Source organism: Pseudomonas fluorescens, from assembly GCF_001307155.1.
Classification (GTDB): Bacteria; Pseudomonadota; Gammaproteobacteria; order Pseudomonadales; family Pseudomonadaceae; genus Aquipseudomonas; species Aquipseudomonas helvetica.
The window spans coordinates 6,012,440-6,126,032 of record NZ_CP012830.1 but is presented as its reverse complement, the minus strand read 5'-3'; the positions used below and the strand labels follow the sequence as shown (position 1 = coordinate 6,126,032).

General features: G+C 58.4%; 107 protein-coding genes (2 of these 107 cut by a window edge). 37 read left to right on the top strand and 70 right to left on the bottom strand.

All coding sequences use genetic code 11. The annotated features are described in order from the left end of the window. The 3 genes from AO353_RS28095 to AO353_RS28085 all read left to right on the top strand — a co-directional run. On the top strand, window positions 1-1,188 hold the 3' portion of the coding sequence (locus tag AO353_RS28095; RefSeq protein ID WP_054597913.1) for an efflux transporter outer membrane subunit. The gene continues 303 nt to the left of window position 1, outside the view; the window shows 1,188 of its 1,491 coding nt (coding positions 304-1,491); its start codon lies beyond the left edge, outside the window; it ends in the stop codon at window positions 1,186-1,188. 66 nt (window positions 1,189-1,254) lie between these two features. Further along, window positions 1,255-2,205, top strand: a complete 951-nt coding sequence (locus AO353_RS28090; protein WP_054597912.1) for an aldo/keto reductase — start codon at window positions 1,255-1,257, stop codon at window positions 2,203-2,205. Between the two features lie 111 nt (window positions 2,206-2,316). Next, window positions 2,317-3,273 carry a LysR family transcriptional regulator gene (locus AO353_RS28085; RefSeq protein ID WP_054597911.1) on the top strand — a complete coding sequence of 319 codons (957 nt, stop codon included), beginning with the start codon at window positions 2,317-2,319 and terminating at the stop codon, window positions 3,271-3,273. A 44-nt stretch (window positions 3,274-3,317) separates the two neighbouring features. Here the strand turns inward: AO353_RS28085 and AO353_RS28080 are convergent, their stop codons facing one another. Further along, the gene (locus AO353_RS28080) at window positions 3,318-3,590 is read right to left on the bottom strand and encodes a DUF2790 domain-containing protein (RefSeq protein ID WP_054598368.1); all 273 of its coding nucleotides are present in this window, start codon (window positions 3,588-3,590) and stop codon (window positions 3,318-3,320) included. Between the two features lie 210 nt (window positions 3,591-3,800). Beyond that, window positions 3,801-4,559: a sulfite exporter TauE/SafE family protein gene (locus tag AO353_RS28075; RefSeq protein ID WP_054597910.1), complete on the bottom strand. Its 759-nt coding sequence runs from the start codon at window positions 4,557-4,559 to the stop codon at window positions 3,801-3,803. 124 nt (window positions 4,560-4,683) lie between these two features. Here AO353_RS28075 and AO353_RS28070 point away from each other — a divergent pair, with 124 nt between their 5' ends. Further along, a complete protein-coding gene (locus tag AO353_RS28070) occupies window positions 4,684-5,640 on the top strand; it encodes a LysR family transcriptional regulator (protein ID WP_054597909.1) in 957 nt (318 codons plus the stop codon). A 430-nt stretch (window positions 5,641-6,070) separates the two neighbouring features. Here the strand turns inward: AO353_RS28070 and AO353_RS28065 are convergent, their stop codons facing one another. After that, complete coding sequence (locus AO353_RS28065) at window positions 6,071-7,048, bottom strand: hypothetical protein (protein ID WP_054597908.1); 978 nt, start codon at window positions 7,046-7,048, stop codon at window positions 6,071-6,073. 1,277 nt (window positions 7,049-8,325) lie between these two features. Between AO353_RS28065 and AO353_RS28060 the strand changes: the two genes are divergently transcribed. The 5 genes from AO353_RS28060 to AO353_RS28040 all read left to right on the top strand — a co-directional run bounded on the left by AO353_RS28060 (window position 8,326) and on the right by AO353_RS28040 (window position 13,822). Further along, window positions 8,326-9,540, top strand: a complete 1,215-nt coding sequence (locus AO353_RS28060) for an ABC-three component system protein (RefSeq protein ID WP_054597907.1) — start codon at window positions 8,326-8,328, stop codon at window positions 9,538-9,540. Next, a complete protein-coding gene (locus AO353_RS28055; protein ID WP_054597906.1) occupies window positions 9,537-10,109 on the top strand; it encodes an ABC-three component system middle component 4 in 573 nt (190 codons plus the stop codon). The genes AO353_RS28060 and AO353_RS28055 overlap by 4 nt, the downstream gene beginning before the upstream one ends. A 2-nt stretch (window positions 10,110-10,111) precedes the next feature. Further along, the gene (locus tag AO353_RS28050) at window positions 10,112-12,088 is read left to right on the top strand and encodes an AAA family ATPase (RefSeq protein WP_054597905.1); all 1,977 of its coding nucleotides are present in this window, start codon (window positions 10,112-10,114) and stop codon (window positions 12,086-12,088) included. Window positions 12,089-12,298: 210 nt separating this feature from the next. Then, on the top strand, window positions 12,299-12,559 hold the full coding sequence (locus AO353_RS28045) for a hypothetical protein (RefSeq protein ID WP_054597904.1): 261 nt from the start codon (window positions 12,299-12,301) through the stop codon (window positions 12,557-12,559). A gap of 159 nt (window positions 12,560-12,718) precedes the next feature. Then, a complete protein-coding gene (locus tag AO353_RS28040; RefSeq protein ID WP_054597903.1) occupies window positions 12,719-13,822 on the top strand; it encodes a tetratricopeptide repeat protein in 1,104 nt (367 codons plus the stop codon). 141 nt (window positions 13,823-13,963) lie between these two features. Here AO353_RS28040 and AO353_RS28035 read toward each other — a convergent pair whose 3' ends face one another. The 6 genes from AO353_RS28035 to pcsA form a co-directional block, all read right to left on the bottom strand. Then, window positions 13,964-14,281, bottom strand: a complete 318-nt coding sequence (locus tag AO353_RS28035; protein ID WP_054597902.1) for a DUF7677 family protein — start codon at window positions 14,279-14,281, stop codon at window positions 13,964-13,966. A 194-nt stretch (window positions 14,282-14,475) separates the two neighbouring features. Continuing rightward, the gene (locus AO353_RS28030) at window positions 14,476-14,886 is read right to left on the bottom strand and encodes a hypothetical protein (protein ID WP_054597901.1); all 411 of its coding nucleotides are present in this window, start codon (window positions 14,884-14,886) and stop codon (window positions 14,476-14,478) included. 382 nt (window positions 14,887-15,268) lie between these two features. Next, window positions 15,269-16,300 carry an NADPH-dependent aldehyde reductase Ahr gene (gene ahr / locus AO353_RS28025; protein WP_054597900.1) on the bottom strand — a complete coding sequence of 344 codons (1,032 nt, stop codon included), beginning with the start codon at window positions 16,298-16,300 and terminating at the stop codon, window positions 15,269-15,271. Window positions 16,301-16,540: 240 nt separating this feature from the next. Next, the gene (locus tag AO353_RS28020) at window positions 16,541-16,942 is read right to left on the bottom strand and encodes a cupin domain-containing protein (RefSeq protein WP_054597899.1); all 402 of its coding nucleotides are present in this window, start codon (window positions 16,940-16,942) and stop codon (window positions 16,541-16,543) included. A gap of 73 nt (window positions 16,943-17,015) precedes the next feature. Further along, window positions 17,016-17,417 carry a DUF488 domain-containing protein gene (locus AO353_RS28015; protein ID WP_054597898.1) on the bottom strand — a complete coding sequence of 134 codons (402 nt, stop codon included), beginning with the start codon at window positions 17,415-17,417 and terminating at the stop codon, window positions 17,016-17,018. A gap of 11 nt (window positions 17,418-17,428) precedes the next feature. After that, window positions 17,429-18,148, bottom strand: a complete 720-nt coding sequence (gene pcsA / locus AO353_RS28010) for a phosphatidylcholine synthase (protein WP_054597897.1) — start codon at window positions 18,146-18,148, stop codon at window positions 17,429-17,431. Window positions 18,149-18,612: 464 nt separating this feature from the next. Between pcsA and AO353_RS28005 the strand changes: the two genes are divergently transcribed. Continuing rightward, window positions 18,613-19,311, top strand: a complete 699-nt coding sequence (locus AO353_RS28005) for an AzlC family ABC transporter permease (protein ID WP_054597896.1) — start codon at window positions 18,613-18,615, stop codon at window positions 19,309-19,311. Then, window positions 19,311-19,622 (top strand): AzlD domain-containing protein, encoded by a 312-nt coding sequence (locus AO353_RS28000; protein WP_162491294.1) that lies wholly within the window; start codon window positions 19,311-19,313, stop codon window positions 19,620-19,622. Before AO353_RS28005 ends, AO353_RS28000 begins: the two co-directional genes overlap by 1 nt. A 9-nt stretch (window positions 19,623-19,631) precedes the next feature. Here AO353_RS28000 and AO353_RS27995 read toward each other — a convergent pair whose 3' ends face one another. The 6 genes from AO353_RS27995 to AO353_RS27970 all read right to left on the bottom strand — a co-directional run bounded on the left by AO353_RS27995 (window position 19,632) and on the right by AO353_RS27970 (window position 24,838). Continuing rightward, window positions 19,632-20,540: a MurR/RpiR family transcriptional regulator gene (locus AO353_RS27995; RefSeq protein ID WP_054597894.1), complete on the bottom strand. Its 909-nt coding sequence runs from the start codon at window positions 20,538-20,540 to the stop codon at window positions 19,632-19,634. Window positions 20,541-20,660: 120 nt separating this feature from the next. Continuing rightward, window positions 20,661-21,425, bottom strand: coding sequence for an ABC transporter ATP-binding protein (locus tag AO353_RS27990; protein ID WP_019689777.1), 765 nt, complete (start codon window positions 21,423-21,425; stop codon window positions 20,661-20,663). An 18-nt stretch (window positions 21,426-21,443) separates the two neighbouring features. After that, window positions 21,444-22,556, bottom strand: a complete 1,113-nt coding sequence (locus AO353_RS27985) for a succinylglutamate desuccinylase/aspartoacylase family protein (RefSeq protein ID WP_054597893.1) — start codon at window positions 22,554-22,556, stop codon at window positions 21,444-21,446. 9 nt (window positions 22,557-22,565) lie between these two features. Continuing rightward, entirely contained in the window at window positions 22,566-23,261 is a 696-nt protein-coding gene (locus AO353_RS27980) for an ABC transporter permease (protein WP_054597892.1), read from the bottom strand. A 17-nt stretch (window positions 23,262-23,278) separates the two neighbouring features. Next, on the bottom strand, window positions 23,279-23,968 hold the full coding sequence (locus tag AO353_RS27975) for an ABC transporter permease (protein ID WP_054597891.1): 690 nt from the start codon (window positions 23,966-23,968) through the stop codon (window positions 23,279-23,281). Window positions 23,969-24,061: 93 nt separating this feature from the next. Continuing rightward, window positions 24,062-24,838 carry an ABC transporter substrate-binding protein gene (locus tag AO353_RS27970; protein ID WP_019689781.1) on the bottom strand — a complete coding sequence of 259 codons (777 nt, stop codon included), beginning with the start codon at window positions 24,836-24,838 and terminating at the stop codon, window positions 24,062-24,064. 336 nt (window positions 24,839-25,174) lie between these two features. Between AO353_RS27970 and AO353_RS27965 the strand changes: the two genes are divergently transcribed. Then, window positions 25,175-25,960, top strand: coding sequence for a sulfite exporter TauE/SafE family protein (locus tag AO353_RS27965; RefSeq protein ID WP_054597890.1), 786 nt, complete (start codon window positions 25,175-25,177; stop codon window positions 25,958-25,960). A gap of 54 nt (window positions 25,961-26,014) precedes the next feature. Here AO353_RS27965 and AO353_RS27960 read toward each other — a convergent pair whose 3' ends face one another. Beyond that, window positions 26,015-27,061, bottom strand: coding sequence for a class I SAM-dependent methyltransferase (locus tag AO353_RS27960; protein ID WP_054597889.1), 1,047 nt, complete (start codon window positions 27,059-27,061; stop codon window positions 26,015-26,017). Between the two features lie 544 nt (window positions 27,062-27,605). Between AO353_RS27960 and AO353_RS27955 the strand changes: the two genes are divergently transcribed. Beyond that, window positions 27,606-28,142 carry a DUF4174 domain-containing protein gene (locus AO353_RS27955; RefSeq protein WP_054597888.1) on the top strand — a complete coding sequence of 179 codons (537 nt, stop codon included), beginning with the start codon at window positions 27,606-27,608 and terminating at the stop codon, window positions 28,140-28,142. A gap of 320 nt (window positions 28,143-28,462) precedes the next feature. On the opposite strand, the gene AO353_RS27945 is transcribed toward AO353_RS27955, so the two are convergent. The 3 genes from AO353_RS27945 to AO353_RS27935 are packed head-to-tail and all read right to left on the bottom strand — an operon-like array spanning window position 28,463 to window position 31,061. Then, window positions 28,463-29,644, bottom strand: a complete 1,182-nt coding sequence (locus tag AO353_RS27945; RefSeq protein WP_054597886.1) for an acetyl-CoA C-acetyltransferase — start codon at window positions 29,642-29,644, stop codon at window positions 28,463-28,465. Between the two features lie 23 nt (window positions 29,645-29,667). Beyond that, entirely contained in the window at window positions 29,668-30,327 is a 660-nt protein-coding gene (locus AO353_RS27940) for a CoA transferase subunit B (RefSeq protein ID WP_054597885.1), read from the bottom strand. Between the two features lie 35 nt (window positions 30,328-30,362). Beyond that, window positions 30,363-31,061, bottom strand: a complete 699-nt coding sequence (locus AO353_RS27935) for a CoA transferase subunit A (protein WP_054597884.1) — start codon at window positions 31,059-31,061, stop codon at window positions 30,363-30,365. 148 nt (window positions 31,062-31,209) lie between these two features. Here AO353_RS27935 and AO353_RS27930 point away from each other — a divergent pair, with 148 nt between their 5' ends. Both AO353_RS27930 and AO353_RS27925 read left to right on the top strand, forming a co-directional pair. After that, on the top strand, window positions 31,210-32,094 hold the full coding sequence (locus AO353_RS27930) for a LysR family transcriptional regulator (protein ID WP_054597883.1): 885 nt from the start codon (window positions 31,210-31,212) through the stop codon (window positions 32,092-32,094). A gap of 957 nt (window positions 32,095-33,051) precedes the next feature. Next, on the top strand, window positions 33,052-33,384 hold the full coding sequence (locus AO353_RS27925) for a hypothetical protein (RefSeq protein WP_054597882.1): 333 nt from the start codon (window positions 33,052-33,054) through the stop codon (window positions 33,382-33,384). A gap of 153 nt (window positions 33,385-33,537) precedes the next feature. On the opposite strand, the gene astA is transcribed toward AO353_RS27925, so the two are convergent. From astA to AO353_RS27890, 7 genes are all read right to left on the bottom strand, one after another. Then, window positions 33,538-34,572: an arginine N-succinyltransferase gene (gene astA, locus AO353_RS27920; RefSeq protein ID WP_054597881.1), complete on the bottom strand. Its 1,035-nt coding sequence runs from the start codon at window positions 34,570-34,572 to the stop codon at window positions 33,538-33,540. A 31-nt stretch (window positions 34,573-34,603) separates the two neighbouring features. Further along, entirely contained in the window at window positions 34,604-35,620 is a 1,017-nt protein-coding gene (locus AO353_RS27915; RefSeq protein WP_054597880.1) for an arginine N-succinyltransferase, read from the bottom strand. Between the two features lie 132 nt (window positions 35,621-35,752). Next, a complete protein-coding gene (locus AO353_RS27910) occupies window positions 35,753-37,102 on the bottom strand; it encodes an APC family permease (RefSeq protein WP_054597879.1) in 1,350 nt (449 codons plus the stop codon). A 143-nt stretch (window positions 37,103-37,245) separates the two neighbouring features. Continuing rightward, window positions 37,246-37,998 (bottom strand): N-formylglutamate amidohydrolase, encoded by a 753-nt coding sequence (locus AO353_RS27905; protein ID WP_054597878.1) that lies wholly within the window; start codon window positions 37,996-37,998, stop codon window positions 37,246-37,248. Further along, on the bottom strand, window positions 37,982-39,334 hold the full coding sequence (locus tag AO353_RS27900; protein ID WP_054597877.1) for a glutamine synthetase family protein: 1,353 nt from the start codon (window positions 39,332-39,334) through the stop codon (window positions 37,982-37,984). Before AO353_RS27900 ends, AO353_RS27905 begins: the two co-directional genes overlap by 17 nt. Further along, window positions 39,331-39,975, bottom strand: a complete 645-nt coding sequence (locus AO353_RS27895; RefSeq protein ID WP_054597876.1) for an isochorismatase family cysteine hydrolase — start codon at window positions 39,973-39,975, stop codon at window positions 39,331-39,333. Before AO353_RS27895 ends, AO353_RS27900 begins: the two co-directional genes overlap by 4 nt. Before the next feature lie 2 nt (window positions 39,976-39,977). Next, complete coding sequence (locus AO353_RS27890; protein WP_054597875.1) at window positions 39,978-40,832, bottom strand: MurR/RpiR family transcriptional regulator; 855 nt, start codon at window positions 40,830-40,832, stop codon at window positions 39,978-39,980. A gap of 258 nt (window positions 40,833-41,090) precedes the next feature. Here AO353_RS27890 and cobF point away from each other — a divergent pair, with 258 nt between their 5' ends. Further along, entirely contained in the window at window positions 41,091-41,858 is a 768-nt protein-coding gene (gene cobF, locus AO353_RS27885) for a precorrin-6A synthase (deacetylating) (protein WP_054597874.1), read from the top strand. Between the two features lie 9 nt (window positions 41,859-41,867). Here cobF and AO353_RS27880 read toward each other — a convergent pair whose 3' ends face one another. Then, a complete protein-coding gene (locus AO353_RS27880; RefSeq protein WP_054597873.1) occupies window positions 41,868-43,205 on the bottom strand; it encodes a substrate-binding domain-containing protein in 1,338 nt (445 codons plus the stop codon). A gap of 111 nt (window positions 43,206-43,316) precedes the next feature. After that, window positions 43,317-44,129 carry an exodeoxyribonuclease III gene (gene xthA, locus AO353_RS27875; RefSeq protein ID WP_054597872.1) on the bottom strand — a complete coding sequence of 271 codons (813 nt, stop codon included), beginning with the start codon at window positions 44,127-44,129 and terminating at the stop codon, window positions 43,317-43,319. A gap of 175 nt (window positions 44,130-44,304) precedes the next feature. On the opposite strand from xthA, the gene AO353_RS27870 reads away from it, so the two are divergent. The 7 genes from AO353_RS27870 (at window position 44,305) to AO353_RS27840 (ending at window position 55,455) form a co-directional block, all read left to right on the top strand. Then, window positions 44,305-44,955 (top strand): GNAT family N-acetyltransferase, encoded by a 651-nt coding sequence (locus AO353_RS27870; RefSeq protein WP_054597871.1) that lies wholly within the window; start codon window positions 44,305-44,307, stop codon window positions 44,953-44,955. 65 nt (window positions 44,956-45,020) lie between these two features. Beyond that, a complete protein-coding gene (locus AO353_RS27865) occupies window positions 45,021-46,748 on the top strand; it encodes an autotransporter assembly complex protein TamA (RefSeq protein ID WP_054597870.1) in 1,728 nt (575 codons plus the stop codon). Continuing rightward, window positions 46,745-50,416, top strand: coding sequence for a translocation/assembly module TamB domain-containing protein (locus AO353_RS27860; protein WP_054597869.1), 3,672 nt, complete (start codon window positions 46,745-46,747; stop codon window positions 50,414-50,416). The genes AO353_RS27865 and AO353_RS27860 overlap by 4 nt, the downstream gene beginning before the upstream one ends. Before the next feature lie 281 nt (window positions 50,417-50,697). Continuing rightward, window positions 50,698-51,171 (top strand): MarR family winged helix-turn-helix transcriptional regulator, encoded by a 474-nt coding sequence (locus AO353_RS27855; protein ID WP_054598367.1) that lies wholly within the window; start codon window positions 50,698-50,700, stop codon window positions 51,169-51,171. Beyond that, complete coding sequence (locus AO353_RS27850; RefSeq protein WP_054597868.1) at window positions 51,168-52,643, top strand: efflux transporter outer membrane subunit; 1,476 nt, start codon at window positions 51,168-51,170, stop codon at window positions 52,641-52,643. The genes AO353_RS27855 and AO353_RS27850 overlap by 4 nt, the downstream gene beginning before the upstream one ends. Window positions 52,644-52,658: 15 nt before the next feature. Further along, a complete protein-coding gene (locus tag AO353_RS27845) occupies window positions 52,659-53,861 on the top strand; it encodes an HlyD family efflux transporter periplasmic adaptor subunit (protein WP_054597867.1) in 1,203 nt (400 codons plus the stop codon). Window positions 53,862-53,925: 64 nt separating this feature from the next. Continuing rightward, window positions 53,926-55,455 (top strand): DHA2 family efflux MFS transporter permease subunit, encoded by a 1,530-nt coding sequence (locus AO353_RS27840; protein WP_054597866.1) that lies wholly within the window; start codon window positions 53,926-53,928, stop codon window positions 55,453-55,455. Between the two features lie 239 nt (window positions 55,456-55,694). Here the strand turns inward: AO353_RS27840 and AO353_RS27835 are convergent, their stop codons facing one another. The 3 genes from AO353_RS27835 to AO353_RS27825 all read right to left on the bottom strand — a co-directional run bounded on the left by AO353_RS27835 (window position 55,695) and on the right by AO353_RS27825 (window position 58,592). After that, on the bottom strand, window positions 55,695-57,125 hold the full coding sequence (locus tag AO353_RS27835; RefSeq protein ID WP_054594662.1) for an IS1182 family transposase: 1,431 nt from the start codon (window positions 57,123-57,125) through the stop codon (window positions 55,695-55,697). A gap of 217 nt (window positions 57,126-57,342) precedes the next feature. Then, window positions 57,343-58,092, bottom strand: coding sequence for a UDP-2,3-diacylglucosamine diphosphatase (locus tag AO353_RS27830; protein WP_054597865.1), 750 nt, complete (start codon window positions 58,090-58,092; stop codon window positions 57,343-57,345). After that, window positions 58,089-58,592 carry a peptidylprolyl isomerase gene (locus AO353_RS27825; protein ID WP_054597864.1) on the bottom strand — a complete coding sequence of 168 codons (504 nt, stop codon included), beginning with the start codon at window positions 58,590-58,592 and terminating at the stop codon, window positions 58,089-58,091. Before AO353_RS27825 ends, AO353_RS27830 begins: the two co-directional genes overlap by 4 nt. A 278-nt stretch (window positions 58,593-58,870) precedes the next feature. Here AO353_RS27825 and AO353_RS27820 point away from each other — a divergent pair, with 278 nt between their 5' ends. Both AO353_RS27820 and cysS read left to right on the top strand, forming a co-directional pair. Further along, on the top strand, window positions 58,871-60,568 hold the full coding sequence (locus AO353_RS27820; RefSeq protein ID WP_054597863.1) for a glutamine--tRNA ligase/YqeY domain fusion protein: 1,698 nt from the start codon (window positions 58,871-58,873) through the stop codon (window positions 60,566-60,568). A 20-nt stretch (window positions 60,569-60,588) separates the two neighbouring features. Continuing rightward, entirely contained in the window at window positions 60,589-61,971 is a 1,383-nt protein-coding gene (gene cysS / locus AO353_RS27815) for a cysteine--tRNA ligase (protein WP_019689810.1), read from the top strand. 80 nt (window positions 61,972-62,051) lie between these two features. Here the strand turns inward: cysS and AO353_RS27810 are convergent, their stop codons facing one another. The 24 genes from AO353_RS27810 to AO353_RS27695 form a co-directional block, all read right to left on the bottom strand. Further along, entirely contained in the window at window positions 62,052-62,429 is a 378-nt protein-coding gene (locus AO353_RS27810; protein ID WP_054597862.1) for a type II toxin-antitoxin system VapC family toxin, read from the bottom strand. Beyond that, window positions 62,426-62,890: a type II toxin-antitoxin system Phd/YefM family antitoxin gene (locus AO353_RS31790; protein WP_237142943.1), complete on the bottom strand. Its 465-nt coding sequence runs from the start codon at window positions 62,888-62,890 to the stop codon at window positions 62,426-62,428. Before AO353_RS31790 ends, AO353_RS27810 begins: the two co-directional genes overlap by 4 nt. Before the next feature lie 174 nt (window positions 62,891-63,064). After that, on the bottom strand, window positions 63,065-64,528 hold the full coding sequence (gene nuoN, locus AO353_RS27800) for an NADH-quinone oxidoreductase subunit NuoN (protein WP_019689813.1): 1,464 nt from the start codon (window positions 64,526-64,528) through the stop codon (window positions 63,065-63,067). A 7-nt stretch (window positions 64,529-64,535) separates the two neighbouring features. Next, window positions 64,536-66,068: an NADH-quinone oxidoreductase subunit M gene (nuoM, locus tag AO353_RS27795; protein ID WP_054597861.1), complete on the bottom strand. Its 1,533-nt coding sequence runs from the start codon at window positions 66,066-66,068 to the stop codon at window positions 64,536-64,538. A 39-nt stretch (window positions 66,069-66,107) separates the two neighbouring features. Further along, window positions 66,108-67,961 carry an NADH-quinone oxidoreductase subunit L gene (gene nuoL / locus AO353_RS27790; RefSeq protein ID WP_054597860.1) on the bottom strand — a complete coding sequence of 618 codons (1,854 nt, stop codon included), beginning with the start codon at window positions 67,959-67,961 and terminating at the stop codon, window positions 66,108-66,110. Further along, window positions 67,958-68,266: an NADH-quinone oxidoreductase subunit NuoK gene (nuoK, locus tag AO353_RS27785; protein WP_054597859.1), complete on the bottom strand. Its 309-nt coding sequence runs from the start codon at window positions 68,264-68,266 to the stop codon at window positions 67,958-67,960. Before nuoK ends, nuoL begins: the two co-directional genes overlap by 4 nt. Window positions 68,267-68,270: 4 nt before the next feature. Continuing rightward, window positions 68,271-68,771, bottom strand: a complete 501-nt coding sequence (gene nuoJ / locus AO353_RS27780; protein ID WP_054597858.1) for an NADH-quinone oxidoreductase subunit J — start codon at window positions 68,769-68,771, stop codon at window positions 68,271-68,273. A gap of 9 nt (window positions 68,772-68,780) precedes the next feature. Then, the gene (gene nuoI / locus AO353_RS27775) at window positions 68,781-69,326 is read right to left on the bottom strand and encodes an NADH-quinone oxidoreductase subunit NuoI (RefSeq protein ID WP_203226134.1); all 546 of its coding nucleotides are present in this window, start codon (window positions 69,324-69,326) and stop codon (window positions 68,781-68,783) included. Window positions 69,327-69,338: 12 nt separating this feature from the next. After that, the gene (nuoH, locus tag AO353_RS27770) at window positions 69,339-70,346 is read right to left on the bottom strand and encodes an NADH-quinone oxidoreductase subunit NuoH (protein ID WP_019689819.1); all 1,008 of its coding nucleotides are present in this window, start codon (window positions 70,344-70,346) and stop codon (window positions 69,339-69,341) included. Continuing rightward, the gene (gene nuoG, locus AO353_RS27765; protein ID WP_054597856.1) at window positions 70,343-73,057 is read right to left on the bottom strand and encodes an NADH-quinone oxidoreductase subunit NuoG; all 2,715 of its coding nucleotides are present in this window, start codon (window positions 73,055-73,057) and stop codon (window positions 70,343-70,345) included. The genes nuoH and nuoG overlap by 4 nt, the downstream gene beginning before the upstream one ends. Window positions 73,058-73,194: 137 nt before the next feature. Then, on the bottom strand, window positions 73,195-74,550 hold the full coding sequence (gene nuoF / locus AO353_RS27760; RefSeq protein WP_019689821.1) for an NADH-quinone oxidoreductase subunit NuoF: 1,356 nt from the start codon (window positions 74,548-74,550) through the stop codon (window positions 73,195-73,197). After that, window positions 74,547-75,044, bottom strand: coding sequence for an NADH-quinone oxidoreductase subunit NuoE (gene nuoE / locus AO353_RS27755; protein ID WP_007970445.1), 498 nt, complete (start codon window positions 75,042-75,044; stop codon window positions 74,547-74,549). Before nuoE ends, nuoF begins: the two co-directional genes overlap by 4 nt. Window positions 75,045-75,046: 2 nt before the next feature. Beyond that, window positions 75,047-76,831, bottom strand: a complete 1,785-nt coding sequence (nuoC, locus tag AO353_RS27750) for an NADH-quinone oxidoreductase subunit C/D (protein WP_054598365.1) — start codon at window positions 76,829-76,831, stop codon at window positions 75,047-75,049. Between the two features lie 73 nt (window positions 76,832-76,904). Further along, window positions 76,905-77,579, bottom strand: a complete 675-nt coding sequence (locus AO353_RS27745; RefSeq protein WP_019689823.1) for a NuoB/complex I 20 kDa subunit family protein — start codon at window positions 77,577-77,579, stop codon at window positions 76,905-76,907. Window positions 77,580-77,589: 10 nt separating this feature from the next. Beyond that, complete coding sequence (locus AO353_RS27740) at window positions 77,590-78,003, bottom strand: NADH-quinone oxidoreductase subunit A (protein ID WP_007905050.1); 414 nt, start codon at window positions 78,001-78,003, stop codon at window positions 77,590-77,592. Between the two features lie 672 nt (window positions 78,004-78,675). Beyond that, window positions 78,676-80,001, bottom strand: a complete 1,326-nt coding sequence (aceA, locus tag AO353_RS27735) for an isocitrate lyase (RefSeq protein WP_054597855.1) — start codon at window positions 79,999-80,001, stop codon at window positions 78,676-78,678. A 498-nt stretch (window positions 80,002-80,499) separates the two neighbouring features. Next, window positions 80,500-81,297 carry a secretin N-terminal domain-containing protein gene (locus AO353_RS27730; RefSeq protein WP_054597854.1) on the bottom strand — a complete coding sequence of 266 codons (798 nt, stop codon included), beginning with the start codon at window positions 81,295-81,297 and terminating at the stop codon, window positions 80,500-80,502. 250 nt (window positions 81,298-81,547) lie between these two features. Further along, entirely contained in the window at window positions 81,548-81,970 is a 423-nt protein-coding gene (locus tag AO353_RS27725) for a GNAT family N-acetyltransferase (RefSeq protein WP_054597853.1), read from the bottom strand. Continuing rightward, window positions 81,963-83,129: a cupin domain-containing protein gene (locus AO353_RS27720; RefSeq protein ID WP_054597852.1), complete on the bottom strand. Its 1,167-nt coding sequence runs from the start codon at window positions 83,127-83,129 to the stop codon at window positions 81,963-81,965. The genes AO353_RS27725 and AO353_RS27720 overlap by 8 nt, the downstream gene beginning before the upstream one ends. Window positions 83,130-83,214: 85 nt before the next feature. Then, window positions 83,215-84,585: an adenylosuccinate lyase gene (gene purB / locus AO353_RS27715; RefSeq protein WP_054597851.1), complete on the bottom strand. Its 1,371-nt coding sequence runs from the start codon at window positions 84,583-84,585 to the stop codon at window positions 83,215-83,217. Window positions 84,586-84,722: 137 nt separating this feature from the next. Beyond that, window positions 84,723-85,346: a high frequency lysogenization protein HflD gene (hflD, locus tag AO353_RS27710; protein ID WP_054597850.1), complete on the bottom strand. Its 624-nt coding sequence runs from the start codon at window positions 85,344-85,346 to the stop codon at window positions 84,723-84,725. After that, complete coding sequence (gene mnmA / locus AO353_RS27705) at window positions 85,343-86,476, bottom strand: tRNA 2-thiouridine(34) synthase MnmA (protein WP_054597849.1); 1,134 nt, start codon at window positions 86,474-86,476, stop codon at window positions 85,343-85,345. Before mnmA ends, hflD begins: the two co-directional genes overlap by 4 nt. Window positions 86,477-86,535: 59 nt before the next feature. Next, complete coding sequence (locus AO353_RS27700; protein ID WP_054597848.1) at window positions 86,536-86,982, bottom strand: NUDIX hydrolase; 447 nt, start codon at window positions 86,980-86,982, stop codon at window positions 86,536-86,538. Window positions 86,983-87,155: 173 nt separating this feature from the next. Beyond that, window positions 87,156-89,381: an NADP-dependent isocitrate dehydrogenase gene (locus AO353_RS27695; RefSeq protein WP_054597847.1), complete on the bottom strand. Its 2,226-nt coding sequence runs from the start codon at window positions 89,379-89,381 to the stop codon at window positions 87,156-87,158. A 492-nt stretch (window positions 89,382-89,873) separates the two neighbouring features. Between AO353_RS27695 and icd the strand changes: the two genes are divergently transcribed. Then, window positions 89,874-91,130, top strand: coding sequence for an NADP-dependent isocitrate dehydrogenase (icd, locus tag AO353_RS27690; RefSeq protein ID WP_054597846.1), 1,257 nt, complete (start codon window positions 89,874-89,876; stop codon window positions 91,128-91,130). Between the two features lie 80 nt (window positions 91,131-91,210). Here icd and cspD read toward each other — a convergent pair whose 3' ends face one another. Continuing rightward, window positions 91,211-91,474, bottom strand: a complete 264-nt coding sequence (gene cspD, locus AO353_RS27685) for a cold shock domain-containing protein CspD (protein WP_162491273.1) — start codon at window positions 91,472-91,474, stop codon at window positions 91,211-91,213. Window positions 91,475-91,697: 223 nt separating this feature from the next. Between cspD and clpS the strand changes: the two genes are divergently transcribed. After that, complete coding sequence (gene clpS, locus AO353_RS27680) at window positions 91,698-92,060, top strand: ATP-dependent Clp protease adapter ClpS (RefSeq protein WP_015094394.1); 363 nt, start codon at window positions 91,698-91,700, stop codon at window positions 92,058-92,060. A 29-nt stretch (window positions 92,061-92,089) separates the two neighbouring features. Next, window positions 92,090-94,360, top strand: coding sequence for an ATP-dependent Clp protease ATP-binding subunit ClpA (gene clpA, locus AO353_RS27675; RefSeq protein ID WP_054597844.1), 2,271 nt, complete (start codon window positions 92,090-92,092; stop codon window positions 94,358-94,360). A gap of 1,230 nt (window positions 94,361-95,590) precedes the next feature. Here the strand turns inward: clpA and infA are convergent. The 4 genes from infA to trxB all read right to left on the bottom strand — a co-directional run bounded on the left by infA (window position 95,591) and on the right by trxB (window position 98,382). Continuing rightward, window positions 95,591-95,809, bottom strand: coding sequence for a translation initiation factor IF-1 (gene infA / locus AO353_RS27670; protein ID WP_002553999.1), 219 nt, complete (start codon window positions 95,807-95,809; stop codon window positions 95,591-95,593). Window positions 95,810-95,920: 111 nt separating this feature from the next. After that, window positions 95,921-96,628, bottom strand: a complete 708-nt coding sequence (locus tag AO353_RS27665) for an arginyltransferase (RefSeq protein ID WP_054597843.1) — start codon at window positions 96,626-96,628, stop codon at window positions 95,921-95,923. Window positions 96,629-96,686: 58 nt separating this feature from the next. Beyond that, window positions 96,687-97,367 carry a leucyl/phenylalanyl-tRNA--protein transferase gene (gene aat / locus AO353_RS27660; RefSeq protein WP_054597842.1) on the bottom strand — a complete coding sequence of 227 codons (681 nt, stop codon included), beginning with the start codon at window positions 97,365-97,367 and terminating at the stop codon, window positions 96,687-96,689. Window positions 97,368-97,431: 64 nt separating this feature from the next. Further along, the gene (gene trxB / locus AO353_RS27655) at window positions 97,432-98,382 is read right to left on the bottom strand and encodes a thioredoxin-disulfide reductase (protein WP_054597841.1); all 951 of its coding nucleotides are present in this window, start codon (window positions 98,380-98,382) and stop codon (window positions 97,432-97,434) included. 329 nt (window positions 98,383-98,711) lie between these two features. Here trxB and ftsK point away from each other — a divergent pair, with 329 nt between their 5' ends. The 6 genes from ftsK to cysG all read left to right on the top strand — a co-directional run bounded on the left by ftsK (window position 98,712) and on the right by cysG (window position 106,447). Continuing rightward, window positions 98,712-101,117, top strand: a complete 2,406-nt coding sequence (gene ftsK, locus AO353_RS27650; RefSeq protein WP_054597840.1) for a DNA translocase FtsK — start codon at window positions 98,712-98,714, stop codon at window positions 101,115-101,117. A gap of 58 nt (window positions 101,118-101,175) precedes the next feature. After that, window positions 101,176-101,799: an outer membrane lipoprotein chaperone LolA gene (gene lolA, locus AO353_RS27645; RefSeq protein WP_019689841.1), complete on the top strand. Its 624-nt coding sequence runs from the start codon at window positions 101,176-101,178 to the stop codon at window positions 101,797-101,799. A 259-nt stretch (window positions 101,800-102,058) separates the two neighbouring features. Continuing rightward, window positions 102,059-103,384 (top strand): replication-associated recombination protein A, encoded by a 1,326-nt coding sequence (locus AO353_RS27640; protein WP_020723510.1) that lies wholly within the window; start codon window positions 102,059-102,061, stop codon window positions 103,382-103,384. Further along, a complete protein-coding gene (gene crcB, locus AO353_RS27635; protein ID WP_054597839.1) occupies window positions 103,381-103,755 on the top strand; it encodes a fluoride efflux transporter CrcB in 375 nt (124 codons plus the stop codon). The genes AO353_RS27640 and crcB overlap by 4 nt, the downstream gene beginning before the upstream one ends. Window positions 103,756-103,771: 16 nt before the next feature. Continuing rightward, on the top strand, window positions 103,772-105,052 hold the full coding sequence (gene serS / locus AO353_RS27630; RefSeq protein WP_054597838.1) for a serine--tRNA ligase: 1,281 nt from the start codon (window positions 103,772-103,774) through the stop codon (window positions 105,050-105,052). Then, on the top strand, window positions 105,053-106,447 hold the full coding sequence (cysG, locus tag AO353_RS27625; RefSeq protein WP_054597837.1) for a siroheme synthase CysG: 1,395 nt from the start codon (window positions 105,053-105,055) through the stop codon (window positions 106,445-106,447). Window positions 106,448-106,517: 70 nt separating this feature from the next. Here the strand turns inward: cysG and AO353_RS27620 are convergent, their stop codons facing one another. The 9 genes from AO353_RS27620 to AO353_RS27580 all read right to left on the bottom strand — a co-directional run bounded on the left by AO353_RS27620 (window position 106,518) and on the right by AO353_RS27580 (window position 111,406). Then, window positions 106,518-107,519, bottom strand: a complete 1,002-nt coding sequence (locus tag AO353_RS27620) for a glutathione S-transferase family protein (protein ID WP_054597836.1) — start codon at window positions 107,517-107,519, stop codon at window positions 106,518-106,520. Window positions 107,520-107,607: 88 nt separating this feature from the next. Then, entirely contained in the window at window positions 107,608-108,609 is a 1,002-nt protein-coding gene (locus tag AO353_RS27615) for a glycosyl transferase family protein (RefSeq protein WP_054597835.1), read from the bottom strand. Then, complete coding sequence (locus tag AO353_RS27610) at window positions 108,606-108,941, bottom strand: TusE/DsrC/DsvC family sulfur relay protein (protein ID WP_054597834.1); 336 nt, start codon at window positions 108,939-108,941, stop codon at window positions 108,606-108,608. The genes AO353_RS27615 and AO353_RS27610 overlap by 4 nt, the downstream gene beginning before the upstream one ends. Next, a complete protein-coding gene (tusB, locus tag AO353_RS27605; RefSeq protein WP_054597833.1) occupies window positions 108,938-109,237 on the bottom strand; it encodes a sulfurtransferase complex subunit TusB in 300 nt (99 codons plus the stop codon). Before tusB ends, AO353_RS27610 begins: the two co-directional genes overlap by 4 nt. Next, window positions 109,237-109,599: a sulfurtransferase complex subunit TusC gene (gene tusC / locus AO353_RS27600; protein WP_054597832.1), complete on the bottom strand. Its 363-nt coding sequence runs from the start codon at window positions 109,597-109,599 to the stop codon at window positions 109,237-109,239. The genes tusB and tusC overlap by 1 nt, the downstream gene beginning before the upstream one ends. A gap of 3 nt (window positions 109,600-109,602) precedes the next feature. Further along, complete coding sequence (tusD, locus tag AO353_RS27595; protein WP_054598364.1) at window positions 109,603-109,995, bottom strand: sulfurtransferase complex subunit TusD; 393 nt, start codon at window positions 109,993-109,995, stop codon at window positions 109,603-109,605. A gap of 65 nt (window positions 109,996-110,060) precedes the next feature. Next, window positions 110,061-110,765: a YoaK family protein gene (locus AO353_RS27590; RefSeq protein WP_054597831.1), complete on the bottom strand. Its 705-nt coding sequence runs from the start codon at window positions 110,763-110,765 to the stop codon at window positions 110,061-110,063. 3 nt (window positions 110,766-110,768) lie between these two features. After that, window positions 110,769-111,098: a DUF6388 family protein gene (locus tag AO353_RS27585; RefSeq protein ID WP_054597830.1), complete on the bottom strand. Its 330-nt coding sequence runs from the start codon at window positions 111,096-111,098 to the stop codon at window positions 110,769-110,771. Between the two features lie 59 nt (window positions 111,099-111,157). Next, a complete protein-coding gene (locus tag AO353_RS27580) occupies window positions 111,158-111,406 on the bottom strand; it encodes a hypothetical protein (RefSeq protein WP_019689854.1) in 249 nt (82 codons plus the stop codon). 200 nt (window positions 111,407-111,606) lie between these two features. Here AO353_RS27580 and AO353_RS27575 point away from each other — a divergent pair, with 200 nt between their 5' ends. After that, window positions 111,607-111,945: a hypothetical protein gene (locus AO353_RS27575; protein WP_054597829.1), complete on the top strand. Its 339-nt coding sequence runs from the start codon at window positions 111,607-111,609 to the stop codon at window positions 111,943-111,945. An 11-nt stretch (window positions 111,946-111,956) separates the two neighbouring features. On the opposite strand, the gene AO353_RS27570 is transcribed toward AO353_RS27575, so the two are convergent. Further along, window positions 111,957-112,400, bottom strand: a complete 444-nt coding sequence (locus AO353_RS27570; protein WP_054597828.1) for a GNAT family N-acetyltransferase — start codon at window positions 112,398-112,400, stop codon at window positions 111,957-111,959. 310 nt (window positions 112,401-112,710) lie between these two features. Between AO353_RS27570 and AO353_RS27565 the strand changes: the two genes are divergently transcribed. Next, on the top strand, window positions 112,711-113,346 hold the full coding sequence (locus AO353_RS27565; RefSeq protein ID WP_054597827.1) for a lytic polysaccharide monooxygenase auxiliary activity family 9 protein: 636 nt from the start codon (window positions 112,711-112,713) through the stop codon (window positions 113,344-113,346). Window positions 113,347-113,500: 154 nt separating this feature from the next. After that, a protein-coding gene (locus tag AO353_RS27560) for an NUDIX domain-containing protein (protein WP_054597826.1) crosses the window boundary here: on the top strand, window positions 113,501-113,593 show its start. 501 nt of this gene lie beyond the right edge of the window; the window shows 93 of its 594 coding nt (coding positions 1-93); the start codon lies at window positions 113,501-113,503; its stop codon lies off the right edge, out of view.

Sequence of the window (113,593 nt, the reverse complement as noted above, 5' to 3'; positions counted from 1 at the left end):
GCAGATGCAACGATCCGCCAAGCGGCATCCTCTGTTGCCGCGGCTGAGGGTGCACTGTATCCGCAGGTCGATTTTGGCGCCCAGGCTGGCCGCCAACGGACCCACAACGGGCCCGAGCCAACCGTCTCTAATTTCTACTCGATTGGGCCACGGGTTGGCTTCGACCTTGACGCTTTTGGCGGTACCAAGCGGCTGGTCGAGCAGAAGGAAGCGTTTACGAGTCTGCAGAAACATCGCTACGAAGCGGCGTACCTGACCCTGACCGGCGATGTTGCGAGCCAGGCGTTGTTGGTTGCTTCGGCAAACGCACAGATGGAAGCCGTTGAGAAACTGCTCGCCAATGACGCGAAGAACCTCGAGCTCGTGCGCATGGCGCACACCAATGGCACCACCACGCAGATCGACGTTTCGCTGGCCGAGACGCGGCTCGCTCAGGACCGCACGCTGTTGCCGCCCCTCGCTCAACAGCGTGATTCGGCCCGACATGCTTTGTCGGTCCTGACGGGAAAAGGCCCGGGAGACTGGGTCGCCCCGGACTTCAATCTCTCCGAGTTTGCCTTGCCGTCAAGCGTGCCAGTCAGCTTGCCCTCGGAAATGGCCCACGACCGGCCGGATGTACTGCAAGCAGAAGCTGAATTGCACATGGCCAGCGCCGCCGTCGAGGTCGCGACAGCCAATCTCTATCCCCATGTAACGCTGTCCGCGTCTCTTGCCCAGGCGGCTGCAGGCAATGGCGGCGCTGCACTCTGGAGTCTTGCTGCGGGGCTGGCGGGGCCGATCTTCGATGGAGGCACGCTCAAGGCTGAACGTCAGGCAGCTGTCGACGGCTACAAGGCGACACTCGCCGGCTACCAGCAAACGGTTATTCAATCCTTTGGCCAGGTCGCAGACACGCTGCAGGCAATCAACCATGACTCGGAAGAAAACCTGGCGCAGGAGGACGCATTACGCGCGGCCGAAACGAGTTTTCGGTTGAACCAGCAAGCCTACGCGCAAGGCGAGAACAGCATTCTCCAGGTGCTGGAGGCGGAGCGTGCCTATGAGCAGGCGTTACTCGGTCGAATCAGAGTGAAGACGGCGCAGTATCTCGACACGGTGCGGTTGTATGTGGCGCTCGGCGGTAATTCGGTGGGTGTGTCCGAGCAACGCGTTGCCAGCCGCGAAGAGCCGAAAACTGTTTATCAATAGCGGCTGCGTTTTACCAGAGACCACTATCGCCATTGCGGCTGTGGCCCCAGACATCGGAGTAAAGACATGTCATACGAAGCGTTTCACGATGAACTTCGCGATACAAAATTCCCTCTTGTCCACGGCTCGGGTGCGATGCCAGCCGTTGGATTTGGCACGCTGTTCCGGGATCTGAGCGTGACAACACAAGCCATCAAGCACGCGCTGGAAACAGGCTTTCGCCATTTCGATTGTGCAGAGCGCTATCGAAACGAAGACAAGGTCGGAGTGGCCATAAAGGAATTCCTGGAGACTGGTAAGGTCCGGCGCGAAGACTTGTTTATTACCACAAAGCTCTGGAACACCAACCATCGCCCCGAGCGGGTTCTGCCGGCTTTTGAAGCCAGCTGCCGACGACTTCAAGTGGATTACATCGATTGCTACCTCATCCACACGCCCTTTGCCTTTCAACCGGGCGAAGACCAGGAACCAAGAGACGAGCAGGGGAGAATCATTTACGACTCCGGCGTGACATTAATCGAGACTTGGCGAGCACTTGAGCGTCTGGTGGATGAGGGGCGGTGCAAGTCCATCGGGTTATCCGACATCACACTGCAGGCATTACAAGAGATTGTGGCCGTGGCCCGGATAAAACCTGCCGTCGTGCAGGTTGAATCGCATCCTTATCTGCCTGAATGGGAACTGCTCGAGTTTTGTCGGCAGCATGGAATTATCGTCCTTGCGTTTGCACCACTGGGGCATGGCATGCAGCCGAATGTACTGGAAGATGCGGTGATCACAGGCGTCGCCCGGCGCTTGCAACAGACCCCGGCTCAAGTTGCATTGGCCTGGTCTGTACAACGTGGCGTGGCGTTCCTGACCACGTCTGCAACGTTGAGCCATATCCAGGAAAACTTTGCGATTTCTACCCTGCCTCACAGGGCCATGCTTGAAATCAAGGACGATATTACGACCCGGGTACGATTCAACTCGGTGGTGGAAACCGGTGTGCCCGGATTTATTCCGGGCAAGAAGTAACGTGCGACAAGGGGCGGTCTTCTGCGAGGCCGCCTCTTTTGAATAGTTCTTCATGCGAGACATGCTTGGAGAGCATGCTGATTTTTTTACTTATCTGTGGAGGTGGTGACGATGGACGTTTTCCAGACCATGCGTTTTTTCGTGGCTGTCGCTCAGAGCGGCAGCTTTACGGCGGCGGCTGAGCTGTTGGACACCACCACAACCAACGTTTCCAAAGCGGTCTCCAGTCTGGAGGCCAGGCTTCAAACACGGCTGATTAACCGCACGACCCGACGCCTGGCGTTGACTGAGGCAGGTGTGCGCTATTTGCAGCGCTGCGAGAAAATTCTTGAGGAGGTACGTGAGGCTGAAGCGGAAGCGGGTACCGCGCAGGTCATGCCCGTTGGCAGGCTCAAGATTCATGCGATGGGAGCCGTCGGTAATCATTACGTGATCAAAGCCATTGCCAGGTATAGAGAGATTTATCCCTTGGTAATGTTTGATTTGACACTGACCAATCGGCTACCTGACTTGCTGGAGGAGGGCTATGACATCTCGATTGTTTTAGCGCGGGATCTACCCGATTCAGGGTTTGTCGCTCAGCGGCTCGGCATCACTTACAGCATTCTCTGTGCCTCGCCCGCGTACCTGAAGAAACGCGGGATTCCCGATTCCACGAAATCACTTGGCGAACATGATTGTTTGAGAATTGTGAATACGGTAATGCCGGTTGAAAACTGGGTATTTGAGGGGCCCGAAGGCGTGGAGACCGTTAACGTTCCATTGTCGCCGTTTCACGTCAACACGGCTGACGCCATGACTGTTGCCATAATGAATGGGATGGGGATTGGTATTCAGCCGATTGCCTCTGCAGTCGACGGACTCAGGGCCGGCACGTTAGTGCGGGTACTGCCGGAGTATCATTTTGAAGAGTTCAACTTGTTTGCCATTTATCCATCACGAAAGTTCGTGGATGCAAAAATAAAGACATGGGTGGAGTTTCTTAAGGATTACATTCCGGGCTTGCTGGCATCCGATGAAGAAATCGTTCGCTCAGCCAGAAAAGACAACAGCTTTCGAGCTCGCTAGCGCGGCAGGTATGGAGTGTCGACCCTCCATCGTCCGCACAGTGCTCAACCGTTTGAACAGCCTGTTCCCATGACTTGATACTGAAGGACGTGCTGTTGACCGTGAGAGTCTTCATAGGTCATTTGAACAGGAACCGGTCCGCACTGGTCCGCAACGTCTGTCATTGCAATGACTTTTTTAATGTCGAGCTTGGTTGCGTAAGTGTAACTTTCTACCGGTGTCTGACGGGTGGCCACTGTTGAATGGCTCTCGTCTGCAAATGCTTGTGCACCTAAACTGCCAAGCGCAAGGAAGATCGCAACTTTTGACATATTCATCATGTTCATCATATTCACCGTATCGCTCAAGGGGTTGACCTGCATCGTTTTTACCTCGTGAGTTAGTTGATGTTTATTCAATGTGCTCACCGGGTAAAAACGATGCTAGATGTTTATCCCTTTCCCAGACAGCGGCCTATTGGACAAACACTGTTGTCGGATTTCGCATGAATAGAATGCTACGGGGACACTCAGAACCACGGCTCAGGTTCACACGAACAGGTCGTAAGACAGTTTGCTGATCAGGATCACCAACAACACCAGGAACAGACCCCGGACAAAGGGCACGCCTTTACGCACCGCCAGCCAGGTGCCGGTCAGCGCGCCGAGGATGTTGAATGCGGCCATGGGGAGGGCGATCAGGTAGAGCACGTTACCCGTAGGAATGAAGAAAATCAGCGCCGCGACGTTGGTCGCGATGTTCACCAGTTTGGCCGACGCCGAGGCATGCAGGAAGTCGAAGGCGAAGCAGCGGATAAACAGGAAGATCAGGAAGCTGCCGGTGCCGGGACCGAACAGCCCGTCGTAGAAGCCGATGGCACCGCCGATGACGATCGCCAGCAGTTTCTCCCGGGTACCGATGTGCATGGGTTTGTGCAGGGCGCCGAAGTCCTTTTTCCAGAAGGTGTAGATCGCCATCAGCACGATCAACACCAGCACCGCTGGCCGGATCACCGACTGCGGGACGGACGACACGGTGGCCGCGCCGAAGAAGGACATGACAAAGGCCGCACAGGCAGCGGGAATCACCAGCCCCCAGTCGATCACCACCTTGCGCACGAAAGACCGGGCCGCGAATGCGGTGCCACAGGCTGCCGCGACCTTGTTGGTACCCAGCAGTGCCGCGGGTTGCGCCGTGGGCAGCACGTTGAACAGCGCAGGTATCTGGATCAGTCCGCCACCACCCACCGCCGCATCGATCAGGCCGGCAGCAAAAGCGAACACGCAAAGGATGACAATATCGATCATGAAATCAGGCCCTGACGATGAAGGAGTGGTGAAGGTCCAGCGGTGTGGATTGAGCGGGAAGGTTAACGGAACGGCTTTTTTTGTGTTGCAATGCCACGTTGTGAAAAGTGCAACGAGGTGGTGAATGGCACTGGATATGTTGGGGGAACTCGAAGCCTTTGCGACGGTGGCTCGCAAGCGCAGTTTTGTCGCGGCGGCACGTTCTCTGGGGCGCTCCCCCAGTTCGCTGACCCGCGCCGTTCAAGCCTTGGAGGAAAGTGTCGGGGTCAAGTTGTTCAATCGCTCGTCCAATGCCGTGAGCTTGACCGAGGCGGGTGAGCGCTTGTTGCCCCATGCCTACAAAATGCTGGATCTGCAACGTGAGGCGGATGAAGACCTGGCCGGAATCAGCGGCCAGGCCTACGGCTGGGTCCGCTTTTCCGCCCCCGAGTTTCTCGGCCACGGGGTATTGCCCCGGCTGATCGCGCAGTACGGTGAGCGTTATCCAGACGTGAACGTCGATGGGATTTTCACCGATGAAACCATCGACCCGGCCAAGAGCAAACTGGACTTTTCGATTCGTGGCGGGTATCCGCAATCCAGTGACCTGATCGGCTTTGCGCTCTGGAGTTATTCACGTTACCTGTACGCCAGCCCCGGGTACCTGGAGCGGCGCGGGACGCCCGACTCCATCGAAGCGCTGGAGGCGCACTCGCTGATCCTGCACACGGCGCCGCGGATTCTAAAAGACTGGAATTTTCGCAGTGAGACGCAGGCCATCAGCTTTCGGGCTGATCCCAAATTTCGCTTCAACTCCGGTTCGGCGGTGTTCCATGCGGCCCTGGCGGGCGTCGGGATCGCCCGTCTGGCGGACTGGATCGCAGAGCCCGAAGTAGAAGCGGGGCGCCTGCTCCGGGTCTGTCCCGAATACATGCTCACCTCCAGCAGCGGCGAAAGCCCGCAGATGCACGCGGTGTACCCGGCCGGGAATCTGCCGCTGCGGGTGAAATCGTTGTTGCAGATGATCCGTGGCTTTGGCGAAAGTCTGGACCGAAAACGCGCGTTACCGCTGATCAAAACTGGATTGCAGGGGATGGGTTGACTCTGCAAGTCGTTTGGCGACGATTGTGTGGGGGGCTTGAGCCAATCAAAATAGAGACCTTGAAAATTAATTGATACATGCCCTCACTGGATCGACCTGATCGCAGACGCCCTGCACATTGACACCTGAACCCCTTTCGATGGTGATCCATTACCAACGGCAACAACTGACCCAAAGCTGCCCTTTGCGAAAGGCAGCTAACGGCCGAGGCTGTGTAAAAACGTTTTTGTGCGAGACAGGTACTCAATATCGGACTGGAAATCGCGCTTCTACGCGAAATCCACATCTGCTGACGTGCCGATAAATTTCAGATTTAACGTAGACGCGCACACTTCAATTTTGGCGAAGCGTTTTTACACACTCTGGGCCAAAAGCAGCCGTTCATGGATGACCGCTCCAACCCGCAATCACTAGGCTAGGGAGGCAAGCGTCAGTCGTTTCCATAGTCCGGTTCGTAACTAATCTCACGCTCGTCCACTTCAACAATTTCCTCACTCAAACCGGCAGCTGAAAGCTCATCAGTGCCCACAAGGTGCAAATTGCATTGATCACAAATGAATTCAACTGGAGAATATGTTGTCTCAACCTCTTCATAACCAGGACTCACTTCCTCCTGATCATCCGTCAGCTCTTCATAGTCTTTGTCCCCGCCCAACACTGCAGTGCATTGGCAAGCGGGACATTGGCGAGTCCAATACCGAGCGTACCTTCCACTTGTTAGGCGATAAAGATGCCACCAAGAGCGCTCCCCGGATTGAGATCTTTGATCTTCCAATGTTTTTGGAGTCCGTTTTTTGCCATCGGCGTCTTTGCTAAAGTTGTCTCGCGCATGCTCAATTTTTTGCAATGCAGACTGACACTTGAGATGAGAAAGATGGTTAATGAGTTCTTCCTTCTCTGCAGCCGCACCGCCAATAAAGTCTTCAAGATCTTTGTTAGCTGCCTGCAAAATTAACCGCACTGCGTGCCACAGCTTCCCCTCCCACACTTCCAAACTGATCCCGATATATGCAGCGTGCCCTGAATGAAGCTCGGCATTGCGGCGATCGGCCAAATCTTTGCATGAGTTATAAGCTAAAGAGTTGAATCCCGGAACGACATGTTTAAGGCGCAGGAACACCTCATTGGCATCAATGGTTCGAACAGCCGTAGCGGTAGATATACCGCACGCTTCCAGCATGCTATTAGAATTTTTCGGGTCTACGACAAGACTTGGATGAACCCTCGCCAGTGCGAACTTACCAAGCAATTCAAGTGCCAAAGTTGCCCAGAGTTGGTAGGCATCCTCCGCGTCAACTTCCTTAGCCTCAAGCGCACGCCGGGCGTAGAGCGCTGCTTTGCCATACAGCGCATCATCTGAAAGTGCGGGCGGAATCGTTCGTGTCGCTCCACGTCTAGTTGTATTCATATCCAATCCTTCAGTGAGATGCGTAAAAGGGTGCGATGACCGATGCCAGAGGCATTACCCCTGCGGTGAAGTACTGCCCAGTTGTCAACTACTAGAATTACACCGGCTGTCCACTCTAGAGTTAAACACGGTTGAACTTGAGGTGACTCTAATGTCTCCAATATAGTACGCCCATGTTCTGTCTGTGCGGTCATACAAGCCGGATCGAATCGGATCCATGTTCGATCCGTACTGGCTATCGTGGAATAAAAGCTTGAACGTCCATTCTTTACTGTGAAAGTTTCGCGCCGACTTGCAAGGAGTGGAAGCCCTGCATCTTTGACTCTCAATAGCTGCGTTGGGGGCGCTCCGCCTCCGTTAATCGAGTGACAGCCTAAAATCAAATACCGTGGTGGTATCGGCAGATGTGATCCGTCAACATGCCAAGGCTGAGTACCTGCTCCAGAAAAACGACTTAACGAGCTTAAAGGAGCCTCATCCGCTCTCAGTGTCTTCAAAGTTTCTAAAACCTTTCTACCTCGCCCGGCTACAACCGCACCTCCCATATACAAGGCGAGTTCCTGCATAGCCTGTGAAACTGATATGGAAGGTCTAGCGTTTAAAGAAACATAGCCATGATCGAGAATTGCTGCATGCAGCCCATCGTAGCTGTAATCCATTCCTATGACTCTTATATTGTTTTACATTCGAGAATAATCAGTTTCAGAGCCGCCGCGGTCGCATGATCATCCTCGGAATACTTCTCCTTCCTTTGTAGTGCACTTTTCCGCATAGAGCAATTTAACTGCGAATCTGCAAGGCAGAACTCTTAAACTAGGTCCTGTTCTACTGACAGAATGAGAGACTTGGTCGCCACTGAGATCCGGACACTGGAGAAGGTATTCTCCAGCGACGCCTTGAAAAATACCGTGCCTGAGGGGAGAGGTGACAATCGGCCGCTGCTTTTTTGCTGGCGGGAAGTTGCGGCAGCAGTCGGCCATTAGGAGGCTTTCGACCAAGGGGGCTTTGGCGATATCGGATCAGTGCCCGGAACCAGTTGGCCACTACGTAAGTTATCCGCACGGATCTGATCCTACGCCCCCTGAGAAAGATTCCGGATCAGTGCAGCTGCACTGATGGCGTTTTGACGTACATTAGGCTTATGCTTGACACGTCTAGGTGATGTGTGAACGCCGTCATCTGCGGAACTAAATGCCTTAGGGACAGTGAACCACACCCGTGGCCAATCCGAATTTGAGAGTACAGGCGGTAAGAATACCGCGAGAAAGGGACATTCGATGAGCATGATCACTTGGACCAAAAGAGACAATAACGCTAACGCCGTGATTTTTGTACACGGATTGAAAGGCGGTCAAGAAACCTGGTCCTACGACGAAAAAACTTCATTTCCGAGCTTGCTGGCTGCCGATCCGAACATTTCAGATAATTTTGACATTGGTTGCTTCAACTATTTTACTACCTTCACGACAACTTACGGTGCAAACAAGAGCATTTTTCAAAGATTATTTAAATCTCGAAAGAGTGTGAGAAAAAACTTACCCATCTCTGAAATTGCAGAATTATTACGCACTGAGTTTGAAGTAAACCTAGATAGTTATGAACAAGTAATGATTGTCGCACATAGCATGGGAGGGCTAGTCGCCAAGGCATGCATCCTAGGTCACCTCGAAGAAAACCAGACTACACCTGTAAAAGGGTTTGTCTCCTTGGCAGTACCGCATACAGGTGCAAAAATCGCGAATATCGGGTCATTTTTATCATCTAACGTACAACTCGCTGACTTGAGCGTGTTGAGTGATGCTGTATATGACCTAAGCAGCGCCTGGGTAAATTCCGCAACACCACCTCCGCCAACAAAATACATATATGGAGCGCACGATATTTTTGTCGACAAAAAGAGCGCATTGGCAATTGAGGCTTTAAAGAAAGACTCTACCGCAGTCGACGAAGATCATATCGGAATTTGTAAGCCCAAGAGTTGCGACGAAACCGTGTACAAAGCTGTGGTGAAATATATTCTGGAATTTGAGTCCATATGCAAACCACCTTTGGTAATTAAAGAATTCCAGGACAATCGACAGTACGATGATCATCTTTTCGTACTTAAATTGGTGATCGCAGATGTTCATGAAGCCATAACTGGAAACGCTAAGGGTTACTTTTTTAACGCCGAAGAGGCCCGAAAGGTCTTCACAAGTGACCGTCACAAAAAGCTGCTAAGTGAGCTTTATGGCAAGGTAAAAGAGGTATACAAGCAAGAGTTCGAGCATCACATTGCAAATAAAACTACGCCTGATCAATTTGTGCAGCGCGTGCACGCTCGAATCATGTCAGAAGACAACGGGTATCTTAAAACCATTCTCGCCGAACTGGATGGGATTCACAAAAAAGGCATGATACATCAATTAGCTAACTCTGCGGATACTTCAGTAGTATGGTCTTGCAACACGAAACTTTCAGACCTGGCGAAAAAAGGGGACGGTGAGTCATGAGTCATAATCTTCCGTACCTATTAATTGATGATGACTTCCCCCTTAATCTTTCAATTGTTGCACTGATTCTTTATAAGCTGAGCTTTTCAGTTAAAGGCAATGCAGTGCTTGAGTTCGACAAGTTACAGATTTTTTTGTACTTGGTAAAAAATCCATCCAAAATAAATCCAATGCTAGCGTTGGCTGGAAAGAAATTATTGCCAATAAAATCTCAGTATGTATTCACGATAGAAAGCCTTTCTAGCAATGTGGATGTTTTGTTTGACCGGTCAAAGCTGAAGTTTCTGCTTAAGCATATGGCTGCTCGTGGCATGCTTGAATGCGATAACGTCACAGATCCCAAATCACTTAAGTACTATCTCAGCCCAGTCGGCATCAGGTTTGCTGAGGAGCTGATCGATTTTAACTCAGGCGGTACAGGGGAGTCCCCTAGCAGATCCAAAGATAACGAATATGACAAAAGCTACTTTAAGGCAACTCTGGACGTTGCTGAAGGCCTAACCTCTTTACAGACTCAGTCTGTCAACAAGCTGAACTCTTACTTAAATAGTATTTTCAAAGGGATTTGAAATTGAAGCCTAATATAAGCATTGCTAGTCTTAACCTTATTGGTTACCGTAAGAATTACACAATTCCATTTTATCCGGGCATCAATATAATTTATGGAGATTCAGACACAGGCAAATCAAGTGTCCTTGAGTTTATAAACTATTTGCTCGGCGCTAGTAATATCGAGCTAGCTGATGAGGTTAAATCTTCGGTTGAATATGCAGCGCTTGAGCTTGAAATCAATGGCGTAAAGATGACCATTAAGCGCGACATATACAGACCTAGAGAGTATGTCGAAGTCTATCCGTGCGAAGTCGATAAATGTTCGCAGTTCTTTCCAAAGAAATATTCCCCTGTATTCACTGATCCCCACGCGCCAGATGGGTTCTTCTCAGATTTCTTACTGGATAGCTTGGGCTTCCCAAAAGTAAAAATAAAAGTTTCCCCCTCAAAGGCTGACTCTGATGTAAAGCGATTAAGCTTTAGGAATATTTTTAAATATGTATATGTGAATCAGGACGACGTGGGCAGCAAAAGCTTTCTGGAATTAAATAATCCTGTATTTGCTACGCGCAATCGCGAAGTCCTAAAGTACATGTTCAACGTATTGGACTCGAGCATAGCTGAACTTGAAGTTGAGATCGCTTCGCGTACCAAAGAAAGCAAGGCTATTCTAAGTAAATACAATTCGGTCTCGGAGTTTCTTCGCGAAACCGATTACGACAGCAGAACCTCAATTGACGACGCTATCGATGAGATTGACAAGGTTATAGCAGGTCTCCAGGTCGAGCTGGAGCGACTTAACCGCACGATGGTAGCCAACTCATCAAATCATTCAGAACTAAAGGCAATATTCAACGAGCTGTCGTTAAATGAAAAATCCACTGCCTTATCGATAAGCAAAACAAGAGCGCAAATAGAAAGCTATTCTCGCCTAAAAAACGACTACGAAAATGATATTGCTAAGATTAATGGAATCTTGCATGCCCAGTCAAGAATAGGCGAAGTGAACCATTCGGCCAATCCGTGTCCTATTTGCGACACACCTATTAATGTTGCTTCCAATGATGAGGCGTTCCAAACCTCTGAGGCAAGCTCTTTGTCTGCCGAGCTAAGTTCAATCCAGAAAAAGAAGAAGAGCATACAGATCCTTATAGATGAGCTTTCCTTCAAGTCTCGAGAACTATCCAAAGACTATACTGCGATTAGTTCAGATATTATTAAAGCAAGAGAGATGCTCGACACTGAAAATGAGGCGATGGTCACACCGTATCTCACTCAGCGAGATTCTTTGGTTAGAGAGCTGGCATCCCGGCAAGAGTCTCGGAATCATCTAGTAAATAGTATTAAGGTTCGCAACCAGCAGCGAAAAATTCACGACGCATATGAAAACGTATTGCTCGTCATTAGGCAGCTAGATGAGAGACTGGCAGAGCTGAAGCAGAGCGCGCCGAGCGTTGCAGAGATACTTTCGGAGCTGTCTGATTACCTCAAAAGCTACCTGAAAAAAGTTAATATAAAAAGACAGGAAGGCATCAGCGTGAGTGCCAGAAGCTTTGCACCGGTAATCAGGGATAGAGAATATCTCAACATTACTTCTGGAGGTCTTAGGACCATTGCTTCTGTAGGCTTACTAATTAGCATTCTTGAATCTGCGATAGATTCGGAAGTAAACCACCCTCGACTTCTAATGATAGATACCGTTGGCAAGTATTTAGGAAAAACAACTAAGCAGAAGTACCAAGATCAAACAGATGCTGCTGATGATGCACGCGAAGGAATTTCTGATCCGCTAAAGTATCAGAATATGTACGAATACCTTTTGTCAGTCGCCAATCGAGCTGAAGCGAAAGAAGTACCGTGCCAAATTATACTGGTTGATAACGATGTGCCTGATACTTTTGTTAACAGATATAAAACGTACATCGTGGCTCATTACAGCTCTACTGGAGAAAATGGCTTACCTGTAGGGCTAATTGACGATATTGAGCCAACATAGCGCCATATATGATCCTTCATCCCTAGCCAACTGGCATTTGGTCTCCGGTGGCTAGGTGAAACGCCCCTAATTTCCTAGACGCATCTGACTGACTCCTTTTGGCCGATTTCTGCCTGTCGTGAAGGGCTGAATCCGGCCAAAAGCAGCCCTTCCTTAAATCTCCAAACAGGTTTACAAACCAGATACCGGCACAAGTTTAGGCGAGACGGCATGACACTTTCCAAAGGTAATATCATAAAGCTGATCGATGTTGACCGAGCAACGGTAGTGCTCTCTGATTGGTTGAGCTCCCGGGAGGCGGCTCCTGGAGATATCGCCGAGGTGGAAGAGATTTCAATGGGGGAGGCTGGATGTATCGTTCGCTTGCTGTGCGAGCCACATGCAGGATTTCTCGAATGGAGAGCCTCATATTTTGAGGCTGGGTTGACCTATGAGGTGCTTCGTAGCTATCCCAATGACGTCCCCTCTTGAATGTCTGCTCAGGGCCGATTTCTACCTGTCGCCACCGTCAGCTTTGGGTCGGTTTCAACCGGTTGTGGCAGGCAGAAATCGGCCAGATGCGGGCACTCATAGGCAGTACGTAGAAGCATCGATACACTTCCCGCTCACCATTCATGAACGGATTCGAAATTGCGCCGGTCCTTAGTTGCTCTATTTCTCAGCCTCGTGGCATTTCTTCTTGTTTCTTTCGTTGTCACCCTGTGGCGAAGCCCTTACAGCCTCACTGTCTTGATCGCCTCAGCCTATGAGGAGGGCCTGGTAGTTGGCCGCAACCCTGGCAAAGCCGCAGACTGGTACTTACGTGCAGCAGAAAAAGGGGACCGTGTCGCGCAGTACAAGCTCGGCATCATTCAATATTACGGTCGAGGTATCGACGTTGATCGACCAAAGGGTCTTCAGTGGATAACTGAGTCGGCCTATCACGGGAACGCAGACGCCCAGTATTATATGGGTGTTGCAAGTATTGCGGGCCTAGATATGCCGACGGACGTTGCCAAAGCTGCGACATGGTTCAGCAAGGCTGCAGAGCAAGGTCATGCCAAAGCTCAACGACAACTAGCTACCCTTTATTACAAAGGTAACGGAATTGAGGCAAACGACCAGCAGGCTTTCAACTGGGCTAGCAAGGCAGGCGCTCAAGGCGATGCCGAGGCTCTGACGCTACTAGGTACTCTCTATTTCTTTGGTAAAGGGATTCCAGCAGACCCTCAACACGCCGTGAAATTGCTCACCCAAGCGGCCAATGCCGGCGATAGCCTTGCATTCGAAATGTTGGGAGCAGCCACTTTACATGGCACTGGCACCCCAAAAGACCTACCCGCCGCATTGCATTGGTATACCCGCGCTGCCGACCAGGGCCGGGTCAACGCACAGTTCGTCCTCGGCTACCTCTACAGTAGTGGCGGTGATGTGCCAGTGAACTATCCACTGGCGAATCGTTGGTTGTTGCAGGCGGCCACTCAAGGAAACGCTGTGGCGCTAGTTACCCTCGCCATTCATCTCGATAATGGGCAGGGCATCAAAAGTAACAAGCTCAAGGCTTGCGGATTATTGCGTGTGGCGCTCAAACAGACGCTGCCGAGCGATATTGCAGACCCCATGCGCAAGCAGCTTGAGAAGGAAGAGAAAGCGCTTTCGCCGCAGCAACTGGCTGAGACATTGGCTCTGGAAAACCTCTATTCAAGTCCGACAGGTCTCAGGGAACTGCAAGGTGATCTGACAAGCGAACAGTAAGAAGCGACGGCCGCTCAGCCAAGCGCTAGACCACTAGCTGTCATATACAAGGAGTTATCGCTCAAGTGCCTGTGTTTCGGTGGAGAAAGAGTCACAGGCATCTGCTTCGGGTCCCTCGTGTCTGCGAGCTAAAGCCATTTCTTAGCGTTCGAGTGAGGGCGGTCCATAGAGCTCAGTTTCCCAGTCTTCAAGAGGCGGCGTTACTTTGAACGATGGGTCGCAGTATGACCTTAAGTAGTCAGTCGCTCTTCTTTGGGCGTAGGTGAAATTTAGCACCTTGCCTTCACTGTCCATCTCTATTACGTTCGCGAATATCGCGAAGACCATCTCAATTGCACTCGGCTCAGAGCCATAAATGTCGAGGTACTCCACGTTTTCAAGCATGTAGTGGCTTCCACTTGCCATGAAGTACGCAAACGATCGGAGTGCTCCACTGAAATCATTACTTAGCTTCTTCATGTACATTTTCTTTTAGTAAATATTCTGGATTTAACTGCTTCATATTCAAGCATCTGCTTTTTTACCGTTTTATTGCGGTCGAGACAGGCCGGAACCGATCTAAAACGGCCCATCGCGAAAAGCAGCTAATAGCCATTTCGTTGAGATGTGCAGCAAATGCCCAGTAGTAGACAGAGTGCGTCCAGGTAGATTCGTCATTGTTTTTGGAGGCTCTGGCATCCAGGACGATGCAGCCCCGCTGCGTCCCGCCAGTACAATGTTTCTTCGAGCTGGAAGCTTATCAGGAAGAGGGACGAGCACATCTGAGCGATGGATTGGGCTATTTTGTCCAGATCTTCCATAGCAGACTGCCCCTCCGGCTCGGGGCCTTTGATTCTGATGCTACAACGCATAGCAACACGGAAGTCGATGCCCTTCGTATTCTCAGCATAAATCCTAGAGTCCGTGGTTACGCCATCGGTACTCAACGTTAGTCCCGAGATAAAGGTAGCTTCCAATCTGTCGCCAGCAACGATGATTTCCCAGGCACCAGCATTGTTTAAGGCTTTCCCCAGTATCGGGGCTGTGAGTGTACTATCCGCTTCCAGGCACAGATCAAGACTCATTTGAAACCCTTCTTCTTGTGTGAACATTTGCACAAAATTTTTTGAGTACGATTGTCGCGGCAGTGTATTGGTCAGCGGTTCGAATGTCTGCTCCTGGCCGATATCTGCGCTTTAGGGGGGCAACTAATGGCCGATTGCTGCCTGTCGCGAGGGGATGTAACCGGCCCAAAGCGGATGTCTCTCGCGAGACAAAAGGCGTCTTAACCCATAGCTTCCCCCCCTTTAGTTTTTTGCTCCCCCCGAAGTTTCTCGATGATCCCAAACCATCCATTGACGAATCGTGCGAGGCAAACGGAGAAGTCGGTGCCTTCTCCGTTTAAGCCAGTGAAGGGGGGAGCGCAGTTTAAAGGCTCGTACGGGCGTCACCCGACGCGCCATTCAGTCATTTACTGGCATCCAGTACGATGCGGTAGCGTGCCTTGCCACTGCGCAGGTGATCGATGGCTTCGTTGACCCGGCTCATGGGGAAGTGCTCGACCTGCGGCAGGATCTGATGGCGTACGCAGAATTCCAGCATGGTCGCTGTGGTGCTGGGCGAGCCGACCGGCGAGGCGGACAGGCTCTTTTGTTGGGGAAGCAGATTGAACACGTGCACTGGAATCGCGCCAGGCACGGCGCCAACAAAATGCAGGCGGCCCTTGCCGCGCAGGGTTCCGAGCATGGCTGGCCAGTCGAGGTCGGCGTTGGCGGTGACCAGCAGGAAATCCAAAGTACCGGCGATGGACTTCAGCGCGTTACTGTCGGTCGAGGCGACTACGTTGTGCGCGCCCAGGCGCCTGGCTTCGTCCTGCTTGCTCAACGACGAGGTAAAGGCCGTGACTTCGCAGCCCCAGGCGTTGAGGAAGCGCAGTGCCAGATGACCGAGGCCGCCGATGCCCACCACGCCGACCCGGTCAGTGGGCTTGACGTCGAATTCCACCAGCGGGTTGAACACCGTCGAGCCGGCGCAGAATAGCGGGCCCGCCATGGCCGGGTCGAGTCCGCTCGGTATTGGAAGAGCCCAGGCCCAGTGCGAACGCAGACGGTCGGCGAAGCCGCCGTTGCTGCCTACTATGGTGGGTTGGACGGTGCCGCACAGATGATGGGAGCCTCCGATACACGAGGAGCAATGCATGCAACTGCCCTTGTACCAACCAATGCCCACCCGTTGCCCCACCTCGAGACCGCGTACCTGTGTGCCGACTCGCACGATACTGCCGACCACCTCGTGGCCGGGGATGAAGGGATACTGGCTGATGCCCCATTCGTTATCGATCAGCGACTGGTCGGAGTGGCAGACGCCGCAATACTCCACGGCGACTTCTACCTCCTCTTCCCCCAATGGACCGGGATCGTAGCTGTAGCGCTCCAGTGGAGCGCCGGCCGCCGTTGCGGCCCAGCCGGTGAAGGAAGTGAGTTCGGTGCTAGCGCTCATTGGATACCTCCAGATCAGGAGACAGGTTTGGTACCTCAGGTGCCGCGGCAGAGCTAGGGAAGTGTAGCGTATCGCTTGCCGTCGTCCTGGTTCTCGCAAGCCGGCGCGCTGTTCCCCCCAAACTACCGGTCCATAGCGTGGGGATGTCCTGGCTCTCATTGTGCGGTCAGAAAAACCTAATGGGTTATTCGCAACCAGCCATGATTAAAAAAGGTTCGATTTCGATAAATAAACAATGTCCTATTCTTTGGTGTAGATGTTGAACTGTTTGCCTGGGATGGTCACCCAGGAAGCAATTGTTTTTGCCCCGGATGGGCCAGCTTTGGTTGTATGAACGTCTTTCGCTGCAAGTTGATAGCTTTCGCCTGCGCGAACGGTTTTCGCCGGCCGCCCATCAATAAGAACGATTATTTCTCCTTGGATGACATACACAATCTCCGGTCCGATAGCCCGGTGACGCGGTTTTTCTGCATTGGGCGGAAACTCCGAGATCCCCATACCCAACTCACGGTTAGTTCCATTTACGGCAATCCTCTGCAATGTTTCTGTCTCTTTTGCGGCAGGCGCAATATCTGCAGCCATGGCTGGATGAGCAGCCATCATGGTTCCGACTAAAATAGAAATGGATAGATATTTATTCATGGTTGATGCTCAGATTTATTATCGCTAACAGTACAGTTTTTCTGTGTTGTCAGCTTCTGATATCCAACACCCGTTACACCTCTTGAGCCGCCACAACCACCGCCCCGCGAGCAATCAACAACTCCCGCAACACCGAGCGATGGCAGTGGCGTTCTTCCTTGCAGTAGCAGCCGATGGCCAGTGACGTTTGATGAGACAGGGCGGCCAACAGATCCAGCAGTTGGCTGGGGGCAGGGTGGTTCATTTCGGCCTTGAATTTACGTCGAAAGGCTTCCCAGTCTTTTTCGTCTTCCGCGGCTTTGGCTTCTGTTACCAGCTCCGCGCTGGGCGACAGGGCGGGGAGCCAGGTGTCGTAGAAGTCGCGGCTGGCGAATTCGGCTTTCGGAACGCCGCGCGGTGGGCGGCGGACAGTGCCCAGGCGCAGCCCTTCATGGGGTGTACGGGGCGTGCCTAATTGCACGATATGGATAGGCATTCATGCCTCCATTAATGATGACTGCGCTCAAGCCAGTCAGCGGCCGAGCGGCAGATGCAGATCCCCAGGAAGTAAGCTGACATCGCCAGCCACAGCCCCATGACCCAAGGGTTGGCGGTCGGATGGTTGAGGACCAGTGACAGGCTGCAGAGCAACCAGATGGACGTCACGGCAATGTTGATCGGCATGAACCGCCGCACGCGAAACGGGTGCAGGAACTTCATCCGGGTCACCGTCAACAGCGCCAGGCCAATGATGGTGAGCAGCGTCAGCCAGGGTGTTGGCGCAATGATGTAGAGGCACAGGGTGACGACGTTCCACGCAGCGGGGAAACCCTGGAAGTAGTTGTCCTTGCTCTTCATGTTGACGTTGCAGAAGCAATAGAGCGACGAGACCAGGATCACCGAGGTGGTCAGCAGCGGGGTATAGGCTGGCAAGTCGATGTAACGGTAGATGAACAGGGCCGGGATGAACACGTAGGTCAGGTAGTCGATGACCAGATCCAGTATGGAGCCGTCGAGATGCGGCAGTACCGTTTGGACATTGACCTTGCGCGCCAGCGCGCCGTCCACACCGTCGACGATCAGCGCCACACCCAGCCACAGCAGACAGGCTCTGGGCTGGTTATCGAACAAGGCGAGGGTCGCCAGGAAGGCGGTCACCACGCCGGTTGCGGTAAAACCGTGGGCGCCCCAGGCTTTAAGCGTGGCCATGCGTCGGGTCGTTATCAAGGGAGCGTTCTCCAGCGAATAAAACGGGCCAGTTACTACCACCGACGGGGTCACCGGCAACCTGGCTAGGCTCTGTACGAAAACTGCCTGCGCGTCGACCAGACTGCGTTAAAAACAGGCTCGGAATGCTCATTTAGGTCCCTAAAGTCGGGTGCGACCCCAGCCGTTCCTCGCCTGTTTTTGCCTTGCCTGATCGCCGCTCGGCGAGTTTTCGTACAGACCCTGGGTTGCACCTATCGACCGGCCATCCGGCGATAAGGTTCACCTGCGCTCAAACGACCCGAAGTCGACACCCATTAAAAATAGACCATCTCCTGTCGCTGCCATGTTTATCGAGCAGTACTTTTTACCGGTCAGTGCTCAATCACCTGCCTGCGCCTGGATGTGCAATTACGCAAGATTGTTCAAGACAGGGGGCTGATCGGCTGACACAGTTAGCGACCTTTCCTTCGTTGTAGAGCGCTATGTCTGACAATCTATTGCCGCGCAGTGCTTTCTTGCGCGGTGCCGCTGCCATCATGCCCTTGTCCCTGGCGACTGCGCCATGGGGGCTGTTGGCGGGTTCGATGGCCATTGAGGCCAACCTCACTCCACTGCAAGGCCAGGGCTTGTCGAGCATCGTCTTTGCGGGTGCTGCGCAGTTGGTCGCGATCGGGATGCTCAAGGGCGGCGCCGGGATTTTCTCTATTCTGCTGACCACCTTGCTGCTGACCTCGCAACACCTGCTGTACGGCATGAGCATGCGTCCAGTGGTTTCGCCGTTGCCGGGTCGCTGGCGGGTAGGGCTGGGCTTTTTGCTCACCGACGAGCTGTTCGCGCTGACCAGTCAATTTGACCAACGGCAGTTCAATCGCTGGTACGCCCTCGGGGTGGGCCTGACCTTTTATGTGGCATGGAACCTCTTCACCCTCGCCGGGATTGTGCTGGGCAGCAGCATTCCGGGCCTTGAACGCCTGGGCCTGGATTTTTCCATCGCGGCCACGTTTATCGCGTTGATCACCCCCGTGGTGCGCAACGTTCCGACGGTCGTCTGCGTGGCGGTTTCGCTGTTCTGCTCGGTGCTCTTCAACTACTGGCACTTGGGCTCGGCGTTGGTGCTGGCCGGCTTGCTGGGGATGAGTGCCGGGTTTGTCTGCAACAAGTTTTATGGAGCGCGCACATGATGGTCTGGGCGGTTATTTTCGGAATGGGCATGCTGGTTTTTCTTAACCGGTATGTGTTCCTTGAACCACGGTTGCCCGTGCGCCTGAGCAGCAATGCGCGGCAATTTCTCGGGTTTGCGGTGCCGGGCATGCTCACGGCGATCTGCGGGCCGATCGTGTTCATGCCCGACCATCAACTGAATCTGCAGTACGACAATCCGTACCTGATCAGTTCACTGGTCGCCATCGGCCTGGTGCTCTACACCCGCAGTACCCTGATCAGCATGCTGCTGAGCATGGGCTTCTTTTTCCTGCTGCGCTGGTGGCTGTGACCCGCCGTCTCACTTTTTCGAGGTTTTGCTGCTGCCGGGAATGTGCAGGTAATTCATCACGCTTTCAGTGAGTTCGGTCGCCAGCTTCACCGCTTCTTTGTTACGCGCCATCACGCCGGCGACCAAACCTTCGATCAGCGCCAGTACCGCGATATTGGAACTGGTCAGCACCGGGTGGTCGGCTGGCGCAAACAACACGTGCTGAGCAATGTGAGTCAGGGGGGAGGCGGGCGAGTCGGTGATCGCCAGCACCGTCGCGCCACGCTCATGGGCAAAACGCGACAGTTGCAGGGTGTCGAGGGAATAGCGCGGCAGCGAGATCGCCAGCAGCACGTCCTGATCGGTAATCGCAGCCAGTCGATAGGCGGCGTTTTCGTTGCCGCCTTCCATGCTGATCGCCGTGGCGTCGGCGCAGAACGGCATCAGTGTCGAGGCCGCGAGACCGGCCATGTAGACACTGTTGCCAAACCCGAGGATGTAGATCTTGCGCGCCTCGATCAGGCAGGTGACCACGGCTTCGAAGGTGTCGGGGTGATTGTTGGTGCCGGCGGTGCCAAGGTTGCTGGTGGCGCTCTGGATCTGCTCATGCAGCCCGAACGCACCACCGGGGCGGTGCGCCAGCTCGTTACGCAGTTTGTCCACCGGGGAGACCATCTGCTGCAAGGTTGCGACCAGTTCGGCTTTCATGCCGCTGTAACCGCCCAGGTCCAACGCCTTGGCCAGACGGTTGACCGCCGCTGGTGAGGTGGAGGTTTCATGGGCCATCTCTTCGATGGTCAGTGTCGCGGCTTTCAGCGGATGACGCAGGATGAAGTCTGCCACCTTGCGCAGTGACGGCTGCAAGTCGGCAAGAATTTCTGCCAGTTTGCGCATGACCGGCGCGGCGTAGACCGTGGTGTTTTTCGAAGGAGTAGGCATAACCGGCTCAACATCCGCAGGAGGTTGGAAGGGATCAGGTCTGGTCCCTGACATGAGTGCGCGCCAGTGTATCCGAAGCCGACCGTTGGCGTGCAGCACCCGGAACGGTCGGCGAGCGGCTTACTTCAGGCTGCCGGCCAAGAACTGCTGGAGGCGTTCGGACTGTGGGTTGACCAGCACTTCACGCGGGTTGCCACGTTCTTCGACCTGACCTTTGTGCAGGAACACCAGTTGGTTCGACACCTCCCTGGCAAAACCCATTTCGTGGGTCACCACCACCATGGTCCGGCCTTCCAGGGCCAGGTCCTGCATGACTTTAAGCACTTCGCCAACCAGCTCCGGGTCGAGGGCTGAAGTCGGTTCATCGAACAACATCACTTCCGGCTCCATCGCCAGTGCGCGAGCAATCGCCACGCGCTGCTGCTCGCCACCCGACATGTGCGCTGGATAAGCGCCCATGCGATGGGCCACGCCGACCTTGTTCAGGTAGTGTTCGGCTTTTTCCCGGGCGAGTTTCTTGTCCAGGCCCAGCACATGCACCGGCGCTTCCATGACGTTTTCAAGGGCGCTCATGTGCGACCAGAGGTTGAAATGCTGAAACACCATTGCCAGCCGCGAGCGCATGCGTTGCAGCTGTTTTGGCTCGGCGGCCTTGAGCCCGCCGGTCTTGTTGGCGACCAGTTTCAACTGCTCGCCATTGAGCAGGATGTTGCCCGAGTTGGGTTGCTCCAGCAGGTTGATGCAGCGCAGGAAGGTGCTTTTACCCGAGCCACTGGAGCCGATGATGCTGATCACGTCGCCGGCTTTGGCTTCCAGGGATACGCCCTTGAGCACTTCGTGAGTGCCGTAGCGTTTGTGCAGGTCCTGAATTTCAAGTGTGTTCATGGTGTCGGTTCTCTTGAGTCAGTCGCTGAGCAAGCGACCCTGGCGAATGGGGGTAGAGCCTGCGACCTTGGCCAGCCACAAACCCGGTTGGGCAAAGCGCAGGCGTTCGCGGGCATAAAGGATGCCGTCGGTGCTGGCCTTCACCACGCTGTGGCGATCGGTCAGCGGGTCGATCACTTCGAACAGCGGGTCGCCGACCGAGACCCGGGCACCCAACGGTTGCAGAAAACTCACCACACCGGGGTGTGGCGCATAGGCGTATTGCGCACCGGCGAAGGGCGTAGCGTCGCAGCAGGTGGCTGGCGCGTCTGGCCAGTCGCCGCTGATCAGGCCCTGTTCGGCCAGGTAGCCGAGGATTTGCTCGGCACTGGCCATGCACGGCTCGCGTTCGGTGTCGGCCATGCCGCGCAGTTCGATGGTGGTCGCCACGCAGGCCAGCGGAATGTTCGCCAGCGGGAACAGTTCGGACAGACGCAACCAGGGAATCGCGCAGCCTTCGTCGAAGGCATTGCCGCCGGCGTCCTCGGCCAGCAGAACGGCTTCAGCGTTCAGGCGTGCGGCCAGTGAACGCAGGCGCGGCCAGTTTTGCGGCAGGGCGTACAGCAACATGATCGACTCGAAATCGCAGTGCAGGTCCAGCACCACATCGGCGTCGCAGGCGTGCTGCAACAGCAGGCGGCGCAGGCCGTCGAGTTCCGATTCGGCCAGCGGCATGTCGGCAATGACTTCAATCATGGCACGCCGGATCAGCGCCACGTTGGCCTCGGCATCCTCGCCCAGCTGGCCCTTCAGGTGCACGGCCACGGCTTCGGCCAGCTCCGGGAAGTCACGGTTGAAGTTCTTGCCGCTGTTGAACTCGAAGCGCCCTTGATGGGTGGCCTGGAACATTTGCCCGATGCCGATCGGATTGGCCATCGGCACCAGTTCGATCACGCCGGTCAGGCGGCCTTGTAATTCCAGCTCGCGCAGACGGCGCTTGAGTTCGACGGCGACGCGCATGCCAGGCAGTTCGTCGGCATGCAGCGATGCCTGGATGTAGGCCTTGCGCGAGCCGCTGCCAAATCGAAACAGCGACAGCGTGCGTTCAGTGCCGCAGGCGCTCCAGGGTAGAACGTAGTGAATGTGCTCCATGGGATTTCCTTAGTGCTTGCGTGGGGCCAGGTACGCCAGCCAGTGACGTTCGGCGAGCTTGAACAGACGCACGAGAATGAAGGTCAGGGCCAGGTAGATCAGGCCGGCAGTGATGAACGCTTCGAACGGCAGGTAGAACCGCGAGCTGACCGTGCGCGCCGCACCAGTGATGTCGACCAGGGTGACGATCGACGCCAGGCTGGTGGTCTGCAGCATCATCAGCACTTCATTGCTGTACTGCGGCAACGCCCGGCGCAGGGCCGACGGCAGCAGAATGCGGCGGTACAGGGTCAGGCGTGACATGCCCATCGCCTTGGCGGCTTCGATCTCGCCGTTGGGGGTGGACTTCAGACTGCCGGCCAGCAGCTCTGCGCTATAGGCACTGGTGTTGATCGCAAAGGCCAGGCAGGCGCAAAAGGTCGCGCTGGACAGGTATGGCCAGAGCACGCTTTGGCGTACCGCTTCAAACTGTGCCAGGCCGTAATAGATCAAAAACAGCTGCACCAGCATCGGCGTGCCACGAATGGCGTAGGTGTAGAGCCAGGCCGGGAAGTTAATCAGCGGCGAGCGGGAGACGCGCATCAATGCCAGTGGAATGGCCAACATCAGGCCAAAAGCCAGGGAAATCAGCAGTACTTTGAGGGTCAATAACGCGCCACTGAAATACAGCGGCAGGTTTTCCCAGATCAGGTTGTAGTCGAGCATGGTCGGTTCGCTCCCACTCACAAAACGGCGGCTTTGATGCCGACCGAGTAGTGTTTTTCCAATGCGCGCAGCACCAGCAACGAGACGCTGGTCAGCACCAGGTACAGCGCCGCCACCGCGAGGAAAAACGTAAAGGGTTCGTGGGTCGCGTCGGCAGCGTTCTTGGCCTTGAACATCATGTCCTGCAGGCCGATCACCGATATCAACGCCGTGGATTTGGTCAGCACCAGCCAGTTGTTGGTGAAGCCGGGGATCGCGAAGCGAATCATCTGCGGCACCAGAATCCGCCAGAACACCTGGGCGCTGCTCATGCCATAGGCCGCTCCGGCTTCAGCCTGACCTTGCGGGATCGCCATGAAGGCGCCGCGAAAGGTTTCCGAGAGGTAGGCGCCAAAGATGAAGCCCATGGTGCAGACACCCGCCACAAACGGGTTGATGTCGATGTAGTGGGTGTAACCGAGCCCGAGGGCGATGCGATTCACCAGGTCCTGGCCGCCGTAGAAAATCAGCAGAATCAGTACCAGGTCGGGGATACCGCGAATCACCGTGGTGTAGCCTTCGCCCAGCGTCGACAACCATTTGAGCGGCGAGAGGCGAAACGTCGCGCCGATCAGGCCCAGGGTAATGGCCAGTGCCATGGAGCTCAGAGCCAGATTGATCGACAGCCAGGCGCCATCGAGAATGCTCGATCCGTAGCCGTGAAGCATGATGAAGTTCCTCACCCGAAGCGCCGGCAGGCGCGCGGGACCAGCAAGAAAAGCGGCGTCGGCGCAAGACCGACGCCAGCGTTACAGGAAGGCTTATTCGCCGTAGATATCGAACGCGAAGTACTTGGCCATGACCTGCTGGTACTTGCCGTTGGCACGGATCGCGTCAATCGCCGTGTTCAGGCGTGCCGCGTTCGCGGTATCGCCTTTGCGCAGCGCAATCCCGGCGCCCCGACCAAAATATTTCGGGTCATTGATGTCCGGTCCTACCAAGGCAAAACCGTTACCGGCCGGGGTCTTGATGAAGCTCTCGTTGGTGTTGACGATGTCGGCGAGGGTGGCGTCCAGTCGGCCCGAGGCCAGGTCCAGGAAGGCTTCATTTTGCGATGAGTAACGCACCACCTCGACGCCGGCGGGCGCTAGTTGCTCGGTCGCGTAACGGTCGTAGGTGGAGGAGCGTTGCACACCGAGTTTCTTGCCTTTGAGATCGACCTTCGGGTCATTGATCGCCTGGCCGGCCTTCGCCGCGAACTTGCCGGGGGTGTGGTAGTACTTTTCGCTGAAGTCGACTGACTTCAGGCGGTCGTCGGTAATCGACATCGACGACAGCACCGCGTCGATCTTGCGCACTTTCAACGAGGGGATCATCCCGTCGAATTCCTGGATGACCCACTGGCATTTGATCTTCATTTCTTCGCACAGGGCGTTGCCGATGTCGTAGTCGAACCCGCTGATATTGCCTTCCGGGGTCTTGAAGGAGAACGGCGGGTAGGCGGCTTCGATACCGATACGCAAGCTGTCTTCGTCGGCGTGGGCCAGGGTGCTGACGGCGCAAAATGCCAGAGCAGCCAGAAGTCCGGTCTTGTTCATATTGTTGACTCCGTGGATAGGGTGTTTGGGGGTGAATGCCTTCCGGTCTGGCGAGGGGGTGCAGCGGGTTGCGTGTCCATGGAATGTATAAATGACACGTTTTATTTCATAAATCAAATGCGTGAAAATAAAAATATCAAACAGGCTGCCGTTTCAGCCAGACGGTCATGGCGCAACAAGGAGACAGTGCCCTGACGGCACAAGGGGGATTGGCGGCTACGATTGATGGCGGGAAGTTATAAAGTCAGATCATATTGGTATAAGTGGTTATAAGAAAAATCGCTATGCTGACTGCCAGATTTTTAAGTCGTCGCGCTGGTTTTGTAAGGTATGGCAATGGACTTCGGTAATTTGGGTTTTGTAGTCGCAGGCTTGGTTGTCGGGTTCGTTGTCGGAATGACCGGTGTGGGGGGAGGCTCGTTGATGACGCCGATCCTTCTATGGTTCGGCATCAACCCGGCCACGGCCGTCGGGACTGATTTGTTGTATGCCGCGATCACCAAGTCCGGTGGTGTGCTGGTTCATCAAAAGCACCGCAACATCGACTGGAAAATTACCGGCTGGCTGACGTTGGGCAGTGTGCCTGCCGTTGTCATGACCTTGTTGTTCCTGAAATACCTCAACACGGATCCGCACGCGACCAATACCGTTATCAAGCAGGCGTTGGGCTTTGTATTGCTGCTGACGGCGCTGGCTATTTTTTTCAAGCGCCAGCTCTTGGCGTTTGCCCAAAAACATGCGGGCGATCATTACCACCTCAGTAACCGGAACCTGAACCTGCTGACCATCGTCACGGGCGCGATACTCGGTGCGATGGTCGCTTTGACCTCCATCGGTGCCGGCGCCCTGGGAACTGTGGCGCTGTTCATCCTGTACCCGTTCCTGGCAACCAAACGCCTGGTCGGCACAGAAATCGCCCACGCCGTACCGCTGACCCTGGTTGCGGGACTGGGGCATGCGAGCATGGGCAATATGGATTGGCACCTGCTGGGCTTTCTGCTGATGGGGTCGTTGCCGGGGATCTATATCGGCAGTCACCTGACCGGAAAAATTTCCGACGGTGTGCTGCGTCCTTGCCTGGCGGTCATGCTGGTGTTCATCGGCTACAAATTAGTGTTTTGATCCCCGGCATGGCGCTGTCCCTCTCAGCGCCATGCCCGAGGCATACTCCCGCGATTATTTACGCGCCTCCAGAATCAGGTTGAACGGTGTCTCTGCTGCCCGGCGGAAATGCGTGAATCCGGCCTGGGTGAATACATCCCGCAGCCGTGCTTCCCCCGCTTGAGCCCCGAGCCCCAGGCCGACTTCCTGAGACAACGAGTTAGGCGTGCAGATGAACGTAGACGCGGCGTAGAACAGCCGTCCTACCGGAGTCGCGTTTTCGTCGAGATGGTCATTGGCATACGGCTCCACCAACAGCACCGTCCCGTCGGGCTTGAGCGCCTGATAGGCGTGTTTGGCAGCGCCCACCGGGTCGCCCATGTCGTGGAGGCAATCGAAGTAACAGATCAAATCGTAGTCATTGCCCGGAAAGTTCTTGGCGGTACTCTGAACGAAGCGAGCACTATCGGCCACGCCACCTTCTTCAGCGCGTTGGGTAGCAGTGGTGATGGATGGCGCGTGATAGTCGAAGCCGACAAAATTGGAGGCCGGGAACGCTTTGGCCATGACCACCGTTGAAGCGCCGTGGCCGCAACCGACATCCGCGACCTTGGCCCCGGCTTTCAGTTTGTCCACCACGCCTTCAAGCGCAGGTAACCACTCGCCGACCAGGTGTGCGCGGTAGCCGGGTCTGAAGAAGCGTTCGGTGCCTTTGAACATGCAGCTGTGGTGATCGCCCCAGGCGAGGGCACCATTGCCACGCATGGCGGCGATCAGTTTGTCTTTGTCATGGTAAAACGAGGCAATCACTGCGGCGCCGCCCGGGACATAAACCGGTGAGTCCTCGATCGCCAGCGCCAGGGCTTGTTCTTCTGGCAGGCGGAATTTTCCGTCGACGTGCTCCATGTAGCCAGAGGCTGCGTGAGCACTGAGCCATTCGCGCAACAGTCGTGCATTGCAGCCAGTCTTGCTGGCCAGTTCTTCAGGGGTGACAGGCTGGCTGTCGGCCATCGCCCGGTACAAACCGAGTTCATCGCCCAGGATCATGTTCGCGAGCATCGCTGCGCCGCCCATGTCGGAAACCACCTTGCCCATGAAGTCATTGAGTTTGGCTTCGTCCATAACTGCTCCTCCTGAAAAAAGACCACCGGTGAAGGAGGGCGTGTGCAGAGGCAGCAACCTTTCAGGCGGCAGTCGGATGGATGGTCAGGGCGACACTGCAGGCGCGTTGTGAAGCCAAACCGTCTGCTACGCGAATGCCCGGACACGCGACATGGCCGGGCGAGTGGGACGCGAAAACGTCGTCCTGCATGACGTCACTGTGGGGCTGAGCCCCACAGGACGATTACAAGTAGCCATTGTCTCCAGCGTCATGGGCGGGTTTCTTCGACAAACTCGCTGCTTACGGACCCGGATTTGGCAACGTCCCCCCTATGGGGGACAAATAAAAGTGTAGTACGCGATAAAACCCTGCGCCGTGTGTTTTGGCCTTGGCGGTGTGAGCCTGAACAAACTAAATGGCCTAAACCCGTGTCGCGAAATACGGTTGCGGATTAAGCCCGCTCGCCTAAGCTTCGCAGCATGGCGATAGAAATTTCAGGCGACGGAACTGGATCTTTCGCCTTGATGCGCAATCATAAAGTGTGGAAATCAAAAGGAGATGCGCATGCTCATTCGGTCACTGACCCTTGCAACTCTGCTCGCTGTCGCCGGCCCTCTATTCGCCGCCGACAACGACACGCCCCTGGCCCAGGAACGCGGCAGGAACCGGCCGCTGATCGTCATCGCTCCCAGCAGCATCGACCCGACACTGGTCAGCCTGAAAAAGTCCCTGGCGGAACCGGCCAACAGCCAGGCCTTCAAAGAACGCAATATGGTGCTGTACACCGTGGTCAACCTCATGGGCCAACGTGACGGCAAGGACCTCGATGCACAAACTACCATGGCGCTGATTCGCGAGTTGAAACTGGGCGTCAGTGGCGAGACCAAGGTCATTCTGGTGGGCAAGGACGGCGAGAAAAAACTCGACCACCTCGGCCCGATCGAGGCCAAGGATCTGTTCGCCACCGTTGACCAGCTTCCAACCGCCGAGAAAGAGGCAGCGCCACCTGCGCCGCCACCCGTAGAGGCTGCGCCGGTCAAGGGCGGAAAAAAGGGCAAAGGAGCAAAACCGGCAGCACCACCGCAACCTTTGGATGATTGATCAAATCTTTGGATGATTGATCAATTGTGGCGAGGGAGCTTGCTCCCGCTGGGTCGCGAAGCGACCCTGAAGCCAGCCACCGCGAGCATTCAGATGGAACGCGATTGCCGGATTACCACCGCTTCGCAGTCGAGCGGGAGCAAGCTCCCTCGCCACAGGTTTTGTGTTCGACGCGCTTTTCTCTTAATGGACGGGTTTCTGGAAAAACAGTTTTTGCAAGGCAAAAAAAGACCCGGCGCCACCGAAGTCGCACCGGGTGTGTTGCCAGTCAGCGAGCGGATATCGTGGGTCCGCACGCTGACTGTTGAACGCCTGCGGGTTTAGGCCCGCTCGATTGCCAGGGCCACGCCCTGACCACCACCGATGCACAAGGTGGCGAGGCCTTTCTTCGCGTCACGCTTGATCATTTCGTGCAGCAACGACACCAGCACTCGGCAACCGGACGCACCAATAGGGTGACCCAATGCAATGGCACCGCCGTTGACGTTGACCTTGCTGGCATCCCATTCCAGCTCTTTGCCGACCGCCAGTGACTGCGCGGCGAAGGCCTCGTTGGCTTCGATCAGGTCCAGTTGATCGAGGTTCCAGCCGGCCTTGTCGAGGCAGCGGCGGGTCGCGGAAACGGGAGCAATGCCCATGATCGCCGGGTCGACGCCGGCATTGGCGTAGGCGGCGATTTTTGCCAGCACCGGCAAGCCCAATTGCTTGGCCTTGTCGGCGCTCATCAGCAACACCGCAGCGGCGCCGTCATTGAGCGAAGAGGCGTTGCCAGCGGTGACGCTGCCATCCTTCTTGAAGGCCGGTTTGAGCTTGGCCAAAGACTCGGCAGTGGTCTCGGCGCGCGGTTGTTCGTCGACCGTGAAGGACAACGGCTCACCTTTGCGCTGCGGGATCAGGATCGGCGTGATCTCGTCGGCAAAGCGCCCGGCTGCGATAGCCGCCGTGGCTTTTTGCTGCGAAGCGGCGGCGAACGCATCCTGCTCCTCACGGGTCAGGTGGTACTTGTCCACCAGGTTCTCGGCGGTGATGCCCATGTGGTAGTCGTTGAACGCATCCCACAGGCCGTCGCTGATCATGCTGTCGACCATTTTCGCGTGGCCCATGCGCAGGCCGGTGCGAGCAGCCGGCAACACGTATGGCGCCAGGCTCATGTTTTCCATGCCGCCAGCGATGATCACCTCGGCGTCACCGCAACGAATCGCTTGCGCACCCAGGTGCAAGGCCTTGAGGCCCGAGCCGCAGACCTTGTTCAGGGTCAGTGCCGGAACGGCGTGCGGCAGACCGGCGAGGATCGAGGCCTGGCGCGCCGGGTTCTGGCCGGAGCCCGCGGTCAGCACCTGACCGAGGATCACTTCATCGACCTGATCCGCTGCCAGACCGGTTTTTGCGAGCAATTGACGAATCACCGCGGCACCGAGTTCCGGTGCCGGGATGCTGGCCAGCGAACCCTGAAAACTGCCAATGGCGGTACGAGTGGCGGCAACAATCACAACGTCTTGCATCGAATTTCTCCTCAGGGGACGGTTCAGGCGAACTGCATTTCCGGAACATGCTCGGGAACGATCAGTTTACCAGCGGTCTTGCTGACGATTTCCTCGACGCTCACACCGGGTGCGCGCTCCTTGAGGATGAATGCGCCGTTTTCGATTTCCAGGTAGGCCAGATCGGTCAGCACGCGCTTGATGCAATTGGCACCGGTCAGCGGCAGGCTGCAATACGGCAGCAGTTTCGACTCACCGTCCTTGGAGGCGTGGGTCATGGTCACGATGATGTTGTCGGCACCGGCCACCAGGTCCATCGCGCCGCCCATGCCCTTGACCAGTTTGCCGGGGATCATCCACGAGGCGATGTTGCCGTGTACGTCGACTTCAAATGCACCGAGCACGGTGAGGTCGATGTGGCCGCCGCGGATCATCGCAAAGGATTCGGCGGACGAGAAAATCGAGGCGCCAATGCGCGCGGTGACGGTCTGCTTGCCGGCATTGATCATGTCCGCGTCGACTTTATCGTCGGTCGGAAAGGCGCCCATGCCGAGCAGGCCGTTTTCCGATTGCAGCATGACTTCCATGCCTTCGGGGATGTAGTTGGCAACCAGTGTCGGAATGCCGATGCCGAGGTTCACGTAGTAGCCGTCTTTCATTTCGCGGGCGACGCGCTGAGCCATTTGTTCGCGGGTAAGAGCCATTTTTTATTCTCCACTGTTCGGGCTGGGGGCGAGGATCACTTGCGCACGGTGCGTTGTTCGATACGTTTTTCGAACGTGCCGCAGATGACCCGGTCGACGTAGATGCCTGGGGTGTGGATCTGTGTGGGGTCCAGCTCGCCGGGTTCGACGATCTCTTCGACTTCGACCACGGTGATCTTGCCGGCGGTGGCGGCCAGCGGGTTGAAGTTCTGCGCGGTGTGGCGGTAGATCACGTTGCCGAAGTGGTCGGCTTTCCAGCCTTTGACGATGGCGAAGTCGCCGGTGATGGACTCTTCCATCAGGTACGGACGGCCCTTGAATTCACGGATTTCCTTGCCTTCGGCCACTGGAGTGCCGACGCCGGTGGCGGTGAAGAACGCCGGAATGCCAGCGCCGCCAGCGCGCATTTTTTCCGCCAGGGTGCCTTGCGGGGTCAGCACGACTTCAATCTCGCCGCTCAGCAGTTGCTTTTCGAACAGGGCGTTTTCGCCGACATAGGAGGCGACCACTTTGCGGATCTGGCGGTCTTCCAGCAGTACGCCGAGGCCAAAACCGTCGACGCCGCAGTTGTTGGAAACCACGGTCAGGTCGCGGGTCCCTTTGCGCTTGATCTCGGCGATCAGGTTTTCCGGAATACCGCACAACCCGAAGCCGCCAGAGATCACGGTCATACCATCTTCGAGGCCTGCCAGAGCCTCCTCATAGGAACTCACGCGCTTGTCGAAACCTGCCATATGCACCTCTTTTATTCTTTGTGGGCGGCTGGCTAGCCGTATGGGGTGGAGTGTTGCTCTATCAGATTGATTTTATAAGTTGATTTTTAAGGTTGATTGATAGATAAAACTCAGTAATCGGTAATGGTCAGCATGGTGAGGGACGGTGATGACAGTCAAGCAGATCAGGGCGTTTTTGGCAGTGGCGCAGAGTTTGAGCTTTGCGGTGGCCTGTGAGCGGCTGCACCTGTCGCAGTCGGCGTTGAGTTTGACCATCAAGGCGCTGGAAGACGGGCTCGGTGGGCGGCTGTTCAGCCGCACCACCCGCAACGTTGCGCTGACCCCGGAGGGCGAGTCCCTGCTACCACTGGCCCGGCGGTTGATCGCTGACTGGGACAACGCCGAGGATGAAATGCGCCAGCGTTTCACCCTGCAGCGAGGGCGGGTGACGCTGGCGGCGATGCCCTCGTTTGCCGGCAATTTGCTGCCGCCGATTCTCAAGACCTTTCGCGCGCGCTACCCGAAGGTCAACGTCACGGTGAACGACGTGATCAACGAACAAGTGCTGGAAATGGTCCGTGACCGTCATGTGGAGCTTGGCGTGGCTTTTGAGCCGACGCAGAGTTCGTCGCTGGAATTCACTCCGTTGTACATGGATCGCTTTGTTGCGGTGGTGCCGAGTGATTCGCCGCTGGCCGAGCGTGCCGAGATTGACTGGAAAACGTTGCTGGAGCAGCCGTTTATCACGTTGCAGCGGCCGTCGACGGTGCGGGTGATGCTTGAGGAGCACTTGCAGGCGCGGCAGATGAAGTTGCCGGTGGAGTTTGAGAGTCATCAGTTGGCGACCGTCGGGCGGATGGTTGCCAGTGGGCTGGGGGTGAGTGCGGTGCCGGCGTTGTGTGTCGAGCAGATGCGTGAGCTTGGGGCGTGTTGCATTACCTTGAGTGATCCGGTGATTGAGCGGGCCATTGGGGTGTTGACCAAACCGGGGCATGAGTTGTCGGCGGCGGCGCAGGCGTTGTTTGACATCCTCAAGGACGAAGTTCGCCTGTAGCTGCCGCAGGCTGCGATCTGTTGACCTTGGCGGCCTGACAGCCGACCCATCTCCCGCTGGTGTACATATCCATTTCTGCGGTAACGGCGGCTTACGGTTCCGCTCTTACAGCGGGTCACTTTGGCAAACGCCCCAAAGTAACCAAAGGTCTTCGCCCCAAGCGTCCGGCACCTCGCCTAGGCTCGGCGTACCCTCACTCCGGTGTCCATCAGGGGGCATCGCCTACGGTCTGCTTCGCGACGACCTCCTCTCGATGTGTCCGGCTACGCCGTACGGCGCTGCGCGCCCACCCCCTGATGAACACCTCCACTCGGCCTCCCGAAGGGGCGGGTGGATCAAGATCAACAGCGGCAGGCGAGCTAACGCTCGGCCTGTTGAGTGGTTGGGGGGCGCTACTTTATTTTGGGTGGGTGATGTCCGTAGCAGCTGTCGAGCCTGCGAGGCCTCGTTCGAGGACGAAGTCCTCGCAAATCCTGGGAACACGGTTTTCCTGGAAGAACGTGGTGCCTGATTTTACGACCGCTGCGCGGCCGAACGCAGCCTCGCAGGCTCGACAGCTGCTACGGGCGTAGTCCTGCGTGGCATTTCAATGTTGTGTAGATTCCGATGCTGCGATGGCGGCCACTCAATCGATGAAGTTTCCGGGCGAACTTGTCGGATATTTCCCGCATGCTGTGGCGGTGTGCATGAACTGGTGCGTGATGGGCTTCATCGATAGTCTTTGGGCTGTCACTGCAAATTCAGTGACAGGGTGTGGAAGCCCTTCTATCGTTAGGCGCACAAAGCGCCACCAGTTCGGCGTTTTTTATCGTCTGAGTTTTATGGTGGCTGTGCGCGGGGCGCTTTCGAGCGCGCCGGGTGCCTAACGTCCCGGTCTTCCACACCTGCGTACAGCCGCCACCTATTGCGTGGAAGTGATGTCTGGCGGCTTCAACCCATACGTTAGGAATCAGAACAATGAACACCTACACCCCCAATCCACCCTACGTCCCGCCAACCTCCCATCCTTCCAACCGCTACATGGCCCTCACCAGCAACTGCTCTGACATGCCGACCCTGTTCGTCGACACCCACGCGCCGCTCGATATCCTGCTCGACGCTGCCCGTTATCGCATTCGTGCGGTGACTCAAGTGCTGGAGAATCTGGCGATGCGCGGGGAGATTGCCAGCGATTCGGTGATCCTCAACGATTTCGCCTTGCTGTGCGCCATTCCGTTGCGTGACGGTTGTGATCTGCTGGATGTGCTTGGGCGGCGGTTGCCAGAACCGGTTTCGGCATCAGTTAAATAGAGTGTTCAGTGCAGTCTGTCTTTTTCTCGATCCTGCGACAGGCTTTTCACGAATTACTCACATCCTGAAGCGCAGATTGAACTGACAAAAGGATTTGACCCCATCAAGCAGAAAGCCCGCCATGTGCGGGTTTTTTGCTGTTTGTCTGGCACGTTATGCGGCAACCGCCTGCTGTTGTTGCTTGAGCAACGGCACGGCGCGTACCGAGCTGCCAGCTTGCAATTGCAGGCGCTTGGCGGTCAGGCGATCGACCAGCAAGCTGTTGCCGACCAGTCGGGCGCGGGCGGCGGTGATCCGGCAGTTTTCCAGGCGCTGGTTATGGATCAGCCAGAGCGGCGCGTTGTCGTCAGGTGTGCCGACCATCAGGTCCAGAGACTGGCTGTTGCGCACGGCACGGATTTTCGAGACCTGGGCTTCGATGACCGGGCCGCCGTCGAAAATGTCGATGTAACCCTTATGGGCAAAGCCTTCGTTGCAGAGGATTCTGCGCGCCGGTTCGGCGTTTTGATGGGCCTTGCCGATTACCGCCTGGGCTTGCTCGGTGAGCATGCAGGTGTACAGCGGCTGACGTGGCATCAGCTCGGCGATGAACGACTTGTTGCCGAGCCCGGACAGGTGATCGGCGTGGCTGAAATCCATTTTGAAAAAATGTCGACCCAGGCTGTCCCAGAACGGCGAGCATCCGTGCTCGTCGGCGCTGCCGCGCAGCTCGGCGATCAGTTTGTCGCCGAACAAGTGCGGGAACTCGGCGACAAACAGCAGTCGCGCGACTGACAGCAGGCGGCCGTTATGGCCCTGGCGCTGATCCGGGCGCAGGAACAACGAGCAGATTTCCGATTGGCCGGTCATTTCGTTGTTGAGGAACAAGGTCGGGATTTGTCGACGGATTCCCAGCTCCGCCGAGGTGTTGACCGTCAATCCGACGCGGTAGTTGTACCAGGGTTCGCGCAGCCCGACAGCACCTGCCAGGGCGCTGACGCCGATCACCTGCTGATCGTCGTCTTCGAGCACGAACAGGTAGTCGGCGTCGGCCCGTTCAACCTGACCGGCAAAGGTCCGCTGCGCCCAGCGGACGCGCAGGGTCAGACGTTCTTCGTTGGCCGGCAGCGAAGTGAAGCCCGGGCCGGCGCTGCGTGCCAGCGCCAGTAACGCAGGCAGGTCGGTCATTTGAACCGGGCGCACGATCATGATGGAGCTCCTTGAGTGCGGAAGACCTGCTTCATAGCGCAATCAGCCGAACCGGGCCGCCGTTGTCCAGTTGCAACGCATCGAGTTGAGTGGCGTCGAGCATGACGGGTTCGTCTGCGCTCCAGTCCAGTTCGGCGACAATTGCCCGGTAGTTTTCCAAAGAGTCATTGCTCAGCAGGTACGGCGTCTTGCCGCCGCTGTGTGAACTCAAATGGGCAACGGCCGTGCGGGTCTGGGCGATCGAACGAATGCTCGGGGTGCGCGCAAACAGTGTTGGCCCACCGTCGAAGAGGTCGATGTAGCTGTTGGTCTCGAAGCCTTCACGCTCAAGGATGTCGAAGGCTTCCTGGCCATCCGGATGAATCCGGCCAATACACGCCTGAGCGCTTTGCGGCAGCATCGGCACGTAGATCGGGTAGTGCGGCATCAACTCGGCGAGAAAGCTTCGGTTCTGCAAGCCGCAGAGACGTTCGGCCTCGACGTAGGGCAGGTCGAAAAAGTGCTTGCCCAGTGCATCCCAGAATGGCGATTCACCCGTGTCGCTGCTGTAGCCGACGATTTCGGTAATCACGGCGTCGGAAAAGCGTTGCGGATGGGCGGCGATGAACATCAGTCGGGCCCGTGAAAGCATTTCCGAGGAGGGCGTGCGTTCAAGCTCGGTGTTGATGTGAAAACCGCGCAGCAAGGTATGGGCGCTGAGGTCCTGGCATAACGACAGCGCCGGCACCCCGTGATGAATGTTCAGCTCGCGCGACTCACTGGTGAACGGGCGGTTGCGCAGGCTGTAGAAGGGCTCGTTGAAACCGGCGGTCGCGAGCACTTCCGAACAGCCCAGCAGCCGTTGACTGGCCAGATCTTCCAGCACGAAGAAATAGTTCTCCGGCCCCTGGCTCTTCACGTCACTGGCAAACGATGCGCAGGATGCGAGAATCTTCTGGCGCAGGCGCTCGGTGTCGTCCGGCAACGAGGTGACACCCACCAGGCTGTCGCGCGCAAGTTGTTGCAACTGAGGCAGGTCGGATAACTGAACTGGGCGTAAGGCCAGCATGGATGTACTCCTGTATCAAAGGGCCTGATACCGGGCATCAGGCTTGACTATCACTGTCGGTTTCCACGCACTGCAACGGCGGTCGGCTAATCCCTGTCAGCGACCGCTCGACGTTTTAAATGCTGACCTGTTCTAACTGTTGGAAGGGGCCGGCAACACAGCGCTGGCGCCGATTCTGTTGAGGAAAAACAGGTAGACCAGGCCCGCTGCAATCCAGATACCGCCGAGCTTTTGCGCATCGACACCCATGTTGTACAAGATGGCGCTGACGATGATGAAGCCGATCACCGGGCAGACCAGATGACGGATCAACTGGCCGGACTTCTGCCGACGCCAGTAGTAGTTGATCACGGTCAGGTGCAGCAGTATGAAGCCGCTCAGGGCCCCGAAGTTGACCAATGAAGTCAGGGTGTCCACCGAGTTGATGAACAGGTAGCAGATCAGCAGCGACAGCACCGCCACCAGGTAAATGCTGATGTACGGAGTGTTGTGTTTGGGGTGGACCTTGGCCAGCACTTTGGGCAGTTTGCCGTCGCGTGCCATGCCGAACAGCAGGCGCGATACTGCGGCTTGCGAGGTGATCGCTACCGCTACGCCCCAGGCCAGTGCCGTGGCTACACCGGTAACGGTCGCCAGCCAGCTGCCGGCAGCAATTTCGGCGATTTCATAGAACGCGGTATCAGCGGACTTGAAGCCCATGCCGGCGGCCAGGTCCGTGGCGATCCAGGTCTGCACGACGAAAATCACCCCCATGACCACCAGCGTGATCAACGCGGCTTTGCCGACGCTGCGGCCCGGATCGCCCTTGATCTCTTCGGCCAGGGTCGAAATCGCATCGAAGCCTAAGAACGACAACACCGCAATCGACACCGCTTGCATCAGCAGCGCGAAGTTGAAGTGTTCAGGGTTGTACAGCGGCGCCAGGGTCAGCTGGCCGTTACCGGCGCCACCGTGCAAGGCGGTCCAGGCGTAGAACAGGAAGATCCCCAGCACCACCAGTTGCGCCAGCAGAAAGATGATGTTCATCCGTGCGGTAAAGGTGATTCCCCGCAGGTTGACGAAGGTCGCACTGACCAGGAAGGCGAGGATGAAACCGACCTTGGGAATGTCCGGGTACAGGTGATTCAGCGCCATTGCCGCATACACATAGAGCAACGGCGGGATCAGCAGGTAGTCGAGCAGCATCAGCCAGCCGGCGATAAAGCCAACATGCGGGTGCAGCCCGCGTTGAGCATAGGAGTAGACCGAGCCGGCGATCGGGAAGGCCCGTGCCATGCTGCCGTAACTCAAGGCGGTGAACAGCATCGCCACCATGCCGATGATGTAGGCCAGCGGCACCATGCCGGGCGCCTCCTGGTTGACGTAGCCGTATACGCCGAACGGGGCGATGGGGATCATGAAAATCATCCCGTAAACCACCAGATCGGTCAGCGACAGGCTGCGTTTCAACTCTTGCTTGTAGCCGAATTCTTCTATTTCCATGAAGCGGTTCTCCTTGTAGGCCACTACGGCAATGTGTTTGAACCAGGCCGGTAAAAACACGCTACAGCGTTTGTTATCGTTGTTTTACCAGTACAACCATCTGTGTATTTTCAGCTTGAAACGGTTCGTTTGAGGTTTCGGTTCTACAGCAACGGCGCCAGATAATCGCTCCAGGTCTGGACCGCCAGCCGATTGCGCAACAGGTCGTTACGCACCTCGATCAGCACCGAGTCGATGCCACGGGTGTCGCCGTGAACCGGCACTGTCATGTCGCTCGCCGGATTGATTTTGTAGGGCTGATTGCCGGCAACCCGCAATGGATACCTGGCCAACCCGTCGATCAGCCGGTTCGCATACTCCTCGGCCTGCCCATACAGCACGCCGGCTTCCAGCGCTCGAGGTTGGCCGAAGTAGATCGGCGTGAAGCTGTGAATGCCCACCACCCGCACCGTGCGGCCTTCGGCCAGGCGGGCATCGATCAGATGGTGAAGGCGTGTGTGAAACGGTGTGAACAGGCACTCGCGGCGGTAGTCGCGGGTGGCTTTGTTGAGGTTCTGATTGCCCGGCACCGGGTAAATTTCGCTCTTGGCCGGGATGCTGTCCGGCGCCTGCAACGGACGGTTGAGGTCGATCAGCAGACGCGAGTAGTTGGCCGCCAGCAGGGTCGCGCCGAGGGCTTTGGACAGGCTTTCGGCGAGCGCCAGCGCGCCGATGTCCCAGGCAATGTGCTCGTGCGCGGCTTCGCTGCTCAAGCCCAGATCGTTCAAGGCCGTCGGGATGTAGCGGCTGGCATGTTCACACACCAGAATCAGCGGGTGCTCGGACGCTTCCCGGCTCAGGCTGTACGCCGGCTCGGTGTAGAGCCCGAACTCGGCGGACTCAGTAGAGGCGTGCATAGTGCTCACAGAGTTGGGCGGGTGACAGGTGTTGGGTCAAGGCAAGTTCCTCGGTTTTGACGGCGAAGTAGGTGTCGAGCAAGGCGCTTGGCAAGGCTTCAAGCAAGGCCTCGCTGCCCCGCAAGTGGCTCAGGGCCTGCGCGAGTGACGCGGGCAGGGCGACGATGCCGCGGCGCTGGCGTTGTTCTTCATTCAGCGAGTCCGGGACTTCGTCGGTGATTGCGTTTAACGCCAGGCGTTGCTCGATGCCCAGTCGGCCGGCAATCAGCACGGCGGCCATCGCCAGATGCGGGGAGGCTGTGGCGTCCATGGCGCGGAACTCGAGGTTGTATTGCGCGGCTTCGGATTTGCCGCCCAGGCTCACGGTCGGGCAGATCCGCAACGAGGCTTCGCGGTTGCGTTGGCCCAGGCACGCGTACGACGCGCTCCAGTGATGCGGTTGCAGGCGCTCATAGGAAATCGGGGTCGGTGCGGTCAACGCGCAGAGGGCCGGCAAGTAGTGCAACACGCCCGCGGACCAGTGCTGGCCGAGGGTCGACAGGCCATTCGCGGTCCCAGCGTCATACAACACCGGATCGCCGGACAGGTCGTGCAGGCTCAGGTGCAGGTGCACGCCGTTGCATACCGCGTGCTCGGACGTTTTGGGTGCAAAGCTCAGGTTCAGGCCCATTTGCCGGGCGATCTCACGGGTGATCTCGCGCACGTTGACCGCGCGGTCGGCCGCCGCGACGCCCTGGGTCGGCCGGCAGGTGATTTCGTATTGGTGTTTGCCATATTCGGGCAGGAACATTTCCGGCTCGACCCCCCCTGCGCGCAAGGCGCTGAGCAACCAGCCGCCGAACGCCGCGCCCTGACGCTGGGCCTCCAGCGAAAACGCCGGATGCTCGACCTGGGCGCTGTCGGTGGTGAGGTTGAATTCGTGCTCGAAGGCCGACGTGATCTGCAGCCCCAGTTCATCGTGGTAACGCTGTACTTCGTTTCGCAGCAGTGTCCGCGGGCAGGCCGCCCATGGACGGCCATCGGTTTCGCAAATGTCGCCATGGATGAAATCCAGGGCCGACGCACTGGCATCGGGACCGTTGCTGACCGTCACCCGGCTGGCCAGGTCGGGGATCAGCCGCAAGTCACCGTAGGCGCCCCACGGATTGCTGGAGGCGATGATGTCTTGCGGGGTCAGCGCGCTGTTGGCCGGGACCCAACCGCAACCGGCGGCTTTGTAGTGTTCGAGTTCATCGCTGGGAAACGAGCGGCCGCGGGTCACGCCGATCAGGTCCGTGGTGACGATGGTGGTCATGGCCACGGGCGTCAGGGGCTCACTGCTGTTGGCGCGGCTCATGCCTGCAACGCCTGCAAACGGTCGAGCACGGTCTGCGTGTCGGTGATCCAGCAATAACCCTTGATTGCGTTCAGGCACGCCAGATGGCGTTGCTCGGTGTAGGTCGCGCAGGCGTCTTCGACCAACGTCACCAGATAGCCGCGGTCAGCCGCATCGCGCACGGCCATGTCGACACACTGGTCGGTGACGATGCCGGCGATGATCAGATGGCGGGTTTGCAGGTTGCGCAGCACATAGTCGATGTTGGTCGAGTTGAAGACCCCGGAGGAGGTCTTGGGCAAGACGATTTCGTTTTCGACCGGTGTCAGTTCTTCAATGATGGCGGCGTGCGGGCTGCCTTTTGGCAGGTGCATGTCCGACAGTTTGTGGTCCAGCGAGCGGTCGCGACCGTCGGCGGTGAGGCTTTCGATGAGTGTATGCAGAACGTTCTGCCGAGCCGTGCGCACGGCGGCCAACAGCCTGAGCTGGTTGGGAATCACCTGTTGGCGGGTGCGCTCGAGGAAGTACTTGGCGTCGGGCCCTTGCAGGTGCGGGTCGAACTGCGGCTCAAGCCAGGCGCGTTGCATGTCCACCAGCAGCAGCGCGGTGTGGTCGGTAGCAAACGGCAAGTCACGGGGCGAGTGATGGGGGAGCATAAACATCCTTATTTTTCCTCCAGCAGGTGAGTGGTGAAATCGCTTCGTAGTGCATCGATGCCTTCGAGTCGCTCGGCGAGATCCGGGCAACGCGGCGTCAGGCAGGCAATCAAGGCCTCGACCTGGGCCAGCGCCGGCACCAGGGTGTCGAAGGCCGACGCCGACTCTACGGGCGCAGTGATCACCAGATCCGCCATCTCGCGCAGCGGCGAGGCGTAGATATCGGTGAACAGCACGACGCGCGCATGCCGGTTCCTGGCCGCGCTGGCAACGCGCAGTGCCTGGGATTGATAGCGTCGATAGTCGAACACCAGCACTACGTCCTGGCGTTGCACATCGAACAGCCGATCGGGCAGTTGCGCGTTGTCTTCCAGGGCAAAGCAGCCTGCACGCAACAGGCGCAAATGATTGAGCAGGTAGTGGGCGAGGAAACTGCTGAAGCGTCCGCCGAAGCAATGCACTTGATGCCGTGTATCCAGCAGCCATTCGGCCAGGATGCGCACATCTTCGGGCTGGGTCAGGGCCTGGGTTTCGAGCAGGGCGCGGTGACTGTCCGCCAGGTAATGGGTCCAGACATCGTCTTGCTTGAGGTGCGAACGTGGTTGCAACAGTGCACTGGGCGAGCGCAGCCGGTGATCCATGTCGCTGAGGAGTGCGTCCTGAAAATCGGCATAGCCACCGAAGCCGAGTTTTTTCACCAGGCGCACGATGGTCGGATCGCTGACGCCGGCATGCTCGGACAGGCGTGACATCGGGCCCAGCCCGTTGCGCGGGTACTGATCCAGCAATGCACGTATGACTTTGCGTTCCGACGGCGTGAGGTCCAGGCCGGGATCGGTGATCCGGTCTCTGAGTGAGGGCATCCGAGCTCCTGCTAGAGGGGGGTGTCGCTTTTATTTCATAATCCGTTAAATCAGTATTTATGTAATTTATGCTACATGTCTAGTGAATTTTTTCATGTGCCTGAAAAGCACTAAAGTGGGGCGAAAGTCTTGTCCGACAAGGCCTGCGTGGGTTTCGCCTGATGCTGTACGCTAGTGCTTTAGTTCGTGTAGGAAATTGGTGCGTTGATCTACGGATGAGCCGTTAGACACCATGACGCACAGCGAGGTGAAGCATCCATGAAGCAGCTACTGGTCATTGGCATCGGTGCCGGCAATCCCGAATACATCACCATGCAGGCGGTCAACGCGCTGAACCGGGTCGATGTGTTCTTTCTGATGGACAAGGGGCAGAGCAAGGACAAGCTGATCGACCTGCGGCGGGAAATCTGCGAGCGCTATATCACCGATCCGGCTTATCGCTTCGTCGAGGCCGACAGCCCCGAGCGGGTGCGTGGCGATGTGGACTACAGCGCCAGCGTTGTCGATCTGAACCGCGATAAGCAACAGATCTTCGAGCGCTTGATCAACGAAGAGATGACGGACGATGAGTGTGCGGCGTTTCTGGTGTGGGGCGATCCGGCGTTGTACGACAGCACCCTGCGGATCTTGCAGGCGATCCTCGAGTCCGGTCGTTGTACCTTCACCTTCGAGGTGATTCCCGGCATCAGCAGCGTCCAGGCCTTGGCGGCGCAGCACAAGGTGCCGCTGAATCGCATTGGGCGCTCCATTGAAATTACCACCGGCCGCCGCCTGGCTGCGGGCCAGGTCAGCGACGCCGACAGCCTGGTGGTGATGCTCGATGCAGAAGATTCCTACCTGCAGGTGGCCGATCAGGAGCAACAGATTTACTGGGGCGCCTACCTTGGCACGCCGGATGAAATTCTTATTTCCGGCAAGCTCAAAGACGTTGCGCAAGAGATAACGCGGGTCAGGAAAGCCGCGCGGTTGGCCAACGGCTGGATCATGGACACCTATTTATTGCGCAAGCCTGAATCGCCAGAGTGAGCGCGGCTGTCAGTAAACCCAGACTTCCACCCGGCGATTCTTGATCCGTCCTTCATCGGCGCTGTTGGCCGCCACCGGCATTTCGTCTCCAAAGCCACGAATCTCGCGAAACACCACACCACTTTTCACCAGCTCGCGGCGCACGGCCATGGCACGCAGCCTCGATAGCAGGGCCGCCCGCTGCGAATCGGTCTTGGCATCGCCGAAGCCAACCAGTGTTACCTGTTTGTTCAGCTTGTCGTGCCGCTTTAAATAGTCGAGCACCCGCGACAGGTCCTGTCGGGCCTTGTTGTCCAGGTTGGCGCTGCCTTCTTCGAAGCGAAAATTCACCGTGAGTCGTTGTGCATGATCAATGATTGCCCGGTAGTCGTCAGGCATCTGCGGGTTCGGCGCGACGTTCATGGCTTGCACGGTCTGCGCGATAAAACCATTGGCGGCAACAATCGCCTGACCCTTGCTGCTCTGGGCGAATTTCACCAGCGCGTCGGCCCAGGGGTTCTGGCCATCAGGCGGCAAATAGAAATACAACCGACGCGACAGCGGATAGTCCTCGGTGGCGATCAGGCTGTTGAGCGGCAACATCGGCTGTGAGTTGCCATCGACAATCGCCACAGCCTTGGCCTGACGCACGTAAGGCAAGCCGATGAAGCCGATGCCTTGCGGGTCCTGGCTGACCGCATCGGACAGTTGCTCGCTGGATTCGAAGCGTTTTGCCGAACCCGCCAGCGTTTTCCCGCGATGGCTCAGGAGCAGTTCCTTGAAGGTGTCATAGGTGCCCGAATGGTCATCCCGGGCGTAAAGGTTCAGCGGGCCACCGGTACCGCCGAGTTCTTCCCAGGTTTTCACTTCACCACTGAAAATCCGCGCCAGTTGTTCGGTGTTCAGCTGCGTCAGCGGGTTTTGCGGGTGCAGGATGATCGCCAGGCCGTCGATGGCGATGACTTGCTCGGCGTTCGGGCTTTTCAGGTCGCCGAGGGTTTCGAGGTCGAGCAGTTCGCTGTCCTTGATCGGGCGCGAAGACGCCGCCAGGTCGGCGCTGGCGTTTTTCAGTGCGGCGAACCCGGTGCTGGAGCCGTGGGCGGCGATGTCCACGACCACCCGCCGACCCTGGGCCGTCTGGCCGACAATTTGCTGTTCGTTGTCTCTGTCCGAGACTTCGCTATGGACCTTCAGCAACCCTTGTCCCAGCAACAACCCTTTGACCAGCGCCGGACCCAGGGCTGCCCCGATGGTGTTGGAGCCTTGAATGCGCAGGGCAGGGCCACGCTCGGGTATCGGCAGCTCAGCGGCGGTGGCAGAGAGCGGAAGCAAACCGCAGAGCAGCAGCGGTAACAGGACGCGCAGCATCGAGCCGACACCTTTCAAGGTCACAGGAAGTGTCGGGAGAATAAGACAGAAAGGTTGCTGAAATATGACGACGCAATGATCGTTCCCACTGCGTGGGAACGATCGCAGCGATCAGCTCAGCTCAAGCCAGATCGGCGCATGGTCCGAAGGTTTTTCCATGCCGCGCAGTTCGTAGTCGACACCGGCGGCCTTGACCCGTGGCAGCAGCCCTTGGGAGGCGAGGATCAAGTCGATGCGCAGTCCGCGCTTGGGCTCGTCTTCAAAGCCACGGCTGCGGTAGTCGAACCAGCTGAAGCGATCCGTTACGTCCGGGTTCAGGTGGCGGAAGCTGTCCACCAGGCCCCAGTTCTTCAAACGGGCCATCCACTCGCGCTCTTCCGGCAAGAAGCTGCATTTGCCGGTTTTCAGCCAGCGCTTCATGTTGTCCGGGCCGATGCCGATGTCGCAGTCTTCCGGGGAAATGTTCACATCGCCCATCACCACCAGCGGCTGGTCATTGCTGAACTGGGTTTCGAGCAGCGTCTGCAAGTCGTTGTAGAAGCGCTCCTTGGCCGGGAACTTGGTCGGGTGGTCGCGGCTTTCACCCTGTGGGAAATAGCCGTTCATGATCGTCACCGGTACGCCGTTGGCATCGGCGAACGTGCCCCAGATGAAGCGGCGCTGGGCGTCTTCTTCATCGCTGGCAAAGCCTTTGTGCAACGCGAGCGGTGCCTGGCGTGACATAAGGGCGACGCCGTAATGACCTTTCTGGCCGTGGAAGCCCACGTGATAGCCCAGCGCCTCAAGCTCGGCGAGCGGGAACTGGACGTCATCGACCTTGGTTTCCTGCAAGCCGATGACGTCCGGCTGGTGCTTCTCGATCAGTGCCGCCAGTTGATGGGGGCGGGCGCGCAGGCCATTGATGTTGAACGAGACGATCTTCATGGTCGGCAGTCCTGGCAAAAGTGCGATGCTAGCTGACATGTACGAAGTCAGCCAGCATGGCAGTAGGGCAGATGCACTGCTAATGTCCTTTAGTGTGGGAACGATCAGCTTTGTAGCGGGTTCGTACTTATAAGAACGGGGCCATTTTAGCCCCGCTCAGGGGAGATAGACCGTCATGCCTGAAACCTCAACTGCCATTGCTGATGTCCACCGGCTCGACAGTGGCTATTCGCACGAAGCTCGCTCCTTGCTGTACCACGCCTATCGACACGAGCCAGTCTTCAAGTACCTGTTCGAGGCTGAACGCCCTGGCTATGAACACCGAGTGCGAGCCACGATACGGGAACTGGTCGAACAGCATTTTGTGCAGGAATTGCCGGCGATCGGTCTGCTGATCAATGACCGGTTGATCGGCATTGCGCTGATCGCGCCGCCGCAACGTCGTCTGGGCATCACCGAAAGTTGGGCCTGGCGCCTGCGGATGGTGCTGAGCGCCGGGTTGCGTTGCACCCGGCGTTATCTGGAGTATCACGCGGCGGTGGCGGCCTGCCTGCCATCGGACTCAGTGCATGTCTTGCCGTTGCTGGGGATTCATCCGGAGTTTCAAGGTCGGCACTTCGGCGAGCAGTTGCTCACAGCCGTGCATAACTGGTGCGCCGTCGACGAGCATTCCCAAGGTGTAGTACTCGACACTGGGAATCCGCGTTATCTGGAGTTCTATAAGCGGCAGGGTTATGAAGAGATTGGCGAGGTCGCTGTAGGGCCTGTTCTCGAACACGTGTTTTTCCACGCCAATCCGCAGGTGTTGCACAGCGCAACGGGTTGAGATCGAATTATTGTTCAGATTGTTCGCTCTATCACGCCCCCACGCTCGTGATAGCATCCGCGCCTATGAAGTTTCCAGGAAGATTTACCAGCGGTTTGCTCGTGCTGTTCAGCAGTGTAGCGGCCCTGGCGCAAAGTGAATTGGACGTCAGGATCAAACCGTCCAACGATGAACTGAAGGCCAATATAGAGGGCTATATCGGCGGCCTCGGCGATCGCGATGAGGAAGCCTTGTTGCGCTTTCGTCGTGGCGCCGAAGAGCAGGCCCGCAAGGCCGCCCAGGCCTTGGGTTACTACCAGCCCCATATAGAAAGCGAAGTCAAAAACGGCAAGTCGCCAACGTTGGTGTTGAACATCGACCCCGGCGAACCGGTGCATTTGCGCAACGTGACCATTCGTGTCGACGGCCCGGCCGCTAGCCTCAAATCCTTTCGTGTGCCCAAGAGCGACCTGCTCAAATCCGGTGCTGTGCTTAATCACGGCCATTACGAAGACGCCAAGCGGCTGATCCAGAATCAGGCTTCGCGCTTCGGCTTTTTCAGTGGGCGCTTTACCAGCCAGAAACTGTTGGTCGATCCTCGGGCCGGTGTCGCCGACATCGAGCTGATTTACGACAGCGGCCCGCGTTATGCCTTGGGCAAGGTCAGTTTTACCGGCGATACGCCGTTCGACGAAGACTTGCTGCAACGCATGGTGCCGTTCAAGAGCGGCGCGCCGTATGACTCCGAGCTGATCGCCGAACTCAATCAGGCGCTGCAATCGAGCGGCTATTTCGACGCGGTGCGGGTGGATGCGGCGCCGACCGCTGCGGCCAATGATGTGATACCGGTGGCGGTCAAACTCGACACGCGCAAACCGCGCACCATGGGCCTGGGTCTGGGCTTTTCGACGGACGTCGGGCCACGGGCCAAGGCCAACTGGACCCGGCACTGGGTCAATGCCGAAGGCCACAGTTATGGCTGGGAAGCGGAAGTCTCGGCGCCACGGCAGAACGTCGGCCTCTGGTATGACGTGCCGCTGGATCCGCCACTCACCGACAAACTGCGCTTTGCCGGTGGTTATCAAAATGAAGAACTGGCCAACACCGACAGCCTGAGCAAGTTGCTGACCGTGGGCCCTGAATGGCACAGCAAGTTGCCCAGCGGCTGGCAGCGGGTGATCTCGTTGAAATGGCAGCGTGAGGAATATCGCCTGGGCGACGATTCGGGCCTGAGTACCTTGCTGATGCCCGGCATCAGTTATTCCTATCTGCGCAGTGACAACCGCATCGACCCGCACAACGGTTACCGCTTGCAGTTCGAGAGCAAGGTGGCCAAGCAAGGGGTGGGTTCGGACAATAACGTGGTGTATGGCACTGCATTGGTCAAAGGCATCACCACGGTGTGGGACAACCATCGGTTCCTCGCTCGTGCACAGTTAGGTGGCAGTGCCACCAATGGTTATCGAACCATTCCGCCGTCATTGCGCTTCTTCGCCGGTGGCGATCAGAGCGTGCGCGGTTACGACTATCAGAGCCTGTCGCCGGAAAACTCCGCTGGCGAGCGCGTGGGTGGGCGTTACATGGTGGCTGGCAGCGTCGAGTATCAATATTCCATCGCCGAAAAATGGCGTATCGCAACCTTTGTCGATCAGGGCAACTCGTTTAACACGCTGGACCTGCCGAGCCTCAAGACCGGGGTCGGCGTCGGCGTGCGCTGGGTTTCGCCGGTCGGGCCGATCCGCCTCGACCTGGCCCATGCGCTGGATGATCCCGGTGGTATTCGTTTGCACTTTTCCATGGGGCCTGAGCTGTGAAGCGTGGTTTGAAAATAGCGCTGCTGGCGATGCTCTCGCTGGTGGCGTTGCTGTTGCTGAGCATCGGCGCCTTGCTCGGTACACAAGCGGGCAGCCGTTGGACGCTGGGCCAGGTGCCGGGTTTGAGCGTGGAGAATTTCCAGGGTCGCCTGGGCGGCCAATGGAGTGCCGATCACTTGCTCTGGCAGCAAACGGGCAGTCGGGTCGAGCTGAACAAGCCATTGTTCGCCTGGTCGCCACTGTGCCTGCTGCGCATGACCCTGTGCATCGAGCAATTGAAGGCTGAGCAAGTCATTCTGCAATTTGCCTCGAGCAGCGAAGCCAGCAGCGGGCCGATCAGCCTGCCGGAGTTGAAATTGCCGGTGGCGATCCAGTTGGGCGAGGTGCAGATCGGCAGCCTGTTGCTCAACGGCAGCGAGCAGCTCAAAGACCTGCAACTGGCCGCGCACTGGACGGCCAAGGGCTTGCAGATCGACTCCGTACATCTGCAACGCGACGACCTCAGCCTGGATTTGTCCGGGCTGCTGCAACCAACCGGCAACTGGCCGCTCAGCGCCGAAGGCAAGCTGACCTTGCCGGCACCGGGTAAAGCACCGTGGGCGCTGGCGCTGAAAGTCGACGGCGATTTGTTGAAAACCCTGAACCTGCGCGCCGACAGCAGCGGTTACCTGCAAGGTCAACTGACGGGTGAGTTGCAACCGCTGGTGGAAAACCTGCCGGCCAAGGTGCGGATTACCGCCGATGGCTTCAAGGCCAGCGCGGATTTGCCGGACACCTTGCAGCTCAACCAGCTGGAACTGACCGGCAACGGTGACCTGAAAAGCGGTTATCAGTTGCTCGGCAAAGCGACATTGCCGGCCGAGCAGGGCCCGGTCGGGTTGCTGCTGCAAGGCAAGGTCGACGCCAAAGGGGCGCAGATCGCCGGGCTTGATTTGAGCGCCAGCGACACGCAAAACCTCAAGCTGAGCGGGCAACTCGATTGGTCCGAGGGCTTCAGTGCCGAGGCGAAAATCGATTGGCTGGACTTCCCGTGGCATCGGCTGTACCCGCTGATCGCCGAGCCTCAAGTGGCGCTGCGCAGCTTCAACGGTGAAGTGTCCTACCGCGACGGCAACTACCTGGGCAACTTCAAGGCAGCACTGGATGGCCCGGCCGGCGCATTCAGCCTGAGCAGTCCGTTCAGCGGCGACCTGACGAAAATCTTCCTGCCGGAATTCAAACTGGCGGCCGGGCAGGGCAAGGCCGAAGGGCATTTGAATCTGCAATTCGCCGATGGCATTGCCTGGGACACGGCGCTGGACCTGTCGGCGATCAATCCGGCGTACTGGCTGGCGGAGCTGCCGGGGACCCTCGCCGGTCCGTTGCGCAGCAAGGGTGAAATGAAAGATCAACACCTGAGCCTCAACGCCGACCTCGACCTCAAGGGCAAGCTGCGCGGTCAGCCGGCCGTCTTGCAAGCCAAGGCCGATGGCGCGGGCGAGCGCTGGAACCTCAGCGCGCTGCACATTCGTCTGGGCGACAACCGCATCGATGGCAGCGGCAGCCTGCAACAGAAACTCGCCGGCCAGATCGACATCAAGGCACCGCGCCTTGGCCAGCTCTGGCCACAGTTGCGCGGTCAGCTCAACGGTCGGGTCGACGTTGCCGGCAGCCTCCAGGCACCGCAAGGCAAACTCAGCCTGCAAGGTGTGCAACTGGCATTCGACGACAATCGCCTGCAAAGCCTGAACCTCGACGCCAGTCTCGACAGCGCGCAACGGGCGAAGATCGACCTCAAGGGCAGCGGTATTCAGGCCGGCGACACTCAACTGGGCACGCTGACCGCCAGCGGCCAGGGCGATATCAAAAGCCAGAAGCTGCAACTGGACCTGCTGGGCCCGCAACTGAAACTGGCGCTGGGCCTCGACGGCAATCTGGATAAAGGCAATTGGCGCGGCCGTTTGGCCAGTGGCGACATACAGGCTGGCGGCCAGGACTGGAAGCTGCAAAATCCGGCAAAAATCGAACGCCTGGCCGACGGCAAGCTGACCTTCGGCGCGCATTGCTGGATGTCCGGGCAGGCCAGCCTGTGCGGCGAAGACCAGCGGCTGATGCCCGAACCGAAGCTGCGTTACCACCTCAAGCAGTTTCCGATCGACAGCCTCGCGCAATGGCTGCCGAAAGATTTTGCCTGGCACGGCAAGCTCAATGCCGATGTGCAACTCGACCTGCCGGCCAGCGGCCCGAAAGGCCAGATCATGGTCGATGCCAGCGGCGGTACGCTGCGCATGAAGGAAAAGGATCAGTGGCTGGATTTCCCTTACCAGACGCTGAAACTGACCAGCACCCTGACCCCGAAACGCATCGACACGCAGCTCGACTTTGTCGGTGGCAAGTTGGGCGAGCTGATGGTGCAGGCGCAGATCAATCCATTACCCAAGAGCAAACCGCTGAGCGGCTCATTCCGTTTAAGCGGTCTGGACCTGTCGGTGGCGCGACCGTTTGTGCCGATGGTCGAGAAACTGACCGGGCGCTTGAATGGCAGCGGCAGTTTGTCGGGCGGGCTGCTGGCGCCGCAGGTCAATGGCAACCTGACCCTCAGTGACGGTGAAATCTCTGGCCCACAGCTGCCGACGCGATTCGAAGCGTTGCAGCTTCAGGCGCAGATTGCCGGTGAGAGCGTGCAACTCAACGGCGGCTGGAAAAGCGGCAAGGCCGGGCAGGGCAGCTTGAACGGGCATGTTGCCTGGGGTCAGGCGTTGGTGGTGGATCTGAGCCTCAAAGGCACACAACTGCCGGTCACGGTCGAGCCGTACGCCGTGCTGGAAGTGGCGCCGGACCTGAAAATCTCGATCAACAACGACAAACTGGCGATTGTCGGCAAGGTGCAGGTGCCCAAGGGCGAAATCACCGTGCGTGAGTTGCCGCCATCAACGGTCAAGGTCTCCGATGACACGGTGATCGTCGGTCACCAGACCGAAGCGGGCAAACCGCCGATGGCCATGGCGATGGACATCGATGTGGCGGTTGGTGAGGACAAGCTCAGCTTTACCGGGTTCGGCCTGACGGCGAACCTGCAAGGTCATGTGCACATCGGTGACAACATGGACACCCGCGGCGAGCTCTGGCTCAACGATGGCCGTTATCGTGCGTACGGCCAGCGCCTGACGGTACGGCGAGCGCGGCTGCTGTTCGCCGGGCCCATCGATCAGCCGTATCTGGACATCGAAGCGGTGCGCCAGACCGACGACGTGATCGCCGGTATTCGCCTGAGCGGCAGCGCCGAGCAGCCGACCACGCAGATCTTCTCGGAACCGGCGATGAGCCAGGAACAGGCATTGTCCTATCTGGTGCTCGGGCGTCCGCTGACCAGCAACGGCGAAGACAACAACATGCTGGCTCAAGCTGCGTTGGGACTGGGCTTGATGGGCAGTTCCGATCTGACCGGCAGTCTGGCCAAGGATCTGGGCATTCAGGACTTCCAGCTCGACACCCAGGGCAGCGGCACCACCACCAGCGTGGTGGCCAGCGGCAACCTCTCCGAGAAACTCAGTTTGCGTTACGGCGTCGGCGTATTCGAACCGGCCAACACCATCGCCTTGCGCTACAAACTGAGCAAAATGGTCTACCTGGAAGCCGCCAGCGGCATCGCCAGTTCGCTGGATATCTTCTACAAACGGGATTTCTAAGCCCGTCCCCGATTGGGGCCGCTCCCTGTGGCGAGGGGGCTTGCCCCAAATCTGCAATCACATTCGTTCAGGCACACGTCGATTTTGATATCGACGGCTGCTGCGCACCCGAACGGGGCGGTGCGGCGTTTCGACAAGCCCCCTCGCCACAATGATTGCGATCTTATTCCCGCCATTTATCAGCTAATTACAAAGCCTCCTAACTATTGCGTTGACATTCGCTGCCTAAGCAGTAATATCTGGACATACTTTCCCTGCCTAGGCAGCTAATGGGTGGTCAGATGAAACATTTCACGCCAGACGAATTCCAGAATTGCCACCTCGGTCTCTTGCTCGGGCGCGCCGCGCTGCTCAAGGACCGAATCATCGATACGCACATGGAACCCCATGGCATCACCGCCGCGCAGTTCAAGGTGCTGATCATCATGGCCCAGTTTGGCGTCGATACCCCGGCTGAGCTGTGCCGGCACCTGTCACTGGACAGCGGTTCGATGACCCGCATGCTCGATCGTCTGGAACAGAAGGGTTTTCTCTCCCGCCAACGCTGCGAAGGCGACCGCCGTCAGGTACGGCTGGTACTGACCGGGGAAGGCCAGAAGCTGGCCGACCGTCTGCCGCATATCGGTGCCGAGGCGATGAACGAACTGGCAGGCGCCATCACTCCAGAAGAGTTGAAAACCCTGGAGCAGATCCTGAAGAAAATTTTGCTGGCGGCCGGTGATCCGATCACCGTGCTGCGGGTAGGTGACAAATGAGCAGTAAAACCTTGCGTACTCGCGTCAGCCTGGTGCTGTTGGCCATGAGCCTGGCCGGGTGTGCCAGCTACAGCGGCCTGAACACCCAAGGCGTGAGCCTCGATGCGAAAACCCTCAAGGCCGGGCAGTCCCTCAACGGTGTCAGCCTGTCGCCGGCGGCCTGGCCAAAAAGCGACTGGTGGAAAAGCCTTGGCGACCCGCAGCTCGACGGCCTGATCCGCGAAGCCCTGCACGACAGCCCGGACATGCAGATCGCCGACGCCCGTGCCCACCAGGCCAGCGCCGCCGCTTATGCCGCCGATGCCGCGCGGATGCCGACCCTCGACGCCAGCGCCAGTGTCAGCCGCTCGCGCCTGGCGCGTGACAAGGACCCGACCGGAGCGGGCGGCAACTACGCCACGGTGCGCAGCATCGGTGCCAGCTTCAATTACACCTTCGACCTCTGGGGCGGTCAGCGTGCCAACTGGGAAGCGGCGCTGGGCCAGGCCCGCGCGGCTGAAGTCGATCAGCAAGCCGCACAGCTGACCTTGTCGGCCGATGTCGCCCGCGCCTACAGCAACCTGGGGCAGGCCCATATCGTTTATGACCTGGCTAACGACGACCTCAAGCGCACCCGGCAAATGCTCGATCTGAGCAAGCGCCGACTGAGCTCCGGCATCGATAGCCAATACCAGTATCAGCAAACCGAAAGCCTGGAAGCCAGCTCCGAAGCGACGTTGATCGACGCTGAAAAGACTCTGCAGAGCGCGAAAATCGCCCTGGCCGTGCTGCTCGGCAAAGGCCCGGATCGCGGTAACGAGATTGCCCGGCCGAAAGTCCTTCAGGCCAGCGCCGTGGCATTGCCATCGACGTTGCCGGCTGAATTACTCGGTCGTCGCCCTGACCTGATCGCCGCACGCTGGCGGGTCGAGGCGGCGAGCAAAAGCATCGACGCCGGTAAAACCAAGTTCTACCCGAACCTCAACCTGAGCGCAGCCGCCGGTACCGAATCGTTGTTGGGTGACGCCCTGTTCGGCTCGGCGAGTCGCTTCTTCAACATTATGCCCACCGTGTCGTTGCCGATCTTCGATGGCGGCCGCTTGCGCGCCAACCTCGACGCCCGCGACGCCGACTACGACCTCGCTGTCGCGCAGTACAACAAGACACTGGTGAAAGCCTTGGGGGATGTCAGCGACACGATTTCCCAGTTGCGTGACATCGGTCGGCAGATTGGTGCGCAGCAACACGCCACCGACATTGCCCAGGATTCTTACAACACGGTGGTCCAGCGTTACGGATCCGGCATCGGTAACTACTTGGACGTGCTCAGCATCGAGCAGCAATTGCTCCAGGCCCAACGTCAGTTGGCGAACCTGAATGCCGAGCAGATCGATCTGTCGATTCAACTGATGCAGGCACTGGGCGGCGGGTTTCAAGCCGACACCCTGGCCACGGCCACCTCCTCCGCAGCGCCTGCCACGCTGAATCAATAATTCAAGGTACTTGTCATGGCCACTATCGAAAACAACCCAACGCCTGAAAGCGCCCAAGACGCGGGCAATCCAGGCAAACGCAAATTCATGCTGCTGGTGCTGACGATCCTGGTGATTGTTGGCTGCCTGGGTGTCTGGGGCTGGCACGAACTCTACGGACGCTGGAGCGAAAGCACCGACGATGCCTACGTCAATGGCAACGTGGTGGAAATCACGCCGCTGGTCACCGGCACGGTTGTCAGCATCGGTGCAGACGATGGCGATCTGGTCCACGAAGGTCAGGTGCTGGTCAACTTCGACCCGAACGACGCGCAAGTCGGCCTGCAAAGCGCACAAGCCAATCTGGCCCGCACCGTGCGCCAGGTACGCGGCCTGTACAGCAATGTTGATGGTATGAAAGCCCAGGTCAACGCCCAGAAAGCCGAAGTGCAGAAGGCTCAGGACAACTTCAATCGCCGGAAGAATCTGGCGGCGGGCGGGGCGATTTCCCAGGAAGAACTGTCCCACGCACGGGATGACCTGACCTCGGCGCAAAACGCCCTGGCCAATGCCCAGCAGCAACTTGCCACCACCAGCGCGCTGGTCGACGACACCGTGGTTTCGTCCCACCCGGACGTCCAGGCCGCCGCTGCGCAAGTGCGCCAGGCTTACCTGACCAACGCCCGCAGCACGCTGATCGCGCCGGTCACCGGTTATGTGGCCAAGCGCACCGTCCAGCTGGGCCAACGGGTCCAGCCGGGGACTGCGCTGATGGCGGTGATCCCGCTGGATCAACTGTGGATCGACGCCAACTTCAAGGAAACCCAGCTGCGTGACATGCGCATCGGTCAGCCGGTAGACATCGAAGCCGACCTCTATGGCAGCGAAGTGAAATACAACGGCACCATCGACAGCCTGGGCGCCGGGACCGGCAGTGCGTTTGCCTTGCTGCCGGCGCAAAACGCGACCGGTAACTGGATCAAGATCGTTCAGCGGGTGCCGGTGCGGATTCACATCAACGCCGAGCAACTGGCCCAGCACCCGTTGCGGGTCGGTCTGTCGACAATGGTCAACGTTAACCTGCGCGACCAGAGCGGTCCGGTGCTGGCGCAGCAATCGCCACAAAAAGCTTCGTTCAGCACCAACGTCTACGACCGTCAGTTGGCCGAGGCCGACGCAATGATTAGCCGCTTGATCCACGACAACAGCTCACTGGCGGCCAAAACCGCTCAACGCTGATTCGCCAATCCCTCAGCTGCGGCCGTAACGGTCGCAGCGACTGCCTCGTTTCAAAGGATTCGCGATGAGTACTAACGCGTCTTTCAAACCGCCCAGCCTGGTGCTCAGCACCATTGGCCTGTCGCTGGCGACCTTCATGCAGGTGCTCGACACCACCATCGCCAACGTGGCCTTGCCGACTATTTCCGGCAACCTGGGCGTGAGTTCGGAGCAGGGCACCTGGGTCATCACCTCGTTCGCCGTGAGCAACGCCATCGCGCTGCCGCTGACCGGTTGGTTGAGTCGGCGTTTTGGCGAAGTGAAGCTGTTTCTGTGGGCGACCATTCTCTTCGTGCTGGCGTCGTTCCTCTGCGGTATCTCGACCTCGATGCCCGAACTGGTCGGCTTCCGCGTGGTGCAAGGGTTGGTGGCGGGGCCGTTGTATCCGATGACCCAGACGCTGCTGATTGCGGTTTATCCGCCGGCGAAACGGGGGATGGCCCTGGCGTTATTGGCGATGGTCACGGTGGTCGCACCGATTGCCGGTCCCATACTCGGTGGCTGGATTACCGACAGTTATAGTTGGCCGTGGATTTTCTTCATCAACGTGCCGATTGGCGTGTTCGCGGTGATGGTGGTCAAGCAGCAGCTCAAGGAACGCCCGGTGGTCATCAGTCGTCAGCCGATGGATTACATCGGTCTGCTGACCCTGATCATTGGTGTCGGCGCGCTGCAGATCATCCTCGATAAAGGTAATGACCTGGACTGGTTCGAGTCGAACTTCATTATTATCGGTGCGGCTATTTCAGTGATCGCGCTGGCGGTGTTCGTGATCTGGGAGATGACCGACAAGCACCCGGTGGTGAATCTGCGGCTGTTTGCCTATCGCAACTTCCGCATCGGCACCATCGTGTTGGTCTTCGGTTACGCCGGGTTTTTTGGCATCAACCTGATTCTGCCGCAGTGGCTGCAAACCCAGATGGGCTACACCGCGACCTGGGCCGGATTGGCAGTGGCGCCGATCGGTATTCTGCCGGTGCTGATGTCGCCCTTTGTCGGCAAGTACGCGCACCGGTTCGACCTGCGGCTGCTGGCCGGGCTGGCGTTCCTGGCAATTGGCCTGAGCTGCTTCATGCGCGCCGGCTTCACCAATGAGGTGGACTTCCAACACGTGGCACTGGTGCAGTTGTTCATGGGGATTGGCGTAGCGCTGTTCTTCATGCCGACCCTGAGCATTCTGATGTCGGACCTGCCACCGCATCAGATCGCCGACGGCGCGGGGCTGGCAACATTCCTGCGGACCCTGGGCGGCAGTTTTGCGGCATCGCTGACCACCTGGATCTGGATCCGTCGCGCCGATCAGCATCACGCTTACCTGAGCGAAAGCCTCAGCACGTTTGATCCGGCAACCCGGGAGACGCTGAATACGCTGGGCGGGGCGGGCAATCCGGCGTATGCGCAGCTTGACCACCTGCTGACCAGCCAGGCGTACATGCTCTCCACCGTGGATTACTTCACGCTGCTGGGCTGGGGCTTTATGGGCTTGATTCTGCTGGTGTGGCTGGCCAAGCCGCCGTTTGCGGCGAAGGCGGGGCCAGAGGCGGCGGGGCACTGATCAGGGCGGCATGAGGGGGCGTAGCAGCTGCCGAGCCCGCGAGGCTGCGTTCGGTCTGGGCCCAGAGTGTGTAAAAACACTGTCTGAGGCTTTCATCTTCAAATCTAGGGTCTTTCTTACGCTTCGGCCCCCACGCACGGCCAAGATGCTCTTGGCCCACCAACTTGGCGTTGCCGATGACTAGAAAGGCCTGAACGGGCTCTAACGTCCTCTGAATCATGTCCGAAATTGACCAAATCTTAGGTCGCCAGAGCCTTAATCAAGCTCCCGACCCCCATGATTTTCATCACTCGTTTCAGGTTGTAGGCGAGCACATTCAAGCTCATTTCGGCGCTCACCCCGGGTAGCTTTCGGGTCAGGAAGTGGGCCGCTCCCATCCAGTGCTTGAGCGTCCCGAAGGGATGCTCAACCGTTCGTTTGCGGATCCGCATCATTTCTGGCGCGTTGCTCAGCCGACTCTGCATTTTTTCCAGTACGGCTTCATGCTCCCAGCGTCGGACTCGCCGTTCCCTGCCCGGTGTGCACTTCAATTTCAGTGGGCACTGTTGGCAGTTGGAACTCCAGTAACGGTGTAACTTCAGGCCGTTATCAACGCTGGAAAAACGCCAGATCAACGCCTGTCCAGCTGGGCAAATGTATTCATTTTTCGTCGCGTCATAGATGAAGACATCATTATTGAAACGCCCGTCCGCCTTGGCTCCGGAGGTCATTGGCTTCGGCACATAGGCGGTGATGTCTGCATTGTGACAGGCCAGGATTTCTTCGCTTTTGAAGTAGCCTCGATCAGCCACTACTGACAGCGTTTCCAAGCCCATGGCCTCGCGGGCCTGCTTGCCCATCGAGCTGAGTTGATCGCGGTCGGAGCCGGTATTGGTGACCTCGTGCGCAACGATCAAATGGTGTTGGGTATCGACTGCTGTCTGCACGTTGTAGCCGACGATTCCAGTGCCACGCGTCATCATGGAACGGGCGTCTGGATCGGTCAGTGAGACCTGTTTGTCCGGCGAGTCGTTGAGCCGCACTTCGATCGCCTGAAGCTCTTTCATTTGAGCCTTCAGCTTGACGATTTTTTCTTCCAGCCGCGCAGCCTTGGGCTGCGCAGTCGAGGGCTCTTGTTGATCGGCTTCGTCGAGTGCAGTCAGATACCGGTTTATGCTCGATTCAATTTCTACCATTCTCCGTTGCAACTTGGCGCTGGTGAAATTGCGGTCGCGGTTGTTGACCGCCTTGAACTTGCTGCCGTCGATGGCAACTAGGTTTTCTTCGAATAATCCCAACTGCTGACACAGCACGACGAACTGCCGGCAGACACCGCGGATGGCTTTGCTGTTGTCTTTTCGGAAGTTGGCAATGGTCTTGAAATCGGGCCTCAAGCGGCCGGTTAGCCACATCAGCTCGACGTTACGCTGGGCCTCTCGCTCCAGCCGTCGACTCGACTGAATCCGGTTGAGATAGCCATAGATGTAGATCTTCAGCAGGATCGCGGGGTGATAAGCAGGCCGGCCAGTATCGGCCGGTATGACGCCTTCAAAACCCAGCTTAGCCAGGTCAAGTTCATCGACGAAGACGTCGACTACGCGCACCGGATTGGTATCGCTGACGTAGTCGTCGAGGCTTTCGGGAAGCAAGGTGCTTTGACCTCGATGTTCACCTTGAATAAAGCGCGTCATGGGCGATCCTTGCGATGAAATCCTCAGAAATCATAGCAAGGGTTCGCTAAGGCGTTTTTACACACTCTGGGCCGCATCCGGACGCAGCGGTCGTAAAACTTGTGATCGCGGTTCAACAGAACAACCGCGAGTACCGGACTGCGACTGCTGCGCAGCCGAACGCAGCCTCGCGGGCTCGACAGCTGCTACGGGCTGAGTTGTGGTGTTTACGGGCCGGTCAGCTACCTGGCAATGCCAGCTGCGGGTTCACAAAATCAAACGCCGCCAGCTGAAACCCTTGCTCATCCACCTGCAACGCCCACCCCTGGCGATCCCAATCCCCCAGCACAATGCGCTTGGCGGCTTGCTCGCCAATCTGCAATTTGTGGATGGCGGGGCGGTGGGTGTGGCCGTGGACCAGGGTTTTCACGCCGTATTGCTGCATGATCCGCGGGATTTCCTCGGGGGTCACATCGACGATGTCGTTGGCTTTCATCCGGGTTTGCGCGCGGCTTTCGCTGCGTAGCTTGCGCGCCAGTTTGCGGCGGGTGCGCAGCGGCAGATGGCGCAGGATGAACAAGCTGATGGGGTTGCGCAGGTAACGGCGCAGTTTCATGTAGCTTTCGTCGCGGGTACACAGACTGTCGCCGTGCATCAACAGCACCGGCTCACCTGCAAGTTGCACGACACTCGGATCCTTGAGCAGGGTGCAGCCGGCTGCTTTGCAGAAGGCCTTGCCGAGCAGAAAATCACGATTGCCGTGCATCAGAAAGATTGCCGTGCCGCTGTCGCTAAGTTCGCGCAGGGCCTGGCAGATGGAGCGTTGGAAGGGGCTCATGGCGTCGTCGCCAATCCACACCTCGAAAAAGTCGCCAAGAATGTACAGCGCTTGCGCCGAACGGGCGCGGGTGGCGAGCAAATCCAGAAACGCCCGGGTAATGTCCGGGCGCTCCTCTTCCAGATGTAAATCTGAAATCAGCAATATCACTCAATGATCTCGGCTTTCTCGATGATCACGTCGTCTGCTGGTACGTCCTGGTGACCGGACTTCATGGTGGTCGAAACACCTTTGATCTTGTCGACAACGTCAGTGCCTGCAACCACTTTACCGAATACCGCGTAGCCCCAGCCCTGTGCGGTTTTGCCGCTGTGGTTGAGGAAGCTGTTGTCAGCGACGTTGATGAAGAACTGTGCGGAAGCCGAATGCGGCTCCATGGTGCGGGCCATGGCGACGGTGTACTTGTCGTTGGAAAGACCGTTGTCAGCTTCGTTCTGGATGCTTGGACGCTTGTCTTTCTTTTCCTTCATGCCAGGCTCGAAACCGCCGCCCTGGATCATGAAATTGCCGATGACACGGTGGAATACAGTGTTTTCGTAGTGGCCGGCTTTAACGTATTCAATGAAGTTGGCCACGGTGATCGGGGCTTTCTCGGCGTTCAGTTCCAGGACGATGTCGCCGTGGTTGGTGGTCAGTTTGACTTGAGTCATGATCGATACTCTTTTAAGGAGAAACGTTTTCAAGGAATTCGTGGCTTTCGGGGCGCTGCGAGACGCGTGCGAGCCCCTGCCTGTTTGGCAAAAAATCGCCAAGGTGCGCAGTTTAGCGTGATGGCCGCGAATTTCGAGGCTGTTTTTCATATCCGGTGGATTAAAAGCAGCAGTTTTAGGGCCTGCTCTGTCAGGCGCTTGACCGCATCGGCTATGATAGCGGCTTTGTTTTGTCAGGCCCTTTATTCTGGCCACGCACTTGTACGTTCAAGGATCCTATGAGCAAGCCGACTGTCGACCCCACCTCGAATTCCAAGACTGGCCCTGCCGTGCCGGTCAATTTCCTGCGCCCGATCATCCAGGCGGATCTGGACTCGGGTAAGCACACGCAGATCGTCACCCGTTTCCCGCCTGAGCCCAACGGCTACCTGCACATCGGTCACGCCAAGTCGATCTGTGTGAACTTTGGCCTGGCCCAGGAATTCGGTGGCGTGACGCACCTGCGTTTCGACGATACCAACCCGGCCAAGGAAGACCAGGAATACATCGACGCCATCGAAAGCGACGTCAAGTGGCTGGGCTTTGAGTGGTCCGGTGAAGTGCGCTATGCCTCGCAATATTTTGACCAGTTGCACGCGTGGGCGGTCGAGCTGATCAAGGCGGGCAAGGCCTACGTCGACGACCTGACCCCTGAACAAGCCAAGGAATACCGCGGCAGCCTGACCGAGCCGGGCAAGAACAGCCCGTTCCGCGACCGTTCGGTTGAGGAAAACCTCGACCTGTTCGCCCGCATGAAGGCCGGCGAGTTCAAGGACGGCGCACGCGTGCTGCGGGCCAAGATCGACATGGCCTCGCCGAACATGAACCTGCGCGACCCGATCATGTACCGCATCCGTCATGCCCATCACCACCAGACCGGTGACAAGTGGTGCATTTACCCGAACTACGACTTCACCCACGGTCAGTCGGACGCCATCGAAGGCATCACCCATTCGATCTGCACCCTGGAGTTCGAAAGCCATCGTCCGCTGTACGACTGGTTCCTCGATAACCTGCCAGTCCCGGCGCACCCGCGTCAGTACGAGTTCAGCCGTCTGAACCTGAACTACACCATCACCAGCAAGCGCAAGCTCAAGCAGCTGGTCGATGAAAAGCACGTCAATGGCTGGGACGATCCGCGCATGTCCACGCTGTCGGGCTTCCGCCGCCGTGGCTACACGCCGAAATCGATCCGCAACTTCTGCGAAATGATCGGCACCAACCGTTCCGACGGCGTGGTTGACTTCGGCATGCTCGAATTCAGCATCCGTGACGACCTTGACCACAGCGCCCCGCGCGCCATGTGCGTACTGCGTCCGCTGAAAGTCGTGATCACCAACTACCCGGAAGGTCAGGTCGAAAACCTCGAACTGGCGTGCCACCCGAAAGAAGACATGGGCGTGCGTGTTCTGCCATTCGCCCGTGAGATCTACATCGACCGTGAAGACTTCATGGAAGAGCCGCCGAAGGGCTACAAGCGCCTGGAGCCTGCCGGTGAAGTGCGCCTGCGCGGTAGCTACGTGATCCGTGCCGACGAAGCGATCAAGGATGCCGATGGCAACATCGTCGAACTGCGTTGCTCGTATGACCCTGAAACCCTGGGCAAGAACCCTGAAGGCCGCAAGGTCAAAGGCGTGATTCACTGGGTGCCGGCCGCGGCCAGCGTCGAGTGCGAAGTGCGTCTGTACGATCGCCTGTTCCGTTCTCCGAACCCGGAGAAGGCCGAAGACAGCGCCAGTTTCCTGGACAACATCAACCCTGACTCACTGCAAGTCCTCACCGGTTGTCGTGCTGAACCCTCGTTGGGCAATGCACAGCCGGAAGACCGTTTCCAGTTCGAGCGCGAAGGTTACTTCGTCGCGGATATCAAGGACTCGAAACCGGGCGCTCCGGTATTCAACCGTACCGTGACCCTGCGTGATTCGTGGGGCCAGTGATCAAGTCTTAAGGAACAATCGTGCTTACGATCTACAACACACTCACCAAGAGCAAAGAAGTCTTCAAGCCGCTGGATGGCAACAAGGTGCGCATGTACGTCTGCGGGATGACCGTGTACGACTACTGCCACCTGGGCCACGGCCGCAGCATGGTCGCGTTCGACCTGGTGACCCGCTGGTTGCGGTTCAGCGGTTACGACCTGACCTACGTGCGCAACATCACTGACATCGACGACAAGATCATCAACCGCGCCCGTGAAAACGGCGAGTCGTTCGAAGCGTTGACCGAGCGCATGATCGCGGCAATGCACGAAGACGAGTCGCGCTTGAACATCCTCAAGCCGGACATGGAACCGCGTGCCACCGGCCACATCGCCGGCATGCACGCTATGATCCAGACCCTGATCGACAAGGGCTACGCCTACGCGCCGGGTAACGGCGACGTGTACTACCGCGTCGCCAAGTTCATGGGCTACGGCAAGCTGTCGCGCAAGAAAATCGAAGACCTGCGCATCGGCGCCCGCATCGAAGTCGACGAGTCGAAACAGGACCCGCTGGACTTCGTCTTGTGGAAAGCCGCCAAACCGGGTGAGCCGAGCTGGGAATCGCCATGGGGCGCCGGGCGTCCGGGCTGGCACATCGAGTGCTCGGTGATGTCGACCTGCTGCCTTGGCGAGACCTTCGATATTCATGGCGGCGGCAGCGACCTTGAGTTCCCGCACCACGAAAACGAAATCGCCCAGAGCGAAGCGGCCACCGGCAAGACCTACGCCAACGCGTGGATGCATTGCGGGATGATTCGCATCAATGGCGAGAAGATGTCCAAGTCCTTGAATAACTTCTTCACCATTCGCGACGTGCTCGACAAGTACCACCCGGAAGTCGTGCGTTACCTGCTGGTATCGAGTCACTACCGCAGCGCGATCAACTACTCGGAAGACAACCTCAAGGACGCCAAAGGCGCTCTGGAGCGTTTCTACCACGCGCTGAAAGGCTTGCCGACGGTTCCGGCCGCCGGTGGCGAAGCCTTTGTCGAACGTTTCACCCAGGTGATGAACGACGACTTCGGCACGCCGGAAGCCTGCGCGGTGCTGTTCGAGATGGTGCGCGAGATCAACCGTCTGCGTGAGAGCGATCTAAACGCGGCGGCAGGTCTGGCGGCACGCCTGAAAGAACTGGCCAGTGTGCTTGGCGTGTTGCAGCTTGAAGCCGATGACTTCCTGCAAGCCGGCGCTGAAGGCCGGGTCGATGCAGCAGAAGTCGAGGCGCTGATTCAGGCGCGCCTGACCGCCCGTGCCAACAAGGACTGGGCCGAGTCGGACCGCATCCGCGACCAGCTCACCGCCATGGGCGTGGTGCTGGAAGACGGCAAGGGCGGCACGACCTGGCGCCTGGCTGACTGAAGCCTGCTTGAGCTAAAAACAAAACCCGCCTAGTGCGGGTTTTTGTTTGATGGACGTAATCTTTGTTGAGATAGAACCAGTTAAACCAAAATAGCGAGTGATGTGTATTTGGCGACTAAAGGGTCGGCGGTGAGTAGCTTCATTGGTTCTGTGATTGCAGTTGCAACAATAAGGCGATCGAACGGATCGCGATGGTGATGTTCGAGGTCTTTCACTGCAATGGCGTGTTCTGAAGTGACAGGCAACTCTATGAAACCGCTTTCGAGGCAGTATTCTCGAACCTCTTCCAAATCAACGCTTAGCTTTCCCAGCCCAACCTTGATCGCCATCTTCCAGAAAGTAGCTGCGCTGATGTAAATCTCAGCGGCGCTCTCAATGAGTTTTCTGGCTCTGCCGGATAGTTTTGGATCATCACTGAGAGTCCAAAGCAGAATATGTGTATCGAGTAAGACCCTCATCCAGGAGTCCCTTCAAATGCGTCCAGCATCTCATCCGGTAGCGGCGCATCAAAGTCTTCAGGCAGGGTCAGTTTGCCTTTCATCGCTCCGATGCGCCGTCCGGAGGGTTTTCCCACGGGAACAAGGCGGGCAAGGGCTCGGCCATGTTTAGCGATCGTGATGATCTGTCCGGAAGCAGCGTCATCGACCAGTTTGGACAAATTGTTTTTTGCTTCACCTAACGGAACGATGATCATGATGCCCCTCCAATATTCTGGACAAATATAGCCAGAATTTTTGGGGTAGGCAAAGGTGAGCGGACAATAGGTCGCGTTGTCATGTGTCGAGTTAGCGGTGAAAGGTCGAGAGGTTTTTGAGGGTGCTGGCGATTCGGGAGTACCCCTTACCAGAATGTTGCGTTGTTGCTCAGTCGCCAGGCATTTAAAACCTTCGACCACGTCTGAAAAAATATCCTGTTTCATTGAATGCTCCTGATAGCCCGTCACTCACCTTAGCGCTTGGTTGCATCAGCCGGATGTCAGCTGCCACCGGTCTCTTTGCAGGCATATTCCGAGAAAGGGGAGAGCAGTCCCCCAAACGCAAAAACGGCACCCGAAGGTGCCGTTTGTGTTTTCTGCTGCGTATCGCTTAAGCGATCAACCCGCCAGGCCAGTCTGCTGAACCAGTGCCAGCAACGGCTGTGGGTACAGGCCGAGGAAGAACGCCAGCACTGCGATGGCCAGCAGCATCACGCCGCCTGCCTTTTGTTCCCAGTGCAACTGGGCGTCGACGCGACGCAGGTTTGGCTCGATCAGGTACAGGGTGACCATCACGCGCAGGTAGTAGAAGACGCCGATGGCGCTGCCCAGTACCAGGGAGCCGACCAGCCACCATTGGTGAGATTCGACACCGGTGGCGATGATGTAGAACTTGCCGATGAAGCCTGCGGTCAGCGGGATGCCGGCCAGCGACAACATCATCACGGTCAGAACGGCGGTCAGGTACGGACGACGCCAGAACAGGCCGCGGTACTCGTACAGTGCGTCTGCGTCGCGGCCTTTGTAAGGCGAGGACATCAGGGTGATCACGCCGAAAGCACCGAGGCTGGTGATCACGTAGGTGACCAGGTACACGCCGATGGCTTCCATCGCCAGACCCTTGCTCGCCACCAGGGCGATCAGCAGGTAACCGAAGTGCGCGATGGACGAGTAACCCAGCAGACGCTTGAGGTTGCTCTGGGTCAGTGCCAACAGGTTACCGAACAGGATCGAGGCAATCGCGATCACGGTCAGCACGGTGCTCAACACACCGCTGCTGGCCACTGGCGAGATCTGGAACAAACGCACCATGACCGCGAACACGGCAACTTTCGAGGCGGTGGCCAGGAATGCTGCAACCGGTGCCGGGGCACCTTCGTAGACGTCCGGCGTCCAGAGGTGGAACGGTACCAGCGACAGCTTGAATGCCAGGCCGATCAGCATCATGCCCAGGCCCATCTGCGCCAGCGGGCTTGGCAGGCCGGTGGCCGCAAGGGCGTGGCCGATGCCGCTGAAGCTCAGGGTGCCAGCTTCGGCGTAGAGCAGGGCCATACCGAACAACAGGAACGCAGAACCGGCTGCCGACAGCACCATGTACTTGATGCCGGCTTCCAGTGAGCGCTTGTTGAAGAAGGCATAGGCCACCAGACCGTAGACCGGTACCGAGAGCAGTTCCAGACCGACGAACAACCCGGCCAGGTGCTGCGCGCTGACCAGAACCAGGCCACCGGCGGCGGCCATCAGGATCAGCAGGTACAGTTCTTCACGGTTGCCCGGGTAACCCGTACCGCCTTCGCCGAGGTAGGCATGGGCGAGAGTGACGCAAGCGAGGGTGGCGACCAGGATCAGCGCCATGTACAGGCAGGCAAAGCTGTCGATCTGCAGCAAGGGCGTCACGGCCAGGGGCGCGACTTTCAAGGCTGGTAGGATCGACAGCAAGGCCAGGTTCAGACCCGCGACCGACAGCAGGAAGGTCTGCGAGTGGTTGCGGCGCCAGGCGATCGCCAGCATCACCACGATGATCGTGGCGCTGGTGATCAACAATGGCGCAAGCGCGATAAAGTGTTGAATCGTAAAGTCCATAGCGCTCTTACCGGGCCGAAGCGAGTTGAGTGAAGGCGGTACCGAACCATTGCTGCACGCCATGCATCGTCGCGGCAGAGGTATCGAGGAACGGTTGCGGGTAGACGCCGATGTAAATCAGCAGTGCTGCCAGTCCAACCACCATGATCATTTCGCGAGTATCCATGCCATGCAGCACGGCGTCCGATTTGGACGGACCGAAGTAGGCACGGTGAATCATGATCAGCGAGTAGACCGAACCGAACACCAGGCCGGCAGTCGCGATCACGGTGACCCACGGCGCGCTGGCAAAGGTGCCGATCAGGATCAGGAACTCACCGACGAAGTTACCGGTCACCGGCAAGCCCAGCGAAGCTGCAGCGAAGAACAGGCTGATGGCAGGCAGGTAGGCGATCTTCGACCACAGGCCGCCCATCTCACGCATGTCGCGAGTGTGGGTGCGCTCGTAGAGCTGGCCGCAGAGGATAAAGAGTGCCGCTGCCGACAGGCCGTGCGCGAGCATCTGGATCACTGCGCCTTGCAGGGCCAACTGGCTGCCGGAGTAGATGCCGATCAACACGAAGCCCATGTGCGAAACGCTGGAGTACGCAACCAGGCGCTTGATGTCGGTCTGGGCGAAAGCTAGGAACGCACCGTAGAAGATCCCGACCAGACCCAGGGCCATGGCGAACGGCGCGAACTCGGCCGACGCATTCGGGAACAACGGCAGGGCGAAACGCAGCAGACCGTACGCAGCGGTCTTCAGCAGAATACCGGCCAGGTCAACGGAACCCGCAGTCGGTGCCTGTGCGTGAGCATCCGGCAGCCAGGAGTGGAACGGCACTACCGGCAGCTTCACCGCGAAGGCGATGAAGAAGCCAAGCATCAGAACGTACTCGGTGGTCAGCGACATCTTGGTTTTCAACAGGTCGGCGTAGTTGAAAGTAATCACGCCCGTGCTGTTGAAGTTGACCAGTACCAGACCCAGGATCGCCACCAGCATGATCAGGCCGCTGGCCTGAGTGAAGATGAAGAACTTGGTCGCCGCGTAGATCCGGGTTTTCTTGCCGTCCGAAGAGCTGTGACCCCAGAGCGCGATGAGGAAATACATCGGCACCAGCATCATTTCCCAGAAGAAGAAGAACATGAACAGGTCGAGCGCCAGGAACACGCCGACGACACCGCCCAGGATCCACATCAGGTTCAGGTGGAAGAAGCCAACGTGACGCTGGATCTCTTTCCACGAGCAGAGTACCGAGAGGACACCCAGCAGACCGGTCAGCATGATCATCAACAGCGACAGGCCGTCGAGGGCCAGGTGCACGTTGATGCCGAAGCGCTCGATCCAGACATGCTTGAACTCAAGCGCCCAGGTCTGATCGGCGCCAGGCGCCGGAGCAAATGAATAGTCACCGTGGGCCCACAGCCAGAGGCCGAGGGAGAGCAGCAGGGACATGGTGATCAGCGCAATCCAGCGGGGGAGGGTAGCGCCGAAGCGCTCACCCATCCAGCACAGCAGGCCGCCGATGAAGGGGATCAGGATTAGCCATGGCAAAATCATGACGGGCTCGTTTCCTTTCGCAAGTTCGCAAGGTTCATATCAGACCGCTACCAGCACGACAGCGCCGATAACCAGCACGGCACCAGCAGCCATCGAGGCAGCGTACCAACGCAGTTGACCAGTTTCGGTACGGCTCAGGGAGTTGTGGCCCCCTTTGGCCATCCGCGGGATCAAACCGATGGTTTGGTCGAACGGGTCTTTGCGCAGCATGTGGCTGATCGCAAGGTACGGCTTGACGAACAGTTTGTCGTAGATCCAGTCGAAGCCCCAGGCCGCGAACCACCAGGCCGTGAGCAGACGGCCGATGCCGCTGTTGGCGATGGCGGTGACGAAGCGACGCTTGCCGAGGAACAGCAGCGCGGCCAGCAGGATACCGGACAGGGCGATAGCACCCGAGGCCAGTTCCAGGCTGTGCTTGGCTTCGCCGCCGGCATGCCCAACGCTTTCTGGCAGTACGCCGTGCAGTGGCGGAACGATCATCGCGCCAATGGCGGTCGACAGTACGATCAGCACCGACAGTGGCAGCCAGTGAGCGATGCCGTGACCGGCGTGGGCTTCGGTCTTCACTTCACCGTGGAACGCGATGAAGATCAGGCGGAAGGTGTACAGCGACGTCATGAAGGCACCCACCAGACCTGCATAGAGCAGACCGTGGTTGCCGCTGGCAAAGGCTTCCCAGAGGATTTCGTCTTTCGAGTAGAAACCTGCGGTCACCAGTGGCAGGGCTGCAAGGGCCGCGCCGCCGACGATGAAGCTGGCGTAGGCCAGTGGCAGTTTCTTCCACAGACCGCCCATCTTGAAGATGTTCTGCTCGTGGTGGCAGGCAACGATCACCGCGCCGGAAGCAAGGAACAGCAGCGCCTTGAAGAACGCGTGGGTCATCAGGTGGAAGATCGCGCCTTCCCAGGCACCGACGCCCAGCGCCAGGAACATGTAGCCGATCTGGCTCATGGTCGAGTAGGCGAGGATACGTTTGATGTCGGTTTGTACCAGAGCTGCGAAACCGGCAAGCACCAGCGTCACACCGCCGACGATGCCGACCAGGTGCAGGATGTCCGGCGCCAACGCAAACAGACCGTGGGTACGGGCGATCAGGTAGACACCGGCGGTCACCATGGTCGCGGCGTGGATCAGTGCCGAAACCGGGGTAGGACCGGCCATCGCATCCGCCAGCCAGGTTTGCAGCGGCAGTTGTGCGGATTTACCGACAGCGCCGCCCAGCAGCATCAGGGTCGCCAGAACGATCCAGAAGTCACCGGTCTTGAAGTGCTCAGGTGCTTTGACCAGCAGCTCTTGAATGTTCAGCGTGCCCAACTGTTGGAACAGGATGAACAGGCCGATGGCCATGAACACGTCGCCGATACGGGTGACGATGAAGGCTTTGAGTGCGGCGTTACCGTTGTTGCGGTTGCTGTAGTAGAAACCGATCAACAGGTAGCTGCACAGGCCCACGCCTTCCCAACCGAAGTACAGGAACAACAGGTTATCGCCCAGCACCAGGAACAGCATGCTGGCGATAAACAGGTTGGTGTACGCGAAGAAGCGCGAGTAACCGTCTTCACCGCGCATGTACCAGGACGCGAACAGGTGGATCAGGAAGCCCACGCCGACGACCACACCGAGCATGGTCACGGACAGGCCATCCAGGTACAGGGCGAAGTTCGGCTTGAAGTCGCCTACCGACATCCACTGCCACAACACCTGGGTGACGTGACCGCCTTCAGGCGGCGCGACGTTGAACTGCCAGATCACATAGGCAGCAACGATCGCCGAGAGGCCGACGGAGCCGACGCCGATTAGCGCCGAGAGGTTTTCCGAGAGGCGGCCGCGTGAGAACGACAGCAGCAGGAAACCGATCAGGGGGAATACGAAAGTCAGATAGAGAAGGTTCATCCGCGCATCTCGCTGGCAGCGTCGATATCGAGAGTGTGGAAGCGGCGATGCAGCTGCAACAGAATCGCCAGGCCAATACTGGCCTCGGCAGCTGCCAGGCTGATCACCAGGATGAACATGATCTGTCCATCCGGCTGGCCCCAACGGCTACCGGCAACGATGAACGCCAGTGCGGAGGCATTCATCATGACCTCCAGGCTCATCAGCACGAAAAGAATGTTGCGGCGGACCATCAGGCCAACCAGACCGAGGCAGAACAGGATGCCGGCAACCGCCAGACCATGTTCGAGAGGGATAGCAGGCATAAAGTTACTCCTTCGCCTCGTTGCGGCCCAAATGGAACGCCGTGACGGCTGCAGCGAGCAGCAGCATCGAGGCGAGTTCGACCACCAGCAGATAAGGACCGAACAGGCTGATGCCCACGGCCTTGGCGTCTACGGTGGTGTGGCCGACGCCGCTGCCGCTGGAATGGCTGAACAGCACATACAGCAGTTCAGCCAGCAGCAGCGCAGCCAGTATAACGGGACCCGCCCAGATGCCGGGCTTGAGCCAGACGCGCTCTTGCTGAACCGAGGCGGGGCCGAGGTTCAGCATCATCACCACGAACACGAACAGCACCATGATGGCGCCGGCGTAGGCGATCACTTCCAGTACACCGGCAAATGGCGCACCGAGGCTGAAAAAGGTCATCGCCACGGCGAGCAGCGAAATAATCAGGTAGAGCAGGGCGTGTACAGGATTGGTGTTGGTGATCACGCGAAGCGTGGACACAACGGCAACTCCTGACGCGAAATAGAAAGCGAATTCCATCTTTCTTCCTTAAGGCAGCAAGCTCTTCACGTTGATCGGTTCGGCTTCATTCTGCGCGGAGCCTTTCGGCTTGCCAGCAATGGCCATACCTGCAACACGATAGAAGTTGTAGTCAGGGTTTTTGCCGGGTCCTGCGATCAAAAGATCTTCTTTCTCGTAAACCAGGTCCTGACGCTTGAACTCGGCCATTTCGAAATCCGGTGTCAGCTGGATCGCGGTGGTCGGGCAGGCTTCCTCGCAGAGGCCACAGAAAATGCAGCGCGAGAAGTTGATACGGAAAAACTCCGGGTACCAGCGACCGTCTTCGGTTTCGGCTTTCTGCAGCGAGATGCAACCGACCGGGCATGCCACGGCGCAGAGGTTGCAGGCAACGCAACGCTCTTCACCATCGGGGTCGCGGGTCAGGACGATACGTCCACGAAAGCGCGGCGGCAGGTACACCGCCTCTTCCGGATATTGCAGCGTGTCGCGCTTGCGGAAGGCATGGCCGAAGATCATCACCAGGCTGCGAAGCTGGGTGAAGAAGCCATGCACGATGTCAAAAATATACTTCATGATTCTCTATCCTCACTGAGCCGCGATGGCGGGCGTGTTGAGCAACACGATCGCAGCGGTCACCAGCATGTTGACGAGGGTCAGCGGCAGGCAGAACTTCCAGCTGAAGTCCATCACTTGGTCATACCGTGGGCGCGGAATCGAGGCGCGCAGCAGGATGAAGAACATGATGAAGAACGCGGTTTTCAGTGCGAACCAGATGAACGGGATCTGCGGCAGAATGCCGAACGGACCGTGCCAGCCACCGAAGAACAAGGTTACCAGCAGCGCCGAAATCAACACGATGCCGATGTACTCGCCGACGAAGAACATGCCCCATTTCATGCCGGCGTATTCAATGTGGTAACCGTCGGCCAGTTCCTGCTCCGCTTCCGGCTGGTCGAACGGGTGACGGTGAGTCACGGCGACGCCGGCAATGAAGAAGGTCAGGAAACCGAAGATCTGCGGAATGACGAACCACAGGTGCTGGGCCTGGTAATCAACGATGTCGCGCATGTTGAACGAGCCGACCTGGATCACGATGCCCATCAGCGACAGGCCCATGAACACTTCGTACGACACGGTTTGTGCCGAGGCCCGCAAGCTGCCCAGCAGGGCGAACTTGTTGTTACTCGACCAGCCGGCGAACAACACCGCGTAGACCGACAGACCGGCCATGGCGAAGAAGAACAGGATGCCGATGTTCAGGTCCGCGACACCCCAGGTCGGGGTGATCGGGATGATCGCGAAGGCAATCAGCAAGGCGCTCATGGCCACGACCGGCGCCAGGGTGAAAATCACCTTGTCGGCGAACGGCGGCGTCCAGTCTTCCTTGAAGAACATCTTGATCATGTCGGCGGCGATCTGGAACGCGCCGAACGGGCCGACGCGGTTCGGACCGTAACGGTCCTGCCAGAGGGCGAGCAAACGACGCTCGACCCAGCTCAACAGCGCGCCGCAGACCACAACGGCGAGCAGGATCACGATGGCCTTGAGCACCGCGATGATGATGTCGATCACTTCAGGAGTGAACAAGGTCATTGCGCTGCCTCCTGCAGACCGTCAACGGATTTGCCAAAGATTGCCGGTGGAATGCCGGCGATACCCGCAGGCAGCGCCACCAGGCCAGCGCCCAGTTCTTCGTTGATGCGCAGTGGCAGACGCAGGGTCTGGCCGGCAACGTTCAAGCTCAGCATGGCACCGTCATTGACGCCCAGACGATCGGCTTCGGACTTGGCCAGCGACACATAAGCAGCCGGAATGCGTTCCTGGACCGGAGCGGCTTTCGAAGAGTTCTCTTCGCTGCCGAACAGGTGATAGAACGGCACAACCTGCCAGGTGCCCTGGGCCGGGTTGAATGCACGCGGAACACTGGCGAACCAGTTCAGCGAATCACCCTGGCTTTCGATCAGGCGAGCACCCGGATCACCGGCACGCAGGTGACCACCGACTTCGTCCTGGAACTTGTTCCAGGCTTGCGGCGAGTTCCAGCCCGGCGACCAGGCGAATGGCACTTGCTGACGCGGTTCGACCGAGCCCGAGTAACCTTCCATGGAGAACGAGAACGCGGTGTCGTTGTCTTGGGATGTACGCGGCTCGTGCACGCTGATGTCGGCGCGCATGGCGGTCCGGCCACTGTAACGCAGCGGTTCGCGGGCCAGTTTCAGGCCTTTGATCCGGAACGAAGCGGACGGTGCGGCGTTGACGATGCCGGCCAGTTGTGGAGTGCTAGAAGCGCAGGCCGCGGTGACGTGGTCCAGTTGGGTCCAGTCGATCGGCTGGTTCAGCAGGGTTGCGCGCAGGGCATGCAGCCAGCGCCAGCCTTCGTGAACCAGGATGCTCGCATCGAGGTAAGTCGGGTCGAAGACCTGGAAGAAGCGCTGGGCGCGGCCTTCCTGGCTGACCAGCGTACCGTCGCCTTCAGCGAAGCTGGCGGCTGGCAGAACCAGGTGCGCGCGATCGCTGGTAGCGGTTTTCTGATGGTCGGCAACGATCACCACTTTGGCGGCGGTCAGGGCCGCATCGACCTTGGCTTTGTCGGTGCGGGTGTACAGATCGTTTTCCAGCACCACGATGGCGTCGGCTTTACCCTCGATCACCGCTTGCAGGGCTGCATCGACCGATTCGCCGCCGAGCATGGCCAGGCCGAGGCTGTTGGCCTCTGGCACGATCAGGCTGATGGAACCGTTCTTCTCGCGCAGCTTCAGGGCTTTGGCGATGTTCGCCGCCGCTTCGATCAGGGCTTTGGAGCCCAGCGAAGTACCGGCGATGATCAGTGGGCGCTTGGCCGCGAGCAGGGCGTTGGCGATGCGTTGAGCCAGTTCGAGAGCTTCGCTGTCCAGGCCTTCAACGGCTGGAGCGCTGGCGTCGAGGGCGTGAGCCACGGCGAAACCGATACGTGCCAGGTCGTCTGGAGCGGCGTGAACACATTCTTCAGCCACGTCGTCGAGCTTGGTTTCAGCCAGGCTTGCGATAAACAGCGGGTTCAGCGCGTGCTGGCCGATGTTTTTCACCGCAGCGTCGAGCCAAGGCTGAACACGCATCGCGTCGGCCATGTCTTCGGCTTTGCCCTTGACCGATTGACGCAGGGCCAGGGCCATGCGCGCAGCGGTTTGGGTCAGGTCTTCACCGAGGATGAAAATTGCGTCGTGGTCTTCGACGTCGCGCATGTTCGGGATCGGCAGCGGGCTGTCTTTCAGCACCTGCATGACCAGGCGAATACGCTCAAGCTCGGAAGCTTCGATACCCGAGTAGAAGTGCTCGGCACCGACCAGTTCGCGCAGGGCATAGTTGCTTTCAAGGCTGGCACGCGGCGAACCGATACCGACGATGTTGCGACCGCGCAGCAGGTCAGCGGCTTTATCCAGCGCTTCGTCGAGGCTCAGCTTCGCGCCGTTGGCCAGCAGCGGCTGACGTGGGCGATCTTCGCGGTTGACGTAGCCATAGCCGAAACGGCCACGGTCGCACAGGAAGTACTGGTTCACCGAACCGTTGAAGCGGTTTTCGATGCGACGCAGTTCGCCGTAACGCTCACCCGGGCTGATGTTGCAACCGCTGGAGCAGCCATGGCAGATGCTTGGCGAGAACTGCATGTCCCATTTACGGTTGTAGCGCTCGGAGTGAGTCTTGTCGGTGAACACACCGGTCGGGCAGACCTCGGTGAGGTTGCCGGAGAACTCGCTTTCGAGGGTGCCGTCTTCAACGCGACCGAAGTACACGTTGTCGTGGGCACCGAATACACCGAGGTCAGTACCGCCGGCGTAGTCTTTATAGAAACGTACGCAGCGATAGCAGGCGATGCAGCGGTTCATTTCGTGGGAAATGAACGGGCCCAGTTGCTGGTTCTGGTGGGTACGCTTGGTGAAGCGGTAACGGCGCTCGTTGTGGCCGGTCATTACCGTCATGTCTTGCAGGTGGCAGTGACCGCCTTCCTCGCACACGGGGCAGTCGTGCGGGTGGTTGGTCATCAACCATTCGACGACGCTTGCGCGAAACACTTTGGCTTCTTCGTCATCGATGGAGATCCAGCTGCCGTCGGTCGCAGGCGTCATGCAGGACATGACGATACGACCACGCTTGTCGTTCTCGTCGGTGTACTGCTTGACGGCGCACTGGCGGCAAGCGCCAACGCTGCCGAGGGCGGGGTGCCAGCAGAAATAAGGGATATCGAGGCCTAGCGACAGACATGCCTGTAACAGGTTGTCTGCCCCATCGACTTCGAGCTCTTTGCCGTCTACGTGGATAGTGGCCATGGTTCAAAGTTCTTCGTTGGCCCGGTGTCAGCGGGCGTGGCTAATGGAATCTTGTTATCCGTCCAAATCCAAACAGCCTGAAAAGGCGTCATCGGACGAAAGGCGAACGGCACGGACCGTTCGCCTTTTTTAAAGCGTTAAGCGCCGACTACGATCGGCCTTGCCAGAGGCGGGACGGCGGCGCGGGTGGGCGCGATGCCGGCTTCGAACTCTGGACGGAAATACTTGATGGCGCTGCCCAATGGCTCCACGGCACCCGGTGCGTGAGCACAGAAGGTCTTGCCTGGGCCGAGGAAGCCGACCAGACCCAGCAGGGTCTCGATGTCGCCGGCTTGCCCTTCACCGTTCTCGATGGCGCGCAGGAGCTTGACGCTCCACGGCAAACCGTCACGGCACGGGGTGCAGAAACCGCACGACTCACGGGCGAAGAACTCTTCCATGTTGCGCAGCAGGGACACCATGTTGACGCTGTCGTCTACCGCCATGGCCAGGCCGGTACCCATACGGGTGCCCACTTTGGCGATGCCGCCGGCGTACATTTGTGCGTCCAGGTGTTCCGGCAACAGGAAGCCGGTACCGGCGCCGCCTGGCTGCCAGCACTTGAGCTTGTAACCGTCGCGCATACCGCCGGCGTAGTCTTCGAACAGCTCGCGCGCAGGGACGCCGAACGGCAGTTCCCACAGGCCAGGGTTCTTCACTTTGCCGGAGAAGCCCATCAGCTTGGTGCCATGGTCTTCACTGCCTTCGCGAGCGAGGGATTTGTACCAGTCCACGCCGTCGCCGATGATCGCCGGCACGTTGCACAGCGTTTCGACGTTGTTCACGCAGGTCGGCTTGCCCCACACGCCAACGGCGGCAGGGAAGGGCGGCTTGGAGCGCGGATTGGCGCGGCGGCCTTCGAGGGAGTTGATCAGTGCGGTTTCTTCACCGCAGATGTAACGCCCGGCGCCGGTGTGGACGAACAGTTCGAAATCGAAACCGCTGCCCAGGATGTTCTTGCCCAACAGGCCTGCAGCCTTGGCTTCTTCCACGGCACGATTCAGGTGCTTGGCGGCGGTGGTGTATTCGCCACGCAGGAAGATATAGCCACGGTAGGTTTTCAGTGCGCGAGCACTGATCAGCATGCCTTCGATCAGCAGATGGGGCAGTTGCTCCATCAGCATGCGGTCTTTCCAGGTGTTGGGTTCCATTTCATCCGCGTTGCACAGCAGGTAGCGGATGTTCATGGATTCGTCTTTGGGCATCAGGCCCCACTTCACGCCAGTGGGGAAGCCTGCGCCACCGCGACCCTTGAGGCCGGAGTCCTTGACGGTCTGGACGATATCGTCCTGGGACATGTCGGCGAAGGCTTTACGCGCTGCGGCGTAGCCGTTCTTGGCCTGGTACTCGTCGAGCCAGACAGCCTCGCCGTCGTCACGCAGGCGCCAGGTCAGCGGGTGAGTCTCTGCACTGCGCTTGATGCGGTTGGCAGGGCCGAAGGAAGTCAGGGTCATACGTAGCCCTCGAGCAATTTGGCAACGCCAGCAGGCTGCACATCACCGAATGTGTCGTCGTCGATCATCAACGCCGGCGCCTTGTCGCAGTTACCGAGGCAGCAGACCGGCAGCAGGGTGAAACGACCGTCGGCGGTGGTTTGACCCAGGCCGATGCCCAGCTTGCTCTGGATTTCGCTGACCACCGACTCGTGGCCACCGATGTAGCAGACCATGCTGTCGCAGACGCGAATGATGTGACGACCGACTGGCTGACGGAAGATCTGGCTATAGAACGTCGCCACGCCTTCAACGTCGCTGGCCGGGATGCCAAGGATTTCGCCGATGGCGTAGAGCGCGCCGTCAGGCACCCAGCCACGTTCCTTCTGGACGATCTTCAGGGCTTCGATCGACGCCGCGCGCGGGTCTTCGTAGTGATGCAGCTCGTGCTCGATGGCCGAGCGCTCGGTTTCGCTCAGGGCGAAACGGTCTGTCTGGATAAGCGTGCTGTTCATGCTTAGCGGTCCACGTCGGCCATAACGAAGTCGATACTACCCAGGTACGCGATCAAGTCCGCGACCATGCTGCCTTTGATCACCGAAGGGATCTGCTGCAGATGCGGGAAGCTTGGGGTGCGAATCCGGGTGCGGTAGCTCATGGTGCCGCCATCGCTCGTCAGGTAATAACTGTTGATGCCCTTGGTCGCTTCGATCATCTGGAAGGATTCGTTGGCCGGCATGACCGGGCCCCACGAAACTTGCAGGAAGTGCGTGATCAAGGTCTCGATGTGCTGCAGCGTGCGCTCTTTGGGCGGCGGCGTGGTCAGCGGGTGATCCGCCTTGTACGGGCCTTCCGGCATGTTGCGCAGGCACTGGTCGATGATCTTGATGCTCTGGCGCATTTCTTCCACGCGCACGATGCAACGATCATAGGCATCGCCATTGGCCGCCAGCGGCACTTCGAATTCGAAGTTCTCGTAGCCGGAGTACGGACGAGCCTTGCGCAGGTCGAAATTGCAACCGGTCGAACGCAAGCCTGCACCGGTGACGCCCCATTCCAGGGCTTCTTTGGTGTTGTAGGCGGCGACGCCGATGGTCCGGCCACGCAGGATGCTGTTGTCCAGTGCGGCTTTCTGGTATTCGTCCAGGCGCTTTGGCATCCACTCGACGAAGTCCTTGACCAGTTTTTGCCAGCCGCGCGGCAGGTCGTGGGCAACGCCACCGATGCGGTACCAGGCCGGGTGCAGACGGAAACCGGTGATGGCTTCAATCACCGTGTACGCCTTCTGGCGGTCGGTGAAGGTGAAGAACACCGGGGTCATGGCGCCGACGTCCTGGATGTACGTACCCAGGAACAGCAGGTGGCTGGTGATCCGGAAGAACTCGGCCATCATGATGCGGATGACGTCGACCTTCTCTGGGACCTTGATGCCGGCCAGCTTCTCGACCGAGAGCACGTACGGCAGGTTGTTCATCACGCCGCCGAGGTAGTCGATACGGTCGGTGTACGGGATGAAGCTGTGCCAGGACTGACGCTCGGCCATCTTCTCGGCACCACGGTGGTGGTAGCCGACGTCCGGCACGCAGTCGACGATTTCTTCGCCGTCCAGTTGCAGGATGATGCGGAATGCACCGTGAGCGGAAGGGTGGTTCGGGCCCAGGTTGAGGAACATGTAGTCCTCGTTGGCGCCGGAACGTTTCATGCCCCAGTCTTCAGGCTTGAAGCGTGCAGCCTCTTCTTCAAGCTGATGCTTGGCCTGCGTCAGGCTGAACGGGTCGAACTCGGTGGCACGGGCCGGGAAGTCCTTGCGCAGCGGGTGACCTTCCCAGGTCGGCGGCATCATGATGCGGGTCAGGTGCGGGTGGCCGGCAAAGTTGATGCCGTACATGTCCCACACTTCACGCTCGTACCAGTTGGCGTTCGGCCAGATACCGGTCACGGTCGGCACGCTGAGGTCGCTCTCGGACAAGGCGACCTTGATCATTACGTCACTATTACGTTCGATCGACATCAAGTGATAGAACACTGTGAAGTCGGCACCGTTCGGCAAACCCTGGCGCTTGGTGCGCAGACGCTCGTCCACGCCGTGCAGGTCATAGAGCATGACGTACGGCTTGGGCAGGTTGCGCAGGAAGGTCAGGACTTCGACGAGTTTGGCACGGGCAACCCAAAGCACCGGCATGCCGGTGCGGGTGGCCTGGGCGCTGAACGCCTCAGGGCCAAAACGATTGTTCAATTCGACGACCACATCCTGGTCGTCTGCCTTGTAAGGCGGGATGTACAGAGCACTGCCTGTAGTCATGGTTTTTTTATCGCTTTCGGTCAACGTAAAGAATGAAGCCAGTTTCTCGTTTCTTTGTAAGAACAGAGCTGGATCAGACTTCGTCGGGGCTGCGCAGGTTGGTTACCTGAATACGCTGTTCGCGGCGCTGTTCCTTTTGCGAAGGCATCTCGGCGCGGTAAACGCCTTGATCGCCAACGACCCAGGAAAGTGGGCGACGCTCCTGGCCAATCGACTCCTGCAACAGCATCAAGCCTTGCAGAAAAGCTTCAGGGCGGGGCGGGCAGCCAGGCACGTAGACGTCCACGGGCAGGAACTTGTCCACCCCTTGAACGACGGAGTAGATGTCGTACATGCCACCGGAGTTGGCGCACGAACCCATGGAGATAACCCACTTCGGCTCGAGCATCTGCTCGTAGAGACGCTGAATGATCGGCGCCATCTTGATGAAGCAGGTTCCGGCAATAACCATGAAATCCGCTTGACGCGGCGATGCCCGGATAACCTCGGCGCCAAAGCGCGCGATGTCGTGGGGCGCCGTGAAGGCGGTGGTCATTTCCACGTAGCAGCACGAAAGGCCGAAGTTATACGGCCACAGGGAGTTCTTACGCCCCCAGTTGATCGTGCCGTTAAGCACGTCTTCGAGCTTGCCCATGAAAATGTTTTTGTGGACTTGATCTTCTAACGGATCGGAGACGGTTTCCCGTGCGCCAATCGGGTACTGCTCGTTAGGAGCATCGGGGTCGATCCTGGTGAGATTGTATTGCATCGCCAAAGCCTCATTGTTTCAGCTTCGCCTGCCGCTTACGACGAGCTTCCGGAGCCCAATCAAGGGCGCCCACTCGAAATAGGTAGACAAGACCTGCCAACAGAATTGCTATGAAAACGAGAGCTTCGACGAATCCGGTCCAGCCGCTTTCGCGGACGGACACAGACCAGGCAAAGAGAAATAGGGCTTCGATATCGAAGATCACGAACAGCATCGCGACCAGATAGAATTTGGCTGAGAGCCGCAAGCGGGCGCCACCGGTAGGTAGCATGCCGGACTCGAACGGTTCGTTTTTGCTGCGGCCCCAGGCTTTTGACCCGAGGAGGCTGGAGACGCCGAGCATGAAGGCGCACAGGCCGCCGACACCCAGAAGGAAAATGGCAAAGCCCCAGTTGTGGGCCATGAGTCCTGTCGCTTCGGGCATGCTGGTAATCCTTAACAGAGAGCAAAGGTCTCTGAGCTTGAAAAGAAATAAAGCAGTGACGATATGTCGCAGCAATCAATCGCGGTGATTTTATGGCTAAACACCGAGCAAGTAAAATTCCTGTAGCGAAATTATTTATAAGAATAAGGACATAGCGCACCTCAAAAAGCCTGCAGCCCATGCGTTGCGGGCATTAGCAGGGGTTTCGTCAATAATGTTTTGTGCGAGTTGTAACGAACATGAATCGTGCCAAATGATAATCAATATTGTTTGCGGCGGTTTTTGAACTGTTATTCGGGGTGGTGGCTGGAAAGTTGCGCTTACATGCCGGCTACTGCAAGTAGTGCGCGGGGCCGTTTTACCCTGTTTTGCCGATTGAAATACCGCTCTGGATCAATGTTTTTGCTCGTCCTTGCTCCCCCTTCCTGTAGGAGCAAGGCTTGCCCGCGATGAACGATGACTCGGTAAAGCCATTCACTGCGGATTTTCAGATTTACCGTATTGGCGAGCGCTGCGCACTCGAACGCAGCCTTCGGCAGCTGCTACGGGAGATTTGGTGTTCGTGAAATTGCGGGCAAAAAAACGCCCCGAACCAGTCGGGGCGTCAGATGTGCGGCATTCCGGTTAGTTTTTTACTCGGTCTGGAAGGGCCGTTTGTTCGTTCGAATCAGATCAGTGGAACTGTTCTTCTTCGGTGGAGCCGGTCAGTGCGGTAACCGAAGACGAGCCGCCCTGAATCACGGTGGTCATGTCGTCGAAGTAGCCGGTGCCCACTTCCTGCTGGTGCGCTACGAAGGTGTAACCCTTGGCGGCGTCAGCGAATTCCTGCTCTTGCAGCTTCACGTAGGCAGTCATGTCGTTGCGGGCGTAGTCGTGCGCCAGGTTGAACATGCTGTGCCACATGTTGTGAATGCCGGCCAGGGTAATGAACTGGTGCTTGTAGCCCATGGCAGACAGTTCGCGCTGGAACTTGGCGATGGTCGCGTCGTCCAGGTTTTTCTTCCAGTTGAAGGAAGGCGAGCAGTTGTACGACAGCAGTTGGTCCGGGTATTCCTTTTTGATCGCTTCAGCGAAGCGACGGGCTTCGTCCAGGTCCGGCTTGGCGGTTTCGCACCAGATCAGGTCGGCGTACGGCGCGTAGGCCAGGCCGCGAGCGATAGCCTGGTCGAGGCCGGCGCGAACTTTGTAGAAGCCTTCCTGGGTGCGCTCGCCAGTCACGAATGGCTGGTCGTACGGATCGCAGTCGGACGTCAGCAAATCAGCAGCGTTAGCGTCGGTACGGGCCAGGATGATGGTCGGCGTACCGGCAACGTCGGCTGCCAGACGAGCTGCGATCAGCTTCTGTATGGCTTCCTGGGTTGGAACCAGTACCTTGCCGCCCATGTGGCCGCATTTTTTCACGGAAGCCAGTTGGTCTTCGAAGTGAACGCCGGCAGCGCCTGCTTCGATCATGCTCTTCATCAGCTCGTAGGCGTTCAGAACGCCACCGAAACCGGCTTCAGCATCGGCAACGATCGGTGCGAAGTAGTCGATGTAACCTTCGTCGCCCGGGTTCTTGCCGGCTTTCCACTGGATCTGGTCGGCGCGACGGAACGAATTGTTGATGCGCTTGACCACGGTCGGTACGGAGTCGACCGGGTACAGCGACTGGTCCGGGTACATCGATTCTGCAGAGTTGTTGTCTGCAGCAACCTGCCAGCCCGACAGGTAGATCGCCTGGATGCCGGCTTTAACTTGCTGTACCGCCTGGCCGCCGGTCAGGGCGCCCATGCAGTTGACGAAATCTTTCTCGGGGCGGAAGGCTGGCTTGGCACCCTGGGTAACCAGGTTCCAGAGCTTCTCGGCGCCCATTTTTGCAAAGGTGTGCTCAGGTTGAACCGAGCCACGCAGACGGACGACGTCAGCAGCGGAGTAAGTGCGTGTCACGCCTTTCCAGCGCGGGTTTTCAGCCCAGTCTTTTTCAAGGGCTGCAATTTGCTGTTCGCGTGTCAGTGCCATGGAGATAAACCTCGTCGCATAGGTCTGGTGGAAAATTCCTGTTGCCAGATACGCACATTCAAATGGGGCGTAGATGGCTGCTCGCTGACCAGAAGCTTAGGCGGTCAAGTCGGGTCTGGCGGGGAAGGCGACGGGATGAACGATGGGCTCGAGGATGAAAGCTGAGCAGGTAAGGGCGAACTGGCGGGCGCATTCGGGCGTCGTGGGCCTTTATACGATCATCAGTGTGTTGCCGGGCTACCTATTACGCTTCCGTCCCTCGGGACAACTTCGTTCCAGTCGCAACCTCGTCAAACACACCTTATGGGCGGTACAGACACGAATCGGCTCAGGTCGGTAAGGTTAGAGCGCGATCCGAAGGCCCTTGCCAGGGCCCCTGATTAGCGGGAGCGAGGCCATCATGCCTTCGCTTTTTTGGCTCGTCAAACGTTTTGTAGTGCTATTTTTCAAGCACTACATCTTTAGTCTAATACGACTAATCAGTCAGTTTTTGGTGTGTTAGTCCAAGGTGTCGACTTTGACTCGCAACGTCATGTCATCCCGTCCCTGAGTAGAGTAGCTGCGGCTCATAGCCTGTTTGTCGGCTTGCGTCTGGCGGTTGACGCCAGCCAGAGTGATCCACTCGCCCAGGCGGCCGCTGACGGTTGTGTCGGTGCTTTGCACGTTCACTACATCGGGGCGTTCCTGGCTCATGCGGTCACGGTTGGTGCTGATTGCCAGGTGAACGATGTCGCCGGTAACGCTGGCGGTGACGTAGAAACCCTGGGTGACGTTGCGGTATTGGGTCTGGTTTTGCTGGTGAGCGTAGTTGTTGAGCGGGTTTTGCGGCTGGCGGGAGGTGTTTACCTGATTTGGCAGGCTGGTGTAGGTGTCGGTCTGGGTGGTGGTCAGCGGCACGCTCTGGCCGATCTGGATCAGGGCGGGCGTACCTTCGCTGGTCTGGACCTGCTGGATGCCGCCTTCACGGCTATCGGTGCTGTAGGTGATGATCTGCGTTTGCCGATCGGCGTTGTTCTGCTGGTTGTTTTCGTTGGTGTCGACAGTGATCAGCAGACGCTTGGGTACGGTGTCGAGCTGTGCGATCAGGGCTTTGAGTTCGTTGATCTTGTCGAGTTCGGCGTTGACGATCAGCTGGTTGCCGTAGGCGCTGACCTTGCCGTCCCTGCCGATAAAATTCTGCGCCACCGGCAGCAGGTCGGCGCTGGTGCGATTGTTGAGCTGCACCACCTCGGTAGCAGCGACGACCGAAAAGCTGCAGGTCAGCAGCAGCGTGGTGAGCAGGGTGCGTAGGGACATGTCCGTTATCTCCGCGAATAAAAAAAGCCTGTAGGAGCTGCCGCAGGCTGCGATCTTTTGATCTTGCTGGCAACACCGTTTGCACGATACCAAAACGCCCCGCTATCTGGAGGATAGCGGGGCGTTTTTGTGGTGTTGCTGGTGTGCACTTGTGGCGAGGGAGCTTGCTCCCGCTGGGCTGCGCAGCAGCCCTAATAATTTTGGGGCCGCTTCGCGACCCAGCGGGAGCAAGCTCCCTCGCCACAGGTAATCAGCCCTTGCGAACCATGTCCACGTGAGGAATCCCTGCTTCCAGGAACTCTTCACTGACCACGGTAAAGCCCAGGCGCTCGTAGAACGCTGTCGCCTGAACCTGCGCGCTGAGCATCTGCTGCTTGAGCCCGCGCTTCTCGGCTTCGCCGATCACTGCCTGCATCAGCTTGTCGCCGACCTTCAGGCCGCGCCAGTCCTTGAGTACCGATACCCGGCCGATGTGGCCATCGGGCAGCAGGCGGGCGGTACCAATCGGAAAGTCGCCTTCGAAGGCGAGGAAATGCACGGCGCTCGCGTCGTCGGCATCCCATTCCAGTTCGGGTGGAACGGATTGCTCGGCGATGAACACCGTTTCACGAATGCGCCGGATCTCGGCGTTATCCTTTTGCCAGTCTGCGACACGTACGCGAATTTTATTCATCAGCGAATCCCAGGCTACCTTGCTTGACCAGCTCGCACAGCAGGTTGCGGCCGTCTTCATCGCTCAGCCATTGGCCAAGGTTGTCGACGTGCAGCGCATCGGCGGCGCAAATCATTTTCAGCAGTTCGCGCAGTTTGCCTGGCAGATAACGGCTCTGGCCGCTGGCGAACAGCAGCAGGTCGTCGTCGACTTCGGACCAGGCCAGGCGCGCGCTTGGATTGCGAATCAGCACGGCGCCTTGTTCAAGGCTGCTCAGCAGGTCGTCTTCTTCCAGTTCCGGGCCAACCACCAATTCCGGGTAGCGTGGCTCGGTCATGAACTGGCCGAACCAGGTCAGCAACAGGCGCTCGTCGCTCATGTGCTCGGCCAGCAGGCTTTTCAAGCGGTCGAGCGCATCGTGCTGGATCTGGTGCGGGTCGATCGCTGGCTGCGCGTCGGCATCGGTGTAGCGTTCTTCGTCAGGCAGGAACTGGCTGAGGAAGTCGGTGAAGTGGGTCAGCACTTCAGCGGCGCTTGGGGCGCGGAAACCGACCGAGTAGGTCATGCAGTCATCGACGGCCACGCCGCAGTGGGCCAGGCGCGGCGGCAGGTACAGCATGTCGCCCGGTTCCAGGGTCCACTCGTCGGTGGCTTCGAAGTCGGCGAGGATACGCAGGTCGGCATGTTGCAGCAGCGGACTGTCGGAATCGCACATCTGGCCGATTTTCCAGTTGCGCTTGCCGTGGCCTTGCAGCAGGAACACGTCGTAGTTGTCGAAGTGCGGACCGACACTGCCGCCCGGGGCGGCAAAGCTGATCATCACGTCGTCGATGCGCCAGCTCGGCAGGAAGCGGAAGTTTTCCAGCAGCTCGGCGACTTCCGGCACGAACTGGTCGACGGCCTGCACCAGCAGGGTCCACTCGCGCTCTGGCAGCTTGCTGAATTCGTCTTCGGCGAACGGGCCGCGACGCAGTTCCCAAGGGCGCTCGCCGTGCTCGATGACCAGGCGCGATTCGACTTCTTCTTCCAGTGCCAGACCGGCCAGTTCGTCGGCGTCGATCGGGCTTTCGAAGTCAGGGATCGCCTGGCGGATCAACAGCGGTTTTTTCTGCCAGTAGTCGCGCAGGAATTCCCGTGCCGTGATGCCGCCCAGAAGTTGAAGAGGAGTATCAGGATTCATGTGTAACCTATTGAAAAAAAGCACTTTTCAGACGGGAATAAAAACGCCCGGCGCTGCCGGGCGTCTCAAAGGGTCAAGCGGTCGATCAGATGCGTTTGGCTTGTGCCACGGCGTTGCCGATGTAGTTGGCCGGGGTGAGCTTTTTCAGCTCGGCCTTTGCTTCGGCAGGCATGTCCAGTGCATCGATGAAAGTCTGCAACGCTTCAGGGCTGATGCCCTTGCCGCGCGTCAGTTCTTTCAGCTTTTCGTACGGGTTTTCAATGTTGTAGCGACGCATCACGGTCTGGATTGGCTCGGCCAGAACTTCCCAGCACGCGTCCAGGTCCGCAGAAATTTTCTGAGCATTGAGCTCTAACTTGCTGATTCCCTTGAGACTTGCTTCGTACGCAATCACGCTGTGGGCGAAGCCGACGCCGAGGTTGCGCAGTACGGTGGAGTCGGTCAGGTCGCGCTGCCAGCGGGAGATCGGCAGTTTGCTCGCCAGGTGCTGGAACAGCGCGTTGGCGATGCCCAGGTTGCCTTCGGAGTTTTCGAAGTCGATCGGGTTGACCTTGTGCGGCATGGTCGAGGAACCGATTTCGCCGGCAATGGTGCGCTGCTTGAAGTAGCCCAGGGAGATGTAGCCCCAGATATCGCGATCGAAGTCGATCAGGATGGTGTTGAAGCGCGCGATCGCGTCGAACAGCTCGGCGATGTAGTCGTGCGGTTCGATCTGTGTGGTGTACGGGTTGAAGCCCAGGCCCAGCTCGTCTTCGATGAAGGCGCGGGCGTTGGCTTCCCAGTCGATCTCAGGGTAAGCCGACAGGTGAGCGTTGTAGTTGCCGACGGCGCCGTTGATCTTGCCCAGCAGCGGTACGGCAGCAATTTGAGCGATCTGGCGCTCCAGACGGTAAACCACGTTCGCCAGTTCTTTGCCCAGGGTGGTCGGCGAAGCCGGCTGGCCGTGGGTGCGCGACAGCATGGGTACGTCGGCGAAGCGGATGGCCAACTCGCGGATGGCTTCGGCGGTTTGGCGCATCAGCGGCAGCATCACGTCATCACGGCCTTCGCGCAGCATCAGGGCGTGGGACAGGTTGTTGATGTCCTCGCTGGTGCAGGCAAAGTGGATGAATTCACTGACGTTGGCCAGTTCAGGCAGCTTGGCCGCCTGTTCCTTGAGCAGGTACTCAATGGCTTTAACGTCGTGGTTGGTGGTGCGCTCGATCTCTTTGACGCGCTCGGCGTGTTCCAGAGAGAAGTTTTCCGCCAGGGTGTTCAGCACGGCGTTAGCTTCGGCGGAGAACGCCGGCACTTCGCTGATGGCAGGATGAGCGGCCAGGCGCTGGAGCCAGCGCACTTCAACCAGGACGCGAGCACGGATCAGACCGTATTCGCTGAAAATTGGGCGCAGGGCCTGGGTTTTGCCGGCGTAGCGGCCGTCAACAGGGGAAACCGCAGTGAGCGAAGAGAGCTGCATGGGGTGTTCTCGGACAGTCGGGCAACGAAATGGGGCGCGTATCATACATGAAAAAAATCCGCCGGTCCGTTGCCAACTGACCAGCGTCTTACGCGTTACAGGCTACAAAAGGGTGTTGCTGGCTGTGCGGGTGTGGTTCAGCTGCTGCGCATCAGCGGATAAAGCTCTTTGAGCAGTTTGCGGCGACTGATCACCAACTGCCAGCGATGACCGCCCAACTGCCGCCACAAGCGCGCCGAGCGGATGCCGGCCAGTAACAGGGCGCGGATCTTCGAGGCGTTGCTTGGCTGCTGCAGGTTGCGCATGTCACCGTGCACTTGAATGCGTTGGCGCAGGGTGCTCAAGGTGTCCTGATACAGCGCGCCACAGGCGGCGATCACGTTTTCGTGGGCCGGGCCGAAATGTTCGACCTGGGACTGAATCTGCGGCAAGCGCTTGCCGATCACTTCAAGCATGTCGCCGCGCTTGGCCAGTTGGCGCTCAAGACCGAGCATCGACAGGGCGTAGCGCAAGGGTTCGCGCTGCAAGGTGCTCGGGTCGCGTTCAAGGGCGCCGATCAACGCGCGATAACCTTCGCGCAGATTGATATCGTCGCCGCCGTAGACCTCCAGCGTGTCCTTGGGGTCGATGATCAACAAGCTGCCAAGCATGCAGGTCAGGCCGGCTTCGCTGACCTGCCCGGTCTTGGCTATCTTGTCGACCAGCACGGCGGCGAGAAACACGCCGCCAAGCGCTGTCAGTTGCTCCTGAGTCGGGCTCATGCGCACGAATCCTTGCTGCTCCAGGGTTCGGCGACTTCGATGACACCGCCACCGAGGCAAACTTCACCGTCGTAAAACACCACCGATTGACCAGGGGTGACCGCGCGCTGCGGGTCATCGAAGGTGGCGCGGTAGCCGTTGGCGGTTTTTTCCAGGGTGCAAGGCTGGTCGCTCTGGCGATAGCGGACTTTTGCCGTGAGTTTGCGCGGCGAGCTCAGGTCGACCGGGTTGACCCAGTAGATGTCCGAGGCGAGCAGGGCGCGGGAGAACAGCCAAGGATGGTCATTGCCCTGGCCAACGATCAGCTCGTTGTGTTCCAGGTCCTTGATCAGCACGTACCACGGCTCGTCGCTGGCGTCTTTCAAGCCGCCGATGCCCAGGCCCTGACGCTGACCGATGGTGTGGTACATCAGGCCGTGGTGGCGGCCGATCACTTCGCCTTCGGTGGTCTTGATGTCGCCCGGCTGTGCCGGCAGGTATTGCTTGAGGAAGTCGCTGAAACGTCGTTCACCGATAAAGCAGATACCGGTGGAATCTTTCTTCTTCGCGGTGGCCAGGGCGTGTTTCTCGGCAATCGCGCGAACTTCGGGTTTTTCCAGTTCGCCGACCGGGAACAGGGTCTTGGCGATCTGTTCGCCGCCTACGGCGTGCAGGAAGTAGCTCTGGTCCTTGTTCGGGTCCAGGCCTTTGAGCAATTCGGTACGGCCATCGATGTCGCGACGGCGCACGTAATGGCCGGTGGCGATCAGGTCGGCGCCGAGCATCATGGCGTAGTCGAGGAACGCCTTGAACTTGATTTCACGGTTGCACAGGATGTCCGGGTTCGGCGTGCGGCCGGCCTTGTATTCGGCCAGGAAGTGCTCGAACACGTTATCCCAGTACTCGGCGGCGAAGTTGGCGGTGTGCAGCTTGATGCCAATCTTGTCGCACACGGCCTGAGCGTCCGCCAGGTCGTCCATGGCGGTGCAGTAGTCTGTTCCGTCGTCCTCTTCCCAGTTCTTCATGAACAGGCCTTCCACCTGATAACCCTGCTCGATCAGCAGTAGGGCGGAAACGGAAGAGTCCACGCCGCCGGACATGCCGACAATGACGCGCTTCTTTTGTGTGTCAGAAGGGGCTGGATCACGCATAGGGATTTAATGAGTGTCTTGAAAAAGGACGCGATTCTATCAGGCCCGAGCCTGCAAGGCTAAAGAGAAGGGCGGATCAGTTCGAGACTGAAGAGTTTACCGCTCAGGTAATCGTCGATACAGCGAATAATCAGCTCGCTGCGCCAGCGCTCGTGTTGCGCAAGGAGTTCGTCGCGGGTCAGCCATTTTGCGCCGACGATGCCGTCGTCGAGTTGATAATCGGGGTGGTGTTTCAAGGCTTTGGCGGCAAAACACACACGTTGGTAAGTCACGCCGTTGCTTGGGGCGGTATAGAGGTAGATGCCTACTACGCCGGTAGCTTCAACGTCCCAGCCGGTTTCTTCGAGGGTTTCACGAATGGCGGCTTCGGTCAGGGTTTCGTTCGGGTCCAGATGCCCGGCCGGTTGATTGAGTACCACGCGTCCGGCCTTGAGCTCTTCGACCATCAGGAAGCGGCCGTTGTCTTCGACGATGGTGGCGACGGTGATGTGGGGTAGCCAATCCATGAATGTGCCTCGGATCATTGTAGGAGCAAAGCTTGCTCGCGATGGTATCACTGCGGTGTGTCTGTAAGGCCGCGGTGCCTGGATCGCGAGCAAGCTTTGCTCCTACAGGTTTGTGGGGTGTTGGAAACAGAAACCCCGGCACGGGGCCGGGGCTTCTTTGCATCCTTACAACCTTAAACCAGCGCAGCAATCGCCGCGTTGAAGGTGTTGCTTGGGCGCATGGCCTTGCTGATCAGCTCGGCGTCGGCGTGGTAGTAACCGCCGATGTCGACTGGCTTGCCCTGAACGGCGTTGAGCTCGGCAACGATGGTCGCCTCGTTCTCGGTCAGGGTTTTTGCCAGTTGGCTGAACTGCGCTTGCAGCGCTGCGTCTTCAGTCTGGGCGGCCAGGGCCTGGGCCCAGTACAGCGCCAGGTAGAAGTGGCTGCCGCGGTTGTCGATGTTGCCGACTTTGCGCGATGGCGACTTGTTGTTGTCCAGGAACTGGCCGGTGGCCTGGTCCAGGGTCTTGGCCAGCACCAGCGCCTTAGGGTTGTTGTAAGTAACACCCAGGTGCTCAAGGGAGGCGGCCAGGGCCAGGAACTCGCCCAGGGAATCCCAGCGCAGGAAGTTTTCTTCCAGCAGTTGCTGAACGTGCTTCGGTGCCGAACCGCCAGCGCCGGTTTCGAACAGACCGCCGCCATTCATCAGTGGAACGATCGACAGCATCTTGGCGCTGGTGCCCAGCTCCATGATCGGGAACAGGTCGGTCAGGTAGTCACGCAGTACGTTACCGGTCACCGAGATGGTGTCCTTGCCTTCGCGAGTACGGGCCAGGGTGAAGGCCATCGCGTCGACTGGCGACATGATGCGGATGTCCAGGCCGGAAGTGTCGTGGTCCTTCAGGTAAGCCTGAACTTTCTCGATCACTACGCCGTCGTGGGCGCGCATTGGGTCCAGCCAGAAGATTGCCGGCGTTGCGCTTGCGCGAGCACGGTTGACGGCCAGTTTGACCCAGTCCTGGATCGGCGCGTCTTTGGTCTGGCACATGCGGAAGATGTCGCCGGCTTCAACCGACTGCTCCAGCAGAGTGCGACCAGCGCTGTCGGAAACCCGAACCACGCCGTTTGCCTTGATCTGGAAAGTCTTGTCGTGGGAGCCGTACTCTTCGGCTTTTTTCGCCATCAGGCCAACGTTTGGCACGCTGCCCATGGTGGTTGGGTCGAAGGCGCCGTGTTGCTTGCAGTCTTCGATCACCGCCTGGTAGATGGTGGCGTAGCAGCGATCCGGGATCACGGCCTTGGTGTCGTGCAGCTGGCCGTCGGTGCCCCACATCTTGCCGGAGTCACGGATCATGGCTGGCATCGAGGCGTCGACGATAACGTCGCTCGGCACGTGCAGGTTGGTGATGCCTTTGTCGGAGTTGACCATCGCCAGCGAAGGGCGAGCGGCGTAGACCGCCTGGATGTCCGCTTCGATCGCCGCTTGCTGCTCGGCAGGCAACGCCTTGATGCGGGCGTACAGGTCGCCGATGCCGTTGTTCAGGTTGAAGCCGATCTGTGCCAGCACGTCAGCGTGCTTGGCCAGGGCGTCTTTATAGAACTCGGCAACGATCTGGCCGAACATGATCGGGTCGGAGACCTTCATCATGGTGGCTTTCAGGTGAACCGACAGCAGAACGCCTTTTTGCTTGGCGTCTTCGATTTCTGCGGCGATGAAGCTGCGCAGGGCGTTTTTGCTCATCACGGCGCAATCGAGGATCTCACCGGCTTGCACGGTGGTTTTTTCTTTCAGGACGGTGGTGGTGCCGTCTTGAGCGATCAGTTCGATTTTCACGGCGTCAGCGGCGTCGATCAGGGCAGCTTTTTCGCTGCCGTAGAAATCGCCGGTGCTCATGTGAGCGACGTGAGACTTGGAGTCTTTTGCCCAGGCGCCCATTTTGTGCGGGTGCTTGCGAGCGTAGTTCTTGACCGACAGTGGCGCGCGGCGATCGGAGTTGCCTTCACGCAGAACCGGGTTTACCGCGCTGCCCTTGATCTTGTCGTAACGGGACTTGGCGTCCTTGTCAGCGTCGCTGGTGACGGTTTCCGGGTAGTCCGGCAGTGCATAGCCCTGGGCTTGCAGTTCTTTGATCGCGGCCTGCAGTTGCGGAACCGAAGCACTGATGTTCGGCAGTTTGATGATGTTGGCTTCAGGCGTGACGGCCAGCGCGCCCAGTTCGGCGAGGTGGTCGGCTACGGCTTTATTACCCAATTGCTCGGGGAAGCTGGCCAGGATGCGCCCTGCAAGAGAGATATCGCGGGTTTCCACGGCGATATCAGCGGAGGCGGTGAAAGCCTCTACGATAGGCAACAGTGAATAGGTGGCGAGGGCTGGGGCTTCGTCGGTGAAGGTGTAGATGATCTTCGAGCGGTTGGGCATATTCGGATTAACTCTCTTCTTTGCTAAAGCGTGCGCAGAAACTCGAGGGGCGCCGGGTAAGCGCGTTCGTTCAAAGTCATCCATGAGCCGAATGTCGAGGTTTCTTCGCGGTGATGTTGGGTGCATCAGTCGAGCGTCAAGCGGGTGGACTGCGGTAACAGCCCGGCTTTAATCGGGCGGAAAGTCTCGTAATAGAGAGGTTCGCCTATGTGACCCTGCGGTCAGCGGCGGCATTATACATAGGTAGCTGGCAATCTGCCGATGGTTCATATGCAACGAATATCGTCCATTGGTCTAAAGGTCGCAGGCGTGCGTGCGGCGTAGAGTCGTCTACCGTGCTTGAGTTTGGCGCTTTTCCCTTTGCTTTCAGGCTTGTACGTCGTGAACTGTGCGGCTTTGCGGCAGATCGATGGAACATAGGGTTTGCGTGCCGATTCAACTGGGGTACGCTCGGACGAAGCCAGATGTTCAATCCAAACAATGGAGTTCAGCATGGGATACAAGAAGATTCAGGTTCCAGCAGTCGGCGACAAAATCACCGTCAATGCAGACCATTCTCTCAATGTTCCTAACAACCCGATCATCCCTTTCATTGAAGGTGATGGTATCGGCGTTGATATCAGCCCGGTCATGATCAAGGTTGTCGATGCTGCTGTTAAGAAGGCTTACGGCGGCGAGCGCAAAATTTCCTGGATGGAAGTCTACGCCGGGGAAAAAGCGACTCAGGTTTACGATCAGGACACCTGGCTGCCTCAGGAAACTCTGGATGCAGTCAAGGATTACGTGGTTTCCATCAAGGGCCCGCTGACCACGCCGGTCGGTGGCGGTATCCGTTCCCTCAACGTTGCCCTGCGTCAGCAGCTCGACCTTTATGTGTGCCTGCGTCCTGTGCGCTGGTTCGAAGGCGTGCCTAGCCCGGTCAAGAAGCCTGGCGATGTCGACATGACGATCTTCCGCGAGAACTCGGAAGACATCTACGCGGGTATTGAATGGAAGGCCGGTTCGCCGGAGGCGACCAAGGTCATCAAGTTCCTCAAAGAAGAAATGGGCGTTACCAAGATCCGTTTCGACCAAAATTGCGGTATCGGCATCAAGCCGGTTTCCCTGGAAGGCACCAAGCGTCTGGCACGCAAGGCTCTGCAATATGTTGTCGACAATGATCGCGATTCGCTGACCATCGTCCACAAAGGCAACATCATGAAGTTCACCGAAGGTGCCTTCAAGGAGTGGGCCTACGAAGTGGCCGCTGAAGAATTCGGCGCAACCCTGCTCGACGGCGGCCCGTGGATGCAGTTCAAGAACCCGAAAACCGGCAAGAACGTCATCGTCAAGGATGCCATCGCCGACGCCATGCTCCAGCAGATCCTGCTGCGCCCGGCTGAATACGATGTGATCGCGACCCTGAACCTGAACGGCGACTACCTGTCCGACGCCCTGGCGGCAGAGGTGGGTGGTATCGGTATCGCGCCAGGTGCCAACCTGTCCGACACCGTGGCGATGTTCGAAGCCACCCACGGCACTGCACCGAAGTACGCCGGCAAGGACCAGGTCAACCCGGGTTCGCTGATTTTGTCTGCTGAAATGATGCTGCGTCACATGGGCTGGACCGAAGCGGCCGACCTGATCATCAAGGGCACCAACGGCGCAATCTCGGCCAAGACCGTGACCTATGACTTCGAACGTCTGATGGAAGGCGCCAAACTGCTGTCTTCTTCCGCGTTCGGCGATGCGCTGATCTCGCACATGTAAGCTGATTTGCGTTAAATAAAAAACCGGCCGACTCAAATGATGAGTCGGCCGGTTTTTTTATGTCTCTAAGTTTGCTGGTATCAGCTCAACGCACGCTCGTGCTGGACGGTCGTTGCAGGCGCGGGCGCATTGGCCTTTACTGTAGCTGAGTCGATGTTGATCGCGTGCAGGCCTTTGGGGCCCTGGATGATCTCGAAACTCACGGATTGGCCTGCTTTCAAGGTCTTGTAGCCGTCCATTTTAATGGCCGAGTAGTGGGCAAAGAGATCTTCCTCCTTGCCGTCCTCGTTGATGAAGCCATATCCCTTGGCATTGTTGAACCACTTGACCTTACCGCTAGCCATGCTCATATCCCTCTGCAACAGACTCCATCACTGGAGTATCATCCAGTTAATCCGCATCAACCCTGAAATGGGGTTGGCTGTGCGGACCTTTTTTACCCACCGTGGGCTCTATTGGTTGTAACACTGATTTGCCGATAGTCAAGGTGACCAAGCAGTCGGGGTTGAAAAGCTCTGGGGCCGCCCCCACCACTGTATTCAGCTCAACTAACGAACCTTTCTTTCCATGCATGCTATCAGCCAGATTCGACTAACATTCAATCAGGATCGCCCTGATTTACACGACGACGATTCAGCAGGCATTGCTGTACAGGAGGCTAAGCCTGCGTTACAGGCGCCGCCGATGTACAAGGTGGTTTTGTTCAATGATGACTACACACCGATGGATTTCGTCGTCGAAGTGCTCGAGGTGTTTTTTAACCTGAATCGCGAGCTGGCGACCAAGGTCATGCTGGCCGTCCATACAGAAGGACGGGCAGTATGTGGAGTGTTTACCCGCGACATCGCCGAGACCAAGGCCATGCAGGTCAACCAGTACGCCAGGGAAAGCCAGCATCCGCTACTCTGTGAAATCGAGAAGGACGGTTAACGCCGACCACTTGGGTATGAGGTGAAGCTATGTTAAACCGCGAGCTCGAAGTCACCCTCAATCTCGCCTTCAAGGAGGCGCGTTCGAAACGTCATGAGTTCATGACCGTCGAACACCTCCTGTTGGCTCTATTGGATAATGAGGCAGCCGCCACCGTTTTGCGTGCGTGCGGCGCAAACCTCGACAAACTCAAGCATGACCTGCAGGAGTTCATCGACTCCACCACGCCTTTGATCCCCCTTCATGACGAGGATCGCGAAACCCAGCCAACCCTGGGCTTCCAGCGTGTACTGCAACGTGCTGTCTTTCATGTACAGAGCTCGGGCAAACGCGAAGTAACTGGCGCCAACGTGCTGGTTGCAATCTTCAGTGAGCAAGAGAGTCAGGCGGTGTTCCTGCTGAAACAGCAGAGCGTTGCACGCATTGATGTCGTCAATTACATCGCTCATGGCATCTCGAAAGTGCCTGGGCATGGCGAACACTCTGAAGGTGAGCAAGATATGCAGGACGACGAGGGCGGTGAGTCTTCTTCTTCAGGCAATCCTCTGGATGCATATGCCAGCAACCTCAACGAACTGGCGCGCCAGGGGCGTATCGACCCATTGGTCGGGCGTGAAATGGAAGTTGAGCGTGTCGCGCAGATTCTGGCGCGTCGGCGTAAAAACAATCCGTTGCTGGTCGGCGAGGCAGGCGTGGGTAAAACCGCAATTGCCGAAGGTCTGGCCAAGCGCATTGTCGACAATCAGGTGCCTGATCTGTTGGCCAATAGCGTGGTTTATTCGCTCGATCTGGGCGCATTACTCGCTGGGACCAAATACCGTGGCGATTTCGAGAAACGCTTCAAGGCGTTGCTCAATGAGCTGAAAAAACGTCCGCAGGCGATCCTGTTCATCGACGAGATCCACACCATTATTGGTGCAGGTGCCGCCTCTGGCGGTGTCATGGATGCTTCGAACCTGCTCAAGCCGCTGCTGTCGTCGGGTGATATCCGTTGCATCGGCTCGACCACGTTCCAGGAATTCCGTGGGATCTTCGAAAAAGACCGTGCCCTGGCTCGGCGCTTCCAGAAGGTCGATGTGTCGGAGCCTTCGGTCGAAGACACCATTGGTATCCTGCGCGGTCTCAAGGGGCGTTTCGAGCTCCATCACAATATCGAATACAGTGATGAAGCCCTGCGCGCCGCTGCCGAACTGGCATCGCGCTACATCAATGACCGGCACATGCCGGACAAGGCCATCGACGTCATCGACGAGGCGGGCGCCTATCAGCGTCTGCAGCCGATCGAGAAGCGTGTGAAACGCATCGAAGTGCCTCAGGTCGAGGACATCGTGGCGAAGATCGCGCGGATTCCGCCAAAACACGTCACCAGCTCCGACAAAGAGTTGCTGCGTAACCTTGAGCGCGATCTGAAGTTGACGGTGTTCGGCCAGGATGCGGCGATTGATTCCTTGTCGACCGCGATCAAGCTGTCCCGTGCGGGTCTGAAGTCGCCTGACAAGCCTGTCGGTTCGTTCCTGTTTGCCGGCCCTACCGGGGTCGGTAAAACCGAAGCGGCCCGGCAACTGGCCAAGGCGCTCGGGATCGAACTGGTTCGCTTCGACATGTCCGAATACATGGAACGCCACACCGTTTCGCGTTTGATCGGTGCACCTCCGGGGTACGTCGGGTTCGATCAGGGCGGCCTGCTGACTGAAGCGATCACCAAGCAGCCTCATTGCGTGCTGTTGCTCGATGAAATCGAGAAGGCGCATCCGGAAGTCTTCAACCTGCTGTTGCAGGTCATGGACCACGGTACGCTTACCGATAACAACGGGCGCAAGGCGGATTTCCGTAACGTGATCGTCATCATGACGACCAACGCCGGTGCCGAAACCGCAGCTCGGGCTTCTATTGGCTTCACGCATCAGGATCACTCGTCTGACGCGATGGAAGTGATCAAGAAGAGCTTCACGCCGGAATTCCGTAACCGTCTGGACACCATTATCCAGTTTGGTCGCCTCAGTCATGAGGTCATCAAAAGCGTGGTGGACAAGTTCCTTACCGAACTGCAGGCGCAGCTGGAAGACAAGCGTGTACTGCTCGAGGTCACCGACGCTGCACGCAGTTGGCTGGCGGCCGGTGGTTATGATGCGACGATGGGTGCGCGACCAATGGCGCGCTTGATTCAGGACAAGATCAAGCGTCCGCTGGCGGAGGAGATTCTCTTTGGCGAACTGGCCGAGCATGGCGGTGTGGTACACATCGACATCAAGGATGGCGAGTTGACCTTCGACTTTGAGACTACTGCTGAAATGGCCTGACGGTTGTTGCTGTTGCTTTAAAGCAGAAGGCGCCTGGTGGCGCCTTTTTGCTGTCTGTGGGTTGGGGTTGGGGTTGGGGTTGGGGTGTATATCCGTTGCTGCGGTAACGGCGGCTGGCGGTTTCGCCCTTACGGCGACTCACTTTTTTTACAAGCGCCTAAAAAAAGTAAGCAAAAAAACGCTCGCCCCAAGCGTACGGCACCTCGCTTAGGCTCGGCGTTCCCTCGCTACGGTATTCATCAGGAGGCATCGCCTACGGTCTGCTTCGCGACGACCTCCTCTCGATGTGTCCGGCTACGCCGTACGGCGCTACGCGCCAACCTCCTGATGAACACCTCCACTCGGCCTCCCGAAGGGGCGGGCGGATCAAGATCAACAGCGGCAGGCGAGCTAACGCTCGGCCTGTTGAGTGGTGGGGAGATGCGCTGCTTTGCCTTTTTTTCCTTTTTTTCCTTTTTTGTGGGAGCCGGGCTTGCCCGCGATGACGACCTGACAGCCGACCAATCTCTCACAGATGTACGCCATTCAAAAGTGTGGGAGCTGGCTTGCCCGCGATGACGACCTGACAGCCGACCAATCTCTTGCAGATGTACGCCATTCAAAAGTGTGGGAGCTGGCTTGCCTGCGATGGCGGCCTGACAGCCGACCAATCTCCTGCATATGCACGCCAATCCCATTGTGGGGGCGAGGCTGCTCGCGATGGCGACTTGACTGGCGGATCTGCACCTATCAAAACTGTGGGGGCTGGCTTGCCTGTGAAGGCGGTCTGACTGTTGATCGGTTTCTGGTGGATGTACTCGAATTACAGTGGGGCTACAAAACGCTTTGGCTTTGGCTTTGGCTTTGGCTTTGGCTTTTGATCTTGATCTGTTTTTGATCTTTCGCCCCATCGGCAGGCCGAGCGTAGGTGTCCATCAGGGGGTAGGCGCGCAGCGCCGTTCGACGAAGTCGAACACATCGAGAGGAGGTCGTCGCGAAGCAGACCGTAGGCGATGCCCCCTGATGGGCACCGTAGGGAGGGAACACCGAGCCTTGGCGAGGTGCCGTACGCCGGGGCGAAGCCTTTTGCTTACTTTTCGCTGGGCCGGCACCCCGGCGTCTGGAAAAGTGAGTCGCTGTAAGAGCGAAACCATAAGCAGCCGTTACCGCAGCAACGGATATACACCCCAGCCGAAAGATCCCAGACAAACAAAAACGCCCGGCAGAGCCGGGCGTTTTGTATTGACTTGATTAACGAGCGCGGTAAGTGATCCGCCCTTTGCTCAAATCATAGGGCGTCAGCTCGACGCGCACTTTGTCACCGGTAAGAATACGAATGTAATTCTTGCGCATCTTGCCGGAAATATGCGCGGTTACGACGTGCCCATTTTCCAACTCCACACGAAACATGGTGTTGGGCAGGGTGTCGACGACAGTGCCTTCCATTTCGAAGCTGTCTTCTTTCGACATGCAGTAAAGCCCTCGGTATCCAATGAATGGCCCGGTGCAACTGCGCCAGGCAAAAGCGGCGTGCATTGTGCCCGAAAAGTGGGGTTTAAGCCAAGGGCTTTAGGGCTGAACCTAGTTCAGTACCACCCAGCGCTGATTAATCAGCAGCTCTATGGGGCGATATTGGGTCTTGTAGTTCATTTTCTTGCAGTTTTTGATCCAGTATCCAAGGTAAACCGCGTCCAGTCCCAGGCGCCGGGCTTCGTTGATTTGCCAGAGAATCGCGTAACGCCCCAGGCTGCGGCGATCTTCTTCGGGCTCATAGAAGGTGTAGACCGCCGACAAGCCGTTGGGCAGCAGATCCGTCACGGCGACCGCCAGCAGACGGCCTTCGAGGCGGAACTCATAGAAACGCGAAAACGGCAGGTCGCGGACCAGAAAGGTCGAAAACTGATCGCGGCTGGGCGGGTACATGTCGCCATCGGCGTGGCGCTGTTCGATATAGCGTTGGTAAAGCTCGAAATATTCTTCGCTGAAACCCGGTTTGGCCGGGCGAACCTGCAGGTCGGCGTTGCGTTTGAAAATGCGTTTTTGCTGACGGTTTGGCGAAAACTGTGCAACCGGAATGCGCGCTGGCACACACGCATTGCAATTTTGGCAATGCGGCCGGTACAGGTGATCGCCACTGCGACGAAAACCCATTTCCGACAGGTCTGCATAGACATGCACATCCATGGGCTGGCTAGGGTCGAGGAACAGCGTGGTGGCCTGTTCGTCGGGCAGATAGCTGCAAGAGTGGGGCTGAGTGGCATAGAACTTGAGGCGCGCCAACTCGGTCATGAATCAACCCTCGGGAATAGCTGTTCAATTAAGTGTAAGCCACGAGCGCAAAAGTCGCTCAGCAAACCCATGGGGCGCCGCTGGCTTGATCAAGGTGTTGCTGCAGATAGCCAGCAAACTCTCGGCGCGGGATCGCCCGGGCACCCAGACTGTGCAGATGACCGGTCGGCATCTGGCAGTCGATCAGCACGAAACCGGCGTCCTTGAGGTGGTTGACCAGCGTGGCGAAGCCGACCTTGGAGGCGTTGTCGGCCCGGCTGAACATCGATTCACCAAAAAACAGCTGACCCATGGCCAGGCCATAGAGCCCACCCACCAATACCCCTTGGTCCCAGACTTCGACCGAGTGGGCGTATCCGCGAGCGTGCAGCTCCATGTAGGCGGTTTGCATCGCTTCGGTGATCCAGGTGCCATCGGCGTACTCCCGCGGAGCTGCGCAGGCGCGTATGACGGCCGGGAAGTCCTGATCGAACGTCACGTCGTAACGCTTTTGGCGCAACAGCTTGCCGAGGCTGCGAGAAATATGCAATTCGTCGGGAAACAATACGGTGCGTGGGTCAGGAGACCACCACAGGATCGGTTGGCCCTCCGAAAACCACGGGAAGCAACCGTGGCGGTAAGCCTGGATCAGCCGATCGGCGCTCAGGTCGCCGCCAGCGGCAAGCAGGCCGTTGGGGTCGCGCATGGCTTTTTCCAGCGGCGGGAATTTCAGGGAGTCGCGTTGTAACCAGGTCAGCATGGTATCCAGGCTTGCAGAAGGGGAGGGCAGCGGCAGGCATTGGCCTGCCGCAATGAATGTCTTATCAGTTGTCGTCCAGGTACTTCTCCGCGTCCAGTGCCGCCATGCAGCCGGCACCGGCGGAAGTCACCGCCTGACGGTAGACATGGTCGGCCACATCGCCGGCGGCAAACACCCCTTCGATCTCGGTGGCGGTGGCATTGCCTTCGCTGCCGCCGCGAACTCGCAGGTAGCCGTTATGCATTTCCAGCTGACCCTGGAACAGGTCGGTATTGGGTTTATGGCCGATGGCGATGAATACGCCGGTCAGCTCCAGGTCTTTCATCGCGCCGGTCAGGCTGTCGCGCAGGCGTGCACCGGTTACGCCGCTGGCATCGCCCAATACCTCTTCAAGGTTCTGGTTCCAGTGCAGGCGAATGTTGCCATTTTTGGCACGCTCGAACAGTTTGTCCTGAAGAATCTTCTCTGAGCGCAGTTTGTCGCGACGATGAATCAGATGCACTTCCTTGGCGATGTTGGCCAGGTACAGCGCTTCTTCAACGGCCGTGTTGCCACCGCCAATCACTGCGACCACCTGATTGCGGTAGAAAAAACCATCGCAGGTGGCACAGGCAGAAACGCCTTTGCCGGCGAAGGTTTCTTCAGAAGGCAGCCCCAGGTATTGTGCCGAAGCACCGGTCGCGATAATCAATGCATCGCAGGTGTAGGTGCCACTGTCGCCAGTGAGGCGAAACGGCCGCTGCTGCAACTCTGCGGTGTGAATGTGGTCGTAGACGATCTCGGTGTCGAAACGCTCGGCATGTTTTTGCATGCGTTCCATCAGCACCGGGCCGGTCAGGCCTTCAACATCGCCTGGCCAGTTGTCGACTTCAATGGTGGTGGTCAATTGACCGCCGGCTTGCAGGCCGGTAATAACAGTCGGCTTGAGGTTGGCACGAGCGGCATAAACGGCGGCGCTGTAACCGGCAGGGCCGGAACCCAGAATGATCAGGCGTGAATGCTTAGCTTCGCTCATAAAAACACCTCATAAGCCTTTGTCACAAAAGAGAATGCATGCTCAAATTGAAGCGCACGCAACGTACTTTTGGCTATGCTACACCTTAGCTGCTCTGGCGTGGCATCGTGCGGGCAAACCCGTACAATGCCGGTCTGTATCAGGATGTTCCGAAATCTTCGTTATAAAAGATCGCTGTCTTCGGCATCTCCGACGGTTTCAGATTTCGATGTCAGAGTGTTAAAAGTAGTCTCTGTTGCGCCCGTTAACTTTGTTACCTGCCCGGAGTGGGCAGTTTTTTGTAGTCAATCAACAGTTGGACGCGCTACAGGCGCAGGAAAAGACGCGTTTTGAAGAAATCCACCGCAGCACCTAAAACAGTAGTTCCACTCTGGCGTCAGCATCTGCACTACCGGCTCAAGGAAGGTGCACTGATCGCCATCGGTGCCTTGTGCCTGTTCCTGATGATGGCCTTGCTGACCTATGGCAAGGACGATCCGGGCTGGAGTCATAACAGCAAAATCGACGATGTACAGAACTTCGGCGGGCCGGCCGGCTCCTACAGCGCCGATATCCTGTTCATGGTGCTGGGTTACTTCGCCTATATCTTCCCGCTGTTGCTGGCGATCAAGACTTACCAGATCTTTCGCCAGCGCCACGAACCGTGGCAGTGGAGCGGCTGGCTGTTTTCCTGGCGCCTGATCGGCCTGGTGTTTCTGGTGCTGTCGGGCGCAGCCCTGGCGCATATCCATTTCCACGCCCCGACCGGTTTGCCGGCCGGCGCTGGCGGTGCATTGGGTGAAAGCCTGGGCGATCTGGCGAAGAACGCGCTGAATATCCAGGGCAGCACCCTGATGTTCATCGCGCTGTTTCTGTTCGGCCTGACCGTGTTCACCGACCTTTCATGGTTCAAGGTGATGGACGTCACCGGCAAGATCACTCTCGACCTGTTCGAACTGTTCCAGGGAGCTGCCAATCGCTGGTGGGCTGCGCGCACTGAACGCAAGCAACTGGTTGCACAATTGCGTGAAGTCGACGATCGGGTGCACGAAGTCGTGGCTCCGACCGTGACCGACAAGCGCGAGCAAGCCAAGGTCAAGGAACGCCTGATCGAGCGTGAACAGGCCCTGAGCAAGCACATGTCCGAGCGCGAGAAGCAGGTTCCGCCGGTGATTGCTCCAGCACCGCCGAAAGCGCCGCCTCCAAGCAAACGCGTCGAAAAAGAGAAACAGGCGCCGCTGTTCGTAGACAGTGCAGTGGAAGGCACCTTGCCGCCGATCTCGATTCTCGACCCGGCTGAAAAGAAACAACTCAACTATTCGCCTGAGTCGCTGGCTGCGGTTGGCCATCTGCTGGAAATCAAGCTCAAGGAATTCGGCGTCGAAGTCTCGGTGGATTCGATTCACCCGGGCCCGGTGATTACCCGCTACGAGATTCAACCGGCGGCCGGGGTAAAAGTCAGCCGTATCTCCAACCTGGCCAAAGACCTTGCGCGTTCGCTGGCAGTGACCAGTGTGCGGGTAGTGGAAGTGATTCCCGGCAAGACCACGGTCGGCATCGAGATTCCCAACGAAGACCGGCAGATCGTGCGCTTCTCCGAAGTGTTGTCGACACCGGAATACGATGACGCCAAGTCCCCGGTCACCCTGGCCCTGGGCCATGACATCGGCGGCAAGCCGGTCATCACCGACCTGGCAAAAATGCCTCACCTGCTGGTAGCCGGTACCACCGGTTCCGGTAAGTCGGTGGGCGTGAACGCAATGATTCTGTCGATCCTGTTCAAGTCGGGCCCGGAAGACGCCAAGCTGATCATGATCGACCCGAAAATGCTTGAATTGTCGATCTACGAAGGCATTCCGCACCTGCTGTGCCCGGTGGTCACCGACATGAAGGACGCCGCCAACGCGTTGCGCTGGAGCGTGGCCGAGATGGAACGTCGCTACAAGCTGATGGCGAAGATGGGCGTGCGTAACCTGTCGGGCTTCAACCAGAAGGTCAGAGAAGCGCAGGAGGCGGGTACACCGCTGACAGATCCGTTGTACAACCGCGAAAGCATTCACGACGAAGCTCCGCTGCTGACCAAGCTGCCAACCATCGTGGTGGTGGTCGACGAATTCGCCGACATGATGATGATCGTCGGCAAGAAGGTTGAAGAGCTGATCGCCCGGATCGCCCAGAAAGCCCGTGCGGCCGGTATTCACTTGATCCTTGCGACCCAGCGTCCATCGGTGGATGTGATCACCGGTCTGATCAAGGCCAACATTCCGACCCGTATGGCGTTCCAGGTATCGAGCAAGATCGACTCGCGAACCATCATCGACCAGGGTGGTGCCGAGCAGTTGCTGGGTCACGGTGACATGCTTTACATGCCACCGGGCACCAGTCTGCCGATTCGGGTTCACGGCGCGTTCGTTTCCGACGATGAAGTTCACCGGGTAGTTGAAGCCTGGAAACTGCGCGGTGCACCGGAGTACAACGACGACATCCTTAACGGTGTCGAAGAGGCGGGCAGTGGCTTTGAAGGCAGCAGCGGTGGCGGCGACGATGATGCGGAAACCGACGCGCTCTATGACGAAGCGGTGCAGTTCGTGCTGGAAAGCCGCCGCGCCTCGATCTCTGCGGTTCAGCGCAAGCTGAAGATCGGCTACAACCGCGCTGCGCGCATGATCGAAGCCATGGAAATGGCCGGGGTCGTGACCTCCATGAATACCAACGGCTCGCGCGAAGTGCTTGCACCAGGCCCTATGCGCGACTGACCGGTGCCGCGTGAAATCACGCGGCACGCCATTCAAACGAATATCAAAGAGGACTCCCATGCGTCTTATCCGCATGTTGCTGCTGCCGGTACTGGCTTTAACCACGCTTTCGGCCCACGCCGATGACAAGGACGTGGCGCGTCTGACTCAGTTGCTCGAAAAGTCGCAGACCCTGACCGCACGTTTCTCTCAGCTGACCCTCGACGGCAGCGGTACTCAGTTGCAGGAAACCGCTGGCGAAATGTCCTTGCAGCGTCCGGGCCTGTTCTACTGGCACACCGATGCACCGCAAGAACAGCTGATGGTGTCGGATGGCAAGAAGGTTTCCTTGTGGGACCCGGACCTGCAACAGGTCACCATCAAGAACCTTGATCAGCGCCTGACCCAGACTCCAGCATTGTTGCTGTCCGGTGATGTGTCGAAAATCAGCCAGAGCTTCGCCATTACGTCCAAGGAAGCCGGCGGCGTGATCGACTTCACGCTCAAGCCCAAGACCAAGGACACGCTGTTCGACAGCCTGCGCCTGTCGTTCCGCAACGGTATGGTCAATGACATGCAGATGATCGACAGCGTCGGTCAGCGCACCAATATCCTGTTCACCGGGGTCAAGGCCAACGAGCCGATTCCGGCCTCCAAGTTCAAGTTCGACATCCCCAAGGGCGCGGACGTGATCCAGGAATAAAGAGCAGCAGTAACCCGGTGCTGGACAGTCAAGGAAAGCTGCAGCACACACACATAATTTGTGGTGAGGGGGCTTGCCCTAATGCCGATCACTTAAGCCGAATACTGAACCTGTGGCGAGGGAGCTTGCTCCCGCTGGGGCGCGAAGCGGCCCTGAAAATGGGGACTGCTACGCAGTCCAGCGGGAGCAAGCTCCCTCACCACAGGGTATTCGCCAGACTTGAGAATTACGTAATAATTCGAGGTTTTAACCCTACGTGATGGACCTGTTTCGCAGTGCCCCGATAGCTCAGCCGTTGGCCGCCCGTTTACGTGCGGCCAACCTGGACGAGTATGTCGGTCAGGAACACCTGTTGGCCCGCGGCAAGCCGTTGCGCGAGGCGCTGGAGCAGGGTGCCTTGCACTCGATGATTTTCTGGGGGCCGCCGGGCGTGGGTAAAACCACCCTGGCGCGACTGCTCGCGGAAGTTTCGGATGCGCACTTCGAAACGGTCTCGGCGGTGCTGGCCGGGGTCAAGGAGATCCGCCAGGCGGTGGAAGTTGCCAAGCAGCAGGCCGGGCAATATGGCCGCCGAACCATTCTGTTCGTCGACGAAGTCCATCGCTTCAACAAGTCGCAACAAGATGCCTTTCTGCCGTACGTCGAAGACGGCACGCTGATTTTCATTGGCGCGACCACCGAAAACCCGTCGTTTGAACTGAATAACGCACTGCTGTCCCGTGCGCGCGTCTACGTGCTCAAGAGCCTCGACGAAACCGCGCTGCACAAACTGGTGCAGCGGGCGTTGACCGAAGAGCGTGGTCTGGGCAAGCGTCAGCTGAGCCTCGGCGACGACGGTTTCAAGATGCTGCTCAGCGCCGCTGACGGTGACGGCCGGCGTCTGCTGAACTTGCTGGAGAACGCCTCCGACCTGGCCGAAGACGGCACGGAAATCGGCGTCGAGCTGCTGCAAAGCCTGCTTGGCGACACCCGGCGACGTTTCGACAAAGGCGGCGAAGCGTTTTACGACCAGATCTCTGCGCTGCACAAATCGGTGCGCGGCTCCAACCCGGACGGCGCGCTGTACTGGTTCGCACGGATGCTCGATGGTGGCTGCGATCCGTTGTACCTGGCCCGGCGCGTGGTGCGCATGGCCAGCGAAGACATCGGCAATGCTGACCCGCGTGCCTTGAGCCTGTGCCTGGCGGCGTGGGATGTGCAGGAGCGGCTGGGCAGCCCCGAAGGCGAGTTGGCGGTCGCGCAGGCGATTACCTATCTGGCCTGTGCGCCGAAAAGCAACGCGGTTTATATGGGCTTCAAAGCTGCCATGCGTAGCGCTGCCGAGCATGGCTCGCTGGAAGTCCCGCTGCATTTGCGCAATGCCCCGACCAAGTTGATGAAACAACTCGGTTACGGCGACGAATACCGTTATGCCCACGACGAACCGGACGCTTACGCGGCCGGCGAAGATTATTTCCCGGAGGAACTGGAGCCGCAGTCGTTCTATCGTCCGGTACCCCGTGGCCTCGAATTGAAGATCGGCGAGAAGCTCAACCACCTTGCGCAGCTGGACCGTCTGAGCCCCAAACAGCGGAGAAAACCTTGATTCCCTTGATCGTTGCGGTCTCCGTCGGCGGTATTGCCGGCACATTACTGCGTTTTGCGACCGGCAACTGGATCAACGCAAATTGGCCGCGGCACTTCTATACCGCGACGCTGGCCGTTAATATCATTGGCTGCCTGTTGATCGGCTTTTTGTATGGTCTGTTTATGCTGCGCCCGGAAGTGCCGATTGAGGTGCGTGCCGGGTTGATGGTGGGCTTCCTTGGCGGCCTGACGACTTTTTCATCCTTTTCACTGGATACGGTGCGCTTGCTCGAAAGCGGGCAAGTACCGCTGGCCCTGGGCTACGCGGCAATCAGCGTATTCGGCGGGCTGCTCGCGACCTGGGCTGGCCTGTCCCTGACCAAACTTTGATAAACGAGAGACCGACATGCTCGATTCCAAACTGTTACGTAGCAACCTTCAGGACGTAGCGGACCGCCTGGCATCCCGCGGCTTCAGCCTGGATGTTGCGCGCATCGAAGCGCTGGAAGAACAGCGCAAGACCGTCCAGACCCGCACCGAAGCACTGCAGGCTGAACGTAACGCGCGCTCCAAATCCATCGGTCAGGCCAAGCAGCGCGGCGAAGACATCGCGCCGTTGATGGCCGACGTCGAGCGCATGGCGAACGAGCTTGGTATCGGCAAAGTCGAGCTGGACGAGATCCAGACCGAACTGGACTCGATCCTGCTGAATATTCCGAACCTGCCGCACGAGTCGGTGCCGATTGGTTCCGACGAAGACGGCAACGTCGAAGTGCGCCGCTGGGGCACGCCGACCACCTTCGATTTCGAGATCAAGGATCACGTCGCGCTGGGCGAGAAGTTCGGCTGGCTGGACTTTGAAACCGCGGCCAAGCTGTCCGGTGCCCGTTTCTCCTTGCTGCGTGGGCCGATTGCCCGTCTGCACCGCGCACTGGCGCAGTTCATGATCAACCTGCACACCACCGAGCATGGCTACGAAGAAGCCTACACGCCTTATCTGGTTCAGGCGCCGGCCTTGCAGGGCACCGGTCAACTGCCGAAGTTCGAGGAAGACCTGTTCAAGATCAGCCGCGAAGGCGAAGCCGATCTGTACCTGATCCCGACTGCTGAAGTGTCGCTGACCAACATCGTGGCTGGCGAAATCATCGACGCCAAACAGCTGCCGATCAAATTCGTCGCTCACACCCCGTGCTTCCGTAGCGAAGCCGGTGCGTCGGGCCGTGACACCCGTGGGATGATTCGTCAGCACCAGTTCGACAAGGTCGAAATGGTCCAGATCGTTGAGCCATCGACTTCGATGGAAGCGCTGGAAAGCCTGACCGCCAACGCCGAGAAAGTCCTGCAATTGCTCGAACTGCCATACCGTACCCTGGCGCTGTGCACCGGCGACATGGGCTTCAGCGCGGTCAAGACCTACGACCTGGAAGTGTGGGTCCCGAGCCAGGGCAAATACCGTGAAATTTCGTCGTGCTCCAACTGCGGCGATTTCCAGGCCCGGCGCATGCAAGCACGTTTCCGTAACCCGGAAACCGGCAAGCCCGAGCTGGTCCACACCCTGAACGGTTCCGGCCTGGCGGTCGGTCGTACCCTGGTGGCGGTGCTGGAGAACTATCAGCAGGCCGACGGTTCGATCCGCGTGCCAGCCGTGCTCAAGCCGTACATGGGCGGCCTTGAGGTCATCGGCTAAATGGAATTTCTGCCGCTGTTTCACAACCTGCGCGGCAGTCGTGTGTTGGTCGTCGGTGGAGGGGAGATTGCCTTGCGCAAATCCCGTCTGCTGGCCGACGCCGGCGCGCTGCTGCGGGTCGTTGCACCTGAGATCGAAGCCCAGCTGCGTGAGCTGGTGCAGAACAGTGGCGGCGAGTTGGTGTTGCGCGGCTATCGTGAGTCGGACCTCGACGGCTGCGGGCTGATCATTGCCGCTACCGACGACGAACCACTGAATGCGCAAGTCTCCAAAGATGCTCATCGGCGCTGCGTGCCGGTCAACGTGGTGGACGCGCCGGCCCTGTGCAGCGTGATCTTCCCGGCGATCGTCGACCGTTCGCCGTTGGTGATTGCCGTGTCCAGCGGCGGCGATGCGCCGGTGTTGGCGCGGTTGATCCGCGCCAAGCTGGAAACCTGGATTCCTTCGACCTATGGCCAACTGGCCGGGTTGGCAGCGCGTTTTCGCAATCAGGTCAAAGGCCTGTTCCCGGATGTGCAGCAACGTCGGGCATTCTGGGAAGAGGTGTTCCAGGGGCCGATCGCTGATCGTCAATTGGCCGGGCAGGGCGCTGAAGCCGAGCGTTTGTTGCTGGCGAAAATCAACGGCCAATCCCCCAACGCTCCAGGTGAGGTGTATCTGGTCGGCGCAGGGCCGGGTGATCCGGATCTACTGACATTCCGTGCCTTGCGGCTGATGCAGCAAGCCGATGTGGTGCTGTATGACCGTCTGGTAGCACCGGCGATTCTTGAGTTGTGCCGTCGTGATGCCGAGCGGATCTATGTCGGCAAGCGACGTGCCGATCATGCGGTGCCTCAGGATCAGATCAACCAGCAATTGGTGAACCTGGCCAAGCAGGGCAAGCGTGTGGTGCGGCTGAAGGGCGGTGATCCGTTCATCTTTGGCCGTGGTGGCGAAGAGATCGAAGAACTGGCGGCCCACGGCATTCCGTTCCAGGTCGTGCCGGGTATTACCGCCGCCAGCGGTTGCGCAGCCTACGCCGGGATTCCGCTGACTCACCGCGATTACGCGCAGTCGGTGCGTTTTATCACCGGTCACCTGAAGGACGGCACCTCGGATCTGCCGTGGGGCGATCTGGTCGCGCCAGCGCAAACCCTGGTGTTTTACATGGGGCTGGTGGGGCTGCCGATCATCTGCGAAGAATTGATCAGGCATGGTCGTTCGGCGGACACGCCGGCAGCGTTGATCCAGCAGGGCACGACGCCTAATCAACGAGTTTTCACCGGCACGCTGGCCAACCTTCCACAGCTGGTGGCGGAGCATGAAGTGCATGCGCCGACCTTGGTGATCGTGGGAGAAGTGGTGCAACTTCGCGAGAAACTCGCGTGGTTTGAAGGCGCCCAGTCGCAACTCTGAACACTGTGGCGAGGGGGCAAGCCCCCTCGCCACAATTGATCGTTGTCACGGCCGGGTTTCAGTTCAGCACCTAGGCCTTGCGCCAAACCCCTTTCCCGCTCAACCGCTCCCGATCATGGGCGACGGTGAAATCCTGCGCCGGTCCCTTCGGCACAATGCCGGTCGGATTGATCGTGCGATGGCTCGCGTAGTAATGCCCCTTGATGTGGGCAAAGTCTACGGTGTCGGCAATCCCTGGCCACTGATACAGCTCGCGTAACCAGTTCGACAGGTTCGGGTAATCGGCGATCCGTCGCAGGTTGCACTTGAAGTGGCTGTAATACACCGCGTCGAAGCGAATCAGCGTGGTGAACAGGCGAATGTCTGCCTCGGTCAAGTATTCACCCGCCAGATAGCGCTTCTGGCCCAGTCGGTTTTCCAGCCAGTCGAGCTCACTGAACAACTCATCAAAGGCTTCTTCATAAGCCGTTTGCGAGGTGGCAAACCCGGCGCGATACACGCCGTTGTTCACCGCCGGATAAATCCGCGCATTCAGCTCATCGATTTCAGCGCGTAAAGGTTGCGGGTAGAAGTCCAGGTCGTTGCCGGTCAGACCGTCGAATGCACTGTTGAACATGCGGATGATTTCCGCTGATTCGTTGCTGACGATGCGTTTTTGCAGGTTATCCCACAGCACGGGCACTGTTACGCGACCGGTGTAGTCGGCGGTATCGGCGGTGTAGCGCTGGTGCATGAACGTGAGGTGGTCGAGCTTGTCGCCAGTGGAGCCGAAGGCTTTGTCGAAGGTCCAGCCGTTTTCCAGCATCAGCCAGCTGACCACCGACACATCGACCAGGCTTTCCAGGCCTTTGAGCTTGCGCAGAATCAGCGTGCGGTGCGCCCAGGGACAGGCAAGCGAGACATAGAGGTGATAACGACCCGCTTGCGCAGGGAAACCGCCTTCACCGCTGGGGCCGGGTTTGCCGTCGGTGGTCAGCCAGTTACGGCGCTGCGCTTGTTCGCGCTGGAACGCGCCGTCCTTGCTGCTTTCGTACCACTGATCACGCCATTGCCCTTCGATCAGCAAACCCATCTTGAACTCCAAAGTCGTTAAACGTTGGAGTTGAGTCTATTCCGATCCCTTCGAACAAAAAGCGCAAAGGTTGGGCGTTAATGATCGATTAAATAGATTTGTCGCGAGCATCCCAGAACTGCTGAGCCTTGACGAAGGCTTCATCACGCGGCGTACCGAGACCGCGCAAGGCCAGGGCCATGGTCGAAATCAGCGCCATTTGCGGGTAGCTGTCGACCACGTCGCCGCGCCATACGGCTTTCAAGTGTTCCGGGTCCAGGCTCGCCGGTTTGACGTGGCGTTGCGCCGACAGCTGCGGCCATTCCTCGTCCCAGCTCTGACCGCCAGTGGTGCCGTACAAGTGACTATCGGCATCCGGGTTGATCTCGATCTCACCTCCATCGCCCTTGATCACGATCGCGTTATCGCCCAGCAAGCCGCTGGCGTCGCGGTGCACGCCCTGATAGCCGGGGTGGAAGATGCTTTGCAGGCCGCAACGCGCACCTAGCGGATTGAGAATCCGTGCCAGCGAGTGGATTGGCGAACGCAGGCCGAGGGTGTTGCGCAGGTCGATCATCCGTTGCAGTTGCGGCGCCCAGTCACCCAGCGGGATAAACGCCAGGTTGCCTTGCTCCAGCGCCTCACCCACTTGTTGCCAGTTACGGCACAGCGGGATCTGCAATGGCTCGAGCAGTTGCTCGCTGTACAGACGCCCGGCGGTATGTGCGCCACCGCCATGCATCAGGATCCGCACGCCGTTTTGCGCCAGGCACTTGGCCGCCAGCAGGTACCACGGCAGGTGGCGTTTCTTGCCGGCGTAGGTCGGCCAGTCCAGATCGACACCCAGCGCTGGCGCGTTCAACCGCTCGCGCAAGGCTTCGGTGAAACCTGCCAGCTCTTCCGGGCTTTCTTCCTTGTGCCGCAACAGCATCAGGAAGGCACCGAGTTGAGTGTCCTCGACCTTGTCGTCGAGCAGCATGCCCATGGCCTCGCGGGCCTCTTCGCGGGTCAGGCTGCGGGCGCCGCGTTTGCCTTTGCCGAGAATCCGCACGAACTGCGCGAAAGGGTGTTCGGCAGGTGTTTCAGTGATCAGTGGGGCGAAATCGGTCATAGACAATTCGTCGGTTTGGGCAGGCCCGCCAGCTTGGCGGCAAGTTTGGCGGGAGTGCCTTTGAACAATCGGTTCAGGTGCAGGCTGTTGCCCTTGTCCGGGCCCAGCTTCAGCGCGGTGTATTTGATCAGCGGGCGAGTGGCCGGCGACAGCTGGAACTCCTGGTAGAAGCCGCGCAGCAGCTCAAGGATTTCCCAGTGTTCGGGGCTCAGCTCAAGTTCTTCGGCGGCAGCCAGCGCTGTGGCGACTTCGGCGGACCAGTCACCCAGATCAACCAGGTAACCGTCCTTGTCCAGATCGATGCGACGAGCGCCTACGGTAAGCGAATTCATAACCAGCTGTTGACCTTGTCGTAGTGAATCGACAGTTCGACGAAGGCCGGATAGTCGACGCTTTTGACCCAGTCGGGCACTTGCAGGCCGCGAGCCTGAACATCTTCGTCGAGGACGAACAGGCGCAAGGTTTCGCTGTGTGCTTGCAGTGCGCTGAGTGGCGCGGTGCCGGGCTGCAAGGCGTAGACCGCATCGCCACTGAGCAGCAGGGCATCGCTCGCACCCAGCACGCGCAGGCAACTGGTCAGCCGGTTATCGGTAAACGGCGAGTGAGACAACACATGCAAAGTCGACATCAGAGGGTGATCACTTGGTCATAACGGTCAATAACAGCCGAGATTTGCTCAGCAGCCAGCACCTGCAGCGGGTCGAGGCTCAAGGCCGTCGGCACCAGGCCGCGTGCGGTTGCGCTGTCGCCACACACGTACAGGTCTTCTATACCAAACAACCCAAGCGCCTGCAGGTTGGCGCTGAGGTCTTTTTGTTGCACGGCTTTGGCGTCCTGCCCGGTGGCGAGCTGGAACACGCCGTCATCGAGAAACAGCAGGCCGATCGGCAAATCGAAGGCGCCGCCGGCGAGTACGATATCCAGCACTTCACGGGCGCTTGGGCCAGACCAGGGTGCCTGCCGGCTGATAATCAGCAACGATTTAGGCATGTTTCATGGCCCTCCAAAACAGATCAGGCGATCGGCGTCTTGCACCGCATCGTGCAACTGCCCGAGCCCGGACAATTCCCACGGTGCGCTGACATTGATTGCCGAGCGCTGATAACGCCTGGCTTCTGCTTCATCCAGCACACCGCGACGCAAGGCTGCAGCAATACACACTACGCCGTCGAGTTGGTGCTCGCTGACGAAGTTGCGCCATTGCAGTGCCAGGTCCTGCTCATCCTGTGGCGTAACAACGTTGCTCGACGCGTTGTAAACGCCGTCCTGGTAAAAAAACAGTCGCACGATCTTGTGCCCACCGGCCAGCGCTGCCTGAGCAAACAGCAGGGCGCGGCGCGAGGAGGGCGCATGTGCGGCGGAAAACAGCGCAATGGCGAACTTCATGATGAACTCTGACAACAAATCTGCGGCCATGATAAAGCTTTATCGCCGGTGCGGCGAAGGGCGATTCAGCGCGGCATATAGCCCATCTGCCAGCGCCGTGGAATCTTCAGTGAAACAGCACCGAGGACGCCGGCCAGCAGACCGCTGGCATACAGGGCTTGCAGGCCGAGATGGTGTTCGAGCGCTGCGCCCAGGACGGCGCCGGCAAACATGCCGGTCCACGGAATCAGTTGCACCCGCCAGCCATTGCGGCGTTCGCCGAGCAACCAGCGTCCCAGACCGCGCCCAAAGCGTGACAGGGCACCGGTGACATAGGTCAACCCGACCGGAAAGCCGTTGACCTGTTCGACGGCGGCGTTGAGCATCCCCATGGCGATGATCGCTGCCAGCAACGCCGGTAATTTAGCCTCGAATGGCCATGCAGCGGCGCCGCACAACAGCGCAGCCACGCACAGCATCAAGGGCAGGGCGCGTCGGCCGCTGAATCGGCTGACTACAATGCCCAAGGCGTTGCCGACGACAAACATGGCGACCAGCACCAGCAACCGCAAGGTCATGCCCAGATCTGCGCCGCTGATCGCTACCGCCAGGCGAGTGGTGTTGCCGCTCATGAAGGAGACGAAGTCGCCAGTGGCCATAAAGCCGATAGCGTCGGTCATGCCAGCCAGCACTGACAGGCTCGCTACCAGCAACATACCGATCCGGCCGCGCCATTTCTGCACGTGCAACAGGCCCGGTGTGTGGGCGCGATTAGGTGAAGACGGCAGCATTCGTCAACTCTCGATACCATGCAATTTGCGATATTCCTTCCAGTCCATGCCGGCCATTTGCGCCACTTCCTTGTGCACCTCCAGCCGTTGGGCTTCATAGTCCTCAACAGTGGCCGCGGTCAATTGCAACGTCAGTTCCCAGGCAAACAGGCCCAGACGCTCGGCCTCCGCCTCGTAGGCTTCATGCAGTCGTTCGTTGCGATACTGCGCCATGGTTTCGCCTTTGGCCTGGGCGGCCAGAGGGTTCAGGTGATCGAGTTCTTCGTGTAACGCCGGTCGTGCGTTGAGAAATCGTTGCAGCGCCAGTTCGTGCGGCGAGTCGATGGAGGCCATGGACCGTCCTTGTCAAAAGGAAAGTATGCGCGTCTTGAGGGCATTTGCCTTGACGCGGGTCAGGAGGTCTTTTTCTTGTTGGCTTTGGCCTCGGCGGCCAGGCACTCAAGTGCAAACTGCTCGGTGTAGGTCATCTGGATCGGCGTGGTTTCACCTTTGACGGTTCTTTCGCCATCGAGGATGTAGCGAATGCGCTTGTCGGTCACGCCAATGCGTTTGGCGATCCACGACGGAGTCTGACCGATCTGGCTGATCAGCTTGTCGGCGTAGTCGGTGGAAGGTTTGTAAAACTCGGCATTGGGGGTCATGGGCTTTCCGGAGGAAGTTGCTCGGCGCGACGCGCCAATTATGGCGCGACAGGGTGCGCGAATCGGCGCGGGCTGTCGCGAACTATATCAAGTAACGCATCAAGTAAAGCAGAGCAGCGCCATGAGGAAGAACCTTGCCAGGCGCTTCGGAGTAGCCGCTTGCGGTGATACAGTCAGCGTTTTGCGAATAAGGAAACACAATGCGTATTTTGATGGTGGCGCTGGCTGGCGTGTTGCTGGCAGGTTGCGCGGGATCGACGATGAAAGAAGCGCGCTCCCAGAGCCCCTACAAGACGCTCGCCTCGAGCAAGCCTGATCTGGTCGTCGCCCAGTGCGTGCAGTTTGCCTGGCAGGACGAGGCGGTGTTCGGTGTCGACGCCAGCGGTTACCTGCAACCCGGCGAAACCGGCGGTTTTACGGTTTACACCCGTTCGGCCGAGGCCTTCATCGACGTGCAAAGCGGCGCATTGAAGTACTACGCCACTCAGGACAACTGGGTTGCCAAGCGCCGATTGGCAGCACTGGCAACCTGTCTGTGAGTCAGTGACCGTCAGGTGTTTGGCTCGGCGGCCGTCAGGCGTTTCTGGAAAAAGAAGCGCTTGCTGCCCGGTGGGTAATCGGCAATCTGCCCAATCTCGGTAAACCCCAGCTTCTTGTAAAACTCCGGTGCCTGGAATTCGAAGGTGTCGAGGTAGATCCCAATGCAGTTCTTCTCCCGTGCCAGCTCTTCGGCCATGTGCATCAGCCGTGAGCCGGTGCCCTGTCCGCGTGCCTGTTCGGGCACTGACAACAAGTCGATGAACATCCACTGATAAAACAGTTTTGCGTAGAGCCCGCCGAGAATTTCGTCGCTCTGTTCATCTCGAACCAGCAGGGCGATTTCCTGGTAGTGACCTTCGCCGGCATGGGCGATGTTGTAGGCGCGCAGGGGGTTGATAATCGCCTGGCGTTCTTCGGGTAGCGGGTTTTGCGATATCTCGATGCGTAGTTTCATTCGTGACGTCCTTGTAACGGTTTTTGGGCAACCGATACCGAGACTACCGCGTGTTGTTAACGAAGTGAATACCAGTGACACGCAGCCTTCCTGATGGGAATCGTTCCGATTGCGGGATTGTGTTGTAGTACTTTTGCCAGTCTCAACGTACGAATTCATACATTTAACTGTATGGATAGCCAGTATTTATTGGGTTCGGCTCAAAAGCGCGATTGGAACGCGAAAAAAGCGGCCATGGACTTCATCTGTCATTCGGTTAGGTTGAAAGCGTTCCTCAGGAAGGAACGTTCTTAATCAACGGAGTGAAAAAATGAACAAGCCACAAACCCAAGCGCAACTCAAACATGGTCGTGTCACTACCCCTGCCAGCCGCGGCTCTGTCGCCATGGAGGTCGGTCTCCTGGAAGGGTGGCAGGTCAACGAAATGGAAGGCGGCAAGAACTTCCCGTCACTGACCGCCGGGCCTTTCCCCGCACCGTATCAGACGGACAGCGACAGCGTTGCACCACCGGCTGATGGTTTTATTCTCAGCGGTGGCAAGGCTGATGCTCGTGACTGCATCAACTTCACCAATGAGGAAATGAGCAAAAAGCTCAACCGCCCATTTACCTGGCCACTGCTGAACGTGAACCCGGGCCAGACCTTTCATGTCACCTGGCAGTACACCGCGCCTCATACCACCCGCGGCTACAGCTGGTTCATCACCAAGGATGGCTGGGACCCGAAACAGCGCATCAGCCGTGCGCAACTCGAGGCCAAACCGTTTGCGGAGGACTTCTACACCCAGGTGCCTTATTACGCGCACAGCAGCGAACTCAAAGCCAAAGTCGAACATGAAGTGAAGTTGCCAGCAGGCAAAAAAGGCCATCACGTCATTGTGCTGCTGTGGATTGTCGCCAACACCGGCAACGCCTTCTATCAAGCCTTCGATGTGGACTTCAAGTAAGGCTTCGCTCGTAGAGTGATACCCAACAGGTTCCAAAGGATTGGAACCGAAAGCCCGGCGGCGATGCCGGGCTTTTTTTGTATCTGCCGTCGCTGCGGCCACCGCTACGATGGAATACCATGGCGCCCTCTGACAACAAAAAGGATGGATTGTCATGTCGAACACGGCTGAGCGCGTCAACATCATCGAGTCCCAGGTGCTGTCCCACGACTGGTACCTGCTCAAGAAAATCACCTTCGATTACCTG

Excerpts from the sequence above, each read along its gene's own strand:
- nuoG (WP_054597856.1), bottom strand. The coding sequence starts at position 73,057 with ATGGCCACTATCCACGTAGACGGCAAAGAGCTCGAAGTCGATGGGGCA.
- AO353_RS28035 (WP_054597902.1), bottom strand. The coding sequence starts at position 14,281 with ATGAAGAAGCTAAGTAATGATTTCAGTGGAGCACTCCGATCGTTTGCG.
- AO353_RS27890 (WP_054597875.1), bottom strand. The coding sequence starts at position 40,832 with ATGCCCTCACTCAGAGACCGGATCACCGATCCCGGCCTGGACCTCACG.
- AO353_RS27810 (WP_054597862.1), bottom strand. The coding sequence starts at position 62,429 with ATGAGGGTCTTACTCGATACACATATTCTGCTTTGGACTCTCAGTGAT.
- AO353_RS27940 (WP_054597885.1), bottom strand. The coding sequence starts at position 30,327 with ATGGCTCTTACCCGCGAACAAATGGCTCAGCGCGTCGCCCGCGAAATG.
- AO353_RS27995 (WP_054597894.1), bottom strand. The coding sequence starts at position 20,540 with ATGCCTACTCCTTCGAAAAACACCACGGTCTACGCCGCGCCGGTCATG.
- AO353_RS27980 (WP_054597892.1), bottom strand. The coding sequence starts at position 23,261 with ATGCTCGACTACAACCTGATCTGGGAAAACCTGCCGCTGTATTTCAGT.
- nuoI (WP_203226134.1), bottom strand. The coding sequence starts at position 69,326 with ATGAAGTATATTTTTGACATCGTGCATGGCTTCTTCACCCAGCTTCGC.
- nuoL (WP_054597860.1), bottom strand. The coding sequence starts at position 67,961 with ATGAACCTTCTCTATCTGACTTTCGTATTCCCCCTGATCGGTTTCCTG.
- AO353_RS27730 (WP_054597854.1), bottom strand. The coding sequence starts at position 81,297 with ATGTCCCTACGCACCCTGCTCACCACGCTGCTGCTGACCTGCAGCTTT.
- AO353_RS27740 (WP_007905050.1), bottom strand. The coding sequence starts at position 78,003 with ATGCCCGAAGCGACAGGACTCATGGCCCACAACTGGGGCTTTGCCATT.
- AO353_RS27840 (WP_054597866.1), top strand. The coding sequence starts at position 53,926 with ATGAGTACTAACGCGTCTTTCAAACCGCCCAGCCTGGTGCTCAGCACC.
- AO353_RS27865 (WP_054597870.1), top strand. The coding sequence starts at position 45,021 with ATGAAGTTTCCAGGAAGATTTACCAGCGGTTTGCTCGTGCTGTTCAGC.
- AO353_RS28065 (WP_054597908.1), bottom strand. The coding sequence starts at position 7,048 with ATGAATACAACTAGACGTGGAGCGACACGAACGATTCCGCCCGCACTT.
- AO353_RS28085 (WP_054597911.1), top strand. The coding sequence starts at position 2,317 with ATGGACGTTTTCCAGACCATGCGTTTTTTCGTGGCTGTCGCTCAGAGC.
- AO353_RS27570 (WP_054597828.1), bottom strand. The coding sequence starts at position 112,400 with ATGAAACTACGCATCGAGATATCGCAAAACCCGCTACCCGAAGAACGC.
- tusB (WP_054597833.1), bottom strand. The coding sequence starts at position 109,237 with ATGTCGACTTTGCATGTGTTGTCTCACTCGCCGTTTACCGATAACCGG.
- nuoK (WP_054597859.1), bottom strand. The coding sequence starts at position 68,266 with ATGCCTGCTATCCCTCTCGAACATGGTCTGGCGGTTGCCGGCATCCTG.
- AO353_RS27665 (WP_054597843.1), bottom strand. The coding sequence starts at position 96,628 with ATGACCGAGTTGGCGCGCCTCAAGTTCTATGCCACTCAGCCCCACTCT.
- AO353_RS27590 (WP_054597831.1), bottom strand. The coding sequence starts at position 110,765 with ATGCTGCCGTCTTCACCTAATCGCGCCCACACACCGGGCCTGTTGCAC.
- AO353_RS27945 (WP_054597886.1), bottom strand. The coding sequence starts at position 29,644 with ATGCAAGACGTTGTGATTGTTGCCGCCACTCGTACCGCCATTGGCAGT.
- ahr (WP_054597900.1), bottom strand. The coding sequence starts at position 16,300 with ATGAGCGCTAGCACCGAACTCACTTCCTTCACCGGCTGGGCCGCAACG.
- AO353_RS27850 (WP_054597868.1), top strand. The coding sequence starts at position 51,168 with ATGAGCAGTAAAACCTTGCGTACTCGCGTCAGCCTGGTGCTGTTGGCC.
- AO353_RS28090 (WP_054597912.1), top strand. The coding sequence starts at position 1,255 with ATGTCATACGAAGCGTTTCACGATGAACTTCGCGATACAAAATTCCCT.
- AO353_RS27975 (WP_054597891.1), bottom strand. The coding sequence starts at position 23,968 with ATGCTTCACGGCTACGGATCGAGCATTCTCGATGGCGCCTGGCTGTCG.
- AO353_RS28000 (WP_162491294.1), top strand. The coding sequence starts at position 19,311 with ATGGTCTGGGCGGTTATTTTCGGAATGGGCATGCTGGTTTTTCTTAAC.
- AO353_RS27970 (WP_019689781.1), bottom strand. The coding sequence starts at position 24,838 with ATGAACAAGACCGGACTTCTGGCTGCTCTGGCATTTTGCGCCGTCAGC.
- AO353_RS28075 (WP_054597910.1), bottom strand. The coding sequence starts at position 4,559 with ATGATCGATATTGTCATCCTTTGCGTGTTCGCTTTTGCTGCCGGCCTG.
- xthA (WP_054597872.1), bottom strand. The coding sequence starts at position 44,129 with ATGAAGATCGTCTCGTTCAACATCAATGGCCTGCGCGCCCGCCCCCAT.
- AO353_RS27985 (WP_054597893.1), bottom strand. The coding sequence starts at position 22,556 with ATGGAGCACATTCACTACGTTCTACCCTGGAGCGCCTGCGGCACTGAA.
- AO353_RS27915 (WP_054597880.1), bottom strand. The coding sequence starts at position 35,620 with ATGCTGGCCTTACGCCCAGTTCAGTTATCCGACCTGCCTCAGTTGCAA.
- AO353_RS27585 (WP_054597830.1), bottom strand. The coding sequence starts at position 111,098 with ATGGCCTCCATCGACTCGCCGCACGAACTGGCGCTGCAACGATTTCTC.
- AO353_RS28015 (WP_054597898.1), bottom strand. The coding sequence starts at position 17,417 with ATGCCTATCCATATCGTGCAATTAGGCACGCCCCGTACACCCCATGAA.
- nuoC (WP_054598365.1), bottom strand. The coding sequence starts at position 76,831 with ATGACTACAGGCAGTGCTCTGTACATCCCGCCTTACAAGGCAGACGAC.
- AO353_RS28060 (WP_054597907.1), top strand. The coding sequence starts at position 8,326 with ATGAGCATGATCACTTGGACCAAAAGAGACAATAACGCTAACGCCGTG.
- AO353_RS27695 (WP_054597847.1), bottom strand. The coding sequence starts at position 89,381 with ATGCCCAACCGCTCGAAGATCATCTACACCTTCACCGACGAAGCCCCA.
- AO353_RS27855 (WP_054598367.1), top strand. The coding sequence starts at position 50,698 with ATGAAACATTTCACGCCAGACGAATTCCAGAATTGCCACCTCGGTCTC.
- nuoF (WP_019689821.1), bottom strand. The coding sequence starts at position 74,550 with ATGACCCTGACTTCCTTCGGCCCTGCCAACCGCATCAAGCGCAGTGCA.
- nuoH (WP_019689819.1), bottom strand. The coding sequence starts at position 70,346 with ATGACCTTGTTCACTCCTGAAGTGATCGACATCATCATCGCGGTGCTC.
- AO353_RS27965 (WP_054597890.1), top strand. The coding sequence starts at position 25,175 with ATGGACTTCGGTAATTTGGGTTTTGTAGTCGCAGGCTTGGTTGTCGGG.
- AO353_RS27720 (WP_054597852.1), bottom strand. The coding sequence starts at position 83,129 with ATGAATCCTGATACTCCTCTTCAACTTCTGGGCGGCATCACGGCACGG.
- AO353_RS27895 (WP_054597876.1), bottom strand. The coding sequence starts at position 39,975 with ATGTTTATGCTCCCCCATCACTCGCCCCGTGACTTGCCGTTTGCTACC.
- AO353_RS27825 (WP_054597864.1), bottom strand. The coding sequence starts at position 58,592 with ATGACTCAAGTCAAACTGACCACCAACCACGGCGACATCGTCCTGGAA.
- clpS (WP_015094394.1), top strand. The coding sequence starts at position 91,698 with ATGCATGCTATCAGCCAGATTCGACTAACATTCAATCAGGATCGCCCT.
- nuoJ (WP_054597858.1), bottom strand. The coding sequence starts at position 68,771 with ATGGAATTCGCTTTCTATTTCGCGTCAGGAGTTGCCGTTGTGTCCACG.
- AO353_RS27725 (WP_054597853.1), bottom strand. The coding sequence starts at position 81,970 with ATGAATAAAATTCGCGTACGTGTCGCAGACTGGCAAAAGGATAACGCC.
- clpA (WP_054597844.1), top strand. The coding sequence starts at position 92,090 with ATGTTAAACCGCGAGCTCGAAGTCACCCTCAATCTCGCCTTCAAGGAG.
- cobF (WP_054597874.1), top strand. The coding sequence starts at position 41,091 with ATGAAGCAGCTACTGGTCATTGGCATCGGTGCCGGCAATCCCGAATAC.
- AO353_RS28080 (WP_054598368.1), bottom strand. The coding sequence starts at position 3,590 with ATGAATATGTCAAAAGTTGCGATCTTCCTTGCGCTTGGCAGTTTAGGT.
- AO353_RS27845 (WP_054597867.1), top strand. The coding sequence starts at position 52,659 with ATGGCCACTATCGAAAACAACCCAACGCCTGAAAGCGCCCAAGACGCG.
- AO353_RS28020 (WP_054597899.1), bottom strand. The coding sequence starts at position 16,942 with ATGAATAAATATCTATCCATTTCTATTTTAGTCGGAACCATGATGGCT.
- AO353_RS27745 (WP_019689823.1), bottom strand. The coding sequence starts at position 77,579 with ATGCAATACAATCTCACCAGGATCGACCCCGATGCTCCTAACGAGCAG.
- hflD (WP_054597850.1), bottom strand. The coding sequence starts at position 85,346 with ATGAGCCCGACTCAGGAGCAACTGACAGCGCTTGGCGGCGTGTTTCTC.
- AO353_RS28055 (WP_054597906.1), top strand. The coding sequence starts at position 9,537 with ATGAGTCATAATCTTCCGTACCTATTAATTGATGATGACTTCCCCCTT.
- cysG (WP_054597837.1), top strand. The coding sequence starts at position 105,053 with ATGGAATTTCTGCCGCTGTTTCACAACCTGCGCGGCAGTCGTGTGTTG.
- purB (WP_054597851.1), bottom strand. The coding sequence starts at position 84,585 with ATGCAGCTCTCTTCGCTCACTGCGGTTTCCCCTGTTGACGGCCGCTAC.
- AO353_RS27925 (WP_054597882.1), top strand. The coding sequence starts at position 33,052 with ATGAACACCTACACCCCCAATCCACCCTACGTCCCGCCAACCTCCCAT.
- AO353_RS31790 (WP_237142943.1), bottom strand. The coding sequence starts at position 62,890 with ATGAAACAGGATATTTTTTCAGACGTGGTCGAAGGTTTTAAATGCCTG.
- AO353_RS27640 (WP_020723510.1), top strand. The coding sequence starts at position 102,059 with ATGGACCTGTTTCGCAGTGCCCCGATAGCTCAGCCGTTGGCCGCCCGT.
- AO353_RS27955 (WP_054597888.1), top strand. The coding sequence starts at position 27,606 with ATGCTCATTCGGTCACTGACCCTTGCAACTCTGCTCGCTGTCGCCGGC.
- AO353_RS27835 (WP_054594662.1), bottom strand. The coding sequence starts at position 57,125 with ATGACGCGCTTTATTCAAGGTGAACATCGAGGTCAAAGCACCTTGCTT.
- AO353_RS27880 (WP_054597873.1), bottom strand. The coding sequence starts at position 43,205 with ATGCTGCGCGTCCTGTTACCGCTGCTGCTCTGCGGTTTGCTTCCGCTC.
- aat (WP_054597842.1), bottom strand. The coding sequence starts at position 97,367 with ATGCTGACCTGGTTACAACGCGACTCCCTGAAATTCCCGCCGCTGGAA.
- AO353_RS28045 (WP_054597904.1), top strand. The coding sequence starts at position 12,299 with ATGACACTTTCCAAAGGTAATATCATAAAGCTGATCGATGTTGACCGA.
- cspD (WP_162491273.1), bottom strand. The coding sequence starts at position 91,474 with ATGGCTAGCGGTAAGGTCAAGTGGTTCAACAATGCCAAGGGATATGGC.
- infA (WP_002553999.1), bottom strand. The coding sequence starts at position 95,809 with ATGTCGAAAGAAGACAGCTTCGAAATGGAAGGCACTGTCGTCGACACC.
- trxB (WP_054597841.1), bottom strand. The coding sequence starts at position 98,382 with ATGAGCGAAGCTAAGCATTCACGCCTGATCATTCTGGGTTCCGGCCCT.
- serS (WP_054597838.1), top strand. The coding sequence starts at position 103,772 with ATGCTCGATTCCAAACTGTTACGTAGCAACCTTCAGGACGTAGCGGAC.
- AO353_RS27615 (WP_054597835.1), bottom strand. The coding sequence starts at position 108,609 with ATGACCGATTTCGCCCCACTGATCACTGAAACACCTGCCGAACACCCT.
- AO353_RS28005 (WP_054597896.1), top strand. The coding sequence starts at position 18,613 with ATGTCTGACAATCTATTGCCGCGCAGTGCTTTCTTGCGCGGTGCCGCT.
- aceA (WP_054597855.1), bottom strand. The coding sequence starts at position 80,001 with ATGGCACTGACACGCGAACAGCAAATTGCAGCCCTTGAAAAAGACTGG.
- tusD (WP_054598364.1), bottom strand. The coding sequence starts at position 109,995 with ATGAAGTTCGCCATTGCGCTGTTTTCCGCCGCACATGCGCCCTCCTCG.
- lolA (WP_019689841.1), top strand. The coding sequence starts at position 101,176 with ATGCGTCTTATCCGCATGTTGCTGCTGCCGGTACTGGCTTTAACCACG.
- tusC (WP_054597832.1), bottom strand. The coding sequence starts at position 109,599 with ATGCCTAAATCGTTGCTGATTATCAGCCGGCAGGCACCCTGGTCTGGC.
- AO353_RS27930 (WP_054597883.1), top strand. The coding sequence starts at position 31,210 with ATGACAGTCAAGCAGATCAGGGCGTTTTTGGCAGTGGCGCAGAGTTTG.
- nuoN (WP_019689813.1), bottom strand. The coding sequence starts at position 64,528 with ATGGACTTTACGATTCAACACTTTATCGCGCTTGCGCCATTGTTGATC.
- AO353_RS27620 (WP_054597836.1), bottom strand. The coding sequence starts at position 107,519 with ATGGGTTTGCTGATCGAAGGGCAATGGCGTGATCAGTGGTACGAAAGC.
- AO353_RS28070 (WP_054597909.1), top strand. The coding sequence starts at position 4,684 with ATGGCACTGGATATGTTGGGGGAACTCGAAGCCTTTGCGACGGTGGCT.
- AO353_RS27700 (WP_054597848.1), bottom strand. The coding sequence starts at position 86,982 with ATGGATTGGCTACCCCACATCACCGTCGCCACCATCGTCGAAGACAAC.
- AO353_RS27905 (WP_054597878.1), bottom strand. The coding sequence starts at position 37,998 with ATGCACGCCTCTACTGAGTCCGCCGAGTTCGGGCTCTACACCGAGCCG.
- AO353_RS27580 (WP_019689854.1), bottom strand. The coding sequence starts at position 111,406 with ATGACCCCCAATGCCGAGTTTTACAAACCTTCCACCGACTACGCCGAC.
- mnmA (WP_054597849.1), bottom strand. The coding sequence starts at position 86,476 with ATGCGTGATCCAGCCCCTTCTGACACACAAAAGAAGCGCGTCATTGTC.
- AO353_RS27870 (WP_054597871.1), top strand. The coding sequence starts at position 44,305 with ATGCCTGAAACCTCAACTGCCATTGCTGATGTCCACCGGCTCGACAGT.
- AO353_RS27610 (WP_054597834.1), bottom strand. The coding sequence starts at position 108,941 with ATGAATTCGCTTACCGTAGGCGCTCGTCGCATCGATCTGGACAAGGAC.
- AO353_RS27935 (WP_054597884.1), bottom strand. The coding sequence starts at position 31,061 with ATGGCAGGTTTCGACAAGCGCGTGAGTTCCTATGAGGAGGCTCTGGCA.
- AO353_RS27565 (WP_054597827.1), top strand. The coding sequence starts at position 112,711 with ATGAACAAGCCACAAACCCAAGCGCAACTCAAACATGGTCGTGTCACT.
- AO353_RS27900 (WP_054597877.1), bottom strand. The coding sequence starts at position 39,334 with ATGAGCCGCGCCAACAGCAGTGAGCCCCTGACGCCCGTGGCCATGACC.
- AO353_RS27910 (WP_054597879.1), bottom strand. The coding sequence starts at position 37,102 with ATGGAAATAGAAGAATTCGGCTACAAGCAAGAGTTGAAACGCAGCCTG.
- AO353_RS27575 (WP_054597829.1), top strand. The coding sequence starts at position 111,607 with ATGCGTATTTTGATGGTGGCGCTGGCTGGCGTGTTGCTGGCAGGTTGC.
- AO353_RS28030 (WP_054597901.1), bottom strand. The coding sequence starts at position 14,886 with ATGAGTCTTGATCTGTGCCTGGAAGCGGATAGTACACTCACAGCCCCG.
- AO353_RS27820 (WP_054597863.1), top strand. The coding sequence starts at position 58,871 with ATGAGCAAGCCGACTGTCGACCCCACCTCGAATTCCAAGACTGGCCCT.
- astA (WP_054597881.1), bottom strand. The coding sequence starts at position 34,572 with ATGATCGTGCGCCCGGTTCAAATGACCGACCTGCCTGCGTTACTGGCG.
- AO353_RS27960 (WP_054597889.1), bottom strand. The coding sequence starts at position 27,061 with ATGGACGAAGCCAAACTCAATGACTTCATGGGCAAGGTGGTTTCCGAC.
- AO353_RS27990 (WP_019689777.1), bottom strand. The coding sequence starts at position 21,425 with ATGAACACACTTGAAATTCAGGACCTGCACAAACGCTACGGCACTCAC.
- nuoM (WP_054597861.1), bottom strand. The coding sequence starts at position 66,068 with ATGATTTTGCCATGGCTAATCCTGATCCCCTTCATCGGCGGCCTGCTG.
- nuoE (WP_007970445.1), bottom strand. The coding sequence starts at position 75,044 with ATGAACAGCACGCTTATCCAGACAGACCGTTTCGCCCTGAGCGAAACC.
- icd (WP_054597846.1), top strand. The coding sequence starts at position 89,874 with ATGGGATACAAGAAGATTCAGGTTCCAGCAGTCGGCGACAAAATCACC.